Origin of the sequence: Actinomadura rugatobispora (assembly GCF_042656285.1) — a bacterium.
In the GTDB taxonomy this organism is placed as follows: domain Bacteria; phylum Actinomycetota; class Actinomycetes; order Streptosporangiales; family Streptosporangiaceae; genus Spirillospora; species Spirillospora rugatobispora.
On sequence record NZ_JBHSON010000031.1, the window covers coordinates 1 to 106,366 of the forward strand.

Annotated in this window: 96 protein-coding genes, 2 tRNA genes and 3 pseudogenes; 60 read left to right on the top strand and 41 right to left on the bottom strand. The window is 72.9% G+C overall.

Features of this window, described 5'->3' with window-relative positions:
- Positions 1–250: 250 nt before the first annotated feature.
- The 10 genes and pseudogenes from ACFPZN_RS22155 to ACFPZN_RS22200 all read left to right on the top strand — a co-directional run bounded on the left by ACFPZN_RS22155 (position 251) and on the right by ACFPZN_RS22200 (position 6,960).
- On the top strand, positions 251–601 hold the full coding sequence (locus ACFPZN_RS22155; RefSeq protein ID WP_464043948.1) for an SCO3933 family regulatory protein: 351 nt from the start codon (positions 251–253) through the stop codon (positions 599–601).
- A gap of 9 nt (positions 602–610) precedes the next feature.
- Entirely contained in the window at positions 611–1,969 is a 1,359-nt protein-coding gene (locus ACFPZN_RS22160; RefSeq protein ID WP_378283992.1) for an FtsK/SpoIIIE domain-containing protein, read from the top strand.
- Between the two features lie 98 nt (positions 1,970–2,067).
- Complete coding sequence (locus tag ACFPZN_RS22165; RefSeq protein WP_378283993.1) at positions 2,068–2,346, top strand: hypothetical protein; 279 nt, start codon at positions 2,068–2,070, stop codon at positions 2,344–2,346.
- A pseudogene (locus ACFPZN_RS22170) lies at positions 2,343–3,105 on the top strand (DUF2637 domain-containing protein). Before ACFPZN_RS22165 ends, ACFPZN_RS22170 begins: the two are co-directional and overlap by 4 nt.
- A gap of 19 nt (positions 3,106–3,124) precedes the next feature.
- Positions 3,125–3,565: a hypothetical protein gene (locus ACFPZN_RS22175; protein ID WP_378283994.1), complete on the top strand. Its 441-nt coding sequence runs from the start codon at positions 3,125–3,127 to the stop codon at positions 3,563–3,565.
- Complete coding sequence (locus tag ACFPZN_RS22180; protein WP_378283995.1) at positions 3,565–3,717, top strand: hypothetical protein; 153 nt, start codon at positions 3,565–3,567, stop codon at positions 3,715–3,717. The genes ACFPZN_RS22175 and ACFPZN_RS22180 overlap by 1 nt, the downstream gene beginning before the upstream one ends.
- A 14-nt stretch (positions 3,718–3,731) precedes the next feature.
- Positions 3,732–3,887, top strand: a complete 156-nt coding sequence (locus tag ACFPZN_RS22185) for a hypothetical protein (protein WP_378283996.1) — start codon at positions 3,732–3,734, stop codon at positions 3,885–3,887.
- A 99-nt stretch (positions 3,888–3,986) separates the two neighbouring features.
- On the top strand, positions 3,987–5,420 hold the full coding sequence (locus ACFPZN_RS22190; protein WP_378283997.1) for a replication initiator: 1,434 nt from the start codon (positions 3,987–3,989) through the stop codon (positions 5,418–5,420).
- On the top strand, positions 5,417–5,596 hold the full coding sequence (locus ACFPZN_RS22195) for a helix-turn-helix domain-containing protein (RefSeq protein ID WP_378283998.1): 180 nt from the start codon (positions 5,417–5,419) through the stop codon (positions 5,594–5,596). Before ACFPZN_RS22190 ends, ACFPZN_RS22195 begins: the two co-directional genes overlap by 4 nt.
- Entirely contained in the window at positions 5,596–6,960 is a 1,365-nt protein-coding gene (locus ACFPZN_RS22200) for a tyrosine-type recombinase/integrase (protein WP_378284000.1), read from the top strand. The genes ACFPZN_RS22195 and ACFPZN_RS22200 overlap by 1 nt, the downstream gene beginning before the upstream one ends.
- Positions 6,961–7,036: 76 nt before the next feature.
- Here the strand turns inward: ACFPZN_RS22200 and ACFPZN_RS22205 are convergent.
- Both ACFPZN_RS22205 and ACFPZN_RS22210 read right to left on the bottom strand, forming a co-directional pair.
- A tRNA-Phe gene (locus ACFPZN_RS22205) sits at positions 7,037–7,110 on the bottom strand.
- A 23-nt stretch (positions 7,111–7,133) separates the two neighbouring features.
- Positions 7,134–7,208 (bottom strand) — tRNA-Asp (locus tag ACFPZN_RS22210).
- A 186-nt stretch (positions 7,209–7,394) separates the two neighbouring features.
- Here ACFPZN_RS22210 and ACFPZN_RS22215 point away from each other — a divergent pair.
- Entirely contained in the window at positions 7,395–8,783 is a 1,389-nt protein-coding gene (locus tag ACFPZN_RS22215; protein ID WP_378284001.1) for an amino acid permease, read from the top strand.
- 43 nt (positions 8,784–8,826) lie between these two features.
- On the opposite strand, the gene abc-f is transcribed toward ACFPZN_RS22215, so the two are convergent.
- Positions 8,827–10,443 (bottom strand): ribosomal protection-like ABC-F family protein, encoded by a 1,617-nt coding sequence (abc-f, locus tag ACFPZN_RS22220; RefSeq protein ID WP_378284002.1) that lies wholly within the window; start codon positions 10,441–10,443, stop codon positions 8,827–8,829.
- Between the two features lie 578 nt (positions 10,444–11,021).
- On the opposite strand from abc-f, the gene ACFPZN_RS22225 reads away from it, so the two are divergent.
- The 6 genes from ACFPZN_RS22225 to ACFPZN_RS22250 all read left to right on the top strand — a co-directional run bounded on the left by ACFPZN_RS22225 (position 11,022) and on the right by ACFPZN_RS22250 (position 17,258).
- Positions 11,022–13,232 (top strand): adenylate/guanylate cyclase domain-containing protein, encoded by a 2,211-nt coding sequence (locus tag ACFPZN_RS22225; RefSeq protein WP_378284003.1) that lies wholly within the window; start codon positions 11,022–11,024, stop codon positions 13,230–13,232.
- Between the two features lie 374 nt (positions 13,233–13,606).
- Entirely contained in the window at positions 13,607–14,581 is a 975-nt protein-coding gene (locus ACFPZN_RS22230; protein WP_378284004.1) for a glycerophosphodiester phosphodiesterase, read from the top strand.
- Between the two features lie 42 nt (positions 14,582–14,623).
- Positions 14,624–14,887 carry a hypothetical protein gene (locus tag ACFPZN_RS22235; protein ID WP_378284005.1) on the top strand — a complete coding sequence of 88 codons (264 nt, stop codon included), beginning with the start codon at positions 14,624–14,626 and terminating at the stop codon, positions 14,885–14,887.
- Positions 14,880–15,161 carry an SH3-like domain-containing protein gene (locus ACFPZN_RS22240; protein ID WP_378284006.1) on the top strand — a complete coding sequence of 94 codons (282 nt, stop codon included), beginning with the start codon at positions 14,880–14,882 and terminating at the stop codon, positions 15,159–15,161. The genes ACFPZN_RS22235 and ACFPZN_RS22240 overlap by 8 nt, the downstream gene beginning before the upstream one ends.
- Positions 15,148–15,768, top strand: a complete 621-nt coding sequence (locus ACFPZN_RS22245; RefSeq protein WP_378284007.1) for a nitrile hydratase subunit alpha — start codon at positions 15,148–15,150, stop codon at positions 15,766–15,768. The genes ACFPZN_RS22240 and ACFPZN_RS22245 overlap by 14 nt, the downstream gene beginning before the upstream one ends.
- A gap of 149 nt (positions 15,769–15,917) precedes the next feature.
- Positions 15,918–17,258: a sensor histidine kinase gene (locus ACFPZN_RS22250; RefSeq protein WP_378284008.1), complete on the top strand. Its 1,341-nt coding sequence runs from the start codon at positions 15,918–15,920 to the stop codon at positions 17,256–17,258.
- Between the two features lie 456 nt (positions 17,259–17,714).
- Here the strand turns inward: ACFPZN_RS22250 and ACFPZN_RS22255 are convergent, their stop codons facing one another.
- Positions 17,715–19,160 carry a cyclic nucleotide-binding domain-containing protein gene (locus ACFPZN_RS22255; protein WP_378284009.1) on the bottom strand — a complete coding sequence of 482 codons (1,446 nt, stop codon included), beginning with the start codon at positions 19,158–19,160 and terminating at the stop codon, positions 17,715–17,717.
- 778 nt (positions 19,161–19,938) lie between these two features.
- On the opposite strand from ACFPZN_RS22255, the gene ACFPZN_RS22260 reads away from it, so the two are divergent.
- From ACFPZN_RS22260 to ACFPZN_RS22275, 4 genes are all read left to right on the top strand, one after another.
- Complete coding sequence (locus tag ACFPZN_RS22260) at positions 19,939–20,811, top strand: helix-turn-helix domain-containing protein (protein WP_378284010.1); 873 nt, start codon at positions 19,939–19,941, stop codon at positions 20,809–20,811.
- 263 nt (positions 20,812–21,074) lie between these two features.
- Positions 21,075–21,296, top strand: coding sequence for a DUF397 domain-containing protein (locus ACFPZN_RS22265; protein ID WP_378284011.1), 222 nt, complete (start codon positions 21,075–21,077; stop codon positions 21,294–21,296).
- A gap of 754 nt (positions 21,297–22,050) precedes the next feature.
- Positions 22,051–24,927, top strand: a complete 2,877-nt coding sequence (locus ACFPZN_RS22270) for an FAD-binding and (Fe-S)-binding domain-containing protein (protein WP_378284012.1) — start codon at positions 22,051–22,053, stop codon at positions 24,925–24,927.
- Positions 24,928–24,961: 34 nt separating this feature from the next.
- A complete protein-coding gene (locus ACFPZN_RS22275; RefSeq protein ID WP_378284013.1) occupies positions 24,962–25,486 on the top strand; it encodes a hypothetical protein in 525 nt (174 codons plus the stop codon).
- Here ACFPZN_RS22275 and ACFPZN_RS22280 read toward each other — a convergent pair.
- Genes ACFPZN_RS22280 through ACFPZN_RS22290 form a run of 3 tightly spaced genes read right to left on the bottom strand, consistent with a single transcriptional unit; the run spans position 25,452 to position 30,091 of the window.
- Entirely contained in the window at positions 25,452–26,321 is an 870-nt protein-coding gene (locus tag ACFPZN_RS22280; protein ID WP_378284014.1) for an alpha/beta fold hydrolase, read from the bottom strand. The two genes, ACFPZN_RS22275 and ACFPZN_RS22280, sit on opposite strands and share 35 nt — an antisense overlap.
- Before the next feature lie 60 nt (positions 26,322–26,381).
- Positions 26,382–27,704: an ABC transporter substrate-binding protein gene (locus tag ACFPZN_RS22285; RefSeq protein WP_378284015.1), complete on the bottom strand. Its 1,323-nt coding sequence runs from the start codon at positions 27,702–27,704 to the stop codon at positions 26,382–26,384.
- Between the two features lie 17 nt (positions 27,705–27,721).
- Complete coding sequence (locus ACFPZN_RS22290) at positions 27,722–30,091, bottom strand: substrate-binding domain-containing protein (protein ID WP_378284016.1); 2,370 nt, start codon at positions 30,089–30,091, stop codon at positions 27,722–27,724.
- A gap of 201 nt (positions 30,092–30,292) precedes the next feature.
- Here ACFPZN_RS22290 and ACFPZN_RS22295 point away from each other — a divergent pair, with 201 nt between their 5' ends.
- Positions 30,293–30,670 (top strand): Mth938-like domain-containing protein, encoded by a 378-nt coding sequence (locus ACFPZN_RS22295; RefSeq protein WP_378284017.1) that lies wholly within the window; start codon positions 30,293–30,295, stop codon positions 30,668–30,670.
- Between the two features lie 25 nt (positions 30,671–30,695).
- Here ACFPZN_RS22295 and ACFPZN_RS22300 read toward each other — a convergent pair whose 3' ends face one another.
- Positions 30,696–31,898: a metal-dependent hydrolase family protein gene (locus ACFPZN_RS22300; protein WP_378284019.1), complete on the bottom strand. Its 1,203-nt coding sequence runs from the start codon at positions 31,896–31,898 to the stop codon at positions 30,696–30,698.
- Between the two features lie 399 nt (positions 31,899–32,297).
- Here ACFPZN_RS22300 and ACFPZN_RS22305 point away from each other — a divergent pair, with 399 nt between their 5' ends.
- Complete coding sequence (locus ACFPZN_RS22305) at positions 32,298–34,604, top strand: alpha/beta hydrolase family protein (protein ID WP_378284020.1); 2,307 nt, start codon at positions 32,298–32,300, stop codon at positions 34,602–34,604.
- A 93-nt stretch (positions 34,605–34,697) separates the two neighbouring features.
- Here the strand turns inward: ACFPZN_RS22305 and ACFPZN_RS22310 are convergent, their stop codons facing one another.
- Both ACFPZN_RS22310 and ACFPZN_RS22315 read right to left on the bottom strand, forming a co-directional pair.
- Positions 34,698–35,435, bottom strand: a complete 738-nt coding sequence (locus ACFPZN_RS22310; protein WP_378284021.1) for an SDR family NAD(P)-dependent oxidoreductase — start codon at positions 35,433–35,435, stop codon at positions 34,698–34,700.
- 162 nt (positions 35,436–35,597) lie between these two features.
- Positions 35,598–38,360 carry an ATP-binding protein gene (locus ACFPZN_RS22315; protein WP_378284022.1) on the bottom strand — a complete coding sequence of 921 codons (2,763 nt, stop codon included), beginning with the start codon at positions 38,358–38,360 and terminating at the stop codon, positions 35,598–35,600.
- 297 nt (positions 38,361–38,657) lie between these two features.
- On the opposite strand from ACFPZN_RS22315, the gene ACFPZN_RS22320 reads away from it, so the two are divergent.
- Together ACFPZN_RS22320 and ACFPZN_RS22325 are read left to right on the top strand one after the other, a co-directional pair.
- Positions 38,658–39,134, top strand: a complete 477-nt coding sequence (locus tag ACFPZN_RS22320; RefSeq protein ID WP_378284023.1) for a cysteine dioxygenase — start codon at positions 38,658–38,660, stop codon at positions 39,132–39,134.
- Positions 39,131–39,526 carry a rhodanese-like domain-containing protein gene (locus tag ACFPZN_RS22325; protein ID WP_464043951.1) on the top strand — a complete coding sequence of 132 codons (396 nt, stop codon included), beginning with the start codon at positions 39,131–39,133 and terminating at the stop codon, positions 39,524–39,526. The genes ACFPZN_RS22320 and ACFPZN_RS22325 overlap by 4 nt, the downstream gene beginning before the upstream one ends.
- A 14-nt stretch (positions 39,527–39,540) precedes the next feature.
- Here the strand turns inward: ACFPZN_RS22325 and ACFPZN_RS22330 are convergent, their stop codons facing one another.
- Entirely contained in the window at positions 39,541–40,047 is a 507-nt protein-coding gene (locus ACFPZN_RS22330; RefSeq protein ID WP_378284024.1) for a flavin reductase family protein, read from the bottom strand.
- A gap of 719 nt (positions 40,048–40,766) precedes the next feature.
- Here ACFPZN_RS22330 and ACFPZN_RS22335 point away from each other — a divergent pair.
- On the top strand, positions 40,767–41,126 hold the full coding sequence (locus ACFPZN_RS22335; protein ID WP_378284025.1) for a hypothetical protein: 360 nt from the start codon (positions 40,767–40,769) through the stop codon (positions 41,124–41,126).
- Between the two features lie 718 nt (positions 41,127–41,844).
- On the opposite strand, the gene ACFPZN_RS22340 is transcribed toward ACFPZN_RS22335, so the two are convergent.
- Positions 41,845–42,030, bottom strand: a complete 186-nt coding sequence (locus tag ACFPZN_RS22340; protein WP_378284026.1) for a hypothetical protein — start codon at positions 42,028–42,030, stop codon at positions 41,845–41,847.
- A gap of 406 nt (positions 42,031–42,436) precedes the next feature.
- Between ACFPZN_RS22340 and ACFPZN_RS22345 the strand changes: the two genes are divergently transcribed.
- Entirely contained in the window at positions 42,437–43,597 is a 1,161-nt protein-coding gene (locus ACFPZN_RS22345) for an SEL1-like repeat protein (RefSeq protein ID WP_378284027.1), read from the top strand.
- A 467-nt stretch (positions 43,598–44,064) separates the two neighbouring features.
- On the opposite strand, the gene ACFPZN_RS22350 is transcribed toward ACFPZN_RS22345, so the two are convergent.
- The 4 genes and pseudogenes from ACFPZN_RS22350 to ACFPZN_RS22365 all read right to left on the bottom strand — a co-directional run bounded on the left by ACFPZN_RS22350 (position 44,065) and on the right by ACFPZN_RS22365 (position 48,377).
- On the bottom strand, positions 44,065–45,444 hold the full coding sequence (locus ACFPZN_RS22350; protein WP_378284028.1) for an LVIVD repeat-containing protein: 1,380 nt from the start codon (positions 45,442–45,444) through the stop codon (positions 44,065–44,067).
- A 39-nt stretch (positions 45,445–45,483) separates the two neighbouring features.
- The gene (locus ACFPZN_RS22355; RefSeq protein ID WP_378284093.1) at positions 45,484–45,891 is read right to left on the bottom strand and encodes a DUF4132 domain-containing protein; all 408 of its coding nucleotides are present in this window, start codon (positions 45,889–45,891) and stop codon (positions 45,484–45,486) included.
- 25 nt (positions 45,892–45,916) lie between these two features.
- Positions 45,917–45,991 (bottom strand): annotated as a pseudogene (locus ACFPZN_RS22360) (hypothetical protein); the annotation flags it as partial.
- A 49-nt stretch (positions 45,992–46,040) separates the two neighbouring features.
- Positions 46,041–48,377, bottom strand: a complete 2,337-nt coding sequence (locus tag ACFPZN_RS22365) for a hypothetical protein (RefSeq protein WP_378284029.1) — start codon at positions 48,375–48,377, stop codon at positions 46,041–46,043.
- Between the two features lie 129 nt (positions 48,378–48,506).
- On the opposite strand from ACFPZN_RS22365, the gene ACFPZN_RS22370 reads away from it, so the two are divergent.
- The 5 genes from ACFPZN_RS22370 (at position 48,507) to ACFPZN_RS22390 (ending at position 51,950) form a co-directional block, all read left to right on the top strand.
- On the top strand, positions 48,507–49,019 hold the full coding sequence (locus ACFPZN_RS22370) for a hypothetical protein (RefSeq protein ID WP_378284031.1): 513 nt from the start codon (positions 48,507–48,509) through the stop codon (positions 49,017–49,019).
- Entirely contained in the window at positions 49,016–49,648 is a 633-nt protein-coding gene (locus ACFPZN_RS22375) for a sulfite oxidase-like oxidoreductase (RefSeq protein WP_464043952.1), read from the top strand. Before ACFPZN_RS22370 ends, ACFPZN_RS22375 begins: the two co-directional genes overlap by 4 nt.
- The gene (locus ACFPZN_RS22380; protein WP_378284032.1) at positions 49,639–50,406 is read left to right on the top strand and encodes a ferredoxin reductase; all 768 of its coding nucleotides are present in this window, start codon (positions 49,639–49,641) and stop codon (positions 50,404–50,406) included. The genes ACFPZN_RS22375 and ACFPZN_RS22380 overlap by 10 nt, the downstream gene beginning before the upstream one ends.
- A complete protein-coding gene (locus ACFPZN_RS22385; protein WP_378284034.1) occupies positions 50,403–50,690 on the top strand; it encodes a DUF6510 family protein in 288 nt (95 codons plus the stop codon). The genes ACFPZN_RS22380 and ACFPZN_RS22385 overlap by 4 nt, the downstream gene beginning before the upstream one ends.
- A gap of 78 nt (positions 50,691–50,768) precedes the next feature.
- Positions 50,769–51,950, top strand: coding sequence for an MFS transporter (locus ACFPZN_RS22390; protein WP_378284035.1), 1,182 nt, complete (start codon positions 50,769–50,771; stop codon positions 51,948–51,950).
- Position 51,951: 1 nt separating this feature from the next.
- Here the strand turns inward: ACFPZN_RS22390 and ACFPZN_RS22395 are convergent, their stop codons facing one another.
- Positions 51,952–52,341: an ATP-binding protein gene (locus ACFPZN_RS22395; RefSeq protein ID WP_378284036.1), complete on the bottom strand. Its 390-nt coding sequence runs from the start codon at positions 52,339–52,341 to the stop codon at positions 51,952–51,954.
- Between the two features lie 136 nt (positions 52,342–52,477).
- On the opposite strand from ACFPZN_RS22395, the gene ACFPZN_RS22400 reads away from it, so the two are divergent.
- The 5 genes from ACFPZN_RS22400 (at position 52,478) to ACFPZN_RS22420 (ending at position 54,085) form a co-directional block, all read left to right on the top strand.
- Positions 52,478–53,287, top strand: a complete 810-nt coding sequence (locus tag ACFPZN_RS22400) for a helix-turn-helix domain-containing protein (protein WP_378284037.1) — start codon at positions 52,478–52,480, stop codon at positions 53,285–53,287.
- Complete coding sequence (locus tag ACFPZN_RS22405; protein ID WP_378284038.1) at positions 53,278–53,466, top strand: DUF397 domain-containing protein; 189 nt, start codon at positions 53,278–53,280, stop codon at positions 53,464–53,466. The genes ACFPZN_RS22400 and ACFPZN_RS22405 overlap by 10 nt, the downstream gene beginning before the upstream one ends.
- Before the next feature lie 15 nt (positions 53,467–53,481).
- Positions 53,482–53,670: a DUF397 domain-containing protein gene (locus ACFPZN_RS22410; protein ID WP_378284039.1), complete on the top strand. Its 189-nt coding sequence runs from the start codon at positions 53,482–53,484 to the stop codon at positions 53,668–53,670.
- A 15-nt stretch (positions 53,671–53,685) separates the two neighbouring features.
- A complete protein-coding gene (locus tag ACFPZN_RS22415) occupies positions 53,686–53,793 on the top strand; it encodes a DUF397 domain-containing protein (RefSeq protein ID WP_378284040.1) in 108 nt (35 codons plus the stop codon).
- Positions 53,794–53,893: 100 nt separating this feature from the next.
- Complete coding sequence (locus ACFPZN_RS22420) at positions 53,894–54,085, top strand: DUF397 domain-containing protein (RefSeq protein ID WP_378284041.1); 192 nt, start codon at positions 53,894–53,896, stop codon at positions 54,083–54,085.
- 637 nt (positions 54,086–54,722) lie between these two features.
- On the opposite strand, the gene ACFPZN_RS22425 is transcribed toward ACFPZN_RS22420, so the two are convergent.
- The 3 genes and pseudogenes from ACFPZN_RS22425 to ACFPZN_RS22435 form a co-directional block, all read right to left on the bottom strand.
- Positions 54,723–55,097, bottom strand: a complete 375-nt coding sequence (locus tag ACFPZN_RS22425; RefSeq protein ID WP_378284042.1) for a VOC family protein — start codon at positions 55,095–55,097, stop codon at positions 54,723–54,725.
- Between the two features lie 35 nt (positions 55,098–55,132).
- Entirely contained in the window at positions 55,133–55,288 is a 156-nt protein-coding gene (locus ACFPZN_RS22430) for a hypothetical protein (RefSeq protein ID WP_378284095.1), read from the bottom strand.
- Positions 55,289–55,488: 200 nt separating this feature from the next.
- Positions 55,489–55,578, bottom strand: a pseudogene (locus ACFPZN_RS22435) (oxidoreductase); the annotation flags it as partial.
- Positions 55,579–55,657: 79 nt separating this feature from the next.
- Here ACFPZN_RS22435 and ACFPZN_RS22440 point away from each other — a divergent pair.
- Entirely contained in the window at positions 55,658–56,230 is a 573-nt protein-coding gene (locus ACFPZN_RS22440; RefSeq protein WP_378284043.1) for a TetR/AcrR family transcriptional regulator, read from the top strand.
- A 223-nt stretch (positions 56,231–56,453) separates the two neighbouring features.
- The gene (locus ACFPZN_RS22445; RefSeq protein ID WP_378284044.1) at positions 56,454–58,352 is read left to right on the top strand and encodes a WD40 repeat domain-containing serine/threonine protein kinase; all 1,899 of its coding nucleotides are present in this window, start codon (positions 56,454–56,456) and stop codon (positions 58,350–58,352) included.
- A 12-nt stretch (positions 58,353–58,364) separates the two neighbouring features.
- Here ACFPZN_RS22445 and ACFPZN_RS22450 read toward each other — a convergent pair whose 3' ends face one another.
- On the bottom strand, positions 58,365–59,318 hold the full coding sequence (locus ACFPZN_RS22450) for an MBL fold metallo-hydrolase (RefSeq protein WP_378284045.1): 954 nt from the start codon (positions 59,316–59,318) through the stop codon (positions 58,365–58,367).
- A 249-nt stretch (positions 59,319–59,567) separates the two neighbouring features.
- Here ACFPZN_RS22450 and ACFPZN_RS22455 point away from each other — a divergent pair, with 249 nt between their 5' ends.
- Both ACFPZN_RS22455 and ACFPZN_RS22460 read left to right on the top strand, forming a co-directional pair.
- Complete coding sequence (locus ACFPZN_RS22455; RefSeq protein WP_378284047.1) at positions 59,568–59,990, top strand: YbaB/EbfC family nucleoid-associated protein; 423 nt, start codon at positions 59,568–59,570, stop codon at positions 59,988–59,990.
- Positions 59,987–60,403 carry a hypothetical protein gene (locus ACFPZN_RS22460; RefSeq protein WP_378284048.1) on the top strand — a complete coding sequence of 139 codons (417 nt, stop codon included), beginning with the start codon at positions 59,987–59,989 and terminating at the stop codon, positions 60,401–60,403. The genes ACFPZN_RS22455 and ACFPZN_RS22460 overlap by 4 nt, the downstream gene beginning before the upstream one ends.
- On the opposite strand, the gene ACFPZN_RS22465 is transcribed toward ACFPZN_RS22460, so the two are convergent.
- Together ACFPZN_RS22465 and ACFPZN_RS22470 are read right to left on the bottom strand one after the other, a co-directional pair.
- Entirely contained in the window at positions 60,400–61,410 is a 1,011-nt protein-coding gene (locus ACFPZN_RS22465) for a hypothetical protein (protein WP_378284049.1), read from the bottom strand. The genes ACFPZN_RS22460 and ACFPZN_RS22465 overlap by 4 nt on opposite strands.
- Positions 61,410–61,853, bottom strand: coding sequence for a hypothetical protein (locus tag ACFPZN_RS22470; protein WP_378284050.1), 444 nt, complete (start codon positions 61,851–61,853; stop codon positions 61,410–61,412). The genes ACFPZN_RS22465 and ACFPZN_RS22470 overlap by 1 nt, the downstream gene beginning before the upstream one ends.
- Before the next feature lie 323 nt (positions 61,854–62,176).
- Here ACFPZN_RS22470 and ACFPZN_RS22475 point away from each other — a divergent pair, with 323 nt between their 5' ends.
- Entirely contained in the window at positions 62,177–62,857 is a 681-nt protein-coding gene (locus ACFPZN_RS22475; RefSeq protein ID WP_378284051.1) for a hypothetical protein, read from the top strand.
- 15 nt (positions 62,858–62,872) lie between these two features.
- On the opposite strand, the gene ACFPZN_RS22480 is transcribed toward ACFPZN_RS22475, so the two are convergent.
- Positions 62,873–63,223 carry a hypothetical protein gene (locus ACFPZN_RS22480; protein ID WP_378284052.1) on the bottom strand — a complete coding sequence of 117 codons (351 nt, stop codon included), beginning with the start codon at positions 63,221–63,223 and terminating at the stop codon, positions 62,873–62,875.
- A gap of 136 nt (positions 63,224–63,359) precedes the next feature.
- Complete coding sequence (locus ACFPZN_RS22485) at positions 63,360–64,520, bottom strand: epoxide hydrolase family protein (RefSeq protein WP_378284053.1); 1,161 nt, start codon at positions 64,518–64,520, stop codon at positions 63,360–63,362.
- Between the two features lie 62 nt (positions 64,521–64,582).
- Here ACFPZN_RS22485 and ACFPZN_RS22490 point away from each other — a divergent pair, with 62 nt between their 5' ends.
- Together ACFPZN_RS22490 and ACFPZN_RS22495 are read left to right on the top strand one after the other, a co-directional pair.
- Positions 64,583–65,545 carry a helix-turn-helix transcriptional regulator gene (locus ACFPZN_RS22490; RefSeq protein WP_378284054.1) on the top strand — a complete coding sequence of 321 codons (963 nt, stop codon included), beginning with the start codon at positions 64,583–64,585 and terminating at the stop codon, positions 65,543–65,545.
- Positions 65,546–65,594: 49 nt separating this feature from the next.
- Positions 65,595–65,918: a DMT family transporter gene (locus ACFPZN_RS22495; protein WP_378284055.1), complete on the top strand. Its 324-nt coding sequence runs from the start codon at positions 65,595–65,597 to the stop codon at positions 65,916–65,918.
- On the opposite strand, the gene ACFPZN_RS22500 is transcribed toward ACFPZN_RS22495, so the two are convergent.
- The 6 genes from ACFPZN_RS22500 to ACFPZN_RS22525 all read right to left on the bottom strand — a co-directional run bounded on the left by ACFPZN_RS22500 (position 65,915) and on the right by ACFPZN_RS22525 (position 70,750).
- Positions 65,915–66,598, bottom strand: coding sequence for an HD domain-containing protein (locus ACFPZN_RS22500; protein ID WP_378284056.1), 684 nt, complete (start codon positions 66,596–66,598; stop codon positions 65,915–65,917). The genes ACFPZN_RS22495 and ACFPZN_RS22500 overlap by 4 nt on opposite strands.
- The gene (locus ACFPZN_RS22505) at positions 66,595–67,041 is read right to left on the bottom strand and encodes a hypothetical protein (RefSeq protein ID WP_378284057.1); all 447 of its coding nucleotides are present in this window, start codon (positions 67,039–67,041) and stop codon (positions 66,595–66,597) included. The genes ACFPZN_RS22500 and ACFPZN_RS22505 overlap by 4 nt, the downstream gene beginning before the upstream one ends.
- A 95-nt stretch (positions 67,042–67,136) precedes the next feature.
- Entirely contained in the window at positions 67,137–67,574 is a 438-nt protein-coding gene (locus ACFPZN_RS22510) for a MarR family winged helix-turn-helix transcriptional regulator (protein WP_378284058.1), read from the bottom strand.
- A 14-nt stretch (positions 67,575–67,588) separates the two neighbouring features.
- Entirely contained in the window at positions 67,589–68,800 is a 1,212-nt protein-coding gene (locus ACFPZN_RS22515) for an MFS transporter (protein ID WP_378284059.1), read from the bottom strand.
- Positions 68,801–68,869: 69 nt separating this feature from the next.
- Positions 68,870–69,535: a GntR family transcriptional regulator gene (locus ACFPZN_RS22520; protein ID WP_378284060.1), complete on the bottom strand. Its 666-nt coding sequence runs from the start codon at positions 69,533–69,535 to the stop codon at positions 68,870–68,872.
- A 30-nt stretch (positions 69,536–69,565) separates the two neighbouring features.
- Positions 69,566–70,750, bottom strand: a complete 1,185-nt coding sequence (locus ACFPZN_RS22525) for an acyl-CoA dehydrogenase family protein (protein WP_378284062.1) — start codon at positions 70,748–70,750, stop codon at positions 69,566–69,568.
- Between the two features lie 88 nt (positions 70,751–70,838).
- Here ACFPZN_RS22525 and ACFPZN_RS22530 point away from each other — a divergent pair, with 88 nt between their 5' ends.
- From ACFPZN_RS22530 to ACFPZN_RS22575, 10 genes are all read left to right on the top strand, one after another.
- Complete coding sequence (locus tag ACFPZN_RS22530; protein ID WP_378284063.1) at positions 70,839–71,984, top strand: CaiB/BaiF CoA transferase family protein; 1,146 nt, start codon at positions 70,839–70,841, stop codon at positions 71,982–71,984.
- 537 nt (positions 71,985–72,521) lie between these two features.
- Positions 72,522–74,171: a DUF4407 domain-containing protein gene (locus ACFPZN_RS22535; protein WP_378284064.1), complete on the top strand. Its 1,650-nt coding sequence runs from the start codon at positions 72,522–72,524 to the stop codon at positions 74,169–74,171.
- Complete coding sequence (locus ACFPZN_RS22540) at positions 74,168–74,758, top strand: 4Fe-4S single cluster domain-containing protein (protein ID WP_378284065.1); 591 nt, start codon at positions 74,168–74,170, stop codon at positions 74,756–74,758. The genes ACFPZN_RS22535 and ACFPZN_RS22540 overlap by 4 nt, the downstream gene beginning before the upstream one ends.
- Positions 74,755–76,146, top strand: coding sequence for a coiled-coil domain-containing protein (locus ACFPZN_RS22545; protein WP_378284066.1), 1,392 nt, complete (start codon positions 74,755–74,757; stop codon positions 76,144–76,146). The genes ACFPZN_RS22540 and ACFPZN_RS22545 overlap by 4 nt, the downstream gene beginning before the upstream one ends.
- A complete protein-coding gene (locus tag ACFPZN_RS22550) occupies positions 76,136–78,637 on the top strand; it encodes an AAA family ATPase (RefSeq protein WP_378284067.1) in 2,502 nt (833 codons plus the stop codon). Before ACFPZN_RS22545 ends, ACFPZN_RS22550 begins: the two co-directional genes overlap by 11 nt.
- Positions 78,624–80,741, top strand: a complete 2,118-nt coding sequence (locus tag ACFPZN_RS22555; RefSeq protein ID WP_378284069.1) for a hypothetical protein — start codon at positions 78,624–78,626, stop codon at positions 80,739–80,741. The genes ACFPZN_RS22550 and ACFPZN_RS22555 overlap by 14 nt, the downstream gene beginning before the upstream one ends.
- On the top strand, positions 80,738–81,946 hold the full coding sequence (locus ACFPZN_RS22560) for a hypothetical protein (protein WP_378284070.1): 1,209 nt from the start codon (positions 80,738–80,740) through the stop codon (positions 81,944–81,946). Before ACFPZN_RS22555 ends, ACFPZN_RS22560 begins: the two co-directional genes overlap by 4 nt.
- A 28-nt stretch (positions 81,947–81,974) precedes the next feature.
- Positions 81,975–84,530, top strand: coding sequence for a hypothetical protein (locus tag ACFPZN_RS22565; protein ID WP_378284071.1), 2,556 nt, complete (start codon positions 81,975–81,977; stop codon positions 84,528–84,530).
- Between the two features lie 3 nt (positions 84,531–84,533).
- Positions 84,534–85,685, top strand: a complete 1,152-nt coding sequence (locus tag ACFPZN_RS22570; protein WP_378284072.1) for a hypothetical protein — start codon at positions 84,534–84,536, stop codon at positions 85,683–85,685.
- Positions 85,682–86,572, top strand: coding sequence for a coiled-coil domain-containing protein (locus ACFPZN_RS22575; protein ID WP_378284073.1), 891 nt, complete (start codon positions 85,682–85,684; stop codon positions 86,570–86,572). Before ACFPZN_RS22570 ends, ACFPZN_RS22575 begins: the two co-directional genes overlap by 4 nt.
- 9 nt (positions 86,573–86,581) lie before the next feature.
- On the opposite strand, the gene ACFPZN_RS22580 is transcribed toward ACFPZN_RS22575, so the two are convergent.
- From ACFPZN_RS22580 to ACFPZN_RS22600, 5 genes are all read right to left on the bottom strand, one after another.
- Complete coding sequence (locus ACFPZN_RS22580; RefSeq protein WP_378284074.1) at positions 86,582–87,646, bottom strand: hypothetical protein; 1,065 nt, start codon at positions 87,644–87,646, stop codon at positions 86,582–86,584.
- Between the two features lie 3 nt (positions 87,647–87,649).
- The gene (locus tag ACFPZN_RS22585) at positions 87,650–88,174 is read right to left on the bottom strand and encodes a SigE family RNA polymerase sigma factor (RefSeq protein ID WP_378284075.1); all 525 of its coding nucleotides are present in this window, start codon (positions 88,172–88,174) and stop codon (positions 87,650–87,652) included.
- Positions 88,175–88,260: 86 nt separating this feature from the next.
- Positions 88,261–90,030: a hypothetical protein gene (locus tag ACFPZN_RS22590; RefSeq protein ID WP_378284076.1), complete on the bottom strand. Its 1,770-nt coding sequence runs from the start codon at positions 90,028–90,030 to the stop codon at positions 88,261–88,263.
- The gene (locus tag ACFPZN_RS22595; RefSeq protein WP_378284078.1) at positions 90,027–90,797 is read right to left on the bottom strand and encodes a dolichyl-phosphate beta-glucosyltransferase; all 771 of its coding nucleotides are present in this window, start codon (positions 90,795–90,797) and stop codon (positions 90,027–90,029) included. Before ACFPZN_RS22595 ends, ACFPZN_RS22590 begins: the two co-directional genes overlap by 4 nt.
- A 169-nt stretch (positions 90,798–90,966) precedes the next feature.
- Complete coding sequence (locus ACFPZN_RS22600) at positions 90,967–91,836, bottom strand: glycerophosphodiester phosphodiesterase (protein WP_378284079.1); 870 nt, start codon at positions 91,834–91,836, stop codon at positions 90,967–90,969.
- A 220-nt stretch (positions 91,837–92,056) separates the two neighbouring features.
- On the opposite strand from ACFPZN_RS22600, the gene ACFPZN_RS22605 reads away from it, so the two are divergent.
- Positions 92,057–92,752 carry a DUF4389 domain-containing protein gene (locus ACFPZN_RS22605; RefSeq protein ID WP_378284080.1) on the top strand — a complete coding sequence of 232 codons (696 nt, stop codon included), beginning with the start codon at positions 92,057–92,059 and terminating at the stop codon, positions 92,750–92,752.
- 3 nt (positions 92,753–92,755) lie between these two features.
- On the opposite strand, the gene ACFPZN_RS22610 is transcribed toward ACFPZN_RS22605, so the two are convergent.
- The gene (locus tag ACFPZN_RS22610; protein WP_378284081.1) at positions 92,756–93,559 is read right to left on the bottom strand and encodes a class I SAM-dependent methyltransferase; all 804 of its coding nucleotides are present in this window, start codon (positions 93,557–93,559) and stop codon (positions 92,756–92,758) included.
- A 44-nt stretch (positions 93,560–93,603) separates the two neighbouring features.
- On the opposite strand from ACFPZN_RS22610, the gene ACFPZN_RS22615 reads away from it, so the two are divergent.
- The 3 genes from ACFPZN_RS22615 (at position 93,604) to ACFPZN_RS22625 (ending at position 95,817) form a co-directional block, all read left to right on the top strand.
- Positions 93,604–94,197, top strand: a complete 594-nt coding sequence (locus ACFPZN_RS22615) for a TetR/AcrR family transcriptional regulator (protein ID WP_378284082.1) — start codon at positions 93,604–93,606, stop codon at positions 94,195–94,197.
- A 14-nt stretch (positions 94,198–94,211) separates the two neighbouring features.
- The gene (locus ACFPZN_RS22620) at positions 94,212–95,084 is read left to right on the top strand and encodes an ADP-ribosylglycohydrolase family protein (RefSeq protein ID WP_378284083.1); all 873 of its coding nucleotides are present in this window, start codon (positions 94,212–94,214) and stop codon (positions 95,082–95,084) included.
- Between the two features lie 103 nt (positions 95,085–95,187).
- Positions 95,188–95,817 (top strand): DJ-1/PfpI family protein, encoded by a 630-nt coding sequence (locus tag ACFPZN_RS22625; RefSeq protein WP_378284084.1) that lies wholly within the window; start codon positions 95,188–95,190, stop codon positions 95,815–95,817.
- Here the strand turns inward: ACFPZN_RS22625 and ACFPZN_RS22630 are convergent.
- Positions 95,801–98,113 carry a hypothetical protein gene (locus ACFPZN_RS22630; protein WP_378284085.1) on the bottom strand — a complete coding sequence of 771 codons (2,313 nt, stop codon included), beginning with the start codon at positions 98,111–98,113 and terminating at the stop codon, positions 95,801–95,803. The two genes, ACFPZN_RS22625 and ACFPZN_RS22630, sit on opposite strands and share 17 nt — an antisense overlap.
- Positions 98,114–98,257: 144 nt before the next feature.
- Here ACFPZN_RS22630 and ACFPZN_RS22635 point away from each other — a divergent pair, with 144 nt between their 5' ends.
- Positions 98,258–98,479 (top strand): hypothetical protein, encoded by a 222-nt coding sequence (locus tag ACFPZN_RS22635; RefSeq protein WP_378284086.1) that lies wholly within the window; start codon positions 98,258–98,260, stop codon positions 98,477–98,479.
- Positions 98,480–98,483: 4 nt separating this feature from the next.
- On the opposite strand, the gene ACFPZN_RS22640 is transcribed toward ACFPZN_RS22635, so the two are convergent.
- The 3 genes from ACFPZN_RS22640 to ACFPZN_RS22650 are packed head-to-tail and all read right to left on the bottom strand — an operon-like array spanning position 98,484 to position 105,378.
- Complete coding sequence (locus ACFPZN_RS22640) at positions 98,484–101,078, bottom strand: NACHT domain-containing protein (RefSeq protein WP_378284087.1); 2,595 nt, start codon at positions 101,076–101,078, stop codon at positions 98,484–98,486.
- Positions 101,075–101,731, bottom strand: a complete 657-nt coding sequence (locus tag ACFPZN_RS22645; RefSeq protein WP_378284088.1) for a hypothetical protein — start codon at positions 101,729–101,731, stop codon at positions 101,075–101,077. The genes ACFPZN_RS22640 and ACFPZN_RS22645 overlap by 4 nt, the downstream gene beginning before the upstream one ends.
- A gap of 35 nt (positions 101,732–101,766) precedes the next feature.
- Positions 101,767–105,378, bottom strand: coding sequence for an NACHT and WD repeat domain-containing protein (locus tag ACFPZN_RS22650; RefSeq protein WP_378284089.1), 3,612 nt, complete (start codon positions 105,376–105,378; stop codon positions 101,767–101,769).
- Positions 105,379–105,529: 151 nt separating this feature from the next.
- Here ACFPZN_RS22650 and ACFPZN_RS22655 point away from each other — a divergent pair.
- The coding region (locus ACFPZN_RS22655) for a helix-turn-helix domain-containing protein (RefSeq protein WP_378284090.1) at positions 105,530–106,366 on the top strand (837 nt) is incomplete at its 3' end.

The following is a 106,366-nucleotide window of genomic DNA, read 5'->3' on the forward strand; positions in this document are numbered from 1 at the left end:
CGCGGTCGACGGCAACGCGTCCCCCGGATTGAGTCGACCGTCGGCGACCTGTGCTCGCAGGTCATCGGCGATCTGGAGGTATCCGGGGCGTCCCGTCCTCTTGACCATCGTCCGCCTTCCCTCATGGCTGTGGACTCCAGTTCAGCACAGTCCGACCGACCAAGAAAGCCAAGGCTGCCTTGACAGCTTGGCCGTCTATGTCGACTATGTTGTCTAAGTACTTCACAGGACGGACCGCAGGAGGATCCGCGTGCGCAACATCCCTGTAGACATCTCGGCTCTCACATTCGTGTGTGTGTCGCCGCCGCGTCCGAAGCTGGTGGACCAGGACACGGGCGAGGTGAAGGTGGACCGCAGCGGGCGGACGGTGTTCACCGTGGGTCTGTCGGCGGCCGACCCGATGGGCCGGGTCGAACTGCTGAACATCTCGGTTTCCGGCGACCAGGAGGTCACCCTCGGCCAGATCGTCTCCCCGGTGGGCCTGGTGGCCTTCCCGTGGGAGCAGGTCCGCAACGGTGAGAAGCGGTGGGGCATCGCCTACCGCGCCGACCGCATCGTCCCCGCGGCCGTGCCCTCGCCCGCCACTGCGGACGCCGCTTGAGCCGGGGGAATGACGGTGAATGATTCGCTGATGGTGCTCGGGGTCCTGGCCGCTGCGGCGGCCGGGCTCTGGGCCTGGCGCCGCTGGCACCCGGCCTCGTTCTGGTACGGCGTGGCGTTCCCGGCGCGGGCGGTGCTGGTCTACCTGACCTGGCATCACATCGCCTCCGGCTGCAAGCTGACCCGGCACCGCCAGCGCTGGCGCCTCACCCTGGACGCCGTCCCCGCGGCGGGCCTGGTGGTACGCGGCGCGGCCGGGATCGTCGAGCACAAGCGGCGCATGCGCCGTGTCGACGTCGAACGCGCTCCGCGGCTGGGGCTGCTGCGGCCGACCGCTCAAGGGTGGCGAGTTCGCCTGCGGCTGCACGATGGCCAGGTCCCGGCCGACTACGAGCGTGCGGCGGAGGGGATCGCGCACGCGTGGCGGGTGCACTCGGTGCGGGTGGTGGACGTGCGGCCGGGTCTGGTGACGCTGTGGGCAACCATGCGCGACCCGCTCACCGAGGTGACCGTGACCCCGGCGACAGGTGAACTGCTGCGGGTGCGGCCGGGCAAGCTGGAGAACGGCCAGGACTGGGTCATGGACCTGCGCACCGTCCCGCACTGGCTCAACGCGGGCGCCACCCAATCAGGCAAGTCGAACCTGGCGAACGCGATCATCGCGGGCCTGGCGCCACAGCCCGTGGCGCTGGTCGGGTTCGACCTTAAGGGCGGTGTGGAGTTCACCCCCTACGCGCCCCGCCTGTCGGCGCTGGCCACGACCCGTAAGGAGTGTGTGGGGCTACTGGATGACCTGGTGGGCGAGGTAGAGGCCCGCATGGCCGTGTGCCGTCGGCACGGTGCCCGGAACGTGTGGCGGCTGCCGGAGAGCCTGCGGCCGGTGCCGATCGTGGTGCTGATCGACGAGGTCGCCGAACTGTTCCTCATGGCCGACAAGGCCGAGAAGGACGAGGTGGCCAAGACCGGTACAGCGCTACTGCGGGTGGCTCAGCTCGGCCGGGCGTTCGCTGTCCACCTGATCGTGTGCGGCCAGCGGATCGGGTCCGACCTCGGGCCTGGCGTCACCGCGCTGCGCTCCCAGTTGTCCGGGCGGGTCTGCCACCGGGGCAACGACCCCGAGACGGCGAACATGACGCTCGGCGACATGGATCCCGCTGCCCTGGACGCCGCTCGCGCCATCCCCGCCGAGACTCCCGGCGTGGCCGTCGTCGCCGGTCAGGACGGTTCCTGGCACCGTGCCCGGTCGGTCTACCTCTCCGAGGAGACGGCAGAGCAGGCCGCCCGCGACCACGCCCACCTGACCCCTGCCTGGGACATCGTCATCGGCTCTGTCCCCACCACGCGCCCGCCTCTGCCTGAGGCCGCGTAACCCCCGCTTCTCCCCTCCCTGCGGCTGGGTGTGAGCCCTGATCACGCCACGTCCCTACCCGACCCATGCCCGAAACCGCACTCTCGGAGGTAGTAGCCATGGCTGCCCAAGTGATCGCCCTTCGTCCCCGTCCCGTCCCCGCGTCCCTGCCCGTCCCGGCAACCCGTCCCCGGTCGTCCTGGGCGTCCCCCGCCGTCCCGCCGGTCGCCGTGGGCTGGGACGCCTTCCGCTCCCTGCACCTCGCCCGGTGCGAGATGTGCGCCGACTCCTTCGCCTCGTCCCGCGCCGACGAGGTCGACCAGTGGGCCGACACGCACCGCTGTGACCTTGAACTGGTCGCGCTGCTGGCCGAGATCACCGTCCGGCGGGCGGCATGACCCGCCTCCTGGGCGCCGTCGCCGACTCCGGGCCCGTCCTGATCCTGGCGGGGATCGCTGCGGCGGGGTCGTTCACCCACATCCGCGACACCGCCACCGAACATGGCCAGGGCGGTTGGATGGCCTGGGCCATCGCGGTGTGCATCGATCTGACGTGCGTGATGGCGGCCCGTGAGCGGCAGCGCGACAAGCGCACCGACCGGCACACCGGGCGGCTGTCGTGGCCGACGGTGGTCCTGGTCGGCGGCATCCTGCTGTCCCTGGCCGCGAACCTGGCGCAGGCCGACCCGTCCCCGTGGGGCTGGATCACCGCTGCGACGCCCGCCGGCGCCTTCCTCGTCGCGGTCTCCATGCTCGAACGCCGTACCACCGGGGCGACCGGCCAGGGCGACGAACAGTCGCATTCGACTGCCGCAGCGGTGATGACGGCGCCGCCGTCCTTCGGCCGTCCCGACCCGTCCCCGGCACCCCTGCCCCAGGACGAGAACCGTCCCGAGTTGGCCGCCGATGTCTCTGCTCGTCCTGGCGAGGAGGGCGACCAGGACGGACAGACCACGATTCCCGTCCCCACCGACGAGGGCGACACCTCCTCGTCCTCGTCTCCGGCGCCGCTGGTCGACTTCGCCCGCCGTGTGCGCCGCCGAACACCACACCGCGCACGGGCGCCCGATCACCCGTGACGCGCTACGTGCCCGGCTGGGGGTGTCCAACCAACTCGCCTCCGACCTCCTCCGCCAGCTCCGCACCGAACACGCCTGACCGATTGAGGGAGACCACCATGACCGCCCCCACCGACCCGACCCGCCCGATCGTTCCCGGTGACCTGTTCGCCCGCCACCAGACCATCACCGGCCTGCGCGCCCTGGCCGACTTCATAGAGGACAACCCGGCCGTGCCGGTGACCTCGCTCGGTGAGTTCTACGCGGTCTACACCCGCACCGACACCGACGCGGACGGCCGCGCCCTGATCGACGACGTCGCCGCACTCCTGGACGTCCAGGTCTGCGACGACACCGACCGCGGCGGACACTACCGGGCCAGCCGCTCCTTCGGCCGCATCACCTACCAGGCCGTCCACATCCCCCCGCGCGCCCAGGAACTCCACGAAGCCCGGTGGAGCTACGCACGCAACATCGTCCTCGACCCGCCCACCGACGAGACCACCAACGGGGCCCCGGGTGGCGCCGACGAGTCGGCCGATGGCGAGCAGGCCGCCTGATGGACGACCACATCCCGGACGACCCCCAGCGTGAGGACTCCCCGCCCGTGGTGGTGTGCGTGCGGCGCTGGGCCTGCGGCACCTGCGGCGGACGCGGCATCGCCTCCGAAGGCGAGACCTGCCCCGACTGCAACGGCTTCGGCAACTGCTGAAAGGACAACCGCCCATGTTCCTGCGCCGCTGCGGCTTCGCCGCCCTCTGGATCGTCCTGGCCCTGTACGTACTCCGGCACCCGACCACCGCCGCCGACTCACTCACCGCCGTCTTCAGCGCCATGGCCGCGCTCGCCGATGCGCTCTCGGCCTTCGTGACCGCCCTCTGACCACGCCCCCGGCGCGGCAGCACAGCCGCCAAGCAAGCACACCGCGCCGGGGGCCACGCCCCTCGCCCGCCTCAACGACGAACGGGAGACCCGCCCATCGTGCCCGACGCCGCCCCGGCCGTCACCACACCCCACATCACCGGCGTCGCCGCCCGCGACATGGCTACTCGCTACAACCGGCCCGACTTCGCCCGCTGGGCCAAGCGAGCACGCTCCACCGGCGGGTGCGCCCAACCCGTTCACCTGCGGGGCCGCGTCGAGCACATCGACCCGATGACCGGTGAAGTCCTGCACCGCTACTCCACGGCCCGCGAACCGGGCGGCGTGCTGCGGGTGGCGTGCAAGACACGCCGCGCCTCCCGATGCCCGGCGTGTGCCGAGACCTACCGCGCCGACACCTATCAACTGGTGCGGGCGGGGCTGATCGGTGGGAAGGGCGTACCGGTCTCGGTCACCTCTCATCCGGCGGCGTTCGTCACCCTCACCGCGCCGTCCTTCGGACCCGTGCACTCCCGCCGCGAGCAGGGCAGGAAGGCGGCGCCGTGTCGTCCTCGACGCAACGGCGGGACGTGTCCGCACGGTCGGCCGGTGTCGTGCGCCGTCCGACACAGCCCCGATGACCCTCGGCTGGGGCAACCGCTTTGCCCCGACTGCTTCGACTACACCGGCGCCGTTCTCTGGAACGCCCACGCACCCGAACTGTGGCGCCGCTTCACCCTCGCCGTGCGCCGCCACCTCGCCAAAGCCGGCGGGCTGCGCATCGGTGAACTGCGCGAGGCACTGACCGTCTCCTTCGCCAAGGTCGCCGAATACCAGCGGCGCGGCCTGGTCCACTTCCACGCCGTCATCCGCCTCGACGGACCCGGCGGACCCGGCGGACCCGATGCTGCCCCACCCGCCTGGGCGACACATGACGTGCTGGCCGCTGCGGTCACGCATGCGCGTGGGGCGGTCGCGGTCTCCTCCCCGGCGGTCAACGGCGTCCCCGCCCAGACGCACGAGTGGGGGACACAACTCTACATCCGCCCCATCACCACGTCCGGAGACCTCACCGATCGGGTGGTGGCCGGCTACATCGCCAAGTACGCCACCAAGGCGGCCGAATGCGTCGGCACCCTTGACCGGCGGGTTCGGGCGACCGATGACCTCGACGAGTTGCCGGTTACGGGCCATGCCCGGCGGCTGATCGCCGAATGCCTCCGCCTGGGCGCCCTCGACGAGTTCGCCGAACTACGGCTGACCGACTGGGCACACATGCTCGGCTTCCGCGGCCACTTCTCCACCAAATCCCGCGCCTACTCCACCACCCTCGGCGCCCTCCGTGAGGCCCGGATCGCCCACAACCAGCAGCAACACGAAATCACCACGGGGCGGTTGCCGCTCACCGACGAGGACCAGGTCCTCGTTGTCGCACATTGGCGCTACCTCGGCCAGGGCCTCACCCCCGGCGAAGTACTCCTCACCGCCGCACTCACCGGCAGACCTCTACCGCCGCTCAACATCACCGCCACCGCACAAGGGAGCACAGCTTGACCGAACTGGTCCTCACCGTCGACGAAGCCGCCGAACGGCTCCGCGTCAGCCGCTGGACCCTCTACAACCTCATCCGCTCCAACCAGCTCCGGACGATCAAGATCGGTCGCCGTCGTCTCGTCCCCGCCAACGCTCTCGCTGAATACCTCGACCAGCTCACGGAGGTCGCTGCCTGATGGCCGTCACCACCCTGCTCGCCGTTCCGGATGAACCGGAAGAGACGCCGGTCTTTAAGCCTCGCAAGGGTCGTTCGCGCAAGCGTGCCAATGGGGAAGGGACGATCTACCAGCGGAAGGACGGGCGATACGAGGGAGCGGCCTTCGTACCGACGACCGCCGGAACCTTCAAGCGGGTGCGTCTCTACGGCCGGACGCGTGACGAGGTACGGCGGAAGCTGACCAAGGTCCTGGAACAGGCTGACCAGGGCATCCCCGTAGCGGCCGAGAGTTGGACAGTGGCGCAGTACCTCACGTACTGGCTGGAACACGTCGTCCAGCCGGAACGCAAGCCCAGGACTGTCCAGGGGTACGAGAGCGTGATCCGGCTCTACCTGGTTCCTGAGCTGGGTAAGAAGCGCCTCGGCAAGCTCGCCGTGCGGGATGTGCGGTCCTTCATCAACCGCGTGCGGGCACAGTGCCTCTGCTGCAAGCACGGGGTGGACGCTGCGCGCGACGTACCGCGCTGCTGCGCTCTCAAGGGTGGGGAGTGCTGCGAATCTCACCCCTCGGTTCGTATGGTCCAGTCGATCCATGCCGTACTGCGGAACGCCCTGGAATCGGCCGTCCGGGAGGAGGTCATCCCGCGCAACGTGGCCAAGCTGGTCAAGGTCACGACGCCCAAGTACAAGGTCAATCGGGGACTCACGGTCGACCAGGCGCGCGACGTCCTCAAGGCCGCCGCCGGCGAACGGCTCAGCGCGCTGTACGTCCTGGCGCTATGCCTCGGCCTGCGGCGCGGGGAACTGCTCGGCCTGCGCTGGGAGGACGTCACCCTCGTCGGATGCCGCGCTTGTGCTGGGGAAGGCGGGGAGATCGACGGTGAGGAGTGCCAGACCTGCGCCGGTAGCGGGGTGGAGAGCGCCACGCTGGAAGTCGTACAGACGCTCCAACGGGTCAGGGGAGCGCTGCGCTTCGTCCGCCCCAAGACCGACGACTCGGAGCGGACCATCCCGCTGCCTCCGAACTGCATCACGGCCCTGTGCGAGCACAAGGTGCGGCAGGCAACCGAACGGGCCGACGCCTGGGACGACTGGGAAGATCACGGGTTGGTCTTCCCGTCCCGGCGGGGGACGCCCATGGAGCCGGACAACCTTCGCCGAAGCTGGGGGCGCGTCCGCGCTGCGGCCGGGCTGGACGGGGTCCGGTTTCACGACATGCGGCACACCTGCGTCTCGCTGCTGCTGCACCTGGGCATCGCGCCGAACGTCGTCCGGGAGATCGTTGGTCACAGTGACATTGAGGTGACCATGACGATCTACGCTCACACCTCGCTGGACGACAAGCGGGTGGCTCTTCGGATGCTGGGGGATGCGCTCGGCTGAGGACGTTGCCGTCAGGGTTGCCGTCAAAAAGGCCCGGAACCGATCACGGTCCGGGCCTTTTGGCTGGTCAGAAGTGTGGGCAGGGGCGGGGTCGAACCGCCGACCTTCCGCTTTTCAGGCGGACGCTCGTACCGACTGAGCTACCTGCCCATGACGCGCATCCGCACGTCTTGCGGTCCTGACGGGATTTGAACCCGCGGCCTCCACCTTGACAGGGTGGCGAGCACTCCTAACTGCTCCACAGGACCTTGCTGTCCAGAGCCTAGCGGATCTGGAGGGGGTCTCCGACCGGGGCTGGCCCGTTTCTCGGCGACCTCCGGAAGCATACGTGATGGGCGGAGGGGACGCCAACTCGATTAGGGATACCCCCTGTGGGGATGGTGGGGCGGTAGCAGGGGTGTCACTCCTGGTGCTTTGGTGAAGAGAGGGGCCTGATGGCGGAGGGGTACGAGAGAGGGCTCGGGACCCGGCAGATCCAGATGCTGGCGATCGGCGGGACGATCGGGACCGGGCTGTTCCTCGGGGCCGGGAAGAACATCGCCAAGGCGGGGCCGAGCCTGATCCTGATGTACGCGGTGGCGGGGCTGGCGCTGTTCTTCGTGATGCGGGCGCTCGGTGAGCTGCTGATGTACCGGCGGGCGGACGGGGGCTTCGCGGACTACGCGCGGGAGTTCATGGGGCCGTTCTGGGGGTACGCGACCGCCTGGACGTACTGGATCATCTGGGTGACGACCGGGATGGCGGAGCTGACCGCCGCCGGGGAGTACGTGCGGTACTGGTGGCCGGAGTTCGACCAGTGGAAGACGGCGCTGATCGCGCTGGTCGTGCTGTTCGTGGTCAATCTGATCTCGGTGAAGATCTTCGGCGAGCTGGAGTTCTGGTTCGCGATGGTCAAGGTCGCGGCGATCGTCGGGATGATCGTTGTGGGGCTCGGGGTGCTGGTGATCGGGTTCAGTGACGCGGGGAAGACCGCGTCGGTGACGAACCTGTGGTCGCACGGCGGCGTGTTCCCCGAGGGGTTCGGGGCGACGCTGATGACGTTGCAGATGGTGATGTTCGCCTATCTGGGCGTGGAGTTGGTCGGGGTGACCGCGGGCGAGGCGAAGGATCCGGAGAAGAACATCCCGAAGGCGATCAACGCGCTGCCCATCCGGTTCGCGCTGTTCTACCTGGGGTCGCTGCTGGTGATCCTGTCGGTGATCAGCTGGACGGAGTTCGAGGAGGGCACCAGCCCGTTCGTGCTGGCGTTCACCAAGATCGGTATTCCGGCGGCGGCCGGGATCGTGAACTTCGTGGTGCTGACGGCGGCGCTGTCGTCGTGCAACGCCGGCGGGCTGTACTCCACGTCCCGGATGCTGCGGACGGCCGGGGCCAACGGGGACGGGCCGAAGGTGCTGGCCCGGCTCAACGGCCGCGGCGTGCCCGTGCTGACGGTGGTGATCTCGGCGGTGGTGATGGGCATCGGCGTGGTGGTGAACGCGGTCGTGCCGGACAAGGCGTTCGAGTACATCACCTCGGTCTCCACCGGTGGCGCGATCATGGTGTGGGCGGTGATCGTCGTGTCGCACCTGGTGTACCGGCGGCGGGTGCGCGCGGGGCTGGTGCCCGGGTCGGAGTACCGGATGCCGTGGGCTCCCTACAGCAGCTGGGCGGTGCTGGCGTTCTTCGTGCTCGTGACCGTGCTGATCGCCTGGGAGGCGGACACGCGGGTGGCGTTGTACGTGATGGCCGGGTGGCTGGTGCTGGTCGCGGTCGCGTGGCCGCTGGTGCGGCGCGGGTCCAGTGCCGGGCGCGGTGCCGAGAAGGAGACGGTGGTGGCTTGAGCCGGGGTCTCCCCGGGCGTTTCCGCCCGGGGAGGCCTTCGGGTCAGGCGAGGCGGCCGTTGACGAGTTCGGCGCGGATGCCGTCGAAGGTGCTGCGGAAGCGGCGGTCGTGTGAGACGACCAGGAGCGAGCCCTTGTACGCGGCCAGGGCCTCTTCCAGTTCCTCGATGAGGGCGAGGGAGAGGTGGTTGGTGGGTTCGTCCAGGATCAGCAGGTCGGCGGGACGGGTGACGAGCCGGGCTATCTCCAGGCGGCGGCGCTGGCCGATGGAGAGGGCCGCGGCGGGCTTGGACAGGTCCTCCTCCCGGAAGAGGCCGAGGTCGAGCAGGGCGGTCGCGTGGTCGTCGGACGGTCCGGGGAGACCTTCGGCGAAGACGGTCAGGACGGTGCGGCGCGAGTGTTCGGCCGGCAGTTCCTGGCGGAGGTAGCCGATGCGTCCCGGACGCTTCACCTTGCCGTGGTCCTGGGCCAGGTCTCCGGCGAGGACGCGCAGGAAGGTGGTCTTGCCGGCGCCGTTCGGGCCGGTGAGCAGCATGCGTTCGCCCGGGTGCAGTGTGAATGTGTTGATGTGCAGGCGGCCGGCGACGCGTACGTCGGTGAGTTCGGCGGTGCGTCCCTTTCCGTGGAAGCGGGCGTTGAAGCGCAGCGGGTCGGGTGGGCGCGGCACCGGGTTCTCGTGGAGCCGCTGGAGGCGTTCACGGGCGTTGCGGACCTGGGCCGAGATGCCGCCTTCGTGGGAGCGGCGATGGCTGCGTGCGCGGTCCTCGCGCGCGGTGGGCCGGACGTTGGCGAGCCGCACCGCGTTCGTCTCGGCCAGGTCGGTCTGGCGGGCGACCTCGTCGACCCATTCGGCGTACTCCTGTTCCCAGCGGCGGCGGGCGGCGGCCTTGGCGGCGAGGTAGCCGTCCCAGCCGTCGCCGTAGCGGGTGACCGTATGGAGGTCCCGGTCGACTTCGAGGATGGCGGTGGCGAACCCTTCGAGGAACGCCCGGTCGTGGGTCACGGTCACGACCGTGCCGTGGTGCTCCCTCAACCGTGCTTCGAGCCAGGACACTGCTTGGTCGTCCAGGTGGTTGGTGGGCTCGTCCAGGAGGAGCAGTTCAGGGGAGGCGGCCAGTACGCAGGCCAGGCCCAGGCGTGACTGTTCTCCGCCTGAGAGCGTGCCGAGCGTCCTGGAGCGGGTGATGTGCGCCAGGCCGAGGGCGTTCATCGCTGCGTCGACGCGGGCGTCGGCCTCGTAACCGCCGCGGGCCTCGTACGCGCTGAGCAGATCGCCGTACGCGGCGAGTTCGTCGGGCGTGGCGTCGGCGAGGCCCTTTTCCGCCTCGCGCATGCGGCGTTCCATGTCGCGCAGGTCGGCGAGGGCGTGGTCGATGGCGTCGGCCACGGTGAGGTCGGGCGCGAGGCCGAGGGTCTGGCCGAGGTGCCCGGTTCCGCCGTCCGCGACGACGGTGACGGCGCCCGCGTCGGGGCGTTCCGTACCGGCGATGATGCGGAGCAGCGTGGACTTGCCCGAGCCGTTCTCGCCGATGACGCCGATCTTCTCGCCGGCCCGGACGGTGAACGAGACGTCGTCGAGCACGACGCGGCCGTCATAGGACTTGGCGACGTCCTTGACGGTGAGCTGTGAGGTTGCCGTATGCGGATGGCGGCGGTTCATGGATGCGTCTCCTGGTGGGTGCGGAACGGGTCCGCTCACCGGGGCGCGGCTGAGCCGGTTCGCCCCCTGCGCGCGTACGGAACGAAGGCTTGCGTGCGGTGCTGTGCCCGTGTTCGAACGGCCGTGGAGAGGAAGGGAACAACGTGAACCCGGCGGCGAGCGGGAAGAAGCGGTTCTCTGCAAGGCCGCGCCCGAGGACGTCGTCGAAGACGTGAGAGGTCGTTCCGAACCTGGGGAACGACGGGGTGCGGCATCTCCTGCGGAACGGCTCTGGCCTGCCGGTCGGGTACGTGGCGCGGGACGCGAGGTCCGCGGACTCAGCCGGGTGCCGTGATCGCGCGGGAGATCAGAGAGCGCGCAGCCGGCCGGTGGGGTTCATCTTGGGTGTTCCCATGCGCCTCATGTTACCGGACGGTGATGGCCCCGTGCTTGTGGTGACCGTCATAGTACGGTGTGTCCCCCTGGGCGCCGGCGGACGACGCGTTCTAAAGTTGGGACCGTCTCGGCAATGGCGGCCGTAGACGCGGGTTGCGAAGTCCTGGAGCCAGCCGCAGACCCCCAGAGGGCTGGAGGCGCATGTGACCGGCAGAGCGGTGGCGCGCAGTCTCGGCGCCCGGCTGGACAGCCTGCCCCACTATCCGGGCCTGCCCCGCACGATGCTGGAGCTGCGGGTCCGCTGGGTGCTCCTGGTCGTGGTCGTGGTCGCCAACGCGGGCGGCGCGGTGGTGGTGCTGCTGTTCGCCATCTTCGTCGTCCCGGACCCGCCGCTGGCGGACGTCGACCACGTGCGGCTGGTCAACACGGTCGCGTTCTTCAGCTATCCGGTGGTCGCGGGGCCGGGCGCGCTGGTCCTCGGGCTGTACCTGTGGCGCCCGGTGGTACGGCTCGTCCGCGAGGGCGGCATCCCCGACCAGGCGCAACGCCGTGCCGTGCTGCTGGGACCGTTCCGGCTCACACTGCTGGTCGGCGCGCTGTGGGTGGTCGGCGCGTTCGGCTGGGCGGTGCTCGACCTGGCGCTCTTCACCGCGCGGCTGGCGGTGAAGACCGGGCTGACCTGCCTGCTCGGCGCGATGACCACGTGCACGATCGTCTACCTGCTGTCGGAACGGCTGCTGCGTCCCGCGGCGGCGCTGGTGCTGGCCAGCGAGCGGCAGGAGGCGGAGAACCGCTGGCGTCCCGCCGCCGCGGCCGCCGCCGGCGCGGACGGGCAGCCGCGCGGGCTGTCGGAGCGGATCGCGCTGCCGGGCGTCACGACCCGGGTGATGCTGTCCTGGGCGCTCGGCACCGCCATCCCCGTGTTCGGGATGATCTGCGTGGCGATCGCGGCGCTGGCGGCCCCCGGCATCGCCACCACCCAGCTGGCGATCACGGTCCTCGGGCTGGGCGGCGTCGCGCTGCTCGTCGGGATGTACGTGACGTACATCGGCACCCGGGCGATCGCCGACCCGATCAAGTCGGTGCGCACCGGCATGGCCCGCGTCGAGCGCGGCGACCTGGGCGCCGAGGTGCCCGTGTACGACGCCAGCGAGGTGGGCCGCCTCCAGGTCGGCTTCAACCACATGGTGGCCGGGCTGCGCGAGCACGAACGGCTGCGCGACCTGTTCGGCCGGCATGTCGGCGAGGAGGTCGCGGGGCTGGCCCTGGAGCGCGAGGACATCGAGCTCGGCGGCGAGACCCGCGAGGTGGCCGTGCTGTTCGTCGACCTCACCGGCTCCACCCGGCTCGCCGAGACCCGCTCGCCCGACGAGGTGGTGGGGCTGCTCAACCGGTTCTTTGGCGTCGTGGTGAACGTGGTGGGCGCGCACGGCGGCTGGATCAACAAGTTCGAGGGCGACGCCGCGCTGGCGATCTTCGGGGCGCCCACCGAGATCGAGGACGCCGGCGGGGCCGCGCTGGGCGCCGCGCGCGAACTGGCGGTGCGGCTGCGCACCGAGGTACCGCAGTTGGACGCGGGCATCGGCGTCTCGGCCGGGCCCGTGGTCGCCGGCTACATCGGAGCCGAGAAGCGGTTCGAGTACACCGTCATCGGCGATCCGGTGAACGAGGCGGCCCGGCTGAGCGACCTGGCGAAGGTCTCGCCCGGCCGCGTGCTGGCCTCCGGGACCGTCTACGACCTGGCGGACCCGCGGGAGTCCTCGGAGTGGGAGGCCGGGCGTCCCGTTACGCTGCGCGGGCGGCGCCGCCAGACCCGGCTGGTGACGCCGCGTCCGGCCGCCGTCGCCGATCCCGTCGAGCCGCCGGTCCCGGCGCCGACGGCGGTGGCGGGTATGTCCGAGGCCGCCGTCTCGGCCGCCCGCCGCCTGCGCCTGCCCCGCCCGCCGCTCCCGCCGCGTTTCCGCCGGCCGCGGCGGATCCCGCTGCGGCCGTCGATTCCGATCCCGCTCACGATGACGGTGTCGCTGGCCCGCGTCATCCGCCCGTCAAAGCCCACACCCGCCTCGCGTCCGGCCGATCCGTCCGATTCGGCCGGTCCCGGGGATCCTGCGGCTCCCACTGATCCTGCGGGCGCTGCGGAGACTGAGGATCCCGCCGTCCCCGCAGATCTCGCGGGCGCCGCGGGCCCTGCGCAGAACGCGCGCGCCGCTAAAACCGCAGCCCCTGCGGACGCGGCGGGCCCTGCGGAGAGTGCGTCCGCCGCGGAAACCGCGGCCCCTGCGGACGCGGTGGGCCCTGCGTCAAGCGTGCGGGACGCGAAGAGCGCGGGTTCTGCGGACGCGGCGGGCCCTGCCGAGAACGCGGGTGGTACGGAGACCGCGGGCCGTGCGGAGAGTGCGCGCCGCGGAGACTGAGGAGCCCGCGAGCGACGCAGGCCCCGCTTCCCGCGTGCGGGATGCGAGGAGCACGGGCTCTGCGGGCGCGGCGGGACGTGCGGCGAGGGCGGGTGGCGCGGAAGGCGCGGGGCCTGTGGAGGGCGGGGGGCGGGGCTGTGTCTTAGCCCGTGGAGGGGCGGCCGAACGGCGTTCCGACGCCCGCTGAATCGGATATTGCGGAAACTAAGCACGTTACGCGCAAAGAGGCGCAGCAGTAGCGTTACAGCGAGTCTCCGGGCGAAACGGGACACAGAAGGTCATACGGTAGACACTATCTGCTACCAGGTCGTTACTCTGAAGTCATCCGGCGCCTTGACGGTGGGAGCGAGAGCTCCTAGTCCGAGAGGTGACGAATGTTCCGACGGCTCGGTTTCTCGTTCGCCGCGATCATGGCCGGGACGTCGCTGGCCGCCGCCGCGCCCCCGTCCGCCACCGTCGCCGCCGGCCGGACGCAGCGGACGCCCGCCCCGGGGCCCGCAATGCCCGCGGCTTCGTCGGCCGCGAACGTCGCGCTCCCGGCCGCGCAGCGCACCGCCGCGCGGGCCCGTCTCGCCAACATCGCCCATCGGGGCGCGTCGGCGTACGCGCCGGAGAACACGCTTCCGGCGCTCCGGGCGGCCAGGTCCCAGCGCGCCGACGTCGTCGAGGTGGACGTGCAGCAGACCAAGGACCGCAAGCTGATCCTCATGCACGACACCACGCTCGCGCGTACCACCAACGTGGAGTCGGTCTTCCCGCGCCGCAAGCCGTACCGCGTCTCCTCGTTCACCCTCAAGGAGATCCGCAGGCTGGACGCGGGTTCGTGGTTCGGCAAGAAGTACAAGCGCACGCGCGTGCCCACGCTGAGCGAGTCGCTGCGCGCGATGGGCGGCAGCGGGGTCGGCATGCTGATCGAGATCAAGCGGCCGGGAGGGTACCCGGGCATCGAGCGCCGCGTCGCGGCCGAACTGCGGCGGCACCCGTCCTGGCTGCGGCGCGATCCGGCGGAGCGGCGGCTGGCCGTCCAGTCGTTCGACTGGAATTCGATGCGGCGCTTCCACAAGGCCATGCCGCGCGTTCCGATCGGGCTGCTCGGGAAGCCGGCCACGAGCCGGTTGCGAGGGCTGGCCAAGTTCGCCGACCAGATCAACCCGCCGCAGCGCGGACTGACCGCCGCGTACGTCAAACGCGTGCACAAGCTGAAGATGGACGTCCTCACCTGGACGGTCAACGACAAGGCCCGGATGCGCCGTGCCATCCGCCTGGGCGTGGACGGCATTTTCACCAACAAGCCCAAGGTGCTCGAAAGCGTGCGGAAGGAGCGCCGCTCCCGCCAGGCCGCCGGGTAGCGGGTCCGAGCGCCGCGCCCTCCTTTCGGTTAGCGTCAGAGCATGAGCCGAGTGCACGACATGGGCGGCCAGCTCGGATTCGGTCCCGTGCCGGTCGTGGTCGGCGACGAGCCGCCGTTCCACGCCGACTGGGAGGCGCGGGTGTTCGCCGTCAGCGCCGTGCTGCTGCGCGTCGGCGTGTTCACCATGGACGAGTTCCGCGACGCCATCGAGAGCCTGCCGCCGGAGACCTATCTCCGGTCGTCGTACTACGAACGGTGGCTCCACGCCATGGAAGGGCTGCTGGAGGCGAAGGGCCTTGTCTGAGGCGTCCGCGTTCGCCGTGGGAGACCGGGTGCGGGTAAGGCCGGGCGACCCCGTCCACCACACCCGGGCGCCCCGCTACGTGCGCGGGCAGGCCGGCGAGATCGTCCTGTCGCACGGTGCGTGGCCGCTGCCGGACGACGGGGCGCGCGGCATCGACCCGCCGCGCGTGGAGACCGTGTACGTCGTGCGGTTCGACGCCCGCGACCTGTGGGGCGGCGAGGGCGGGCACACCGTGGCCGTTGACCTGTGGGAGTCCTACCTTGAGCGCTGCTGACCACCACCACGCCGAGACGGCGGAGCACGAGGACCTGCCGGTGGCCGCACGGGTGCGGCGGCTGGAGGAGCGCGTGATCGCCGCCGGGCTCACCACCGACGAGAACCTTGACGCGTTCATCGGCGAGTTCCTGCGCCGCGCCTCGCCGGTGAACGGGGCGCGGCTGGTGGCGCGGGCCTGGACCGACCCCGGTTTCCGTGAACGGCTCCTAGCCGACGGCAACGCCGCCGTGGCCGAGCTCGGACTGAGCCCCGGCGACCCCGCGCGGGAGGGCTACCGGCTCCAGGTCGTCGCGAACACCGAGGGCGTCCACAACGTGATCGTCTGCACGCTCTGCTCCTGCTACCCGCTGTCGCTGCTGGGCCCGTCCCCGTCCTGGTACAAGAGCCACGCCTACCGGGCCCGGACGGTACGGGAGCCGCGGGCCGTGCTCGCCGAGTTCGGGCTGACCCTGCCCGCCGAGGTGGAGATCGCCGTGTGGGACTCCAGCTCCGAGGCGCGCTACATGGTGCTGCCGCGCCGCCCGTCCGGCACCGGGGACCTGACCGGGGACGAGCTGGTCGCCCTTGTCACCAGGGAGGGCCTGATCGGCACCGCCGCCGTCTGATCGGCCCCGGCGGGTGCCTTCGGTGAGATCTTTGTTGTCTCTTAGCCGACCGTCGCCCGTCCAGGGAGCGCGTTCCGGCGCCCGGGGTGATTACCTCACCTTTGGGAGGTCGGGTGGCCGGACGGCACACAGGGTCCATACGGGTGCGCATGACCCTCAAGGCCGGGGTCCTCGCCGCACTCGTGTCCGTCGCTGTGACCGCCCTGCTGATCGTCGCCGTGCGGGGCCGGGCCGAGGACTTCAAGCAGAACCAGACCGGTCGGGCCGCCCTGGGCATCGTCCACCTCATCAAGCGGGACCGGCTGCCGCCGACGCTCAACCCGGCCGGCGCGCAGGCCCTCCAGGTGCTGAACGCGGGCGGCCGGGTGGTCGCCTCCACGCCCAACCTGCGGGGACGGGGAAGGATGGCGCGGTTCCAGCCCGACGAGGACAACGTGTTCGCCGTGCGCACGCTGTGCCCGCCGTCCGGGCTGCGCGGCTGCATGCGGGTCATCTCCTTCCGGGTCTACCAGCAGGACGGCGACTGGACCGTGTACGCGTCCGACCGGGGCGTCCCGTGGTACGTCAGCGGCGGGCTGCTCGGCTTCCTGGTCGCGGCGTCGGTGCTGATGAGCCTGATGGCGGCGGTGCGGACCTGGCGGACCGTGGACCACACCCTGGCCCCGGTGGACGCCATCCGCGCCGAGCTGGCGGAGATCACCGACACCGAGTCGGGGCGGCGGGTCCCCGTCCCGGCGAGCCGCGACGAGATCCGGCTGCTGGCCGAGACCGCCAACGCCACGCTGGACCGGCTCGACGCCGCGCTGGCGCGCCAGCGGCAGTTCACCTCGGACGCCTCCCACGACCTGCGCAGCCCGATCACGGCGGCCCGGGCCCAGCTGGAGGAGGCGCTGCTGAATCCCGCAGAGGCCGACTGGCCGCGGGTGGGCCGGTCCGTCCTGGCGAGCCTGGAGCGGCTGCAGGCGATCGTCACCGATCTTCTCGAACTGGCCCGGCTGGACGCCGTCGCGCAGGGGGACGGCGCGGGCCGCCGCGGCGAGCGGCTGGACCTCGGCGCGCTCGTCGACGCGGAGTTGGACCGCGCGTCGCGCTACCGGCAGAAGCGGCTGGTCAGGTCGCTGGAGCAGGGCGTGGAGGTCCAGGGGGACCGGCTGCGGCTGTCGCGGCTGCTCGCCAACCTGCTGGACAACGCCGAACGGCACGCCGTCGAGCAGATCACCGTGACCGTGCGGGGGGACGACGGGGCCGCGGTTCTGGAGGTGACCGACGACGGGGAGGGCATCGCCCCGGAGGACCGCGAGGCCGTCTTCCAGCGTTTCGCCCGGTTGAAGGCGGGCCGTGAACGCGACGCGCAGGGGACGGGACTTGGGCTGCCCATCGCCCGTCAGGTAGCGCGCGCACACCACGGCACCCTCACGGTCGAGGACAGCCCGCGAGGCGCCCGTTTCGTCCTGAGACTCCCGCGCCGCCAGCGACGCCCCGGAACCTGACGTTTCCGCGAACACGACCGGCGAGCGGGCCTGACCGATGCCTGCGACCCATGAGCCGTGAGGGGAGCGGGCTGGGCGCCTGGAGCACGGAGCCCGGTACATGAGGCAGGCGGCGCGAGGCCGGATGCGCAAGGCGGCGAGCTTGGGTGGGTTGTGGGTTTGTGGCCGCGTGCGCGACGCGAGCGGTGTAGGGCACGGGCCGAGTGCCTGCGGCGCCGGAAAGCGGAAACCGGGCTGGGCGGGAGACCCGAGGGCCGGATTGGTGCGCGGGGCGCGAGGATGATCGGGCCGCGTGCGCGGGGCGCGGGGCCTCGGGGGCGTGCGGGGCGCGGGGCCTGGGGCTGCGGGGCGCGAGGGCCGGGGGCGGGTGCGCTGGGCGCAGGGCCGGGCGGGGGCGCGAGGCGCGCGGGGCGGGGCGCCTGGGGGGCCGGGTGCGGGGAAGGGCCCGGCCTCTTGTCAGGCGGCGGCGGTGGCGGTGGACAGGTGCATCCAGGCGGAGATGTCGGATTCCTTGACGGTGCAGCTGACCTGCTGGTAGCTCGCCGGGACGACGTGCCCGGGGGCGTGGGCGATGACGTTCTCGTAGACGAAGACGGAGGCGATGAAGCCGAGGTCGGATCGGGTCTTGGCGAGCCACTCCTTGAGGATCGGGGCGTCCAGCAGCCGGGCGGTGTGGATGACGGCCGAGCCGGCGACGCCTTCGTCGTCGTGGGTGACGGGGCCGACGTGCAGCGCGACGCGCAGCTGGATGCGCACGGCGTCGCTGGCGCGGCGGTTGTGGCGGCGCAGGCCGGCGGTGAGGTCGGCGATCAGGGGGTCGACGACCGAGCGGGTGGGATGCTGCGGCGGGACGATGATCATCGCTCCGTCGCCGCGGTCCTCGCGGTGGCAGTCGTCCCAGGGGACGCTGGATCCGGCGAACGCCTCGCGCAGCAGCCGGTACATCACCTGGCGGACGGCGAGCCGGTCGTCGTCGTTGCGGTGCGGCGCGCTGAACCCGGCGATGTCGACGAACATGATCGAGCACATCTGCCCCGCCCACGTGGCCGACCCGGAGGCGGGCGCGGGGACGGTGGCGGGGGCGGGCTGCGATGGGACGAGCGCCGACGCCGGGGAGGCCGACAGCATGGACGGGGAAGGGGACGGGTAGGGCGTCGTGGGTCGTGTGGGCGCGCGGTGGGCGCCGCCCAGTTCCGGTGGGGCCGGGGCGGGCGTGTAGAGCGCGGTGGCCGTCAGGTCGGGTGGGAAGACGATGTCGGTGGACGAGCCGCCGCTCTCGGTGAGGCGTTCGTAGAGTTCGCGTTCCAGGACGGCGACGACCCGGGGGTGGTCGGACAGGAACGCCGCGAACTGCTGGGTGGTCATGCACAGGGTGCGCACGACGTCCAGGGCGACGATGCCGGCCGAGCGCTGCCGCAGCAGGAGCGCGGCGCGCTCGCCGATGATGTCGCCGGGGCCGCGGGTGGCGATGATCCGCTCGTGGCCGTCCCGGATGACGCTGACCCGGACGTAGCCGGACAGGATGACCAGCAGGTGCCCGGCGACCTCGCCCTCGTGCCAGAGCACCGCCCCGGCGGAGTAGATCTTGGTGGTGGCGGCGATGCTGAAGGCGTGCCGCTCTTCGCGGGTCAGCGACGCCCAGAAGCCGTGCGCGGGGAAGCCGGGCGGCAACTGCTGGAGTACGCCGTGCTGATGGTGGGGGTGGGCGCGTTCGCGCATGACCTGGGCCGGGTGCATCGTGTCGGCGGGGCGCGTTGTCCGCCCCGCGTGGTGGGACGCGGCGGTGGGACGGCGGTGGGTGTCGCCGCACTGGTCGGGCAGATGGCCGTGGTGGTCGGGGAGACGGCCCGTGTTGTCGGGGTCGAAGCGGTGTGCCGGGTCGAGTACCGGGTCTCGGGTCATTGGGCCCCCTTCGACGCGGGGGTTATGGCTGCGGTCGGGGTTGCCTTGTGGTCAGTACGCATATGGTCGAGTCACCCCATGCTCGAATGCGACTCCGAGGAACGATGGCGCTGGTCGGCGTTAGGCCGTTCCGATTCGAGTCCGTGATCGGATGGGCGCACCGATCGGAAGTCGCTGTCACCTATAGCCTGAACCGCGTGGACGCGGTTAGACTGGGTGAGTCCGTTAAGGTCGTTTTTCCTGGTCAGCGGAGTGTCTTGGCAAAGAGTGCCAGAACAGGTCCGAGGCTTGGTGAACGGCCCCGACGGTCCCGAAGGGGTCGCCCTCCGCTTCCTTTGATCTGCTTGGCTGGCTACCGGTGATCAGAGGCGAGTGAGGGCGACTCTATTTTTTTGTGCGTGTGTGACGAATTTCGGCGCTGTCATCTGCCTCCCGATCCGAGGGGGCGTCATCGGGTTGAGCACGCCGGGGCGCCGGCGCCGCCACTACCGAGAGTGCAAGATCTTCTTTACCATACCACGCACCGGGCTCGGTCCCATTGTGACCCCTGCTACGCTGCTACATAGCACGCTACAACATAGACTCGCGACATGCAGCATCCGGCAAGGTCGATTTGCAACTTTCACCCGTACTTATCGGCCTGATCACCTGGAACCGCGGGTGTTCAGGTCGATCAACGTCCACGGAAGGTGACGGGGCGGCAGGGATCGGCCTGGCGGGTTCCGGGATGCCAGGTAGCAGGCGAGTTGATGGCACCGACTACATAGAGTGAGCGAAGATGGCTAGTGATCAAGGGCCCATCGTCCAGAGCGCCCTGCTGCGCGGCGAACTCGTCCGGCTCCGAAAAGAGAAGGGGATGACGCAGGAGCAGGTGGCACGCGCCCTGGAGTGGTCGCCGTCCAAGCTCATCCGCGTGGAGGGCGGGAAGAACGCCATCACCCGTACCGATCTCCAAGCTCTCCTGCTCACCTACGACGTGACCTCGGAGAGCAAACAGGAGCGGATGCAGGAACTCGCCCGCGGCGCGCGCGAGAGCGCGTGGTGGAGCACCTACAAGGGGGAGGTCAGCGACGATTTCCTGAACTTCGTGGGATACGCGGCCGGAGCCTCCTACATCCGGCACTTCCACAACTCCATCGTCCCCGGCCTCCTCCAGACCCGCGAGTACGCCGAGGTCTTCAGCACCGGCCTGGTCAGCCAGATCATCCGTGCCCGCAACGTGCGCATGCGCATACAGCGCCAAGAGGAGCTGGCCAAGCGGGAGGTCCCGCCGAAGCAGCACTACATCCTCGACGAGGCCGTCATCCGGCGGCATGTCGGGATCAAGACCGATCCGGCGATCATGCCGCGGCAGCTGACCCGCATCGCCGACGAGGCCGAGCAGAAGGACGACATGACCGTGCGGGTGATCCCGTTCAGCGCGGGCGCCCACCTGGGCGTGTACGGGCCGTTCACCGTCCTGGAGTTCGAAGGGGGGCTCGGCGACGTCCTCTACATGGAGGGCATGACCGGCCCCAGCTCGCTGATCACCGGCGACGACCAGCGCGTCGCCGACTACCGCGACAACTTCGAGGTCCTCCTGGACGAGGCGCTGTCGCCTGAGAAGTCGGTCCAGCTGCTGCGCGAGACCGCCGAGGAGATGATGACCTGAACCCCGCCGGGCTTCCACCGCTGTCGATCATCACCGGAGGTGACAGCCTCGACCGGCACCCACAAGGCGAGCGGGCCTCATAACGCGTGAGCTGATCTTGTGTTCCCGGTGTATGCGGGATAACTAGAACCGTTTACACTCATGAGCGGGAAATTTTCCACAAGGTCGTGGTTTGTTATGCCCTGCTCGGCTCTGGTCCGGCGGGTGTCCTTGCCCGATCGACGGCGAGACAGACCCCGCCGGCAACGGATGGAGGGTGCTGGATGGTTGACCGGTCGATTCGGGGGAGCGCGCTGAACTGGCGCAAAAGCAGCGCGAGCGGAGAGAACGAGGATTCGCCGGAGTGCGTCGAGGTCGCGACGACCGGACGATCGGTGCTGGTTCGGGACTCGCACGCTCCCGCGGCCGGGGCGCTCGAGTTCGATTCCGCGCAGTGGCGGGGACTGCTGGGGCGGATCGCCAACGGGGAACTGGAGTGCCGTTGAGTCTGCAGACTCAACGCGCGGCGCAAGGTCATGCGTGAATGACCACAGGGCTCTCGCGCCCGGAGCAGACGGGTTTTCCCCTGTTCATTCCGGGCCGGTCCCCGGGCGAATCCCGGCGGTGGGCGCGCCGCCGGGAGGAGCAGGGGGCCGGGCCCGTCGTTTGCGTGCTTTCGTCGCACCCGGACGTCTCCTTCGAGGCGTTCGGTGCGCAATGGAATGCGCATCGTGATGCCCGCGCCTTCGCCGTGCGAAGCCGCCCGGCAAAGGGGCCGCGGGCCCTCTCGGTGCGCCTCGATTCTTCCTGCCGCGGCTGTGTCGGCCCGGCATCCACTCTGGTAGCCGCGCCCTTGGGGCGTGCGAGACGGATTCGCGTCCCCGGCGCGCCAAGCGGAACTACCTGCCGCCCTACTCGTCCGCGGAAATGCCCGCCCCCTTTCAACAGAACGGGGATGGGCCGACGCCCCGGAAGCCGTTCTAAATCGCCCTTGGGCGACGTGCTCACCAGACCCGCACGATGCGGATCGCCTGAACGCCCCGAGCCGTGAGTCTGGGCCGCGCAGGTCACTGTGACGTCCGCGAGCCGGACGCTCTGAGCAGCGGGGGTCGCGGGGTGCGTCGGTTGCGAGCGGGTTCGATGGGGTGGTCAAGGGCGGTTGCGGGGTCGTCGGGGGCGGTTGCGGGACGGGGTGGTGGCGGGTGGCTCTAGCCTGGTCGTAACCGAGAGCGGGAACGACCTGGTGGGAGGGCGACCGTCGTGGGAGAAGGCCGGCCGATCGGAGTGGGCGCGGGTGATCCGGACGCGACCGGGAGACGGCTGTCGGCCGCGCTGCCCGGGGTGTTCCGCACCGACCTGATGACCCGTACCGCCTACTCCTCGGACGCCTCCGTCTACCGGCAGGTGCCGGTGGCGGTGGCCGAGGCGCGCTCGGCGGACGATCTCGCCCGGATCCTGGAGCTGGCCGCCGCCGAGGGCCTGCCGATCACCGCCCGCGGCGGCGGCACGTCGATCGCCGGGAACGCGGTCGGGCCGGGGATCGTGATCGACACCTCGCGGCGCTTCAACCGGATCCTGTCCATCGACCCCGAGTCCCGCACGGCCGTGGTCGAGCCCGGGGTGGTCCTGGACGATCTTCGCGCGGCGGCGGGCCGGTACGGGCTGACGTTCGGCCCGGACCCCTCCAGCCATTCGCGCTGCACGCTCGGCGGCATGATCGGCAACAACGCCTGCGGTTCGCACAGCGTGGCCTGGGGGATCACCGCGGCCAACGTGACGGCTCTGGAGATGCTGCTGCCGGACGGCCGCGAGCTGTCGGCGGGCCGCGGCGGCAGCGGGGACGCCCGCGTCGACGCCGAGCTGACCCGGCTGCGGGACGCGCATCTGGGGTCGCTGCGCACGGAGCTGGGGCGGTTCAGCCGCCAGGTCGCCGGTTACGGGCTGCATCACCTGCTGCCCGAGAACGGGTTCGACGTGGCCAAGGCGCTGGTCGGCAGCGAGGGGACGTGCGGGCTGGTCACGCGGGCGACGGTACGGCTCGTGCCGGTGCCGAAGGTGCGCGCGCTCGCGGTGATCGGGTTCCCGGACGTCTTCACCGCCGCGGAGCTGGCCCCGTTCGCGGCGCGTGCCGGTGCCCTGACGGTGGAGGGCATGGCGGCCGACCTGCTCACCGCGCTGCGGGCGCAGCCGGGCCGCGCCGATGCCGGGGCGGACCTGCCGCCGGGCGGGGGTTGGCTGTACTGCGAGGTCGGCGGCGACTCGGCCGACGAGGCGCAGGAGGCGGCGCACGGGCTCGTCGAGGCGGTGCGGGGGCGTTTCCCCGGCGCGACGGCCGTGGTCGTGGACGAGCCCGCGCGGATGAGGGCGCTGTGGTGGATCCGTGAGGCCGGGTCGGGGATCGTCACGCGGCTGCCCGAGGGTGGGGAGGCGTGGCCCGGGTGGGAGGACTCGGCCGTACCGCCGGAGCGTCTCGCCGAGTACCTGCGCGGCCTGTACGCGCTGATGCGCGACCACGGCCTGAGAGGGGTCCCCTACGGCCACTTCGGTGAGGGCTGCCTGCACCTGCGCCTGGACTTCGGCCTGGGCGACCCGCGTGGTGTGGCCGGGTTCCGGGAGTTCATGAAGGCGGCCACGGAACTGGTCGTCTCTCACGGTGGAACGGTCTCGGGCGAGCACGGGGACGGCCGGGCCCGTTCGGAGCTGCTGCGCTACATGTACTCGGCGGAGCTTCTGGACGCGTTCAGGGCTTTCAAGGCCATCTTCGACCCGTCGCGCATGCTCAACCCCGGTGTCATCGTCGATCCGGTCCCGATGGACGCCGATCTCAGGCCCGGTCCTGGACGCGACACCCTTTCCGTCACTCCGGTGCACGCTCTCAGCCGGGACAACGGGTCGTTCGCTGCCGCGGTCCACCGTTGCGTGGGCGTGGGGGCGTGCCGCAACCTCGATACAGGGTCGATGTGCCCGTCGTTCAAGGTGACCCGGGACGAGGTGCATTCGACGCGCGGCAGGGCCCGTGCTCTGGCCGAGATGCTGCGCGGTGAGTCGTTGCAGGACGGCTGGCGTTCCACCGAGGTAAGGGACGCCCTGGACCTGTGCCTGTCGTGCAAGGCATGTGCCAGCGACTGCCCGGTGAACGTGGACATGGCCACGTACAAGGCCGAGTTCCTGCACCGCCACTACGCCGGACGCGTGCGTCCCCTGGCGCACTACTCGATGGGCTGGCTGCCCCTGTGGTCGCGTCTGGTGACGGGGGCTCCGGGCCTGGCGCGTTCGGCGAACGCGGCGCTGCGCCTGCGTCCCGTGGCCGCCGCCGCGAAGCGCATGGCGGGCGTGGAGCCGCGCCGCGACATGATCCGGTTCGCCGAGGAGCCCTTGAAGGACTGGTTCCGCAAGAGGCGCAGCGGACGCGACGCCTCCGCCGCGCGTCAGGGCAAGGTCGTGTTGTGGCCGGACACCTTCACCAACTTCCACCAGCCCGAGGTCGGCAAGGCCGCGGTGGAGGTGCTGGAGGCGCTCGGGTACGAGGTGCTGATGCCTCCGGGGCGGGTGTGCTGCGGGCTGACCTGGCATTCGACCGGGCAACTGCGCGTGACGCAGCGCGTCCTGCGGCAGACCCTCGACATCCTGGAGCCCGCGCTCGAAGCCGGACTTCCCGTGGTCGGGCTGGAGCCGTCCTGCACGGTGATGCTGCGGGACGAGGCGACCGAGCTGCTTCCCGACGATCCGCGTGCGAAGCGACTGGCCGCCCGCACCGTGACGCTGGCCGAACTGGTCGCCTCCCACGAGGGCGAGTGGCCGTTCCGGCGGCTGGACGCCGACGCGGTCGCGCAGGTGCACTGCCACCAGGAGGCGAAGGGCTCCTACGGCCCGGATCGCGCCGTCCTGGAGCGCCTCGGCATCGACCCGGACGTCATCGGGGCGGGCTGCTGCGGCCTGGCCGGGAACTTCGGGTTCGAGCCGGGCCACTGGGACGTCTCCCAGGCGTGCGCGGAACGGGAGCTGTACCCGAAGGTGCGCGAGGCGGACGACGACGACCTGATCCTGGCCGACGGCTTCTCCTGCCGCACGCAGATCGCCCAGGGCACCGGCGACAGGGCCCTGCACCTGGCCGAGGTGCTACGCCGGGCGCTCTAGGCGCATTGTCGGAGGGCGTTGGTACGGTCGCGCCATGTCATCGTTCAGCGGATGGGCCGTCGTCGACCTGAAGGACGGGCGGGATCCCGGTGAGTTCGTCCGCGCGCTCGCGGCGGCCCACGATGCGGCGCTCGACGTCGTCGTCGAGGGGGCCAGGGTCTTCGTCTTCGCCGACTTCGGCGTGACGCTGTCGTCGGCGGTGGAGAAGCTGCTGCCCGAGTGGGGCGCGCGGGCGATCGCGGCCTCCGACTTCGACGAGCACGGCGTGACCAACGAGGTCCTCGGCCCGGACGGCGCGGCCGTGCACACCGCCTCGATCGACGAGGAGGGCGGCGGCCTCCCGGAGGACGACACGCCGGAGAGCCGCCGGGCCGCGGCCGCGCTGTTCGGCGTGGAGCCGTCCGCCCTCGACAGGGTGTCGGCGACCTGGAGCGAGGGAGGCGCTCAGCCGTGCGTGCTGGGCGTTCCCTATCTGACCTGGTGGACGGCCCTGGGCGTGCCCTGGCCGCAGCCGTTCGAGTCCATCACGGTCGAACCGGAGAAGGCGTCCGGCTCCTAGGCCGGTCGGCCTCGGCCCACAGGGCGCTGAGGGCCTCGTTGACCAGGGCGGGCTGGTCGACCTGCGGGTAGAAGCCGGGGACGCGCAGGTGCTCGGCGCCGATCTCCTCCGCGATGACCCCGGCCGCGGCCATCAGCGGCTCGCCCGCGTACCTGCGGTAGAGCTCCGGGGCGTCCTCCCAGGTCCCGGTGATGATCAGTGTGGGCCACGGGGCGGTGGCGAGCGGCTCCAGCGGGACGTCGGCGTCCCAGCAGGGGCGCTCGCGCATGGAGGTGCGGGCGGCGCGGAGCCGTTCGGGGGTCATCTCCGGCATCGGGAGCCCGAGGCCCTCGGTGGACGCGCGGACGAACTCCTCCGGCGCCATGCCGGGCGGGGCGCCGTCCGCGTCCCCGGCGGCGCGGGCGGCGCGGGCGCGTTCGAGCATCTCCGCGACGACCGGGTGGCGTTCGGCCGGGCGCATCGCGCCGGGCTGGATCAGCGCCAGCGAGCGGACCAGGCCGGGGCGGCGCGCGGCGGCGAGCATCGCGGCCACGCCCCCGTAGGAGTGGCCGACCAGGTGGGCGCCGCCGTGCCGCTCCAGGAGGCCGGTGATGTCGTCGGCGTCGGCCTCGTAGTCGCTGCGTCCGGTGGCGGTGCCGGGGCTGGCGCCGAAGCCGCGCCGGTCCATCATGAGCAGCCGCCGGTTCCCGGCCAGCGGGCGCTGCGCGCCGAAGCCGTACCGGTCGTCGGTGCCCCAGCTCAGGACGCCGTGCACGAACAGCGCCGGCGGGACGGCGCGCCCGTGTCCGGCGGCGGTGTCGTCCCAGGTGGTGACGTGAACGTGGACCTCGGTCATGGCCGTCCCCTCTCCTTGAACACTGTTTGATTATCCTAAACGATGTTCAAGTGATGGGGGTCAGCGGCCGTCGGCGGCCCGGTAGAGGTCGGTGGTGAGGCCGCCGAGGCCGTCCCGGAGGCCGGAGGGGCGCAGCAGCACGTCGTGCAGGCGCGCCTGGAAGAGGCTGGAGATCTGGTTGTAGTACGGGCTGGCCCCGCGGTTGCGCGCGCCCTCGACGCTCGCCCGGATGATCGGCAGGTGGGACCGCCGCACCGCGGGGTCCTCGTACAGCGCCTTGCGGGCGGGCGCGAATCCGGCTCCCGCGAAGAGCCTCCGCTCGCTCGCCTCGCTGGACAGATAGCGCATGAACCGCAGCGCCGTGGCCCGCCGCCCGGAGCACTGCGAGAGCGCGAGGTTCCAGCCTCCGAGCGCGGACGGCGTCGGCAGCCGGGCCACCCCGACCTTGCCCGCGACCGGGGAGTCGCCCGCGTTCAGAAGCTCGTGGGCGTACGTCCAGTTCCGCATGAACAGGGCGCGGCCGTCCTGGAACGCGCTGCGGGCGCCCTCCTCGTTGAAGCTCAGCGCGTCACGCGGGATCCACCCCTCCTGGACGCCCTGGACCAGCCGGCCGAACCCCTTCCCGATGACCTCCGGCCTGGCGTGCATCTCGCCGTCGGCCCCGATCACCGTGCCGCCGGTGTCCCAGACCGACTCCAGGGTGTTGACCGTGAACCCCTCGTACCGGTCGAGCTGGGTGATGAACCCCTGGAGCTTGTGCCGGGGCGCGACCGTCCTGGCCTGCCGCCGGAGCTCCTCCCAGGTCGTGGGCGGTGCCAGGCCCTCGGCGTCGAGCACGTCCTTGCGGTAGTAGAGGAGGCCGACGTCGGTGCGCAGCGGGACGCCCCACAGCTTGCCCCCGTGGCGCGCGCTGCCCAGGGGCTCGCTCAGGAACGCCCTGCGGTCGATGGCGTTCTCGTCCAACGGGACGATGTAGTTCCAGCGGGCGAACTCGGCCGTCCAGGTGACATCGAGCGCCACCACGTCGTAGCAGGACGGATCGGTCTCCGTCTCGCCGCCGTCCTGGCCGCGCCCGCTCGCCGTCGCCCGCACCGCCGCGGCGTCCTGGGCGCGGGTGACCAGTTGGGCGCGGTGCTCGTCGGACCGCTCGGCGAGCTCCACCATCTCGACGTGCTCCCGGGGATGGGCCTGGTTCCACTGGGCGACCAGCCGCTTGATCTGGGCGCCGCGGCTGCTGTCGCGGCCGTCGGCGAACACGATCGGGCCCGTGCCGTCCAGGTCGGGTTCGTCGCCCATCGTGCACGCGCCGAGCGCGGCCACGGTCAGCAACGCCACCACCGCGGCACGCGAGCGCCCCGCGGGGTCGGGTTCGAGGATCTTCACAGCCGGCGCCTCCTCGGTCAGGGCGGGGTGCCCCACAGGCCGGCGGCGATGCCGTCCAGGGCCCGCCGCATCGCGGTCATTCCGTCGATCTCGTAGCAGGCGCCGCCCGCGGCCTGCGTGACCCGGTCCAGCCCCGCCGCGCAGCTCTCCGGGTGGAACGCGACCACGTACACCCGGACCGGGTCGCCGGAGGAGAGCTCCTCGGCGAGCGCGGCGGCCTCGGCGGCACCGGGGCCGGAGCCGGCACCGTGCGCCAGCATGATCACCGCGCGGGTCGTCTCGTCCGGGTCGGCGTCGTCCTTCCGCATCTCCCGCACCGCGGCGCGGACGGCGGGCAGCAGGCCGGGGGCGCGCCCGGTCGAGGCCAGGTCCCCCAGCCGGCCGGTGAGGTGCTCGATCCGCTCCGGATCCGGCGGCCCCACCGCGACCAGCGAGCGGTGGTCGCCGTCGCCGTCGCCGATCCCGTCGGCGAACTCCCACAGGCCGATCTGGTCGCGGACGCCCATCAGCGGCCGGGCCAGCCCGATCGCGTCGGCCGCCGCGGACACCCGGTCGCCCCCGATGTGCGGGAACGGCGCCGCCATCGAGCGCGACACGTCCACCGCGAACAGCACCCGCGCGGACTTGCGCGCCTTGTTCCACGCGTCCAGGAGCGGCTCGTCGTGCACCTTCTCCGTGAGGTCGAGGCCGGGCAGCAGCGACGGGATCGCGTCCTGCCGCGCCGTGGTGGTGCCCGAGGCGTCGCGGTAGCCGGCGTCCTTCAGCCGCGCCTGCGCGTCGGGCTGCCGCAGCCGCCGGTGGAAGGCGTCGATGACCCGCTGCCGGGCCGCGGCGGGCGGCTGCGCCCGCGTGATCGTGACGAACGGGTGGTCGAACAGCGGCATGCCGTTCCCGGCGTAGAACGGCCGCAGCTCCGGTTGCGCCGACGGCCCGCCGGGGCCGCAGCCGCCACTGCCCAGTGGCGCGTTCCCGCGGTAGTCGATGAGCGACTTCTCCGACACCAGCAGCGCGGTGCGGCGCAGCTCGCCGTCCGGCGGCGACTCGCGCATCGCGCACAGCAGCTTGCCCGGATCGTCGTCCTCCCGCGCGATCGCCTGCTCGACGGTGTGCAGGCGGCTCGCCGCGTCCCCCCTGGTCAGCGCGCTCTCGTTGAGGATGGACGTGCCGAGCGCGGCCTGGTACAGCGCCACCGTGGCGACCAGGCCGACGCTGGACGCGCGCGGGCTCGCACGGCCGAAGGAGTAACCCCGGCCGGGCCAGCCGAGCACGTCGTCCCAGGCGACGGTGTGCCCGGAGAGGCCGAGGTCGTCGGCCATCGCGGCCGGGACGGCCAGCACGAGCCGGGACGTGGCGACCGGCTCCCTGGCCTCCAGGCGCACGGTGCCGATCCGGTTCCGGCGCAGCGCCTCCCGGACCTGCTCCACCTCGAGCGAGGAGTCGGGCAGCCACACGTCCGCCTCGTCCAGGACCTCCTTCGGGTCGCGGGTCAGCCAGCCCTGGTGGAGCGCCTCCCGGGCGCCGCCCGGGTACGAGGCGGACACCACGTTCACATCGGCCCGGCGGCAGCCGTCCGGACCGCGCGTGTCGCGCTCGAACTCCAGCGCCAGCCCCCGGACGATCGCCTCCTTCTCGGTGGAGACCCGCACCTTGACCTGCACGGGCGGCGCGGCGCAGGCCGCCACCGGGGCCTCGCCAGGCGCCGCCGTCAGCGGCACGGCCAGCACCGCCAGCGCCACCGCGGCCCGGACCGGACGGGGCGGCACCGGGAGCCGCCAGGGCCCCTCGGCGGGCGGCGCCGACCGGGGGAACAGCCGCACGTACGCCTCGGGCGCCCCCGCGCCGCGCACCGTCACCACGGTCAGGCTATATTGCCCGAATTGGTGCTTCGGATTCTGGTTGATGACGTTCTTATAGAACCAGTCCGACGCGATGACGCCCAGGTAGGAGCCGGATCCGGCGAAACTCGTCTTGAACTCCGGGGCGTCCAGGAGCCGCGCGGTGTAATCCATCGCATTTCCGCTGACACCCTCGGGATCGAAGTGCACTTCGCCCGCGTGCAGCGCCACCCGCAACCGGATCACCGCGCCTTCCGGAGCGTCGCGGTTGTAGTCCTCCAGCGCGCTTTCCAGCGCGGGAAGAGCGGCCACCAGCCGGTTCTTCGGGACGGACGGCGGCACGAGGCAGAACAGCCCGTCCCCGCGGTCCTCCCGGTGGCGGCCGAAACGGTTGCCATAGATGTACCAAGGCAGCCTGGCACGCCGGAACGCCCTGCGCAGCGCGCGGTACATGCCCGCGCGGGCGTTGTGGCGGTCGAGGTCGGTACGGCTCAGGGCGCTGGAGCCGGCGATGTCGACCCAGAAGATGGCGCGGTGCCGCGGTTCCGTCATGGTGGGGCGGGGAGGGCTCGAAGGGGCGGGCAAATGCACGGATATGCGACGCCCAGGGGGCGGCCCGGGGGTTCGCGGGCCATTGACGCGGAGTGGGCGTCCACGTCAACATAACTTGTTTTCGCCAATGGCACCTCATGAAAATGGGGTGGCGGCGCGCGTTCGGAAGGCGCGCGGGGTGCCGCGGCCGAGGGGACGGACATGGACGAGGATGTGAAGTCGCCGGTCATCACGCATCTGTCGTGGGGGCGCATGGAAATCGAGGGCCTCGGCACCGGCAAGGATTTCAAGCTCTGGCCGGGCGGCGGGCGGCCGTGGGACTGGGACGAGACCGGCACCCGGCACGTCCCCGGCATCCAGGCCGCCGACGTGCGGGAACTGATCGACAAGGGCAGCACGGTCGTCGTGCTCAGCCGGGGCATGGAACTGCGGCTCCAGACCACGGGCGAGGCGCTGCGCGCACTGGAGGCGGCGGGCGTCGCGGTACACGTGGAGGAGACGGGCGCGGCCGTCGAGCTCTACAACCGGCTGGCGCGCGACGGCGACGCGGTCGGCGGCGTCTTCCACTCCACCTGCTGACCGCGCTCCGCGCTCCGGCGGCGGGTCAGGCGTTCTGCTCTACGGGGACGCCTGACTGGACGACCTGGCGCGGGCCGTCCACGTCCCACAGCACCTCGGGCGTCTCCAGCGGGTTCCCGGGGACGATCAGCAGGTCGGCGCGGGCGCCGATCTCGATCCGGCCCAGGTCGGCGCGGTTGATGAGGCTGGCGTTCACCGAGGTCGCCGAGCGCAGGCAGGCCAGTGCCCCGGCGGCCTCGGTCTGCAGGCGCAGCCCGCTGAGCTGGTCGTCCTCCAGGTCGCCCATGAGGTCGGTGCCGAAGCCGACCGGGACGCCGGCCCGGTGGGCGAGCTCGACGGCGTGCTGCCCCGCGTGCAGGACCTCCTGGTTCTTGCCGCGGCCGACGGCCGACAGGCCCACCTCGTCCGCGCGCCGGTTCATCGCGTCGTAGGTGGCCAGGGTCGGCACGAGGTAGGCGTTGTACTGGGCCATCAGCTCGGCGGTGGGCTCGTCCAGCAGGTTGCCGTGCTCGATGGAGCGCACCCCGTTGACCAGCGAGTGCCGGATCGACTCGGGCGAGTAGGAGTGCGCGGCCACGTAGCCGCCGCGGCGGGCGGCCTCGCCGGTCACCGCCTGGATCTCCTCGGGCGAGTACTGCGGCTGCCGGATCGGGTCGGTCGGCGACACCACGCCGCCGGAGGTCATGATCTTGATGGCGTGGGCGCCGCGGCGGAACCGTTCCCGCACCGCGACGCGCAGCGGGTCCACCCCGTCCACGACCTCGTTCATGTGCTGCGCGCACAGGCAGATCTCCAGGTCGGCGGGGCGGCCGTCGCCGTGCCCGCCGGTCTGGCTGAGGGCCGGGCCGGTGTACAGGTAGCGCGGCGCGGCGATCAGCCCGGTGGCGATGGCCTTGGCGAGCCCGGGGTCGCCGCCCGCCACGTCCCGGACGGTGGTGAAGCCGCGGCGCAGCGCCCGGCCCAGCCGCCGCGCCCCGGCCAGCGCGAGGTAGCTGAGCGGGGCGCCGTCGAACTCCAGGCTGTTCAGCGAGATGCCGTAGGCGTGGAAGTGCGCGTCGATCAGTCCGGGCAGGACGGTGCGGCCGCGCGCCTCGATGACCCGCTCCGCCCGGGTCACCCGGTCGCCGATCTCGGTGATCACGCCGTCGTGGACGTGCAGCGACCCCTCCCGCAGTTCCGCCGACCAGCCGTCGAAGATCAGGGCGTCGGTGATGGTCAGGGCGGTCATGCGGTGCCTCCTCGGCGGCGGGGGACGTCCGGCCCGTGCGAGCGCGGCCGGTTCGGGGCGGAAGGCGGCCGGTTCCGGGCGGCGCCGTGCCGTCCCGTCATGGCCGCGGCCCGTCACGGAGGATACGTCCCCGCACGGGGTGTGACCTGGCGCGGCGCTTCTCTCGATGGCCGGCCTCGAACGGCCGCGGCCCTGCTGATCGTTTACAGGCGTGCAACAGGCGCGTAACCCGTGGGGCCGGTGGGCGCGGTGTGATTCCCGGCGTAATCATACAAAAGCCCAGGTCCAGGACGTACTACACGTATCCGGACTTCTGGGCAGGCGCTCGGAGGCGACATGGGACGGGGCATCCGCGGCCGAACCTCGGGAATCGCGGCCTTGGCGGTCATATCCACGCTCTTGGCCACCGGTCCGGCGGCGCACGCCGCCCCGGCACAGGCTCCGGACTGGACGGTCGAGCAGGTCGCGGGCGGCGGCCACCGCATCACCCTGCGGCTGGACGACCCGCTCCCGGTCCGCGACGCCGTCCCCGAACTGGCCGTGGACGGCAGGTCGCTCGGCCCCGCGCAGGAGTCCGCGGACGGCAGGACGCTCACCCTCACCACCGGCGACCCGCGCGCCGCCGCGCCGCGGTCCGTCCAGGTGGCCTGGAACGGCGAGGTCCCCGGCACGACCCCGAGGTCGGCGGCCAAGGCCGTCCCGGCGCCGCAGCCGCCCACCGGCCGGAACGTTCCAGTAGACCCGGGGACGCGCGGCCCCTACGAGATCGAGCGCACCACCTACGACCTCGGCGACACCGCCATCGAGCTCGCCGGGCTCGGCGGGCGCAAGGCGGAGATCCGCGCCGAGGCGTACCTGCCGAAGACCTCGGGGAAGCGGCCGCTCGTCCTGTTCCTGCACGGGCGCCACTCCGCCTGCTTCAACCCCACCACCTGGACCACGTCCAACTCCCAGTGGCCCTGCCCCACCGGGCAGCAGCCCATCGACAGCTTCAAGGGGTACGACGGGCCCGCCGAGGCGCTGGCCAGCCACGGCTACGCGGTCGTGTCCGTCAGCGCCAACGGCGTGAACGCCGCCGACAACCCCTACAGCGAGGACCGCGGCGCCCTCGCCCGCGGCGAGGTCGTGATGCGCCACCTCGACCTCCTCGCCGCCGCCGCGCGCGGCCAGGGCCCGCTGCCCGTCGCGCTCAAGAACCGCATCGACATGGACGACATCGGCCTGATGGGCCACTCGCGCGGCGGCGAGGGCGTGGTCAAGGCCGCGCTGATGAACGACGGCCGCGACCGCCCCTACGGGATCCGGGCGGTGCTGCCGCTCGCACCCACCGACTTCGCCCGCGCAACGCTGCCCAACACGCCGATGGCGGTGATCCTGCCGTACTGCGACGGCGACGTCTCCAACCAGCAGGGCCAGCACTTCTACGACGACACCCGCTACGCCGACGCCAAGGACACCGCGTTCAGGTCGTCGCTGATGATGATGGGCGTCAACCACAACTTCTTCAACACCGAGTGGACCCCGGGCGTCGCCCACGCGCCCGCCAATGACGACTGGTTCAACAACGCCGACCCGGTGTGCGGGAACACGGCGCCGTCCCGGCTGAGCGCCGCCGAGCAGTACGCCACCGGAACCGCGTACATCGCCGGGTTCTTCCGGCTCGTCCAGGGCGGGGAGAGCAAGCTGCTGCCGCTGTTCGACGGGAGCGGCGGAACGGCCGCCTCGGCGGGCCGCACCGTCGTGCACGCCGTCGCCCAGTCGCCCGTCCGCGACCGGGTCGACGTGGCCACCTTCACCTCGCTGCCCCCGTCCGTCCGGATCGAGGGCGCGGCGACCGGGGCCGTCTGCGCGGGCATGCTGGACCGTTCACCGCAGAGCGGGCTCCCGTCGTGCGCCACCACCCTCACCACCTCGCAGGCCCCGTCGTGGACCCCGGCCACCTACGCGCCCAACGTCCCCTCGACCCCGGTGCTGCGCTTCTCCTGGACGGACGAGACCGGCCAGGTCAGGGCCACCGTCCCGGCCGGGTCCAAGAACCTGGGCCGCTACGACGCGCTGACCTTCCGCACCGCCCTGGACGAGACCGCCCCGTCCGCCGACCTGGCCGTCACCGTGACCGACACCAAGGGCGGGTCCCAGACGGTCCGGGTGTCGGAGGTCGGCGACGCGCTCACCCGCTTCCCGGGCACGGCCTCGCCGCTGCCGAAGACCTGGCTGCGCACGGTGCGGATCCCGACGTCGTCCCTGACCGGCGTGAACCTGCGCTCGGTACGGGACGTCCGGATCTCCGGCGCGGGCGGGCCGGGCGCCGTCTACCTGGCCGACCTGGCCTTCTCCGACGCCGAGGCGGGACGCGCGGACCTGGCGGAGCTGCCGCACGTCTCGGTGGAGAGCCGCACCGTCGCCGAGGGCGACGGGCCCGGCACGGCCGCGGTGACGGTGCGGCTGTCGCGCCGCGCCAAGGAGGCGGTGACCGTCCACCTCCAGTCGATCGCGTCCGGGGCCGCGCCGGTGATCGGGCAGGTCGCCGCCGAGGTGGTCGTCCCGGCCGGGGCGTCGTCCGCGACGTTCACGGTCCCGTTGCAGGGGAACACGACGGTGGCGCCGGCCGCGCAGTCGTACCAGATCGTGGCCTCGTCTCCGGAGGGCGCCCTGATCGGCAGCGGTTTCGCCCGGCTGACCGTGACCGACGACGACGTGGCCTGACCGTCCGAGTGCCCGGGGCCCGGCCGCGACGATCCGCGGCCGGGCCCCGCACGCTTCCGGCAGCGGGCGTGCGCGGCAAGGAACGCTGGAGGGTCAGTCGACGAGGGCGCCGCAGGAGATGTTGACCTGGGTGGAGGTCAGGCTCCGGGACTTGTCGGAGGCCAGGAAGACCGCGACGTCGCCGACGTCCTGCAGCGTCGCGGTGCGCTTGAGCAGAGTGTGGTCCACCATCTGCTGCTTGATCTCGTCCGGCATGGCGGGGTCCGGGATCCCGCCGGTGCGCATCGACAGCACCCGGACCTGGTGCGGCCCCAGCTCGCACGCCCACTGCCGCCGCATCGCCTCGACCATGTCGCAGCCGATCTGGACGGTGCCCATCCCCGGCGCGGAGTTGGTGGCGTCGGAGCCGCCGAAGTGCAGGATCACCCCGGAGCCCTGCTTGACCATGTGCCGGGCCGCGGCCTGCGTCGTCAGCAGGAACGAGCGGGCGACCTTCTCCATCGCCCGGCCGAACTCGGCGACCGGCATCTCGATCATCGGCGTGAAGAGGGCGTCCTGGGAGATCAGATTGACCGAGATGTCGATGCTGCCGGCGATCCCCGCGATCGAGTCGACCCAGGTGTTGACGGCGGACTCGTCCAGGGCGTCCACGACGGCGGTCTCGGCCAGCCCGCCCGCGTCCCGGATGTCGGCGGCGACGGCGTCGAGCTTCTCGGCCGTGCGCCCGGCCAGGAAGACCCGCGCCCCCTCGGCGGCGAAGGCCCGTGCCATCGCGCCGCCGATGCCGCCTCCGCCGCCGTAGATCACCGCGGTCTTGTTCTCCAGAAGCATGTCGATCTCCGTTCGTCGTCGTTGGCACGACGCTACGCGCGGCCTGGACGGGCCCGCATCGGACGACCGACGGGTCCAGGAAAAGCACAGGTCAGAGGCGGTTTCGCGGGGAATCCGCGCAGGTCGGCGGGCGGGGGCGCGCACGGATGACCGATACGGCGGTCACAGCCGCAACCGGCCCAGCTCCATGCGCCGCGTGACACCGATCTTCGGGAACGCCTTGTAGAGGTGGTGGCCGACCGTGCGCGGACTGAGGTAGAGCTGCGCGCCGATCTCGCGGTTGCTGTAACCGGCCGCGGCGAGCCGGACGACCTGGAGCTCCTGCGGGGTGAGGCGCTTGAGGAGGTCCGCGTCCTGCGCCCGTGCGACCGGGCGGTCGCCGAGCACCTCAAGCTCGGCCCCGGCCCGCTCGGCCCACCGCTCGGCGCCGAGACGGGCGAACGTGTCCCGCGCCCGGGTCAGCTGCTCGCGCGCCTCCGTCCTGCGCCGCCGCCGCCGCAGCCACTCCCCGTACAGCAGGCCGGTGCGGGCCGCGTCGCACCCGCGGTCGCCGCCGGCCTGCTCATGGAGTTCCAGCGCGGCGCGGTAGTGCCCGCCGGGCTCGTCGCCCTCGGCGAGCAGGGCGCGGCAGCGCAGCGCCAGGGCGGCGGCGGTCGGCCCGTCCGCGTGGCCCGCCCACTCCAGGAACGCGGGCAGGTACGTCCGGGCCCGGTCGCTCGCCCGGCCCGCCGCCCGTACCGCGGCCTCCACCTGGTCCGGGACGGCCCGGACCAGCAGATCGTGCCGGGCCGGACCCGAGCACACCGCCCCCAGGCGTTCCAGCGCCGCCTCCGCCCGCCCCTCGGCGAGATCGAGCAGGCCCAGGCCCCAGGACGCGAGCGCGGCGTTGACCGGGTGGAGATCGGCGTGCTCCAGGACCTCGCCCGCCAGGGACCGGCACCGGCACGCGTCCCCGGTCACCGCCTCCAGCCGGGCCGCGATGCCCTTCAGCACGGTGACCTGCATGTCCATGCCGATGTCGGTGGCCAGCGACACGCCCTCGGCCAGCGCCGCCTCCGCCCCGCGGAAGTCGCCGCGCAGCAGCCGCGCGATCGCCAGCGGCTCCAGCGCGTACGGGAGCCAGCCGAGCGCCCCCTCCGCCCGCGCGTCGGCGGCCGCCGCCTCCAGCACCTCCGCCGCGGCCTCGTCGTCGGCCACCAGCAGCCCCATCAACACGGCGATCAGCCGTTGCACCAGGTCGTCCACGGTCCCGGCGCGCGCGGCCTCCACCAGCGCCCGCATCGGCGGGACCACCTCGCCCGCCGCGCCCTCGGCGAACCGCCCGTAGGCGACCAGCCCATCCACGACCGGGACGAGGGCCGAGCCGGGCGGCAGCACCACCGACGCGAGCCGGTCGACGCCGCGTCCCAGGAGGTCGCGCGCGCACGCGTCCCGGGCGCACCACATCGCCTCGGTCAGCATCGACACCGCCCGTTCCGGGTCGGACGAGGCGATCAGCTCGGCGCCCTCCAGCGCCAGCGCGGCGTCCGCCGCCGGCGAGGTCCGCTCGTACTCCACCTGGGCGCGGACATAGAGGGCCTCGGCCGCGACGGCCGGCTCGCGGGTGAGGGACGCGGCCTCGGCGGCCAGCCGCGTCGCCCGGTCCGGCTGCCCGGCGTCGTAGGCGGCCCGCGCCGCGCTGGCGATCCGGCGGGCCCGGCCCTCCCGGTCGACGCTGAGCCGGGCGGCGCGCTCGTACGCGGCGGCGACCGCGGCCGACCCGCCCCGTTGCCCGGCCCGCCGCGCGGCCCGCTCCAGCTCCGCCGCCACCGCCTCGTCGGGACCGGCGGCCGCCGCGGCCAGGTGCCAGGCCCGCCGGTCGGCGTGCGCGGGCCCGGTCAGCGTGGCGGCGAGCGCGTCGTGGACGGCGATCCGCTGGTGGTGCGCGGCGTCCTGGTAGGTGACGGCGCGGATCAGCGGATGCCGGAACCGCACCTCCTCCCCGGACGCGCCGAGCACCACCAGCCGGGCCTCCTCGGCCGGTCCGAGGTCGGCCGCCGCCAGCCCCAGCACGCTCGCGGCGCGCAGCACGACGCCCAGATCGGCGGTGCCGTCGGCCGCCACGACCAGGAGCAGCAGCCGGGTCGCCGGCGGCATCTCCTTGAGCTGCAGCCGGAACGCCTCCTGGACCCGGCCGCCGACCCGCAGCGGCCCCACCCGGCCGGCCGCGTCGGTCCGGCCGGCGGCCTCCTCGGCGGCGAGCACGGCGGCCAGCTCGATGAGGGCCAGCGGGTTGCCGCCCGCCTCGTCCAGGAGCCGCTCGCGGGCCGGGACGGTCAGCCGCGTCCCGGCGTCGTGCGCGTCCAGCAGCTCGGCCGCGGCGGGACGGTCGAGGCCGCCGAGCGGGAGCGCCTCGATGCCCGGGACGGGGAACGGCCGCGCGCCGTCCCGGACCGCGAAGATCATCACGAGGGGGTCGGCGGCGCCGAGCCTGCGGGCGGCGAAGAACAGCGCGTCGGCCGAGGCCCGGTCCAGCCACTGCGCGTCGTCCACCAGGCACAGCAGCGGCCGCTCCCCGGCCAGCTCGGACAGCAGCGTGAGGGTGGCGGCGCCGATCAGGAACCGGTCGTGCACCGGAGCCTCCGCCAGGCCGAACGCCGACCGCAGCGCGGCGGCCTGCTGCGCCGGCAGCGTGCCGAAGCGGTCGGCGAACGGGTGCAGCATCATGTGCAGGCCGCCGAACGGCAGCTCGGTCTCGGACTCGATCCCCATCCCGCGCACGACCCGCACGCCCTCGCCGGCTCCGCCCGCGGCGGCGTGGTCCAGCAGGCTCGTCTTGCCCATGCCCGCCTCGCCGCGGATCACCAGCGCGCCGCCGCGCCCCGCGCGGACGTCCGCGAGCGCGAGCGCGATGCGCTCCAGCTCACGGCCGCGCCCCACCAGCACGCGGCCAGGTTAGCAACCGCGGCCCGGCCCGAACGGAGCAGTCATGACATGTCCTGACTTTGTCAGGGATGACCTAAAAGGGGAGGTCAGTGGACCCGGTGGACCGATCTTCTAGCCAACAATCCAGATTGACTAACTAGGGAATAGGTGCGATCCTGGCGGTCATGCGGCCGTGCCTTCCTCTCTGGTCACGCCTGCACGTCGACTTCCGGCGGCAGGCCAGCGATCTGTGTCGCCGCGCCCGTCCCTAGACCCACGACGAGGCGCACGAACGACGAAGGCAAGGAACCCGAACCGATGACGCTGAGCACACCCGCGTCCGCCCTGGCCGTCCCCGCCGAGAAGGCGACCGACCTGGCCACGACCGCGAGCGCGCTGGCCGCCGCTCCCGACGACTGGCTGCTCCGGGTCCGGCTGAGCCCGCACGGACGCTGGTACGAGCGGCTGCACAACGACGGCGAGACCGAGATCTGGCTGATCAGCTGGCTGCCCGGCCAGACCACCGGGCTGCACGACCACGGCGGCTCGCGCGGCGCGTTCGCGGTCGCGCTGGGCGCCCTGGAGGAGCACGACCTCGGCGGCAGCCGCCAGGTCACCATGGGGCAGACCCGGGCGTTCGGGGCCGAGTACATTCACGAGGTGCGCAACACCTCCACCGCCCCGGCGGTCAGCGTCCACGTGTACTCGCCGCCGCTGAGCACGATGAACCGCTACGAGCTCGACGGCTCCGGCGAGCTGGTCCGGCTCGTCGAGGAGAAGGCCGAGCAGTGGTGACCGGACGCCCGGCCGGGGCGCGCTCCATCGACGAGATGCTCGCCGGCGCGCGCTCCCGGCTGGAACGCCTGGACCCCGGCCGGGCCCATGCCGAGTCGCTCGACGGCGCGCTGCTGGTCGACATCCGCCCCGCGGCGCAGCGGGCCGCGGAAGGAGAGATCCCCGGCGCGCTCGTCATCGAGCGCAACGTGCTGGAATGGCGCTTCGACCCCGCGTCCGAGGCGCGCATCCCCGAGGCCACCGGCTACGACGTGCGCGTCATCGTCTTCTGCTCGGAGGGCTACACCTCCAGCCTCGCCGCGGCCTCCCTGCACGACCTGGGGCTGACCCGTGCGACCGACCTCGCGGGCGGCTTCAAGGCCTGGCAGGCCGCCGGCCTCCCCACAGGCTGACCGCCCCGGGCGCTTCATCCGTGCGGCAGGAACCGCCCGAACCGTCCGCGGTGGTAGAGGAGCGGGCGGCCGGGCGCGACCAGTTCCGTGCCGGTCACCAGGCCCACGACGAGGAAGTGGTCGCCGATCTCCAGGGTGGTGTGCGGCAGGCACAGCACGTGTGCGCAGACGTCGTCCAGGAGCGGCGTGCCGTGCTCGTCCAGGCGCCAGGCGGTGGGCTCGGCGAACCGGTCGACGCCCTTGCGGGCGAAGCGCGCCGCCAGTTCCGCCTGGTCGCCCCCCAGGATGTTGACGCCGAAGCGCTCGGCGTTGCGGAGGGACGCCCAGGTGGTCGAGGAACGGTCCACATAGAACGAGACCAGCGGCGGGTCCAGGCTGACCGAGGAGAACGAGGTCGCCGTCAGCCCCACCGGCTCGCCCTCGGACGATCCGGTGATGATGACGACCCCGGCCGCGTGCAGGGCCAGCGCCTGGCGGTAACGCGCGGGGTCGACCGCCTGGCTCGGCAGGATCTCGGTCACAGTGATGTCCCTCCGTACGGGCAGGTGGGATGGCGGGCGCGACATGGGGGCCGGGGCTGAGCAGTCGAACACGCCCACATAGATGCAAACACGACATCCCATCTAAGTCAATATTGCCTACCAGTTAACTAGGAAATAGTGTCCGTCCTCACTCCTCCGACCAGCGGCTCGGCGTCAGGGGGCGGTGCGGAGCCGGCGGGTGAGGTGGTGGGCCGCCGTGTGGGTCAGGGCCGGCGCGGCGCCCGCCAGGGCGAGGCTCTGGACCGCGTCGGACGCAGCAGCCCGGCCCGGTGGAGCCGGCGGCGCGCCCACGGCATGGACGGGACGACCGCCAACGGCGTCGCGACCGACCCGTGCGCGGCAGGGTTGAGGACCTGTGGACAGCCGTTGGCGGTCAAGGACGATCTTGCGGTGTTGCCCCTGGCCGGCTGGAGGTCTGTGACGTCCTACCTCCCTCCGGGTTCTCGGCGGGGCGTTCGGTGCTTGGTCGACGGTTCGGCGGCGGGCGTCGTGTGCCGCGCAGCCCCTAGGTGACAGATACCTGGCATGTCAGACCAGGTCAGATGCCATTTGATGGCTTTCCGTATCCGTTTGATTACGCTGGTTGTGGCGGCTGGGTGAAGCCGAGGGGCCGTGGCCGGCCGCCGATCACCACGGCCTTCCCCCGGTGCCGGCGCGCCGTCCCCCGACGGCACCCGCACCGGACCGAGAGGAGCACGATGTCCGTCTTCCAGACCGGCCAGATCCCCCACGGGTTCGCCTTCACCGAGAACGGCGCCCTCATCCACTACAAGTACGCCATCGTCCTGGCCATCCCCCAGGCCAACCAGGGCAACTGGCTGGGCGACGGCTACGTCAGCTTCGGCAGCGACTTCGGCGACGTGCGACTCAGGATGGCCGTCCACAACGGCACCAGCTGGACCAGCGTCAAGACCATCACCGTCACCAGCAGCGGCCTGCGCGTCGGCGAGCAGCTACCCGCCGGGTCGCAGAAGGTCAGCGTCGGCCGCGCGAAGGCCGGCCCCAACGACACCGCAGACGACATCCCCGCGAGCTGGCTGCTGGAATACCAGACCTGACCTCCGGCCCCGATAGCTCGACTTGTCGCGGGTTCGCATCCGGTGCGGGGTTCTCGCACCGAATGCGAACCCGCGGTCGTTCAGGGCGAGGTTCTTCAGGGAGGCCGCCCCCAAGGACAGGGGCCAGATGGAACAGATCAGCTGTCCGGTCCCCTCAACCGAATCTCCCCAGGTCAACGCTCCGCAGGCGATTCTCGCGCCGGTTCGGCCCCGAGCGCCCGCGGCGGCCTGCCGCCGAAACCCGGGCCACGGAGCGGAATGGAAGCCTGCGCAGTCCGTGGCAGAGGGTCACGGCCCTTTGAGTAGGGCGAACCCCTCAAATCCATCTCAGCGCCAACGGCTGTCTCAACTCCGCACCCGCGCACGATGGTGGCCTGGGCCGGATGCGCCACGCCGTGCAAACCGGCCTGGTAGGCGGGCGAGCGCCCGCCGGTGCGGTGCCCCCGTCGGCGGCCGCCGACGGGCACCAGGACGCCCATCCCCGCCGCCGCGACCGCGAACCGGACGCCGCCGATCGACTCCAACTGCCGCCAGAGCCGTTCCGGCACGAGAGCATGCGCCCAGCGCGGCAGCATGGCAGCCTCCTCGGCGTCGTGCAGCGCCCAGGCGGCCGGCGGTCCCAGGAGCGTGCCCGCGCCGACGCGCTCGCGGCTCGGTTCCGCCATGAGGACGCGGTCTGCCGGACGGGCCGCCCGCCTCCGCGAGCGGCCCGGTGCCGTCAGGGGGAGCGGTCCAGGGTGGGCGCGGTCTCCCAGGCCGGATCGCTCCAGAACTCCATCAGTTCCTCCGCGGTGAGCTCCTCGACCGGCACCTGCGGCAGTTGCCGGCCGGTGTGCAAGGACCAGGTCGCCACCAGCAGGAAGGCCAAGTACTCGTCGTCGCTGTGCGGGAGGTTCATCGCCACCTGACCTCTGTAGGTGTCCTCGGCCTCGGCTCGGGAGCATGCCGCCGGCCCGCCACGTCCCAGTACGCCACATCCGTGGCGGTCAGTGGGCGCGGAATCCATGTATCGGATCGGAGTGGAACAAGATGGTACGTCCGGACCTGGCTCCCCCATAAAAACGGACGTAATTCAACAATCACCCCTAATGTGGAAAACTCCGAGACGAATTCGGTTTCGATGGTAGCCGGTCTCCGCAGTCCACTTCTATGTCGTTCTGCCGCGTTCTGATCCGGGGTCATCGGGTCGTGATCGACGATGTGGAACGATTCGGAAGGCCGTGTCGATACCGTGCGGGTCATCGGTTTGACACCATTCACTCCGTGCAGGCGAGCGGTCGCCCGGTGCTGATGATCGGTCAGGTGCGTCGATGATCCATAACCCTCCCGACGAGCTCGATGAGTTCGTCCAGGACCTCATCGAGCTGCGCGAGGCGTGCGGTTCACCGAGCCTGCGCGACCTGGCGTCGTTCTCCCGGAAGGCGCAGGCCCGGCACGCGAACGAGCTGGCGGGGCTGCAGGAGCTGTCGGCCACCGCGATCAGCGACGTCCTGGCCCGCCGCCGCAAACGCCCGCCCGCGTGGAGCTGGGTCGCCTCCTACGTCCTGGCCTGCCAGTCCTACGCGCGGGGCAGCGGGGCCTGGCCGGAGGACCCGGGCCTCGGCAGCCTGCCGGGCTGGCACCGGCGCTACCGCGCCGTCCGGGCGGCGACCCTGCCGCTGGCGGTCCTGGACGAGGCCTTGATCGGCGCATCGATGTCGGCCTTGATCGAAAGCCTCACCGCCGAATTGGATTCCGGTTCGGCAGAAGAAGATGTCGAGAGCCGACCGGAGACGGCTCATGATCTTCCGGGCCCGGAACCCGGCGAGGATTCTGCACGTGCAAAACCGACCGAGCGGTCGCCCAGCAGCCGAAGCGATCGCCGCGTCCAGCCGCCTCCCACCGCCGAAGCAAAGTGGCTCCCGCCCCGTGAAGAGAACAAACCCGAGGCCGTTGATGAGGCGAGACGCGGGCCGTATCTCGTGGACGACTGGACGGCCGGGGGCGCGCTGGAGTCCATGACCGGACGGCGCTACCGGGCGCTGTTCGGCGTCCACGGCCTCGACCTCCTCAACGCCGCCGAGGCGGGGGACATGGACGCCGCGTGCAGGCTCGGGCTGCTCCTGCTGTGCGAGCGGCGGACCGCCGAGGGCATCGCCTGGCTGGAGTCGGCCGCGGCGGCGGGTGACGTCGTGGCCGAGGTCTTCGTGCACGCCGACCCGGTCTGGCGCACCCGACTGGCGGCGCAGCTCGCCTACGAACTCACCCTGCCCGGGTACGGCGACGCGTGGCGCCGGGACGACGGCCGCCCGACCGGTGCGGAGACCTACTACCGCAGCGCCTCCCGTACCGGGCATCCCGGCGCCACGTACCACCTGGCCCTCATGTTCCGGGCCCGCGGCGACGACCTCACCGCGCTCCACCTCTTCAGCAGGGCCAGCCAGCTCGTAAAAGCCGCACAGACCCGCGCCAAACCCGAAGCGGACAACTAATCACCCCGCGGCCCGCTGGTCCGGCCCGTGGGTGGGCGGTTGGACGTGTGGGCAGCGGCCGGATCCGCGACCTGGAGATCACACAGGCGTCGCGATGGTCGGCCGCGCGGCCCGGGGCCGGATGTGCGGGCTGGCGACCCAGCGCTGGGCAGCGGTGGACGCGGCGCCGGATCTCCGGTGCGTGGGTAATCGGACGTGCGGCTGGTGGTCGGGCCCGTCGACCGGTGGCCGCCGCGCGGACGGGTGGTCGCACACGCGGGGGTTGCTGGCCCGGCGCTGGGCCGATCGTTGGACTCGCCGGATCCGGACGAGCGGCTGGTGGTCGGGCCCGGGCTCGGTGATCCGGCGCGTGGGGGCGGTCGGACGTCTGGTCCGATGAAGGGCCCGCAGGCCGGTGGGCCGCCGTGCGGGCGGGGGCGCACAGGCGGCCCGTGGTCGGACGTGGCGTCCGTGAGTTGGCGGGTGGGTTAGGGGCGGGGGCCGGTGTAGCGGGTGATCCATAGGCCCTGGTTCTTGTCGGAGATGTAGATGTAGCCGCGGCGGTCCACGACCACGTCTTCGGTTTGCAGGACCAGGTCGCCCTCGGGCATCGGGCCGTAGCGGCGGGTGGGTTCGGGTGGGATGAAGTAGCCGACCTCGCGGGGCAGCCGGACGTTCGACACGTCGTACACGCGCAGTCCCGCGTTGAAGTGGGCGATGTAGAAGAGGTTCCCCTGCCGTTGCACGTCCGGGTGGTGCTGGTGGTGGTTGATGTTGTGCGGGCCGCTCCAGCCGCCGCGAGTGGCGAAGTCGTCGTACGGGGCGTTCTCCGGGGGGACGGGCGACGGCAGCGTGGACAGCAGCCATGGCTCGGCGGGGTCGGAGATGTCGATGATCGAGGCGTGCGGGGCAGGGCCCGCGCCGTACGACACGTCCTCGGAGTTCGCGAAGGCGATGCCGCGCTCCGGGACGGGCAGCACGCCGTGCACGCCGAACCGGGAGTGGAACGGGGGGCTGAAGCTGAGCCCGCCCACGCGCTTGGGCCGCGACACGTCCGAGATGTCCAGCACGACCATGCCCGCGCCGCCGTACGGCAGGTAGACGTGGTCGCCGGCCGGGTAGGCGGGGCCGTGCAGCGACACGTCGCCCGCGTTGCCGCAGCAGAAGCCGTGCGAGTGCGGTTGCCGGGTCGTGGGTTCCTTGGCCTCGCCGTCGCGTTGGCCGGGGACCCACCAGCGGCCCGCCTCGCGTGGACGTGTCCGGTCGGAGATGTCCAGGATCATGTAGATGTTCCCGGTGAAGCCGGGGACGCCCGCGGCGAGGTGGACGTACCGGCCGCCCGGATAGAGGTTGCGGTGGGTGCCGGTGCCGCCGGTCCGGAAGTGGCTGAGTCGGCGCGGCCGTACGGGGTCCTCGATGTCCCAGATGTAGACGCCGTCCTCGAAGTCGGCGGACGGGTCGCCGCCGAAGTTGGGGAAGACGCTCTCCAGCGCGGTGACCATCGTGTTCCCCGACAGGTCGACCTGCAGCGTCCACGTGTCGGCGGGCCCGGGGACGAACGCGACCACCTCGGGGCGGCGCGGGTCGGTGACGTCGACGACGCTCCAGCCGCTGTCCCAGAAGTGCCCGGTGTAGAGGTACCAGCGGCCGCGGACCTGGCGGATCGCCATCTTGAACGCGGGCCGGTGGTCGAGGTCGCTGTACCCGACCGCCTCCATGTTGTGGGCGTACGCGCCGCGCGGTGGCCGGGGCGTGCGTCCTTCGGCGGCCTCGGCGGGTGTGAGCCCGGCCTGTGCCGCGCCGAGCGCGGCGGCTCCCGTCAGCGACGCGCGCAGCGCCTGCCGCCGCCCGAACTCCTTCGATGCCATGATCGCCTCCTCGGAATCTTGATCATCTAAGGAGCCGGGTCATAAAGGCGTCCGAAAGGTCAGAGGGGTCAGGTCGGTGAGGATCTCCGACGCGGTGACGGGGTCGAGGTCGGCGACGACGGCCCGGCCGCCGGCGATCTCCCGGCTGATCCATGTCTGGAAGCCGTTGTCCTCGGCGGTGCCCCGGCGTTCCATGCCGAGCACCCGCCCGACCGGGACGGTGATGCCGTGGAACCGCTTCAGTTCGGTGCCCGCGCTCTCGTCTTCGGTGAGCGTGGAGGTCGGGCGGTCGAGCTGCGGGAACGGCTGCGCGATCTCGTAGTCGGCGAAGACCTGGCGCCAGGCGCCGAGCGTGTGGTCTTCGGCGATGCGGAACGTCCGGGCGTCCTCGGTGGTCCATACGAGCCGGCGGGCGATGTGCCACAGGAGGGGGTGCCGGACGATCAGGGTCTGGAACTCCCCCCGTCCACCGCCGCTGGGTGACCATGGCCTGTTCGAGCCGGAGGATCTGGTCGGCCGCCACCGTCCGCACGTCCTTCTTCAATGCGGCGAAGTGCTTGTGGGCGGCGGGGCAGCGCGGCCCGCCGCCCGATGAGTTACGGCTTGAGCCGCTCGTCCAACCCCACGGTGAAGCGGCGCGGGCCCGTGCCGTCGAGCCCGAGGTCGCGGACGAGCCGTTCGGGGGAGAGCCCTCGGTCGGCGGCGAGGGCGGCGATACGCTGCTGGGCCTTGGCCTTCAGGCCCTTGTACCGGACGTTCCGCGCGATGCCGTTCAGATGCGTCAGGGCGATGTCGGTGCCGATGGCGACGAGTGCGTCCAGGCCCGCGACCGCCAGGTGGTGGCCACCGGCGCCGGGCCAGGTCCGGATGAGCGGGGCGAGGCGGCGCACGGTGTCGTTGTCGCCGAGCAGCCCGAGCGCGTTCAGGACCCACGCGTCGTCGCCCGGCCCGCCGCTGCGCCCGGCGAACCCGTACTGCTCGAACAGGCCCCACGCGAACGCGGCCAGGGACGCGGGGTCGCAGGTCTCCTTCACCACGTCGATGCCCGGGTAGGCGTGGTCGGGCTTGGACAGGGCGAGCATGGTGATGATGTGACCGGCGGCCTCACCGGGGAGCGCCCCGCGTCCGTCGCGCAGGAACACCTGGGGGAGCAGGTGCGGATCGACGAAGGGGTCGATCTCGGGCATGGTCTCGGGGAGGACGTTCAGGACGTTGGTGGCGAGAAGGGCTTCGAGCGCGGCGGCGGCCTTGGACCTGTGGGCGCGGGCCGCGTCGGTGACGTCGTCGCGGTGCCCGTTGGAGGCGAGGAAGCGCAGCGCGGCCTCCGCCTCGCGTCGCTGTCGGCCGGCCTTGCCCAGAGCCGCCGGGATGAGCGCGCGCGCTGCCGCGAACGCGTGCCGCTGGAACCAGCCCTCCACGACTGGATGCAGCCATGGGCGGCGGTCGAGCGACTCGGCCATGAGTGCGGCGACTCGGGCGTCGCACAGCGGCAGCAGCAGTTCGGTGGCGGTCGCAGGCTCCGACAGGGCCAGCTCCAGCGCGGCGGGCAGTGCGTCCGTTCCGTCGTTGGCGATGACGCGCTTCATTACGTTCTGGGACGACGACCATTCCTCCCATTCGCCGGGCTCCCACGCCGTCTCCGGCTCGTTCGGCGCCTTCAGGCCCCGGACGATCATGAACTTGACGTGGACGCCCTCGCGCGTCCACGGCGGGTCGGCCAGTAGGAGCGGCAGCGCCTCGGGCGGTGCCTCCTCGGCCCACCCCTCGCCTGCCGTTTCGACGGCGCGGCGCACGTCGGCGGGCAGGCCGGGCAGGAGCGCCGCGGTGAGGGCCGGGTGGGCTCGCACGTGGCGGCGGAGAAGGCGCGTGGCGTACGAAGCGGTCCGCTGGACGGCGGCGTCGCCCAGCAGGCGGAGGGCGCGGGCGGGGAAGCGTCGCGCCGCCTCCTGCACGGCGGCGTGCATCTGGGGCTTGTCCAGGCGTGCGAGCAGGAGCCCGAACGCCTCGTCGGTGGGCAGGGCGGCGAGCACCTGTGCCTGCTGGGCGATGAAGTGGTCGCCGTCGTCATAGGCCGCGGCGATCCTCGGCGCCATCGCGGAACCGACGGCTTCGACGACCGTGTAGAGCGGGTCGGGTGTCCAGGTGCGCGGCGAGAGATCGACGTGGTCGAGCCGTTCGAGCAGTTCGAGCTGCTCCAGCGAGCCGATCGCGGGCAGCAGGAGCATCAGCTCGCCGTGGCTCGGCTCTCCGGGCAGGGACGCGCAGAGTTCGTCCGACCAGTCGAGGCGGGTCGGCGCCAGGTACGAGGCGATGAGGCGTTGCGCGCCGTCACGGCGGCAGTGGGCGAGGGCCTCGACCGCCTCCCGGTAGTCGCGTTCGCCGGCGGCGGCGAGGGAGGCGCGCACCCTCTTCGCGACCAGGTGAAGGCAGTGCCGCACCTTGTCCACGGGCGGCTCCTCCTCGCCGGGACGGTAGGCGCGGAGATGCCGCCACGGCTGTCGTCCCCGGTAGGTGTAGCCGTCGACGATGACCCGGCCGAGCTCGGCCGTGGCGGCGGCCGCGAACCCGAGCCCGTGCTCGGCGATCCAGGCGTCCGCGAACTTCCAGGTCGCGCCCAGGCGGTCGACGGACGCGAAGATGTCGTCGATCATGCCCGACTCGGCCGCGACCACCGCCGCGATCACGCCCGCGCCCCGGGGGTCGGGCGCGCCGTCCAGATGGGCGCGGGCGGACTCGACCAGATCGCGGTGGCTCTGCTCGGCGTCCAGCAGGTGGTGGAGCGCGTCGCGCGCCTCCTCGGTGAACCCCCGTACGGCCTCGGCCGCCCCGGGGTCGGGCTCGACCGGCGGCCCGGGGGCGCCCCCGCGGCACGGATGCAGATGGGCGCGCCAGGCGTCCGGCATGACGAAGGCGTCCTCGTCGATCTCCGGCATGGGCGGGACGCTACCGAGTCCCTCCGACACGCGGGCTTGACCGATCTTTGAGGGGTGGGGGCACATTCCGGGGTTGCCCAGGTCGATCGTCGTTTGATGACTATGGAGTGGTGTGCGTGGGAGGCCGCCATGAAGCGGCGCGGTGACCGCAGGCCGCCGTGCGACCCGGTCGAAGACGACGGGGTGCTCGACCCGGCCCAGACGCTGGAGGGCGAGGATCCCACCGCCGACCCGCTCGACCGCGGGATCACCGTTCCCGAGCACTGGTCGGCGGCCGTCCGCTACGGCACGACCGCCGACGAGCTGGAGCAGGGCGAGACGCTCGACGAGCTGCTGGCCGAGGAGGAACCGCCCGAGGACGAGGCGGACCCGCACTGGTACGGGCCCGACGACGAGCCCGAGCCGCGCGCCGGACGCCTGGCCGCCGAGGACGGCGGTGACGGCGAACTGCTCGCCCGGGAACTGGACGAGGAGTCCGACGGCGGCCCGGAGGAGGTCGCGATGTCCATCACCAGCGAGGACGCCGACCGCGGCGCCGTCCTGGACGAAGCGCTGGACGAGACGCTGCCGGAGGCGGTGCGCGCCGTGCTGCGGGAGATGGCCGCGCAGGAGGCCCGGGAGCGGGAGGAGAACGATGAGTGACCGCGAGGGCAGGGCTTGACATGGGGGCGTTCTCACCCGGATTCCACCGGCGCCGCCAGGAGGACGAGACCGGCGTCCGCCTGCCGCCGGGCCAGTACCTCACGCGGGACTTCCCCGTGCTGTCGGCCGGGCCCACCCCGCCGATCGAGCGGGACTCCTGGAGCCTCACCCTGGAGGCCGGGCCCGGCGAGCGGCGGACGTGGACGTGGCAGGAGTTCATGGGCCTGCCCCAGGAGGAACCCACCGTCGACATCCACTGCGTGACCCGCTGGTCCAAGCTCCACACCACCTGGCGGGGCGTCTCGGTGGACACGCTGCTGGACGGCCTCGACACCGGCGCCGCCGAGTACGCGGTGGCGTACTGCTACGGCGGCTACACCACCAACGTCCCGCTCGAGGACATCACCGGCGGGAAGGCGTGGATCGCGCACACCTTCGACGGGTACCCGCTCGCGCCAGAGCACGGCGGCCCCGCGCGGCTGCTGGTCCCGCACCTGTACTTCTGGAAGTCCGCCAAGTGGATCCAGGGGCTCCGGCTGCTCGTCCACGACGAGCCGGGCTTCTGGGAGACGGCCGGCTACCACAACTACGGCGACCCCTGGCGTGAGCAGCGTTACTCGTGGGACTGACGGCGGACGGCGCTCCCGCGGCGACCCGGCCGCCGCCGCGCCCGCGCCCGGAATGGCGGCCCGCGCTGCTCGTCGCCGACCGGCGGGAGAACGACGTGACCCGGACGCTGGTCCTGCGCGTTCCCGGCTGGTCAGGCCATCTGCCCGGCCAGCACGTCGACGTCCGGCTCACCGCCGACGACGGGTACCAGGCCAGCCGCAGCTACTCCATCGCCGCGCCCGCCGACGGTGAACGCGTCGAGTTGACGGTGCAGCGGGTGGCGGACGGCGAGGTGTCCCCGTACCTGGTGGACGATCTCCCGGTCGGCGCCGCGATCGAGATCCTCGGCCCGGTCGGCGGCTGGTTCGTGTGGCGGCCCGCCGCCGAACCGCCGTCGCTGCTGGTGGCGGGCGGCGCGGGCATCGTCCCGATCATGGCGATGGTGCGGGCCTGGCGGGACGGCGGCGGCCCCGGGTCCCTGCGGCTGCTCTACTCGCTCCGCTCCCGCGACCTGCTGTGCTACGCGGCCGAACTGTCCGCGCTCGACGACGGGCTGCTGCTGGCCTACACCCGGCGGGCCCCGCCCGGCTCCGCGCGCCCGCCCGGACGGCTGACCCCGGCCGAGGTCGCCGAGTACGGCGTGCCGCCCGACCGGGCCCCGCGCTGCTACGTCTGCGGCCCCACCGGATTCGTGGAGGCGATGAGCGCCCTGCTCACCGGCATGGGGCACGACCCGGCGCGGATCCGTACCGAACGATTCGGCCCCAGTGGAGGATGACCATGGTTCACGGCTGGCACCCCGACGACCGGCACCTGGACGGCAACGCCCTCGCCGGCCCGCTCAGCCTGCTGTTCGTCCCTGAGATGACGCTGGCGTCCGGGCAGTGCGGCACCTGCGGGCACTCCGACCTGCTCGTCCGCGCCCCGCTGTACACTCAGGCGCCCGGCCAGGTGATGCGCTGCCCGGTCTGCGGCGAGGTGACGCTGCGGCTGGTCGTCACCCCGGACCGCTTCCGGCTCGACCTGCCGCACGGCAGCTCCCTGACCATCCCGCACACCTGACCGATATCGATTCGCCTATGGCAGCCCGACCCATATCCATATTGGACCGACCGGGCATCCTTCTGGTGTCCTCTGCCGGTGACCATCACCGCCCCCGCTCCCGCCCCGCCCGCCGCGGCCCCGTCCGACCGCAGGGTGATCGTGACGGTGGTCGCGTGCCAGCTCGCCGGCTGCCTGGGCTACTTCGCGGTGATGTCCCACCTGGTCGCGCACCTGCGGCACGACGTGGGCCTGCTGGCCGGGACGATCGGGCTGATCCTCGGGATCCGGGTGGGGGTCCAGTTCGCGCTGCTGCTCCCGGTCGGCGCGCTCACGGACGCGATCGGCGCCCGCCGCACCGGAATGATCGCCTGCGCCATCCGCGCCGTCGGCTTCGCCCTCCTCGGCACCGCCGACGACATAACCGCACTCCTATGCGCGGCCGTAGCCATCGCCGCGGGCGGCGCGCTGTCCAACCCGTCCGCCCAGAGCCTGCTGGCGAGCGTCCACCCAGATCGCCGCTCAGGCGGCTTCGGCGCCTATGTCGCCACCCAGCACATAGGAACGATCGCGGGCCCTCCCGTAGGACTGGGCCTCCTCGCCCTGGGCCACGGCTTCACCCCTGTGGCCGTGATGGCCGCAACCCTGTGGGCCCTGGCAGGCGTCCTGTACCTTTCGCTGCCGCGCCGGGCCGCCAAAGCAACAACCCCACGCTTCAAGGACATCTTCACAGGCATACGCGCGGTCTTCCGCGACCGCAGGTTCGTGCTCTTCGCGCTGATGACCGCGCCCACGACGCTGCTCGCCAACCACATCATGACGGCCGTGCCGCTCCTGGGCTTCGGCTCCGCCGCCGCGACCGTCTGCCTGTGCGTGCTGGCCGCCGTGGCCGCGTCCGCCCAACCGTTCGTCGCGTCCAACCGCAGAGGCGAACGCCCCTGGGTGCTACGCCTGGGCCTGCTGTGCGCTGCGGGCGCGTTCTTCGTCCTGGCCCCGCTGGACGGCACCCAGACCGGCCCGCTGATGGTCGCCGCCGTCCTCAACGGCGTCGCCAACGGCCTGATCCAGCCCTCCATCTTCCAACGCGCCGCCCGCCACGCCCCGACCGAACGCTTCGGCTCGTACTACGGCGTCCTGGCGTTCTGCGCGGGCATGTTCTCGTCCGCAGGCGACCTCCTGCTGGGCCGCCTCTATGACCTAGGGCCTACTACCACCACCGCAGCCCTCCTAGGAGTAGGCGCTTTCGCCCTCATCTCAGCCTTCGGCACCCGAGGCCCATAACTCACGGCCAGAGAACGGCGAAGACCACCTTCCCCGCCTTCCCTGCCAGGGGCCGCACGCCCCAGTACCGGGTGAACGTCTCCACGACGAACAGCCCGCGCCCCGACTCGCTGGTCAGATCCACGATCCGCATCCGAGGCATCTCCCAGGTCGCGTCCTGCACCTCCACCGACAGCATCCCGTCGTCCGCCCGAACCAGACGCAGGATCACATCATCGTCCGCCGTGCTGCCGTACCGCATGGCATTGGTGACCAGCTCGCTGGCCACCAGGCACGGCACGTAGTCCTCCATCTCCCAGCGCCCCAGCGTGAGCCGCACGAACCTCCGAGCCTCCGCGACGGCCACCAGATCCCGCTTGACCACCATCTCCCCACGCACTGCCTCGCCCACGATCTCTCCTCACTTTGTGTGGCGTACAGCACACATTGAGCCACTTCCCCGTCTAGGATTCACGTACCGGAGTCAATTGGTCACTACTGGTAAGGCGTGAGCCGAGGTCGGTAGGTTCCGTGGAGAGGAAGGCGCCATGCCCCCCAGGCGTCAGCGTCCTCGCGAATCCCCTGCGCTCATCGCGTTCGGCCGCCAGATGCGCCGGATGCGAGAGGCCAAGGGGGTCAAGCAGGAGACCATCTCTCAGCTCACCCAGATGAGCGGCGCCCAGGTCAGCCGCATCGAGAATGGAAAGCGGCGGGCCACCCGCGCGTACGTCGAGATCGTCGATGACCATCTCGAAGCGGGCGGCTCACTGATCACGCTGTGGGAAGACCTGAACAAGGACGGCCACCCCGTCCCCATCTGGTTCGACTGGCCCCAGATCGAAGCCGACGCCGCCATGCTCGTCTCTTGGGAACCCACGCTGATCGCCGGGCTGGCCCAGACACCGGCTTACGCCTCGGCCCTGCTGAAGGGCAACAAGGAAGCCGTGGAGGCGCGCCTCGCGCGTCAGGTCATCACCTCCAGAGATGGAGAGAAGGCGGCGCCGTTCCTTGTTCTCCTCGTGGATGAGCAAGCGCTGCACCGCCCCGTCGGCACCGCCGAGACGATGAAGGAGCAACTGGAGCACCTGGTCGCACTTACCTCATTGCCCAATGTCACAGTTCAAGTAGTGTTGGCGAGAGGCGAGCATGACGGCAACATGGGTGCGTTTGTCGTAGCGACGATGGATGATCGAAGCGAGGTCGCGTATGTCGAGACGGCCATACGCCCGATCACGACCGACAACCCCGAGGACCTGTCCACTCTGTCGCGAACCCTTGTAGCGCTCCGATCAAGGGCGCTCACAGAAGAGATGTCGTGCGAACTGGTGAGAAAGGTGGTCCAGGAGAAATGGACCTGACCGGAGCCAAGTGGCGTAAGAGCAGCTACACCGGGTCCAACGGCGGCAATTGTGTCGAGGTTGCCGGACTCCCTGGCGTGGTGGCGGTGCGTGACAGCAAGGACCCGGACGGCCCGGTGCTGCTGGTGAGCCGCGCCGCGCTGCGCGAGGCCGTCCAGGCGGCGCTTTCGACTGCCTGACGAGGTGCTGGGGCGATGGACCTGACGAGCGCCAAGTGGCGCAAGAGCACCTACAGCAGTGCCAACGGCGGTAACTGCATCGAGGTGGCCGATTTCCCGGGTGGCGTTGCCGTGAGTGACAGCAAGGATCCGGACGGCCCGGTGCTGCTGGTGACCCGCGCCGCGCTACGCGAAGCCGTCCAGGCAGCGCTTCCGACAGCCTGACGAGGTGTTGGAGCGGTGGACCTGACAAGCGCCGAGTGGCGTAAGGCGGCACGCAGCCTTAACAACGGCGGCGAGTGCGTCGAGTTGGCTTGGCTGCTGCCCGGTGCAGTGGCCGTGCAGTGACAGCAAAGACCCTGATGGGCCCAGTGCTGGTGGTGACCCCGCTGCGCTTTGCGAAGCCGTCCGGGCGGCCCTCCCGACGAGGTGACGAGGTGCTGGATCGATGGACCTGACCGGAGCTAAGTGGCGTAAGAGCAGCTACACCAGTTCCAATGGTGGCAACTGCGTTGAACTGGCGGGTGATGCTGGCGTGGTGGCGGTGCGTGACAGCAAGGACACCAATGGCCCGGTGCTGCTGGTGACCCGTGTCGCGCTGCGTGAGGCCGTGCGGGCGGTGGTTCAGCCTGAGGGGTGACTGGTCGCCAGGGCGTTGATCATAATCAACGGCTCCCTGGCCGCTGACGCCCGCTCGGAGGGGCGCCCATGGTTTATCTGGGAGTCATCGCCTTCGGGATCGCTGTGCAGCAGATCGATCGGTGGCACCACAGCCCCCTCTGCGGCTCCCCGCGCTCACGACACCGCGAGACCTCAACGCCGTCCAGCGGGAACGAGTGAACGACGTCACGCCGACCCTCCTTCTCGCCGGGCACTGGGTTGAGATCGTTGGGTGGCGGCTGGTCGCCTGCCTCGGTCCGGTCGGCTGGTGCGGTGCCGCCGTGGCGATGGCGATCAAGATGCGGCACCTGCAGGAGGTGTCGCTCCACGCCGTGCACACCAGGGGCCATCGGGGACCTGCCGGCCGAGGCGGCCGCGCACGCGCCGATGGGGTTCGTGTCGGTCCTGCTGCTCGGGTGGCTCGTGCCCCGCCTGCTGCTCTAGTCCCTGCTTGCCTGGATGAGCCAACTCGCCGAGCACCGCTGGTTCGATCCGGCGCCGGTCTGGTCGCGGGCCACGACCGAGACGGTGGAAGCCGCCCGGTGCCTGCGCCCCCTGCCGTGCGGGACGTGTGGTGCATTCGCCGACACAGCGTTGGCGTGGGTTCGTGCTCGGTTTCAGGGGCGGGCCGACCGAAGACAGAACGGATGTCCGGCCGGGCTGGCGTACACCCGGGAGCCCTGCTGAGTGGAGACGACGACATCGTCAGTCGGTCGTAGTCGTCGACCGCCGGCGTCGAGCACCCGCTTGTCCGCGGTCGCCGCGTCGTCCGTGGCGAGGTCGAAGTGCATCTGCTGGGAGGCGCCGTCGGGCCACTGCGGCGGTACCTGCCCCGGAGCGTGCTGGATCACGATCACGGGGAAGCCGTCGATCTGCAGAAAGTGGTGCGTTGCCGTCCTCGTGATCGAGCCGCCGAGCAGCCGGTGCCAGAATGAGCTTTCGCTCTCCAGGTCTGCGGCGTCCACGATCAGTGACGTCAGGCTGAAGGGCATGGTGTCTCTCCTTGGATTGCGTGTTGGGGTGCGGCTCAGGCCCGACTCGGAACTGGGCGCCGCGTCGGCGCCTTCAGGTGGTCCACGATCTGCTGCTTGACGTCGTCGATGTCGATGCCCTGGCCGTCGGCCATTTGCTGGAGGGGGTCGCTCGCCCCCTCGGTGACGACGAAGCCCGGCAGAACGAACACGACCGCTCCAGGGCGGCATCGGTCCGGTTGCGGCTCCGGCGTTGTCGGCCAGGACGTCGATGCCTCAGACGCTGTCCACTACTCGGGCCGAGTTCCGCCACCCCCTTCTCAGATCGCAGGTCGGCGGGCATGAAGGTGGCGGGCAGGTCTCCCGGGGGCGCGGTTCGTGAGGCCGTCAGCACGGTGGCACCGGCTGCGGCGAGACGACGAGCCGTCGCCTCCCCGAGCCCTCGGCTACCGCCGGTCACCAGCGCTCGCAGGCCGACGAGCCCGTTGTGCTCGATCGTCATGGGGGTGCTCCGGCAATAAGATGAACCCGACTCCGGAAACTGTACACAACCGGAGTCCGATTCACCTTACGGAGGGCCGTTGCCGTCATCACGTCCGTTGCGCGCCGATGCCCGCCGCAACCGCGACGCGCTTCTGGTCGCGGCGCGGGAGGCGTTCCTCGCCGACGACGACGCGCATGTGGAGGAGATCGCCCGCCGAGCCGGCGTGGCTGTCGGCACCCTCTATCGCCACTTCGAAACGCGCGAAGCGCTCGTCGCGGAGGTGTACCGCCAGGAAGTCGCCGATCTCTGCTCGACTCCCGCCCGACTGCTCGCACAACACGCCCCGGACGAAGCACTGCGCACCTTCCTGCTGTTGCTCGTGGAGCACGCGGCAGTAGGCAGAGGTATGGGCGAGGCGCTGGAGTGCATCATGGGAACCGATTCGCCGGTCTTCGACGACGCGCGCGACGAGATGACCCGTGCCCTTGACGAACTTCTCGCGGCAGGCATCGCGGCCGGTCTCGTCCGCAGTGGCATCAACGGGCGCATCGTCCTGCGCGCCCTCGGCGGCATCTGCGGGATGCGCGCCGAAGGCTGGAAGGACGATGCAGTGCACATCGCCACGATCTTGTATGACGGGTTGCGCTGCGGCGCAGCCAACCATGGCTAACGGCGGTGACTGTGTTGAGTTGGCGGGTTTCCCGGTGTGGTGGCCGCGAGTGACAGCAAGGAACCGGACGGGCCGGGGTGCTGCTGGTGACCCGCGCCGCGCTGCGCGAGGCCGTGCGGGCGTTCCTTCCGACCGCGAACTGATCACAATTGGGGCGGTGGCGGTACCGGAGCGCTTGGTCGCGTGATTGTGTGCCTTTGTGGCGGAGGACGCGAAAACGGTGGTGAGCGGCCGGTATCGGCTGGTGGAGGTGTTGGGCGAGGGCGGGATGGGCGCCGTCTGGCGCGCGCACGATGAGCGGATGCGCCGCGATGTGGCGCTCAAGCAGCTCAAGATCCCCGTGAGCCTGGCGACGGGCGTGCGCGAGCAGATGGTCGCGCGCATGGAGCGGGAGGCGCGGTCGATCGGGATGCTCAAGCACCCCGGCATCATCACCGTCCATGACCAGTTCCACGACGAGGACGGCCTGCCCTGGATCGTGATGGAACTGGTGCGGGGCTGCTCCCTGGCCGCCGTCATCGGCGACAACGGCCCGCTGGACGAGGCGGAGGCCGCCCGGATCGGGGCGCAGATCGCCGCGGCGCTGGCCGCCGCGCACCAGGCGGGGATCGTGCACCGCGACATCAAACCCGCCAACATCCTGCTCGAAGGCGAGCGGGTCGTGGTCACCGACTTCGGGATCGCCGCCGTCCCCGGAGAGGCCACCCTCACCGCCACCGGCGCCCTGCTGGGCACCCCCGCCTACATGTCTCCTGAGCAGGTCAACGACCGCGAAGCCACCGCCGCCTCCGACATGTGGTCCCTGGGCGCCACCTTGTACGCCGCCGTCGAAGGCCGTCCCGCCTTCACCGGCGGCACCCTCGCGGCGCTGCTCCTGGCCGTCTCCCGGGGCGAACCCGCACCCACCCGGCGCGCTCAGCTCCTGGCGCCCATCCTGCGCGACCTGCTGAACCGTGATCCCCAGCGGCGTCCTACCGCTGAGGCCGCCGTAGCTGCACTGACCGCATTGGGGGACGCCCCACCGCCTGCCGTCGCGTCACCGGACATGGTGAGCTTGGGCCCCGCAGCACCGTCGCTCTCGCGGCGCGCCTACCTCGTCACCATGGGCGCCGCCGCCCTCGCCCTGGCCGTCCCCGTCGGTTACCTGCTCACCGACGAGCGGCAGGCCGAACGGCCCCGTGGGAACCGCACTCCCGCTCCGTCTGGACCGATTTCCCTCGGTCTGGCCCTCACCGGCCATGGCGGGCCTGTCAGCGCGGTGGCGTTCAGCCCTGACGGCAAGACCGTGGCCACCGCGAGTGGTGACCGGACGGTGCGGTTCTGGGACGTGGCCGCCCGCACGCTCCTCAACCAGCCCCTCACCGGCCACACCGATGCTGTCAGGGCGGTGGCGTTCAGCCCCGATGGCAAGATCCTGGCCACCGGAGGAGCCGACAGAACGGTGCGGTTGTGGGACGCGGTCGCTCGTACCCCTCTCGGCAAGCCCCTCGGCGACCACTTCGAAGCGATCGAGGCGGTGGCGTTCAGCCCCGACGGCAAGATCCTGGCCACGGGAGACGGCGACGGGACGGCGTGGTTGTGGGACCTCGGCACCCGCGAACACCCCGACGCCCCCCTTGTGCACACCAACGGGGTCCACGCGCTGGCGTTCAGCCCTGACGGCAAGACCTTGGCGTCCGCGAGCACTGAGGTGCAGTTGTGGGACGTGGCGATCCGCAGCCCCGTCTTCCGGCGCCTCAAGGGTTACAGCAGCACCGTCGGCGCGCTGGCGTTCACCCCGGACGGCAGGACCCTGGCCACCGCAGGCCACTATCGGGAGGTGCGGTTGTGGAACACCCGCACCCGCGAACCCATCGGCGACCCCCTCGTGCCCAGCGACGCTGTCGGCGCGCTGGCGTTGAGCCCCGATGGCAGGATCCTGGCCACCGCGAGCGAAGATCGGACAGTGCGGTTGTGGGACGTGGCCGCGCGCAGGCCCCTCAGCCGGCCCCTCCCCGGCCACACCGACACTGTCAGCGCCCTGGCGTTCAGCCCCGACGGAAAGACCTTCGCCAGCGCGAGCGACGACCACACGGTGCGGTTGTGGGACGTGGCGGTCGTGCGTCAGCGTGCGCCCGCCTGAACGCACGGCCGTTCAGGAGCCGGTGTGCTGGTGTTGCTCGGGTAGGCGGCTTGCCGGGTGCGCCCACGGCAGGACGTTGTCCGGGTGCCCCTCTTGGCGGAAGAACGCGAGGATCTCGCGGTCCGAGTAGCGCAGGCTGAAATGGGTCAGGACGAACAGGGTCTCCGGGTGGGCCTCCACCACGGGGCGGAGGCGGCTCCAGACCGTGTGCCCGACTCGATCGGCGCGGTCCATCTCGGCGTCGTCGATGAACGTGCACTCGGTGATGATGACCGGATACTCGAAGAGCCACGGATTCCGCTCGAACACGTTCACGTGCGTGTCGCCGAGGAAGGCGAACAGGGGGCGGTCGACTTGAGTGTCGACCTCGGTTCCGTCCTTGCGGTGCTGGGCCATGATGCGGCCGAAATCGCTGCCCCGCCCTTCGTTCACCAGGGACCGTCGTAGTTCCTCGAACTCCGGGCGCAGTGCCTTGCGTCTCTCGGAGAAGGCGTAGCCCACGCAGGGCACCTTGTGCTCGCACTCCACCACCCGGACACGGTGCCCTCGGCGTCCGAAGACGAATTGGTCGTCGTGGCGCATGCCGTGCAGGCGGTGGCCGCCCGCGAGGGCCGGGTCGAAGGTCGGTCCGTGGTTCAGCTCGGCGGACGCGCGCAGGTAGGACTCCACGTAGGGCACCGCGTCGGCGGGCAGGTAGATGTCGGTGCCGGAGGCGTTGGACGCCAGGAAATCGAGGTCCTTGGAGTGGTCGTGGTGGGTGTGGGTCAGGAAGACCGTGTCCACCTGCCGGCCCTCGCAGAGACCGGCGTCCAGGCTGCACCGCAGCTCGGGTATGTGGAAGAAGGTCTTGTCGTTGGCTCGGGAGTAGCCGGTGAGGGTCAGGTCCGCGCCGGGAATCCGCCATGTCTTCCACTGGCGGAACGGATGGCCCTGCTCCAGTGGTTCGGGGTGGTCGGGCCGCATCATCGGGACACCCTTCCCTGAACGGTCATGGGCCGCGCTTCCCGGCCGCCGCGATCGTAGCGGCCGATCCGCCGTGGGCCCACCGATTTTCCGGGCCGACTGTCGTTGAATTCATGGAGCCGGTAATGGTCGGTCCGGAATTCGGTTCGGTTGGAGTCCTTCCGGAGCCTTGGTCTACCTTGGGACGCCGTACGCTCCCCAGGAAAGGTCTTCGTTTTGTTCGGAGCCGATGGCGCGGAATTCGATGCTCTGGTGCGGCAGTCGCAGGAGCGGGTGGCCAGGATCGCGAGCATGCGGGAGCAGGCCGGCGCCCTGACCGGAACCGCCGAGACGCCCGATGGCCGCATCAAGGTGACGTGCACCGCCGACGACCCTCTCGCGGAACTGCGCATCGATCCGAGGGCGATGCGGATGGCCTCCGACGACCTCGCCGCCGCCATCAGGGAGACCGCCCGACGCGCCCTCGCCGACCGCGATCGCCAGGTCGAGAAGCTGGCGGCCCAGGAGTACGGCGACGACAACCCCCTCGACCTCCTCAACAATGGGGAGCGGCTCCAGCAGACCCTCAGCGAGGTCCAGGGCATGTTCAGCAAGGCAGGACGCGACGCCCGGTCGTTGATCGACCAACTCCAGCAGCACCTCGGCGGCAAAGACCAACCCGGAGGCGCCAAATGATCAGCCCCGTGCTGATCGCCTCGCGCCCGGTGGCCGATTCGGGCATGGAGGCATCGGCCGGCAACATCTTCGCGGCCGTCCTCACCGCCGTCCTACTCCTCTGCGGCATTGCCCAAGGGGTGTTCGCCTACACTGGCCGGTGGCGATCCTGGCACTACAACGGCACCGGCATGCACGGCATCGCCCCGCCACTGACGGTCTTCTGGGCCTCAGTGACGGGGCTGATCGTCTATGTCGCGACGATCTGCGGAGTGCTCGGTGCCTCCAATGCCGCGCTGGTCATTTTCCTGTTCGGCATTCCTCCCGGCATGATCACGTGCGTCAGCTTCTGGTGGCTGCCGCGCTTCGCGAGGCCCCGATGGGTGGCCGAGGAAGAGGCGCGTCTGCTGGCAAAGCGTGACCGCCCGAGTTAGGAGGGCTGCCCCAGCGTCGGGTGGGTCTTGTCGACGTACTTGACGCCGGGTTGCTTCTCGCCGGGCTTCGCGTCCTCGTCCGACCCGTACTGCTGCCCGCCCCGCATCCACTCCACGAGGTCGTTGACCCTTTTGTGGAGGCTGGGTCCTCCTTCGGCGGTGTCGAGAAGAGCCTTGGCCCCGGCATTGGCCTCCATGCCGGTCACGGGCGCGATCCGGGATGTCGTGGGGAGCCCGAGCGCCGGCTTCCATGCCGGACCGGATTTGTAGACCGGTACTCCTCCCATGAGGTTCGCGGTCAGCTTCTGCTCGCCGTAGGCGAGCGTCCCCAAGGCCATGTCGTCCAGGCTGTTGACGAACGACTGGGCGAACGTGCCCCACACATCGCCGTTTCCCTTGATCGCCTGGGTGACGATATTCCCGCCCATGAACGCGCCGAAGATGGCGGCGGTGGCGTGGAAGATGTTGCGGAGCGTTTCCGAGCCGATGCTGAGGACGCGGTGGAACATGGCGGCGAACTGGTTGGCCTGGGCCTCCATCTGGAGTGCCGCCGGTGCACCGACGACGGTGCTCGCGGCGATCGCGATGGCGGCGGCGAAGATGGCGAGAATGGAGCACATGACGAACTCCATGTAGATGAAGGCCGCGACGAGCACCGCGAGGACCCACAGTGAGATGGCCGCGCACCAGGCCATGACGATGGCGGCGTCGAGCTGGTTGACGAATTCCTTCATCTTCGCCTCGAACGCGGTGCGGTCGTCCCCCTTCCACTCCTGTTCGCTGAGCCTGCGCTGGTAGAGCTCCTCGATTTTGGCCTGGGCCTTCTCCAGTTCGTCGATGGTCTCCTTCCAGCCGTCGGCGGCGTCCCACAGCTGCTGCGGGTTTCCCTGCGCGAGGTAGGTGATGGGGACGATGGGAATGGCCGCCGGTATGATCACGGCGGCGACCATCGCCTCGATCGTGGCCGCTTTGGCGAGGTTCTCCGCCGGGCCGAGTGCGTTGCCCATCAGATCTCCTTGATGACCGACCTGCGGTCGGCTTCCTCGGCGGTGGCGGCGGTCTTCTGCAGCTTGCCGTTGATCTCCTTGAGGTTCTCGGTCTTGGAGATCAGGTCCTGGTCGGCGAACTCGATCAGCTGCGTGTAGACCAGCGCGCAGGAGATGCCGAACGTGGTGAACGCGGCGGGCTGGGCGTCGCGCGGCTTGACGTTCAGTTTGTTGCGGGCCTGCCGGACGATCTCGCCGACCTCGGTCTCGAAGGCGTGGCCGAGCTTCTTGATGCTCGAAGCGACCCATTCGACCTCGTGGCCGCCTCCGCCACCGGACGCGGGCGGCGCGCCGGAGGTGGGGCCGCCGCCCCCGGGCGGGGCCGGTGAGGGAGCGGGTGTGGGGCGGGGTGCGGGGTTCGTCCCTGGCTGGTTCAGGATCGTGGCGACTTTGTTCTCGCCCAAAATGCTCCTTCCGACGCTCAGGGACGGTTCGGTGAGCGTCGAGCGAGCGGCTCAACCGGCGGGGTAATCGTCTGACCTGGCGGGTTCATGGCGGGCTGTCAGCACGAGCCAACGTAGCGTGCCAGAAGGGACGGTCGCTGACGAGGCGTGTTGTGGTCATTGGTAAAAGAGCGGACGCGTGCTGACCGGAATTCCGGATATCTGCCGCATGGGCGTGGGCGCCTCGGGCCAGAGTCCGGCCTGGACGTGGGGATCAATCGTTGTGCTCGTCCGGCGATTGGATAACCTGCGCCGCCGACGTCAGCACCCGGACAAGGAGACTCGTGAACAGGAACGACGTGTGGGACCCCTTCGGCACGCTGCGCCGGGTCCTGTGGATCGGCGGCGGGCAATGGGCCGGCAAGTCCACTGTCGCCCGGCTGCTCGGCGTCCGATACGGGCTGACCGCCTACCACTACGACTACCATGATGCCCGCGGCCACAATGACCGCCGGATCGCCCGCCGCGTCAAGCTGGGCGAACCTCCCGCGGACCCGGATCCCGACGCCACCTGGGTGAACACCACCCCGCAGGACATGGCCGCCGAAACCCTGGCCGGCTTCCCGGCCCGGTTCGAATGGGCCCTGGACGACCTGCGCGCTCTGGTCTCCGGACGCCCCATCATCGCCGAAGGCTGGGGGCTTCGCCCCGAGCTGGTCGCCCCGATCACCGATTCGCCTCGGCAGATGGTCGTCATGGTGCCCACCGGGGCGTTTCGCGACCGGCAACTCGACGCACTCACCCGAGCCGCCGCCATCGGCCATGACGTCAGCGACCCGGCGCAAGCCCAGCGCAACCGGCTGGAACGTGACCGCCTCGTCGCCGACGACGCCGTCCGCTCCGCCCGCCGCCTCGGCATCCGTGTGATCGAGATCGACGGATCCCGCGACGCCGGTGCCATCGCCGACATCGTCGCCGACCACTTCAGCCCCTACCTGCCACCACCGGAAGGCGAGGACGCTTGATCGGCATTCGACCGGTCACTCCTTGGGCGGGGTGAGGGCCTTGAACCAGGCGTTGCTGTCGGGGAGGAACTGGAACACCAGGGCCGGGACCACGAACAGGACGGTCCAGACGCCCACCAGCAGCAGCGCGCCCATCACGGTCAGCGCGATCCGGGCGCCGTTCCCGCCCTTCCGCAGGCGGATGGCCAGGATGACGAAGGCGGCTCCGAGGCCGATGAGGAAGACCGGGGCGAACGGGCCCGCGTTCAGGTTGGTGGCCTCGGGGTTCAGGGCGTAGCTCAGCCCGCCGAGGGCGAGGATCACGGCGAAGACGATCCAGATCGTCGCGGCGATGGTCACGTTCCGGGGGCGGGGGGCCGGTTCCATGGTCACCATCTTCCACGAAGCGCCGGGAACCGTCCGGGAATGCGGGGTTATGTCGTGGACGATGACGTCCGGGCTGGGCAGCCATCGCCCGGGCGCGGGGTGCCGGGCGATGGCCGGTGGGGCGGCCCCGCGTCCGCTACTTGAGGTCGCCGAAGAACTGGCGGAGGTCGCCGACGAGCAGGTCGGGGGCGTCGTGGGCGGCCCAGTGGCTGCCGCGGTCGAACTCGCTCCACGACACGATGTTGCGGTGGTCCCGTTCGGCGAAGCGGCGCAGCGGGCGGAAGTCGAACGCGAACGAGGCCAGTCCCAGGGGGAACGTGGTCGGCTCGGACGGCCCCTGCTCCGCGTGGTGGTTCTCGTAGTAGAAGCGCGCGGACGACGCGGCGGTGTTGGTGAGCCAGTAGATGGTGGCGTTCGTCAGGATCACGTCCGGGTCCGGCAGCCCGGCGAGGAGCTGCCCGATCCAGGCGAGTTGCCCGGCGGGGGAGTCGGCGAGGGCGTGCGCGAGCGTCTGCGGCTGCGCCTGCTGCGCGCGGTCGTGGACGGCGTGCTCCACGAAGCCCTGTAGGAAGCCCAGGTACTCCAGCTCCTCGGGCGCGAGCCCCTCGAACTCGGCCGGGTCGCCGCTCGGGAAGGAAAAGATCTGGTTCACGTGGACGCCGATCACCCGGTCGCCGTGGCGCCGTCCCAGTTCGGGGCTGACGATCGCGCCGGCGTCGTTGCCGTGCGCGCAGAAGCGCTCGTACCCGAGCCGCCGCATCAGCTCGGCCCAGGCGTCGGCGGTGCGCGCGGCGTCCCAGCCCTTGGTGCGGGTGTGCCCGGAGAAACCGAAGCCGGGCAGGGACGGGATCACCACGTGGAAGGCGTGGGCGGGGTCGCCGCCGTGCGCGCGCGGGTCGGTGAGCGGTCCGACCAGGTCCAGGTACTCGACGAAGGTGTTGGGCCAGCCGTGGGTGAGGATCAGCGGGACGGCGTCCGGCTCGGGTGAGCGGACGTGCACGAAGTGGATCGTCTGGCCGTCGATCTCGGTGGTGAACTGCGGGAAGGCGTTGAGCTTCGCCTCCTGGGCCCGCCAGTCGTAGGAGTCGCGCCAGCGTTCCACCAGCTCGCGGACGAACGAACCCGGCACCCCGTACTCCCAGCCGGGCTGGACCGGGCCCTTGGCGGTCCCGTCGGTGACCTCCGCGGCGGGCAGTTCCTCGGCGAAGCGGGTGCGGGCCAGCCGGGCGGCCAGGTCGTCCAGGTCGGCCTGCGGGACGTCGATGCGGAACGGCGTGATCTCGGTGTTCTCCGTCATGTCCCGAACGATAGGAGCCCTATAGGCAGACTTCGTTCCTAATGGGCTGGGATGCTGGAGGAATGTTGGAGACCTCGGCACGACTCCTGCGCCTGCTGTCCCTGCTGCAGGCCCCGCGCGAGTGGCCCGGCTCGGAGCTGGCCGCCCGCCTGGAGGTGAGCACCAGGACGGTCCGCAACGACGTGGAGCGCCTGCGCGCCCTCGGCTACCCCGTGCACGCCACCCGCGGCTCGGCCGGCGGCTACCGGCTCGGCGCGGGCACCCGGCTGCCGCCGCTGCTGCTGGACGACGAGGAGGCCGTCGCCGTCGCCGTCGGCCTGCGCACCGCCGCCGGCGGCTCGATCACCGGCGTCGAGGAGACCTCCCTGCGCGCCCTCGCCAAGCTCGAACAGGTCATGCCGGACCGGCTGCGCCGCCGGGTGAACGCGCTGCAGAACTACACCGTCCCGGTGCCGCCGGACCGGCCCGGACCGCAGGTCGCCGCCGACACCCTGATCACGCTGACCGCCGCGTGCCGCGACCACGAGCGGCTGCGCCTCGACTACCGGAACCACGACGGGACCGAGAGCAGGCGCGTGGTCGAGCCGTCCCGGCTGGTGGCGTGGGGCCGCCGCTGGTACCTGGTGGCCTGGGACGTCGACCGGTCGGACTGGCGGACGTTCCGCGTCGACCGGCTCGTCCCGCGGCCCCCGGCCGGGCCGCGCTTCACCCCGCGCGAGCCGCCCGAGGACGTCGTCGCCCGGGTGACGCGCGGCGTCTCCTCGGCCGCTTGGCGCCACCGCGCGGAGGTGACCGTGCACGCCCCCGCCGACGCCGTCCTCGCGCGGATCAATCCGGCCGTGGGCACGGTCGAGGCGGTGGACGAGGACACCTGCGTGCTCCGCACCGGATCCGACACCCTCGAATCCCTCGCCGTCCACCTGGGGCTCCTCGGGGTGGACTTCACCGTCACCGACCCGCCCGAACTGGTCGACGCGCTCCGCGTCCTCGGGCGCCGCTATGCCGCCGCGACCCCGCGCCGGTGACGGCGTACGTTCGCCCTGTACATATGTACCCGAGGTGCGGGAGTGGACGATGGCCTACCTGTTGCTGGCCGGGGCGATCATCGCCGAGGTCGCGGCGACCAGCCTGATCAAGAACACCGAGGGGTTCACCAAGCTCTGGCCGACCCTGGCGTGCCTGGCGGGCTACGGCACGGCCTTCGTCCTGCTGGCCCAGGCGATCGAGCGGGGCATGCAGGTGGGGGTGGGCTACGCGGTGTGGGCGGGGCTGGGCACCACCCTCATCGCGGTGATCGGCACGCTGTTCCTGGACGAGCCGGTCACGGTCGCCAAGGTCGCGGGCATCGCGCTGGTGGTGGCGGGCGTCGTCACCCTCAACCTCACCAGCGCCCACTAGCCGGGACGGTGGTAGCCGTCGTAGTCGTTCCAGCTGGGAGCCTCGGACATCAACTGCTCCCAGGTGGGCCAGACCTGGCCCGTGCGCTGCCGGACGAGCTCCCCGGGCATGCTGAACGGCGGCGCCTTCTGCGGTTTGGCGAGGGCCTGGCCGATGATGGCGTCTTCGAGCGCCGCCGCGGCGTGCAGGCGGGGCAGGACGGCGTGGACGCGGTCGGCGTAACCGTCCGGGAGGGCCGGGCCGTGCGGGCCGAGGTCGTACCCGGCGCCCGCGGTCACCAGCGCGATCTCGGGACGCTTCCGGGCGGCGACGGCGAAGCACAGGTGCAGGGCGATCGCATCCCAGACCACCGCGATCCGGTCGTCCGCCACGCCCTCGCCGGCGAGGAACCGGGCGGCCAGGTCGGCGCCGTCGATCTCGAAGCTCTGGTCGCCGTCGCCTTCGGCGCTGAGCCCGGCGTCGTGCAGGACGCAGCCGAGGAACAGCAGTTCGTCGTCGTAGTCGCGGCCGGGGCGCAGTCCCTCCTGCTCGCCGAGGAAGCGCCCGTACAGGTAGGTGCGCATGCTGTGGTTGAAGATCGCCGGGTCCTCGATGCGGCGCGCGTGGCGCATCGCCCGGACCGCCAGGTCGGTGCGGGGGAAGGGCAGGCCGTCGAAGGCGTCCATGTCGAGGTCGGTCATGACTCCGCCCCGGGGCGGACGATCATCAGGATGACGACGATCGCCCAGAGCAGGTTGTAGAAGCCGGCGAGCATGGACAGCGTGCGCAGCCGCGCGCCGTCGTCGGGCTCGGCGAGCGCCTGCTTCTGGCGCGGGTAGATGAGCGCGGCCAGCAGGATGCCCGCGGCGGCGGTGAGCACCATCGCCACGTTGATCCAGATCTCCGACATCCGGCCCTGGACGATCGCCAGCGCGATCCCGACCGCGGGCACGGCGATCCCGGCGATGCCGTAGCCGCGGGTGATGCGGTGCAGCGCGGCGGCCACCGCCGGGTTCCGCTCCCCGGAGTCGCCCGTCCCGGCGGTGACCGGTGCGTAGCGGGGGAACAGGCTCGTCGCGATCGCCGAGCCTCCGACGAAGACGATGCCGGCCAGCACGTGGACCGACAGCAACAGGTGTTCCATGGGGCTCCCTCAGCAACCTTCAGTACACCTGAAGGCTAACACCGACCTTCAGGCATGCTGAAGGGGCCCCGCGACGGGGGCGCCCTGGGAAGGGGTCAGGAGCCGCCGAAAGCGGCGCGGACGGTGTCGTTGATCCGCCGCAGGACGGGGTCGGCGTCGGGGCCGAACAGCCGGTCGTCGACCTCCGCGATCGCGGCCTCCGCCGCCTCCAGCAGCCGCGCGCCCTCCGGCGTGACCTCGATGGCCGACGCGGACCCGGCCCGCGCGGTGGTGTCGCGCACCAGCCCGGCCGCCGCGAGCGCCTTCACCGCCGTGTGGACGCTCTGCACGGTGATCCCCGACATCCGGGCCAGATCGCTGAACGACACCCCCGGCACGCCCGCGATGTGACCGAGCAGCCCGAGCCTGCTCACGGTGAGGTCGAGCGGCGCGAGGGCGGCGCTCAGCTCGGTCTCGACCCGGCGCGCCAGCGTGAGCACGATGATGGACGTGCTGGTCACGGGCGGTGCGGGGCGCTCGTTCTCGGCGGTCACGACCCCAGTTTCTCCTACCGCGCCGTCCCGGTCGCCCGCGAGGGGAGGGACGCGCAGGTCGCCAGCAGCAGCACGGCCCCGGCGGCGAGGGCGAACCGCGGCGTCGTGAGGGTGGCCAGGAGCCCCCAGGCGAGGGTGCAGCCGGCGCGGGCGACGTTGTTGCTGATCGTCCACGAGGTCAGGACGCGGGCGAGCTTGTGGTCGGGGGTCCGCTCGATCCGGGCGGTCGCGAAGACGGGCATGAAGAGGCTCGTGAAGAAGACGGTGCCGGTGTGGATCGCGGTGATCGCCGCCAGTCCGGCCCAGCCTCCTCCGACGAAGGGCAGCAACGGCAGCCACAGCACCCGTGCGATCCCCCCGCCGAGCAGGACGAACGGCAGCCCTTGGCGGGCCGCGACCCGCCGGCTGAGCCGCGCCCCGACGACCCCGGCCGCGCAGGGGATCCCGAGCGACAGCCCGTACTGGAACATGCTGAAGCCCATCTCGCGCAGCATCATCACGGCCAGGACCGGCGACATCGCGATGGTCAGGGCGCTGACCGCGACGGTGTTGACGAACAGCGGCCGCAGCATCGCGTCCGACCAGATGTGCCGCCACCCCTCGCCGAGCCCCCGCCACCACGCCCCTCCCTCCGCGTGCTCCGCCGGCTCGGGCTCCGGCGCGCGGATCGACCGGACGCCCAGCGCGGACAGCAGGAAGCTCGCGGCGTCGGCCGTGACCGTGATGAAGGGCCCGAAGACAGAGCTCATCAGCCCGCCCGCGGGGGGACCCACCGCCATGGTCGTCCACAGCACGCTCTCGAACCGGCCGTTCGCCTCGGTCAGGTGCTCGCGCGGGACGAGCGACTTCAGGTGCGCGCCGGACGCCCCGATGAACACGATCTGGCACACGGCGGCGAGCGCGGCGACCACCGCCAGGTGCGCGTACGTCAGCACGCCCGCCAGGTACGCGGCCGGCACGCTCAGCAGCGCGCAGCACCGTAGGACGTCCGCGCCGATCATCACCGGGCGCTTGCGCCGGAACTCGATCCACGGCCCGAGCGGCAGCGCCAGCAGCGCGCCCACGGCGCCGCCGAGCGCCGACAGCAGCGAGACCTGCAGCGCGCTGCCGGCCAGCACCAGCACGGTGATCATCGCGAAGACGTCGGTGGCGACCGCGGTGCCGGCCGTGCTGACGGTGTACGCCCCCCACAGCCGGGTGAAGTCCCGCCCCAGACGACCCCCCACCCGCACCCTCCCCGCGTAGTCCGCCGGGTCAGTGAACCGGTCCGCGGGCCGGCGGGCAACCGGAGGGCGTCAGCCGCCCGGCCGGGCGAGCACTCCGTGCAGGACCTTCAGCGCGCGCTCGCGGTGGTCGTCCATCTCCCGGACGAGCCGGTCGGCGTCCCCGTCCCGGATCGCCTCGATGATCCGGTCGTGGGCGTGCACCGACGCCGACCGCTCCTCGGGCAGGTTGTAGTACATCGCCCGGTAGACCTCGGTGGAGTCCCACAGCAGCCGGATCAGCCGCAGCACGTGCGGCTGCCCCGGCGCCTCCATGATCGCGAAGTGGAAGACGCGGTTGGCCGCCAGCTCGGTGGCCACGTCGCCGGCCTCGGCCGCCGCGGCGCAGGCGCGGGCCGCCTCGGTGACGCGGTCCAGCGCCTCGGCGTCCATCAGCGGCAGCGCGTGCCGGGCCGCCCGCTCCTCCAGGACGCGGCGCAGCTCGTAGATCTCGCGCAGGTCCTCGAACTGCAGCTCGGTGACGAAGTAGCCCCGGCGGGGCCGGTAGGTGAGCTGGCCCTCCTGCTCCAGCACGCGCAGCGCCTCCCGTACCGGCGCGACGCTGAGCCCGGCCTGCGCGGCCACGTCCTCCTGGTTGACCCGCTGCCCTGGACGCAGCGCGCCCGACACCATCAGGCGGCGCAGCGAGTCGACGGCATGCTGCTGGGCGGTGGGAACCGAGGACTGCGGACCGTTCACCGGCGAGAGCATAGCCGTCCCCTTTCCGGGTCAGCGGAACGCCTGGACCCCGGTCAGGGCGCCGCCGATGACCAGGGCGTGGACGTCGGCCGTGCCCTCGTACGTGACGACCGACTCCAGGTTGGTCATGTGGCGGATGACCGGGTACTCCAGCGAGATCCCGTTCGCGCCGAGCATCTGGCGGGCGGTGCGGGCGACGTCGAGGGCGGCGTTGACGTTGCCGAGCTTGCCCATGCTGATCTGCTCGGGACGCAGCCGTCCCGCGTCCTTCAGCCGGCCCAGGTGCAGGGCCGTCAGCGTCGCCCGGTTGACCTCCAGCGCCATGTGCGCGAGCTTCTGCTGCTGGATCTGGGTGGCGCCGATCGGGCGGCCGAACGCGGTGCGCTCCATGGAGTAGCGCAGCGCGGTCTCGAAGCAGGCGCGGGCGGCGCCGGCCGCGCCCCAGACGATGCCGTAGCGGGCCTCGTTCAGGCAGGACAGCGGGCCGCGCAGTGAGGAGACCTCGGGGAGGACGGCGTCGCCGGGCAGCCGGACGCCGTCCAGCACCAGCTCCGAGGTGACCGAGGCGCGCAGCGACAGCTTCTTGTGGATCTCCGGGGCGGTGAAGCCGGGGGTTCCGGCCGGGACGAGGAAGCCGCGCACGCCCTCGTCGGTGGCGGCCCAGACCACGGCCACGTCGGCGATGGACCCGTTGGTGATCCACATCTTGCGGCCGTCGAGGATCCAGCCGTCGCCGTCGCGGCGGGCGCGGGTGCGCATCGCGCCGGGGTCGGAGCCCGCGTCGGGCTCGGTCAGGCCGAAGCAGCCGATCGTCTCGCCGGCCGCCATCCCGGGCAGCCAGCGCGTCTTCTGCTCCTCCGAGCCCCAGCGCCAGATCGCGTACATCGCCAGCGAGCCCTGGACGGAGACCATGCTGCGCACGCCGCTGTCGCCCGCCTCCAGCTCCAGGCAGGCCAGCCCGTAGGCGGTGGCGCTGGTGCCGGCGCAGCCGTACCCCTCCAGGTGCATGCCGAGGACGCCCAGCTTGCCCAGCTCGCGCGGCAGCTCGCGGGGGATCCGCGCCTCCTCGAACCAGTCGCCGGCGTGGGGGACCACCCGGTCGTCGACGAAGGCCCGGACGGTGGCGCGGATGTCGCGCTCCTCGTCGGACAGGGCATGGTCGAGGTCCAGGAAGTCGTGGGGCCGCAGCTCGACCCGGTCGTCGCGCTCGCTCATCGCCGCCGCCTCTCGTTGCGGGAAAATCTTCGAAAATCTAAACTCGATACTCGCATATCATCCTCGAACCTGACAAAGGGCCGCCCACATGACCCATGCCCTGGACGACCTCCGCGTCGTCGACTTCTCCCGCGTGCTCGCCGGACCGCTGGCGACGATGATCCTCGCCGACCTGGGCGCGACCGTGACCAAGATCGAGCGCCCCGGCACCGGCGACGACACCCGGGCCTGGGGACCCCCGTACGACGCCGGGCAGGCCACCTACTACCAGTCCGTCAACCGCAACAAGGACAGCGTCGTCCTCGACCTGGGCACCCCCGAGGGCGCCGCCCGCGCCCGGGAACTGGCCGCCGGGGCGGACGTCGTCGTGGAGAACTTCCGGCCGGGCGTGATGGACCGCCTCGGCCTGGGCTACGAGACCCTGAGCACCGCGAATCCGGGCCTGGTCTACTGCTCGATCACCGGTTTCGGCGCCGGGGCCGGGGCCGCGCTGCCCGGGTACGACCTGCTCATCCAGGCGCTCGGCGGCCTCATGAGCATCACCGGCAGGCCCGACGGGGAACCGCAGAAGGCCGGCGTCGCCCTGGTCGACGTGATCAGCGGGCTGTTCGCGAGCGTCGGCGTCCTGACGGCGGTCCGGCACCGCGACCGCACGGGCCAGGGGCAGCGGGTCGAGGTGAACCTGCTGTCCTGCCTGCTGGCCGCCCTCGTCAACCAGGGCTCGGCGTACACCCTGGCCGGGCAGGTCGCCGGGCGGATGGGCAACGCCCACCCGAGCGTCGCGCCGTACGAGCTGCTGCCCACCGGTGACGGCGACCTGGTGGTGGCCGTCGGCAACGACCGCCAGTTCGCCGCGCTCGCCCAGGCGGTCGGCCGTCCGGAAGTGGCCGCCGACGACCGGTTCCGCACCAACGACGCCCGCGTCGCCCACCGGGACGAGCTGCGCCGGATCCTGGTGGACGCCCTCGCCGCCAAACCCGCCGCCGTCTGGGTGCCCGCCCTCTCCGAGGCGCGCGTGCCGGCCGGTCAGGTCAACGACATCGCCGGGGCCTTCGACCTGGCCGGGTCGCTGGGCCTGGACCCGATCGTCGAGGTTCCGCGCGGCGACGGGACGGTCGCCCGCCTCACCCGCAACCCGATCGGCCTCTCGGCGACCCCGCCCGCCTACCGTTCGGCGCCGCCGTCCCTGGGCGAATCCCCGTCCGCGAATCGCCCTGTTGAAACAGGGCCGTAATTCGCCATCCAACCCGCCCGCTTTACCTTCGCCCTGATCATCGCGTGCCTCAATCGGTCCGGTCGGGCGCCGCCCCCGTACCGGCCCTTCCCGACACGCCGACCTGATCAGGGGGTGTTCCCCGGCGTCCCCGCGATCATGCGCTCCGTCACGGTCGGATCACGCTTCTTCGGCTCATGCCCGGGGTAAGGTGATTTGTTCCGCCGGGATCGGTTACTGTGCCACTCGTTGGCGCGGGCGGATACAGGGACGCCCTGGTGCCGGGGGAGATCGGGATACCGGGGGGCGATGGTGTCGCGTCCGAACGAGCCGTCTCAAGGGCCGGGCCGCGGCCGGTCCATGCCACCACACCCGCCCGAGAGCCCAGGTTCTCCACCGCGTTCGGCCGATCTGCCCGAAGACCGGACGCGCTCGCGCGAGGGCAGCGCGCGGAGGCTCTCGCTGGGCCGATTGTTCCGCGGCGGCCCTGAACCCGAAATGCCCGAGCGGCGTCTATCTCTAGGAGGTTCGGGAGATTCCCCGACGCGGGCGGGAGCGATGAAGAATCCACTGATCTGGCTTTCCGGCGCGGACCCCCAGATTCTCCGGAACGCCTCCACCGACCGCGCGAAGTACATCGGCATCGGCGGCGCCGTCCTGACCACGGCCGGGCTCGCCACCCTCTCCATGTTCTTCGCGATGCGCATGGCGATGGGCGCCCCCGTCTGGGCCGCGATCCTGCTCTCCCTGGTCTGGTTCCTGGTCATCCTGAACCTGGACCGCTGGCTGGTCGTCTCCCTGCAGCGCAGCGACCGCAAGATGCACACCCTGATGCTCGCGGTGCCGCGCGTGCTGATGGCCCTGCTGTTCGGCGTGATCATCTCGACGCCGCTGGTGCTCCAGGTGTTCGACGCCGAGGTCGAGGTCGCCGTGAAGGAGCTCCAGGGGGACGCGTCCCGCGACTTCCAGCAGGAGCTGGTCAACGGCCCCGACGGCCGGCGCATCAAGGAGCTGGAGGCCCAGGAGGCCAAGCTGCTCGCCCAGCGCAGCGGCAACGGGCTGGTGAACCCCGAGGACGACCCGGAGATCAAGCAGCTGCGCGCCTCGCTCCCGGCGCTGCAGAAGGAGTACAAGGAGAACGACGACAAGGCCACCTGCGAGCTCACCGGCGAGCGCTGCACCGACACCAGCGGGCGCAGCGGCTCCGGCCCGCGCTTCCAGAAGTTCGACAAGCGCAGGAACGACCTCCGCCGGCAGATCGACCAGATCAACCAGCAGATCGAGGACAAGGCCAAGGCGCTGCGCACGGAGGCGACCCAGAACAAGGAGGTCCTCCAGGGGCAGGCCGCGCGGGCGCTGCCCGGCGTCCAGGGCGAGCTGAAGACCCTGCGCGACCGGCAGCAGGAGCGGCGCGCCGCCTTCGAGGAGCGCAACAGCGACAACGGCGGCCTGCTGATCCGGCTCAAGGCGCTGGACCGGGCGTCGGAGGGCGAGAGCCAGCTCATGTGGGCCAGGCTCCTGCTCTTCCTGTTCATCACCGTCCTGGAGTGCCTGCCGATCATCGTGAAGGTCCTCCAGCTGTTCGGGCCGCCCGGCGCGTACGACGACGCCGTGTCCAGGCACCGGGCCAAGGACCGGCTGCTGCTCCAGGACCAGATACGCAAGCAGCAGGGCGTCGGCCTGCGCGAGAACAGCGAGCACATCGCGTACTCGCAGATGCTGGAACGGCGCCGCGCCGAGATGCGGCAGGACCTCGTCGAACGGACCATCGAGGCCGAGACCCGCGTCCACCAGGCCGAGCTGGAGCGCTGGGAGCGCGAGCAGATGCGGCAGGTGACCCAGGGCGACCACGGCGGCCAGGCCCACTACGGGCAGCCCTACGACGGCGGCGGCCCGTGGGGCGGCGGCGGGGCGCTTCCCGGCGGCCGCGACCCGTGGGGCGGGCAGGGCGCTCAGCCGGGCGCCCCGGGCGGACCCGGCGGGCCCGTCCAGGACCCCAAGGGGCACTGGGGCTCGCCCCCGCCGCCTCCCGGAGAGCCGATCCAGGCCCGCATCATCCGGGGCATCGGCTCCAACAACAACGGCGGCAACGGCAGCGGCGGCAACGCGGGGACCACCCGCGACGACCTGAGGTTCTACCCCGACCGGCGGGACGAGGACGGCGGCTGGTTCCGGCGGAGGTTCGGTCGCGGAAGGCGCCGTCGATGATGCTGAACGTGGCCGAGACCTGCGGGGCCACCCGCGCCCTCGGCCCCGGTCTGCGCGCGGCGGTCTGGGTGCAGGGATGCCCGTTCCGGTGCCGGGGCTGCCTGGCGCCGGACTGGATCCCCGACCGTCCCGCACGGCACGTGGACATCGCCGACCTGGCCGGCGAACTCCTCGCCGACCCGGACGTGGAGGGGTTCACCTTCTCCGGCGGCGAGCCGATGGCCCAGCCCGGCGCGCTGGCCGCGCTGATCCGCGCGGCGCGGCGGCGGCGCCCGCTGTCCCTGGTCTGCTTCACCGGCCACCGCATCGAGGAGCTGCGCGGCAGGCCCGGCCCCGAGGAACTGCTGCGGGAGGTGGACGTGCTCATCGACGGCCGCTACGTGGACGCCCGCAACGACGACCGCGGCCTGCGCGGCAGCGCGAACCAGCGGATCCACCACCTGACCGGGCGGCTGCGGGACTTCCCTTTCGACGACGGCCCGCGCACCGCCGAGATCCGGCTGCGCGGGGACGAGGCCCTGATGGTGGGCGTCCCCCCGAAGGCGGTGGCGGCGGCCTGGCACGCGCTGGGAGAGGAGCTCTCATGAGCGGGGCCAAGCGGATCACCGTCGGCGAGGGCGAATGGCGGCGGGCCCAGCGGGCGCGGCAGCAGCTCGCGCAGGTGCAGGCCAACCTCCCGACCGTGCTGGCCGACGAGCGGCGCCGGATGGAGCGGGAGCTCAACCGGGTCCACTCGCAGGTCTCGGCCCGCCAGGACCGCGTCGAGGGCAGGCTGAAGAAGCTCAGCCAGCACACCAAGGACCTCGAACGCCGCACCGACGAGCGGCTGCGCGCCCAGGCGCGGCGGCTGAGCGAGGTCCGGGACGAGGCGCACGCGGCGATCGCCGAGCAGGGCCGCCTGCTGCGCGCCGAGCTCGACCGCGAGAGCGAGGCCCGCCGCCGCGAGATCAAGGCCCTGGACTCCCGGGTCGGCGAGCTGCGGGACGAGAGCGACCGCGCGGCCCAGGCGGCGCTGGCGACGTTCCAGGACGCGGTGACCGTCCACGACGTGATCCGCGACGAGCTGCCGCACGAGCGGTTCGCGCCCGGCCGCCTGGACCGGCTGCGGGTGCGGCTCGACGTGGCCCGCGCCAACCTGGAGTCGCAGGCGCCCGGCTTCGCCCTCACGCAGGTGCAGGACGTCTACCTCGACCTCAGCGAGCTGCGCGCCGAGGTGGCGCGGCTCGACCAGGAGTGGCGCGCCGCGCAGGCCGTCGCCGTCGCGACGCTGGGCGCCGTCGCCGAACGCGTCGCCGCCAACGCCACCCGCCCGGTCGTGGACGAGGAGGGGCGCGAGCTGGACGGCGGCTCCCTCGACGTCGACTTCTGGACCGACGGCGGCCTGACCGAGCTGCGCGCCGAGATCGAGCGGCTGACCGGCGAGGCCGCCGCCCCCGACAGCCCGTGCACGGTCGAGACGCTCCGCGCGATCGTCGAGGAGCGCGCGCCGCAGTACGGGGAGCGCCTCGACGAGCTGGTGGAGCGGGCCTCCGGGCGGCTGTTCGCCTCGCAGCGCCGCGTCAACGTCGCCCACCAGATCGCGACCCGGCTGCGGGCCAACGGGTACCAGGTCGGCACCGGGCCGGACCGGCCGACGTACGCGGGCGAGGACTTCCGCGACGCGTTCTTCGCCAAGCTCCGGCATCCCGACGACAGCGAGATCGTCGTCGAGGTCGCGCCGTCCGGTGACGAGGACATGACGGTCCGGATCCTGTCGTACGAGAACGCGCCGTCCGACCACGAGCGGCGCGAGCGGGTGCGCGCGGTCGGCGACGCGCTGCGGACCGACGGGCTGGACGTGGGCGAGGCGGTCGACGAGGGCGGGGAGCCCGACCGGTCGTACCGGGACCTCGACCGGATCCGGCGCGAGCGGACCCGGGAGCGGGCGGCCGAGGGGCGGGTGCGGGACAGGGGCCGGCAAGGCCATGGTTCCTGAGCGGCTGGAGGCCCTGCGGGACGCGGCGCGCGAAGGGGAGTTCGTCCTGCTCGTCTACGGGCCGGGCGTGAAGGACGCCTTCGTGGACGCGGCGTACCGGCGGTACGGGCTCGCCGAGGCGCTGTGGGAGACGCTGCACGACGCCGGGTTCGCCCGGATCGTGTTCTTCTCGCTGCGGGGCATGCTGAGGGTCCGGGACGCGGCGTCCCGGCTGGTGCCGTCCGGTGCCGGCCAGGAGCCGGGGCCTTCGGAGGAGGCGCGGATGGGCGCGGGCTTCGAGGGGCCGCTGGGGCGGGCGATCGTCACGCCGCCGCCGTCCCGGCCGGAGGGGCCCGCGGCGGGCGAGAGCATGGGCATGAGCGACCCGCACGCCCTGAAGATGCTGGACCATCTGCTGGACGGCCCGCCGCGGCCGACCGCCGTGGTGTTCGAGCACGCCGAGGTGATCGCGCGGCACAGCGAGGCGCAGCGGGGCCTGGCGTCGTCCCTGGAGCGCTGGTTCGACTACCGGCCGGGTGTGCGGAAGGCGTGCGTGCTGGTCTTCGCCCGCGACGACCTGGAGGAGGTGGGCCGGTCCGCCGAGTCCGACCACGCCGTTCCCGCGCTGCAGACGGCGGTGAGCGCCGAACGGGCCCGCCGGTCGCCGCGTCCGGGCCTGGTCGGGGCGCCGCGCGAGGAGGAGCTGACCCGGCTGGTGCAGCGCGCCCGCGTCCGCGCGGGCCTGGAGATCGAGGACTGGACGGCGCTGCCGGGCGTCGTCCGGGCCATGGCCGCCGAGAACGAGCCGCTGCGCCGCTGGGAGGACCGGCTGGAGCGCGTCCTGGTCGAGCGGGGCCTTCCGCTGGGCCACCAGGCGCTGCGCGACCTCGGCTGGGTCACCAGCGCGGTGAAGACCGGCGACGTGTGGCAGCGGCTCGCCGAACTGCGCGGGCTCGACCAGGTCAAGGAGCATCTGACGGGGCTGCGCTGGCAGCCGCCCGCGGGGGACGAGCCGCCCGCGCACCACATGGTGTTCACCGGGAACCCCGGCACGGGCAAGACGACGGTGGCGATGCTCGTCGGGGAGATTCTCCGCGAGGCGGGCGTGCTGCGGCGCGGGCACGTCCGGGCCGTGAAGGCGGGCGACCTGGTCGCCGACCATCTCGGCGGCACCGCGCTGAAGACGGACGCGGCGGTCAACGAGGCGCTGGACGGCGTCCTGTTCGTCGACGAGGCGTACATGCTGAGCGAGCAGGCGGAGCGCGGCTTCGGCAAGGAGGCCATCGACACGCTGCTCGCCCGGATGGAGAACGACCGGGGCCGGCTGGTCGTGGTCGTCGCCGGCTACCGGGACGACATGCGCCGCTTCCTCGACGCCAACCAGGGGCTGCGCGACCGCTTCCCCGAGTCCGGCCACCTGGACTTCCCCGACTACGACCCGGCGACGCTGCACGACATCGCGGTGTCGCGGCTGACGTCGGTGGACCCGCCGCACACCTGGGACGAGGAGTTCGGCGCCGCGCTGCGGAAGGTCGTCGAGGGCCTGCACGGGGCGCGCGACGCGCGGTTCGGCAACGCCCGCGTCATGCGCAACCTCGCCGACGAGATCGGGCGGCGCTGGGCCCGGCGGGTCCGCGACGAGCGGTCCGCGCCGCTGGCCGTCGAGGACCTGCCCGAACGGCACCGGATGTTCCTGGACCCCGCGCCGCCGAGCCCGGAGGAGCTGTTCGGGCCGCTGGAGGACATGATCGGCCTGGCCTCGGTCAAGAACGCGCTGCGCCGCCTGGTGGCGCAGATCGACCTGAGCCGGCGGCTCGGCGAGGAGCGGGTCACCGCCCCGCACCTGCTGTTCCTGGGCCCGCCGGGGACGGGCAAGACGACGGTGGCGCGGGAGATCGCCCGGATCTTCCACCGGCTCGGCCTGCTCACCAAGGGGCATCTGGTCGAGGTGGGCCGGGAGGACCTGGTGGGCCGCTACCTCGGCGAGACCGCCCGGCTCACCGCCGACTGCTTCGAGCGCGCGTCCGGCGGGGTGCTGTTCGTCGACGAGGCGTACGCGCTCGTCTCGTCCGACGACGGGCGCACCGACCCGTACGGCCGGGAGGCGATCAACGCGATCAACCAGCACATGGAGAACATGCGCGGGCGCCTGGTGGTGATCGCGGCCGGCTACTCCGAGCCCATGGACCGGTTCCTGGCCGCCAACGAGGGGATGCGGTCGCGGTTCGGGGGGCGGCTGGAGTTCCCCGCCTACGACCCGTCCGAGCTGCTGGCCATCCTGCGGCGGGACGCGGGCCGGCGCGGGTTCCGGCTCGGCGACGGGACCGAGCGCAGGGCCGCCGATCTGCTGGCGCGGGCCAGGGCGGCCGACGGGTTCGGCAACGCGCGGAGCGTGCGCAAGCTGGAGGAGCAGATGTTCGGCGCCCTCAGCGAGCGGGTCTTCGGAAAAGTGCTGGACGACACGACACTGCGGACGTACCTGCCGGAGGATGTCCCCGATGAGCTTTGGTGAGCCGGGCTGCCCGGTGTGCGGGTCGCCGGTCGCGGAGGCGGACGCGGCCGGGAGGTGCGCCGACCCCGGGTGCCGCTGGGTGCTGCACACCGGGTGGATGCCCGGTCCGGGCGACCGGGAGGGCTTCGAGCGGAGCCTGGCCGGGGCCCGGATGGCCTATGACCTGAGGGCGGCGGCGCGGGCGGGGGACGGCGCGCGGCGGTTCGTCCGCGGCGTCCTGGACGAGGGGCTGTGGACGCAGGCGCGGCAGGAGGCCCTGCGGCTGGGCGTCCCCGCGCATCAGGGCGGTGCCGCCAGCGATGGTGTCGGCGGCGGGACGCCGTGGGAGGAGGGCGACGGCGAGGTCGGGGAGTGGACGCGGGCCTACGCCGCCCTCGGCAACCGCCGGCAGGGCGCCCGCCCGGACGGCGCGTTCGTGCATCCCGCCGGGCCGCGGCCGCAACCGGGCGGCGGGCACGACGCCACCGGGCAGGGCGCCGGCGGGCCGGGCGTCGCGGACGGGCCGCGCGCCGAGGGCGCGCTCACCGAGGCGCTCGGCGAAATGAACGACATGATGGCCGTGATCGAGGTCGATCCGTCGGGGCTCAGCCTGCTGTACGTCCGCACCCGCGACCTGGACACCGCCGACCCCTGGCCGTTCCGGGAGCACCACCCGTGGCGGCAGTTCGCGCCCATGCTCTCCGACGACCCCGATGAGCTGGGCTTCCAGGTCGCGGGCGGGCTCCACCGGGTCGACCGCGCGGCCCTCAACGCCGCGCTGGGCGGCTGGCTGAAGGAGCTGGTCGCCCGCATCCGCCCCGACCTGCCGGCCGTGATGGTCTGCACGGCCCCCGGCTGGACCGTCCCCGAGCAGGCCGTCGGGCTGCTGCGGCGGATGCGTCCCACCGCCCGGTCCGCCGCCTCGGTCGTGCCCGTGGCCGAGGAACTGCCGGGCGCGATCGCCCGGCAGCCGCTGCGCTCCCCGTACGCGCTGATCGTCGCCGAGGCGCGGCCGGAGGGCCCGGTTCCGGTGGCCGTCCCGCTGTTCCCGGCGGGCAGCGTCGCCGGCCAGGAGGCGCGGGCCACGGTCACCCGGGGGCCGGGCGGCATTGACCAGGACATCGCGCTCGCCGTCGTGGTCGGCGCCGGGGGCGGCGGGCGCCCGGCGCCCGGCTCGCACCACGAGCCCGTGTCGATCGTGTCGGCCGGGCTGCCGCGCGGCACCACCACGGTACGGGCCGTCCTGGACGGCCCCGGCCGGGTCCGCTGGCTCGAACCCGCCGACATCGGCGTCGAGGCGCGCACCCTGGAGGAGCTGTACGCGCAGACCCGCGCGAGCGCGGTCGCGTCCGGGTACGCCGAGCTGATGTGCGCGGTGGAGCTGGGCGGCCCGCCCGAGCGCGCGGCCAAGCGCAAGGACCTCGTCTCCGGCACGCTGGAGCTCGTCGCCGAGGACCTGCCGGACCGGGCGCGGGTCGCGGTCTACGGCTACTACGAGCACTCGTTCCAGCTGGGCGAGGAGCAGGCGCCGGTGACCGACGGCGTCTGGATCACCGAGCCGGAGGCGGCGCGCGCCGCGCTCGCCGCGCTCCCGCCCGCGGCGGGCACCTGGCAGGCCGACGCCGCGCCGCTGGAGGACGCGCTGGCGGAGATCGTCCAGCGGATCGACGAGGAGCGCAGCGCCCGGAACCGGGCCGGGCCCTGGCCGGGCATGCCGGGACCCGGCGCCCACGAACCCTGGCCAGGGATGCCGGGGCCGGGCTTCGGGCCGCCGGGCGCGCCCGGGATGCCGCCGGTCGGCGTGCCGCGCACGCTGCTCGTCGTCGCCGGGCGGCCGCCGCATCCGCGCCGCCAGGGCCAGGACCGCAGGCGGGAGCTGGCCCAGCCGTGCCCGCGCAAGCACGACTGGCAGGCGGCGTACGAGCGGCTGCGGCGGGCCGGGGTGCGCTTCGTCGCCGTCCTGGACAAGTCGGCCGACACCGGCGACGACATCTGGCGGGCGCTCGGCGCCGACCACCTCGCGGTGGTCGAGGACCTGGGACCCCGCGAACTCGCCGAGGCGCTGCGGCTCGTGCCGGCCGGGGGCCCGAGCCTTCCGTTCCCCCTGAGAGGCGACCACGCATGACACGACCAGCCGAGCCGTCCGGGCCGTACGGGCCCTCCGAACCGCCGGGGCCGCCGGGGCCGTCCGAGCCGCCGGCGCCGTCCGGGGCGCCGTCCCGCCGGCGCCGCACCGGCCCGTCCTCCGGGGCCCCGGAGTCCTCTGAAGCACCGGAGTCCTCCGGGCCCGCCGAGCAGCAGACCCCGCCGGGCCGCAGCAACATCGGGATCTGGGGTGCCCCGCAGAGCGGGAAGACGACCTTCCTCGCCGCGCTGCGCACCGCCATGAGCATCGGCGACACCGGGTGGCGCCTGGACGGCGTCGACACCCGGTCCACCACCTTCCTGGCCGACAGCACCCACCAGCTGGCCGAGCTGCGCGTGTTCCCCTCCGCCACGCAGGGCCTGGAACCGCTCTCGTGGCGGCTGACCGGGATGCGGGAGGTCAAGGAGAAGCGCAAGAAGTACCTGCCGGCCAAGAAGGCGTCCGTTCGCGCCAGCGTCTACCTGGACTTCGTCGACCCGCCGGGGCGGCTGTTCGACAGCCAGCCGGCCGAGAGCGACGCCAAGCCGGCCTCCGGCGGCGGCCCGCGCTTCGCGACCGGCGGCCCGTCCGGAGGGTCCACCCCGGACCGCGGCGGCGACCTGCGGGAGCGGCTGGTCGACCACCTCGCCGCCTGCGGCGGCCTGATCTACCTGTTCGACCCGACGCGGGAGAAGGAGGCGTCCGACTCCTACCAGTTCTTCAACCGGACCGTGCTGGAGATCAGCCAGCGGGCCCCGGCGCACCCGCGCGACCACTACCTGCCGCACCACCTCGCCGTCTGCATCACCAAGTACGACCACTACTGGGTGCGCGACATCGCGCGCAAGAACGGCTTCGAGTCGGTCTCCCACCCCGAGCACCTCTTCCCCACCGTGCACGAGGACCTGGCCGAGCTGTTCTTCGAGGAGCTGTGCCGCGCCGACAAGGTCAGCAACGCCGACGCGGTCCGCCGGGAGATCCGGCAGCACTTCTCGCCGGAGCGGACCCGCTACTTCGTCACCTCCGCGGTGGGCTTCTACCTGGACCCCGACACCGGGCGGTTCGACGACGACGATTACAGCAACCTGGTCAAGCGCAGCCACGCCGACGGTACTGACACGATGCACCTCAAGGGCAAGGTCCACCCGATCAACGTGCTGGAGCCCATCATGTGGCTGGTACGGAGTCTGACCGGACCGTCGTGAGAGACGTCGTGAGAAGGGGGGTGGTCGCGTGGCACGGGTGACCGCGGGCTGGGCGCGCCACGGGAAGGCGCCGCGCAGCTTCCAGGACTACGCGGTCCTGGAGTGCGGGGGAGCGTTCTCGGCCGCCGACTATGCCGCGATCCTCGACCGGTACGCGCTGGGCAACCCCCCGCCCGAGAAGACCGGGGACGAGGCGCTCCCCTGGATCACGCTGAGCGAGGTCCAGGACGACGACCACAGCTACCTCGGCGTGTCGGTGCTGAACTGGACCGGGGAATCGGACGGGGCCGGACGGCCGATCGCCGAGACCCGGTACGGCTGCTTCCCCTTCCCCCAGTTCTCCCGGGCGCCGGTGTCGTACCGCGAGCTGGCGACCGCGGTCGATCGCCTCGGCCCGGACGGGTTCGGCCCGGACGGCGCGGACGTGGCCGCGTACGCGCCGGAGGAGCACGAGCGCGACCTGATGCGCGACGGCTGGTACCAGCGGGCCATGGTCGCGGCGGCGATGCTGCTCGAAGGACCGGTGACGATCACGGGCGCGGGCGGGCTGGACGTCGACGAGCGGCTCCGGTTCCTGGACGCGGTCGCGGCGCTGCTGCCGTTCGGATGGCGGACCCGCTTCACCGCCTCGACCTGGTTCCGCGGCGGCAGCCCGTACATCCAGCTCGCCTTCGCCCGGCACTCGCGCGGAAACGGGTTCCACCTCGACTGGCGGGCCGAACCGGTGCAGGGCCCGCCGCCGGGCGCCGACATCGCGGGCCCTTACCTGAAGGAGCTCGGCGAGCTCGTCGAGCGCCGCGGGTTCGGCCTGCTGGAGGTGCTGGCGTTCCTGGGCACGCAGACCGAGTCGCTCGCCGAGGCGGAGCCGCGCCGCGCCGTCGAGATCCTGGAGTGGTTCGACTGGCCCGGGAGCGTGCTCCAGCGGGTCCGCGACGGCGTCGCCGAGCCCGAGGAGCTGCGTACGCTCTTCGACAGCGGGCGCTACGAGGAACTGCCGCGCAAGCAGGACCACGTGTTCCTGCTGTGCGAGCTGATGCGGCTCGGCGGCCCGGACTTCGCGCCCGCCATCGAGAAGGTCTACCGGCCGGTCAACGCGAGCGCGTCCCAGGAGGGCCGCACCCAGATCTGGACGACCCTGCGGGACAGCGCACGCGCCCTGCTGTGGAACAGCACCCCGGACCGGCGGGTGGACGCCTACGTGGGCATGGCCCACCGCCTGGGCCTCGCCGACGATCTGCTCGCCCGGCTGCTGCCGCAGAACGGGGCACCGGGCCTGGAGGTCGACGACAGCCGGGTGGCGGCCGCGGCCTGGCTGGTGGCCCGCTGGGTGGACCCGGCGGGGCCGGAGCCCTGGCCCCGCACACTGGCCGCGCTCAGGACCAACCCCCTGATCGTCTGCGCCCTGATCATCGCGCAGAACGCCGACGCCGACGCGCGGCCCCGGCTGCGGGCATGGCTGGCGAGGCTGGAGAAGACGGTCCCGGGCGAGCTGCTGCGCCCGTTCCAGATCCTCCTGAACGCGCCCGCCCGGCCCCTGGGCGCCGACGATCTCGCCGGCGTCGCCCGGCACGGCGAGGGCTGCGTGTCGGCGCTGCTCTGGCTGGCCACCGATCTGGGGCGGGTGGACCGGGTGATCCCGCCGTTCCTCGACTGGCTGGTGGCGCGGCCCGAGGCCGTCCGCCTCGCCTGGGCCGACCGGCTCGCCACGCTCGCCCCCACCCGCGGCGAGGACCGGGCCGTCCTGGACGTCCTGCTGCTGCGGTCCGGCGCCCGCCCGGCCCACCTGGCGGCGGCCGTCGGCCCGGGGTGGGACGCCTACCTGCGCGCGTTCCGCCGGCACGCGGGCGAGGCGTGGATGCGCCCGGCGCTGCCGAACGCGCGGGCGGGCATGGTCGACCATCTCGTCCGGTCGAACTGGGCCGCCGACGAGGAGCAGGTCCGGGCCGTCGTCCAGGTCGCCGAGGCGCTGTGCGACGTGCCGGGCCAGGACTGGTCGGAGCTCGCCCGCGCGGTCGTGCGCGGCCGCGCGATCAAGCCGCAGATGGTCGAGTCCCCCGAGTACCGGCGGTGGTGGCGGAAGATCGCGGCAGCTTATCCCCGGGTCGTGGAGGAGCAGTACATGACGAGTCTGACGGCGCTGCCGCGCGGCGCGCGCGCCGAGGAGATCGGCCGGCTCGCCGCCGAGTCGATGCGGCAGGGGACGCCCGCCCGGCAGGTCCTGGCCTGGATCGCGAAGTCGGAGGCGCGGCCCACCGGCGAGGTCATGCTGGAGGTCGTCATCGAGACCCGGCGGGCGCTGGTCCAGCTGGGCGCGTCCCGCACGCAGGCGGGCGACAAGGCCGTCGAGATGGCCAAGGCGCTGGCCCAGGGCTACGAGTACGGCGTGGCGAACGGCTTCCGGAACGCCGTGGCCGCGCAGGCCGAGGAGGAGCTGTGGTTCCAGCTCATGCTGGTCGAGGTCACCTCCTCCATACCGCCGGACTACACCGAGCGGGAGGTGACGGGCCGGGCGAGGGACGCGCTCAACGAGGCCGCAGGCTGGATCCGTGACCTGCTCGGCAAGCGCGGCTTCCTCAGGCGGTAGCGGATGAGCAAGCCCGTGGCCGAATGCGGCGCCCTGTGGACCCGGATCCTGCCGCCGGGGGCGGCCGCCCCGATCGAGTACCCGACCCCGCACGGCAGCGTCGCGGCGGTCCTGGCGGAACGGCTGGCGGGCGCCGGCGTCCCGGCCGGGCCGCTGGCGATCGTGGTCCCGGACCGGTGGCTGGACGGCGACCGCCGGGGCGTGGTCCAGCACGAGTCGTTCCGGCAGGAGCTCGCGCCGTTCCCCGACCTGACCTGGTACGGCCGTTCCCCCGCGGTGGCCGCGCTGGCCGCGCGGGACCACGGCGCCGGCGTCTACCTCGTCTGCGACCTGGGCTGGTCGGGGGCGAGCCTCGGGCTGTGCCGCGTGGACGGCCCGATGATCGAACTGCTGGCGGGCGAGTTCGAGCCGCGCGCGGGCGGCGGCGCGTACGCGCAGGCCGTGACGGCGGGCCTGCCCGACCAGGTGCGGCGGCGGTTCGCCGGGGTGCAGGCCGCCAAGGCGGCCAGGGCGCGCGCCGTGCTGTCCCGCGCCTCGGACGGCTACCTGGACGACCCCGTCTACATCATCGACGGCGTCGAGTTCAGCGCCGGGCTGCTCATCGAGCGGTTCGGGCCGCTGGCGGAGCTGCTGGGCGAGCGGATCCGGAGCCTGGGCTGGTCGTACGACCGGCTCGTCGTCAGCGGCGGGTTCGGCGAGTTCCCGCTGGTGGAGCGGGCGCTGCCGGGGCCGGCGCTGCGGCTGGGCCCGGACGCGTCCGTCCGCGGCGCGGAGCTGCTGGAGCGCGGGACGTTCGCGATGGCGCGCCCCGGCCGCGTCGACGTCCGCCTGCCCGTCCACCGCGTGGCGAACGGCCTGCTGGAGACGGCCGAGGTGGAACTCGTCCCGGGCCCGGGGAACTTCGCCTTCCTCGGGCGGGAACCGCTGCTGGTCAGCCGCGCGGGCGACGGGCCGGGCATCGTGCTGCGCGCGGCGGACGGCCGGGTGCCGCTCACCGTCGGCGGCGCGCCCGGGACGATCCCCGTGCGCAACGACGTCGCCTGCCGGATCGGTCTCAGGTCGACGGTCAACGGGTCGGCGCTGCTGCTGTTCAGCCCGCTGATCGCGGACGCCGAGCCCACGCTGGTACCACTGGACGACTGGGAGCCCGCTTGAGCGCCGAGGAGTTGTTCGCGTCGCTGGGCCGCGCCGTGGACGAGCTGGTCGTGGCGGCCCGGGCCGTCCCGCCCGACGACGACGCCGCCGCGTACGCGTTCGTGACCGACCTGTCGGCGGCCCTGCGCCGGCTGCCGGAGCTGCTCCGGCTCGTCCCGGAGCTGGCCGACACGGCCGACCTGGGAGGCACCCGCCGCAGGAGGCTGGAGGAGTGGCACGAGGAGCTGCAGGAGCGGGAGGCGGAGGTCGCCCTGCGGCTGGCCGAGCTGGAACGCGTCCGGCCGCTCGTCGAGGAGCTGCGCCGCAAGGCCGCGCTGCGGGAGCGACTCGGCGCCGAGCTGGACGAGCTGCGGCGCCTGGAGGCGCTGGGCGCCGGGCTCGACACGCTCCTGGACCAGCACGCGCTGATGGACCGCCGCCGCGCGGAGCTCGCGCAGGTCGCCGAGGAGGAGCAGCGGCTGGGCCGGGCGGTCCGGGAACTGCAGGCGGTGTCGGCCGCCGAGCTGTCCGGGCTGCGGGAGGAGGTCGCCCGCGCGATCGACGAGGGCGCCCGGACGGAGGCGGACGTGGAGTCGCTGCGCGCCCGGCTCAAGGCGGAGCAGGCCGAGCTGGAGCGGCTGGGCGCCGAGCACGAGGAGCTGCGCGAGGAGGCGGGGCGGCGGCTGCCGTCCCTGACGCTGCACCGCGACGCGGAGCGCGCGCTCGTCGAGGGGTTGGCGATGGGGGCGCTGACCAAGGCGTCCGGGCTGCGCCACGCCCAGCGCGTCATGGACGAGATCGACGAACGCCTCCGCGCCCTGGACGCGGCGCTCAAGGAGGCCCTGCGAATCCACGACAGCGCCTACGAGCAGGCGAGGGAGGACCGCCCCCTGACCGGCGGGCCCTGACGCGCGGCGTCAGGGACGGGGGCTCGCGGAGGGTGCCGGCGGCGACCAGGCGACCCCGGGCACCGGCGCCACGGCGGCGGCCAGGTCGCGCAGCCACCGGCTCCCGCCGGAGGCGGCGAGCGTGGCCTCATCGGCGGCCTCGGCGAAGAGCGCCGTGTCCGCGCCTTCCCGGACGGTGACCCTGGTGCTGGTCACGGCCGCGGGACGGCCTCCCACCGTCGTGCCGGTCCGCAGATCCGGGTCCGGCCGCTCGACCCCGATCGCGATCCACCCGGGTTCGGGGGCTCCGATCCGGGCCGGCGGGTCCTGCGGCCCGTATCGGAGCGCCACCCGCGGGCGGGTGCCGGGGGTGGGCGCCGAGGAGACGGTGCCGATCAGCCGGTTCCGTTCGCCCAGCATCGACGCGGGCGCGGTGACGGGCGCCCTGACCACGGCGCGCCCGTCCGGCAGCACGCTCTGCGCGACGCGGTGCGCCACCGTGCGGTCGGCGCCGTCGCCGCGCACCGACGCGAACGCCCACGCGCCGGGCGCCCACTCCCACGCCACCTCGACCGCGCCCGGACGGGTCACGGGACGGTCCGGCCAGAACGCCCGGCGGCCGTTGACGTCCGGCGCCCTGGTCCCGGACGGGACCCAGGGGCGCCCGTCGCGGCCGGCCAGCCGGTCCCGCGGGAACATCGTGACCAGCCCGTCGGCGCGGCGCGGGCCGTCCCGGTCGGCGAGCCGCAGGTGGGCGCGCTGCCGGTAGCGGCCCGTCTCGTAGTCATCGGGTGTGAAGCCCCCGGCCGACCCGACCCGGAAGTGCTGGCGGGTGAGGTCGAACTGGCTGGGCGGTGCGACCGGGCGCACGTCGTCGGGCGGCATCGTCCGCCCCAGCAGCGTGGAGGCGACGGCGACCGCGGCCACCGCGGCCACGAGGGTGCCGGCGCCCGCGATGCGGCGGTTGCGCGACCGGCGGCGGCCGGCCCGCACGGCCGCCGCGATGTCGACGCGGGTCGCGGCGTCCGGTCCGGTGTCCCGGAGGGGCGCGAGCAGCCGCCGCGCGTCCACTTCTTCGCGTTCTTCGCGGTCCACGGTTCACTCCCCCCTGAGGATGGCCGGCATGTGCTCGCCCAGCAGGCCGCGCAGCGTGGCCAGGCCCCGCGAGGTCTGGCTCTTGACGTTGCCGGTGGAGCACTGGAGGATCTCGGCGGTTTCGGCGACCGACAGGTCGCACAGGAACCGCAGCACCAGGACGGCCCGCTGCTTGGGAGGAAGCCGCGCGAGCGCGGTGTGCAGCACGGTGCGCGTCTCCACGTCCGGGCCCGGGGGCGCGGGCGCTTGCGCGGGCGTGTCCCTGGGCGCCCCTGACAGCCTCACCCGGGACCACCAGCCAAGCTGCTGGTCGTTCAGGAAGCACCGGACGAGCATTTTCTCAACGTAGCGGTCCAGATCGTTCGCCTGCTGTGCGCGCCGCCAATGGGTGTAGAGGCGGGTGAGGGTCATCTGGACCACGTCATCGGCCCGGTGGGCGTCCTTGCAGAGGTAGTGCGCGATCCGCCGGAGACGGGGCAGGGACACGGTCACGTACGCGACGAAGTCCTCTTCCTCCGCTGCCTTCATCGGCCGCCTTCCCGGTGCCCCGATCTCTTTTACGGGACGGGGGCGGGGCCGTGAAGGGGGTACCGCCGTATCCGCCATCCGCGTCCTCACCCGCTGCCCTTCCGCTCGGGCGGCCGTCCCGTGATGGGCCGCACGTCCCACGCCCGGACGCCGCCGACATCCCGGCCCGGGCCCAGCAGCCCCTCGACCGTGGTGCGCAGCGCCTCCCGCCGGGGATGCGGCCCGAGCACGACCGCGTCCGCCCGCCAGAACCGCAGGTCCGCGCGGGCCGTGGCTCGCTCGGCCGCGGTGAGCGCCGGGACGCGGCCCGAGTCCGCCACCTCGCGCAGCAGGGACGAGGTCGGCCGCGGAACCGCGCCGTAGACGCCCGTGCGGTCGGGACCGTACGGGCCGACGAAGTAGCCCTCCACGATCGGGAACCCCAGCCCCGCGTCCACCTGCCAGCGCAGCGCGGCGGCGTTCGCCGCGTCCGGCGGCGGCACCACGAGCACCGAGCCGCCGCCCCCTCCCACGTACGCCCGCCAGTGGCCCTCGGTGAAGAACGCCGGCGTCGCGGGACGGTCCTCGGCGAGCAGCGGCCGCGGGGCGATGGGCAGCAGCGCCTGGACGAGCACGATCCCCCAGACCATCCGCAGCGGCGCCGCCCGCCACGGCGCCGCCCGCCACGGCGCCGCCCTCGCCACCCCCGCCACCTGGTCCGTGGCGGTGGCGATCAGGATCGCCATGGCGGGCACGCAGATCATGGCCATCCGCGACTCCAGCACCGACTCGTACAGCGGGAGCCTGGACAGCAGCAGCCACGGCCCGGCGATCCCGGTCCCCTCGCCGCGCACGATGATCTCCGGCCCGAGCGAGAGCACGGCGGACACCAGGGCGACCACGCCGAGCGCGAGCGCGGCCGGCTGCCGGCGCATCCAGATCACCAGCACGACGACCAGCACGAGCAGCGGCCAGCCGAAGAAGGCGTTCTGCTCGGTGGTGCTCGCGGCGACCGGGCCCACCGTGCTCGGGCCGCCCAGGGACCGTTCGGCGAGCGCGGGCAACGCCATCAGGTCGTTGCCGGACGGCCCGTGCAGCAGGCTCCGGTAGCTCTGCGGCCCGGTGAACTGCTGGAGCAGCGGGTGGATCGTCAGCGCCAGCGACAGCGCGGCGGCGACGCCGAGCCCGGTCAGCAGCGGGCGGGCCGCGGCGCGGAGGGCCTCCGGCCGGGCCGCCGCGTACGCGAGCCCGAAGACCAGCAGCCCGGTCGCGGCCAGCAGCAGCGCCTCCTCGCCGAGGAAGACCTGGTAGGTGACGAGCAGCCCGAGGAGCACCCCGTCCCGGACCGGGCGTTCCCCGCGCCACAGCGCGAGGAGCCGGTCGACGATCAGCGGGATGACGGCCAGCACGACGAAGTTGGGGTGCGCGTTCGCGTGCGAGACGACCGCCGGGGCGAAGGCGCACAGCCCGCCGCCGATCGCGGCGGCCGGGCGGGAGCGGCCCAGCCGGCGGTGGAGCAGCCGGTACCAGGCGAACCCGGTCGAGGCGAGCCCGCCGGTCAGGACGACCGCCCAGGTCGCGCTCGGCCCGAACGCCAGGGTCACCGGGGCGAGCGGGATCGACACGCCCAGCATCACCGTGTTGGCCATGAGGTTGACGCCGAGCGGGGCGTTCTGCAGGTGGGTGAAGAGGGGGTCGTCCAGGTGGACGACCGCCCGTGCCGTCACGGCGAAGAACCACTCCCACTGGTGCTGGTCCTGCCCGCCGTTGACGAGGTAGCGGCGGCCCGGTGCGGCCCACAGCCGCGCGTACACCAGGACGGACGCCAGCAGGAACGCCCCGGCGACCGCCGGTTCGGAGACGCGCGCCCTGCTCATCGGCCCCGCCCCCGCCGCGCGGTGCGCCGGACCCGGATCAGCTCGGCCGCCACCCTGGGGTAGGCGCCCGGCCGCAGCCTGGAGCCGGGCCGGTGCGTCCAGCGGACCGGCACCTCCTCGATCGTCCAGCCGGACCGGGCGAACAGGGAGAGGATCTCGATGTCGAAGCCCCAGCCGTCGATCGTGGCGAGACCGAAGGCCCGGCGGGCCTTGGCGCCGTCGAAGAGCTTGAAGCCGCACTGGGTGTCGGCGATGCCCGGCGTGGCCAGCGCCCGGATCAGCCGGTTGCCCGCCCGGCCGAGCACCCGGCGCGGCACGCTCCGCTCCACCGGGACGCCGGCCGCCCGGTGCGCCCGCGACCCGATCGCCGCGTCGGCGCCCGCGGCGAGCGCCGCCCGCAGCCGCTCCAGCTCCTTGATGGGGGTGGCGAGGTCGGCGTCGGAGAACAGCACCTGCCGTCCGCGCGAGGCGAGCACCCCGGTCCGGACGGCATGGCCCTTGCCGCGGTTGGCGCCCGACCGGATGAGGCGGACCCGGTGGTCCGCGCGGCGCGCGGCGCGGACCAGGGCGGCCGTCGCGTCGGTCGACCCGTCGTCGACGACGACGAGCTCCCAGCTGATCGGCGACGCGCGCAGGTACCGCCCGATCCTGTCGAGCGTCGGGCCCAGCCGCCGCTCCTCGTTGTAGGCCGGGATCACCACGGCCAGCTCGGGCTCGCCGCGGGAGGCGGGACCGTGCGCGTTCGCCGGGGGCGCTGAGTCGCTCACATGGAGGGGACAGGGCCGGGCCGCCCGGAGGTTGCATCCCGCGCGCGACGAGTTCCGCCGCCGAACGCCGGTGGCCCCGGGCGGACGTCCGCCCGGGGCCACCGGTCGTGTGCGGCACGAGCGCGTCGCGGGGCACGCGGCCGGGTCGTCGCCGCGTGCCTTCGCGGGCTCAGCCGCGCTGGAGGATGTCGCGCAGCACCTGCGGGTAGTTGGTGATGACGCCGTCGACCTTCCAGCCGATCGCCCGGCGCATGTCCTGCCCGGCGTTGACGGTCCACACGTGGATCTCCAGGCCCCGAGCGTGCACCTGGTCCACGGTGGCCTGGTCGATCGGGCCGAGCGCCGGGTTGACCTGCTGCGCCCACGTCGCGGCGGCCGCGATGTCGGCCTCGGTCGGCTTGTTGCTGAACAGCAGCCCGACCGGCACGTCCGGGGCGAGGTCCTTGTAGGCGCGCAGCCACGGGTGGTTGAACGACTGGACGACGACCCGGCCCGACCTGAGCGCGTGGTCGAACACCGGCAGCGAACGCAGCTCCTTGTCCAGGTCGGTCTCGATGCCGGGGTAGAGCTCGGGCGCCTTCGGCTCGAGGAGCATCCCGGCCTGCCGCCCGACGGCGTTCACCCACTCGGCGAGGGTGGGCACCCGCTCGCCCTTGAACTCGGACGCGAACCACGCGCCCGCGTCCAGCCGCTTGATCTCGGCGAGGGTGAAGTCGCGGACGTTCCAGGGGGCGCGGTCGGGGAAGACCTGCTCGACGTCGGTGGTGCGGGCGAGCGTGGTGTCGTGCATGATCACCAGCTCGCCGTCCTTGGTGCGCTGGATGTCGTTCTCCACGACGTCCGACCTGTGCGCGATGGCCAGCTTGACGGCGGCGAGGGTGTTCTCCGGAGCGGCGCCGGACGAGCCGCGGTGGGCGATCACGTCGACCGCGGGCCGGGGGCCGGGGGCGGCGGAGGCGGCGGGGGCGGCCAGCGTGAAGGCGGCCAGCGGCACGATCGTGGCGAGCACGGCGCCGAGAGCGCGCGCGGTGCGAGGCATGGGGGGTTCCCTCTCGACAGCGGACGGCCGCGATCGGCCGCCGGACGATCACCGACCCTGGCCTGCGGAGGCGAATGGGCGGTGACACCCGTCCCAACCTGGCATGACGCTTCGGACCTCCGCAGGCCGATGGGATTACGTGGTCGATCAGGGGGAAATACGCCAACCGCGGCCTCGACCTCCCGGGGGCCCGGAGCCGGCTGCCGCGAGGGAGGACGAGATGGACGGAAGGCCACTGCCGGTGCGTGTCGACGCCCGGCTCGAAGAACCGCTGTCACGCTGGCTGTGGCTGGTGAAATGGCTCCTGCTGATCCCGCACTACATCGTGCTGTTCTTCCTGTGGATCGCGGTCTGGGTCGTCACGGTGATCAGCTTCTTCGCCATCCTCATCACCGGCCGCTACCCGCGCGGCATGTTCGACTTCACGCTGGGGGTGCTGCGCTGGTCGTGGCGCGTCGGCGTCTACGGCTACAGCGCGCTGGCCACCGACCGCTACCCGCCCTTCACGCTGGGGGACGTCGAGGACTATCCCGCCCGCCTGCGGATCGAGTACCCGGAGCGGCTGTCGCGGGGGCTCGTCCTGGTCAAGTGGTGGCTGCTGGCCATCCCGCACTACCTCGTGCTGGCGGTCTTCACCGGCGCGTCCACGAGCGGCACCGGGAACGACGACTCCATGTACCTGTGGGCGGCGTGGATCCCCGGCCTGATCAACCTGCTCCTGCTGTTCGCGGTCATCGCGCTGCTGTTCACGGCGCGCTATCCGCACGGGCTGTTCGAGTTCGTCCTGGGCATGGACCGGTGGGGCCTGCGGGTCGCGGCGTACGCCCTGCTGATGACCGACCGCTACCCGCCGTTCCGGCTGGACATGGGCGGCCCCGAACCGGCCCCGCGCGACGGCGTCCCCGTGATGCCCTGACCGTCAGCCGGAGGCGACGGCGGCGACCGCCACCGTGGCGTAGGGCATCGTGAACCTGCCGCCGATCGCGTCGATGGCCTCCCCGACGCCCTCCAGCACCTGCGCCAGCTGCTCCTGCGGCAGTCGTGTGAAGGCGCCGGACGTCGGCAGCTGGTCGAGCCATTCGTCCCGCGTGTAGGTCCGCTCCCAGTCGAACCGCCACTGCTCGGGGTCGCCGAACCCGCCCGCCTCCCGGATCCCGCCGGCGGCCATGTCCATCATCTGCTGGTAGGAGTCCCGGGTCTGCCGCGCCGCCCGGAAGTCGAACGGCGAGTCGGGCACCGCCCGCTCGTAGGCGGCGGCGAAGCCCTCGGCCACGGCGTCGGGAAGGTCGAACGCGTGCCAGAACGCCGCCAGCAGGCCGCCGGGCCGCAGCACCCGCGCCGCCTTGGCCGCGCCCGCGACCGGGTCGACCCAGTGCCAGGCCGTCGCGGCGACGGCCGCGTCGAACTCCCGGCCCGCCGGGTCCCAGTCCTCGAACGTCGCCACCTCGACCTCGACCCCGCCGCGGCGGGCGTACTCGGCCATCCGCGCGTCGGGTTCGACTCCGAGCACGGCGCAGCCGGCCGCCCGGAGCTGCCGGGCCGCGATGCCGGTGCCGCAGCCGACGTCGAGGACGGCGCGTCCGGGTGCGGCGGCGGCGATCCGCTCCACCAGGGCGTCGGGGTAGGGGGGCCGGGTCCGGTCGTAGCGTTCGGCGTCCACCCCGAAGGACTCCGCGACCTGCCGGTGCCGATGGGGTTCGGGTCTGGAAGGTAGAGTGGGCATGCGCCCACTCTAGTGGGCACATGCCCACTCGTAAAGGAGAGCCGGTGCCGACAGGGGTGCACATCCGCGACGTCCGCGCGCACTTGTTCGCCGCGGCCGAACGCGTCCTGCTCCGGGACGGCCCGAGCGCGCTGACCAGCCGCGCGGTCACCACCGAGGCGGGCGTCGCCAAGGGCGTCCTGCACCGCCACTTCGCCGACTTCGACGACTTCCTCGCCGAACTCGTGGAGGACCGCATCGCCCGCGTCGACGCCCAGGCCGCCGACCTGCGCGACTCCGCCGGGACCGGCACCGTCGCCGGCAACCTCACCGCCGCGCTGACCGGCCTCTTCGGGCCGGTCGCCGTGGCGATCGTCCCCCTCATCACCTTCCGCGACGGCCTGCGCGCCCGGCTGCGCCGGACCCGCCCGACCGGCGTCCCGCTCCTCGCGGAGGCCACGGCCATGCTCGCCGCCTACCTCGCCGCGGAACGCGACCTGGGCCGCGTCGCGCCCGGCGCCGACATCGACATCCTCGCCCCGACCCTGATCGGCGCCGCGCACCTGCTGTTCGCCGACCGCACCGGCCCGCCGCCGGAGCCCGATACCGTCCACACGATGGTGACCACCACCATCGCCGCCGTCCTCCGGACCCCCTGAGAGGGGACACCCTCATGAACGACGATCAGCGCGTCGCGCGCATGCACGCCTCCCTGGCGGGACTGTCGGTCGGCGACGCCTTCGGCGACCAGTTCTTCCTGCACGCCAACCGCCACCTGACCGCCGCGGACCTCCCGCCGCCGCCGTGGGAGTGGAGCGACGACACCGAGATGGCCTGCTCGGTCGTCGACTGCCTGCACGGCCACGGGCGCATCGTCCAGGACGCCCTGGCCACCGCGTTCGCCACCCGCATGGACACGGGCCGCCGCTACGGCGCGGGAGCCCTGGAACTCCTGGAAGGCGTCCGCGACGGGCGGCCCTGGCGGGTCGTGTCGGCCGAGTCGTTCGGCGGCAACGGCTCCTACGGCAACGGCGCCGCCATGCGCGCCGCTCCGCTGGGCGCCTACTTCGGCGGTGACCCGGCACGCGCCGCCGCCGAAGCCGCCCTGCAGGCCGAGATCACCCACGCCCACGAGGAGGGGATCGCGGGCGCGGTCGCCGTCGCCGTCGCGGCCTCCGTCGCCGCCGACGGCACCGAGGCGCTGCTGGAGGCGGCGCTCGACCACACCCGCGGCACCTATGTGCGGCGGGGCCTCCGGCGAGCCCTCGGCCTCCGGAAGGCGACACCGGAGGAGGCGGCGCAGGTCCTGGGCAACGGGTCCCGGATCACCGCCCAGGACACCGTGCCGTTCGCCCTCTGGGCCGCCGCCCGGCACCTGGACGACTACCCGGCCGGGATGCGCGCCTGCGTCACGGTCGGCGGCGACATGGACACCACCGCCGCGATCGCCGGCGGCGTCATCGCGGCCGGAACCGGGGACGCCTGCATTCCGCCCGAATGGCTCGGCTTCCGCGAGCCCCTCCCCGCATGGCTGGACCGCCGCTGACGGCGTGCAATGTCAGGTCTGTGTCATTGACCCCATGGCTCGGCGCTGACCAGCATGAAGCCGCGCCTTCCGCCGCCACCGCAACCCCCTTGGAGCGCTCAACATGCAGGTCGCGATCCCCCTCTATCCCCGGTTCACCGCGCTGGACGCCGTCGGCCCGTACACGGTGATGGCCTTCACGCCCGGCTGGACGGTCACCTTCGTCGGCGCCGAGACCGGACCCGTCCTGGACGACAAGGGCGGGCTCTCCCTCGTCGCCGCCGCCACCTACGCCGATCTGCCGCGCCCGGACGTGATCGTCGTCCCCGGTGGTCCGGGCACCCTCCAGGCCGTGTTCGACGAACCCCTCCTGAACTGGGTCCGCGAGGCGCACGAGCACACGCGGTGGACGACCTCGGTCTGCTCGGGCTCGTTCGTGCTCGGCGCCGCCGGACTCCTGAAGGGGCGCGACGCCACCACGCACTGGGGATGGCTGGAGCAGTTGTCCGGGGTGGGCGCCCGTCCCGTCGGCGAACGCGTCGTCACCGACGGCAGGATCGTGACGGCCGCCGGGGTCTCCGCGGGCATCGACATGGCCCTGAGCCTCGTCGGCGAGGCGGCCGGCGAGACGACGGCGCAGACGGTGCAACTGGCCATCGAGTACGCCCCGGAGCCCCCGTTCCAGGCGGGCACTCCCAAGACGGCACCGCCCGAACTCGCCGAACCGGCCCTGGGCCTCATCGACTTCGAATAGCGATGTCGGTCTCGTCGCCGAGGAACACGGCCGCGCCCAGGGCGACCTCGGAGCCGTAGCGCTGCTCCAGGAGGATGCGGAGCAGGGCCAGCAGTTCGGCCACGTCGCCCGCGTATCTTCCGGAGGCGAGGAGCGTGTCGAGCCGTGCCAGGTCGTCCGGGACGGCGTCGCCGAGCGGCCGGTCGAGCATCCGCCCGGCGGAATCGCGGTAGGTCCCGTGCACCTCGACGTACTCCTCCTCGGACGGGTGCGCGCGGTGCTGGACGGCGAAGTGGCCGCCCCGCGGCGCGGCCCAGACCGAGTGCGGTTTCGCGGGGAACCCGGGCGGCGGCCCTGTCTTCTCCAGAGTGCTCAGGTCGAGGAAGTGGGTGCCCTGGCCGGCCCAGACGCGGCCCTGCCCGGGCAGTACGGCCAAGCCTTCGCCGTACCGGCCGTGCTTGACGGTTCGCTCCGGACGCAGCGTGCCGTCCGCGAGCCGCCAACCGGTGACCGAGCCGTCCGTGTCCACCGTGACCAGCCGGGACGGTGACGCGAAGGCCACCTGCACGGCCCGTCCGGGAGCCGCGCTCCCGCGCGCGATCACCGTTCCGGCCGCCGCGTCCAGCACCGCCGGTTCCGTGCCCCCGAGCGCGATCATTCCGGTCGACCACTCCACCACGACCGCGAACGGCGCCACCGACGCCAACCCCAGGTCGGTGAAGCGGACGGTGCGGCGGGGCGCCTGGTACGGCGGCGCGAGAAGGTGGAGGCGGTCCGGGCCCACCGCGACCAGGCCGCCGTCCGGCGCCGCGGCCAGCCCCTGGATCGTGTCGCCGAAGAGGATCGTGCGTTCGCCGCCGCCGCCGCCGTACCGGACCGGCTTCCCGATGACGCGGCCCGTCAGGGACTCGGTGGAGCCCTCGATCACGATCACGGCGTCGCCGGTGTGCACCGGCGTGCCCCGGCCGTCGAAGGGGTCCACCTGGTGGCGGGCGATGACCTCCCGCTCGGGCAGGGCGTACTCGACGATCACGGCGGCGTCCTCGGCCCGGCCCGCGGCGGCCAGGCGCGTCCCGTCCGGAGACAGGGCGCAGGCCGACACCCGGAGCCCGGACTCGGGCAGGACGGGACCGCGCACGTCGAGGGAGGCGAGCGCGGCGGCGACGCGGTCCGGCGGCATGCTGCGCAGCCGCGCGAACTCCTCCGGCGGGAGGCCGGGCGGGCACCACCCGCCGACCGGCCGCAGTGCGTTGAGCGCCTCGGCGAGCGGGAGATCGCGGGCGAGCCGCCACAACTCGGGCCACGCCTGCTCGGCGGCCAGCCGGTCGGCCAGGAAGCCGCGCTCCCGGACGCTCATCGCCCGCGCCGGGGCGGTGCCGATCAGGACGCGTACCAGGTCGAGCTCGCCCGCCGCCGCGACCGCCGAGCGCACCCGGGCGCGCAGCCCGGCCGAGGCGCCCGCGTAGGCGGCGGCCAGGAGCGTCCCGTCCGGGTCGTGCGCCCGGTACTCCCCGTACCGCTTGACGATCAAGAGGAACGCCGCCCGGACGACCGGATCGGCCGGGACGAGCCCGCGCTCCACGCAGATGCGGACGGCGATCTGCCGCACATGCTCGGGGGTGCCGTCGGCGAGCACGCCCTGGCACAGCTCTTCCGGCGGAGCCGTCCCGAGCGCGAGCCGGCTGAGGCGCCACGCCGGGACGCCGCCGCTCCGGGGCGCGGCCTGGCCGCGGTCACGGAGGAACGCCCACAGCCTCGGGGACGGTGCGCGGATCCAGGACGACCACGCCCAGGCCACCGTGAGGTCGTCGAGGGGATGGGGGTTGCGCAGCAGCGCGTCCAGCAGCGTCTTGTGCTCGGGCCCCGGGGACTTCTCGACCTCCAGCCAGAGGGCGCCCAGCGCGGGTTCGACGGCGTCCGCGCATGCCCGCCGCGCCCCCTCGCACACCTCCTCGTCGGCGTCGGCGAGCAGCGCGGGCACGGCGGGCCCGGCCTCGGCGTCCCAGCGGGCGAGGAGGCGGCCGTGCAGGGCGGCGGTCGTCCAGCGCGCGCCGCCCCCGGCGGCGATCAGGCCGTGCTCCCGGACGACGGCGCGGAGGCCGGGATCGCGGTCGCGCGCCCACGCCCGCGCGATCCAATCCCGCGACCAGGCGCGCAGCGGGTGGTCGAGATGCCTTTCCGCGGTGGCCAGCTCGACCACCAGGGCGCGTGCGGGGCCGCCCGCGCCGGCCCGGCGTTCCAGCGCGGCCAGGTGCGGCCCGCCCTCGTCCGCCGCCCGCCGGACCAGCCGTGCGGCCGCCCACCGTCCCGGCCTCATCGGCGGCCTCCTCGGATGCCCGGTGAATGCCCGGTCGCGTGCCTGGTCCCGTCGCGTTCGCCGATCGAGACTGTGCGGACGCAGGGGTGCACGGCGATCCATTATCCAAGGCCGTGCGCGCCGTTCGCGAGAGGAGGAACGAGAATGCGGATCGTTCGCGTCATGTCGACCGCCGTGCTGGGGGCCCTTTCCCTGACGCTGGTCGGGGGCGTCGCCGTCGCCGCCGAGGACAACCACTGGAGGGCCGGAACCGGGAACGCCGCGGTCGCGGCTCCCTTGGACCGCGAGTACGGCATCCCGCTGGACCGTGAGTACGGAGCCCCGCTGGACCGCGAGTACGGGACCGACGGGACCCGGGTGACCTGACCCGTCAGCGGCCGTCCACCGCGGTGCTCCCGGACGGGGTCAGATGGTCCTGGAGCTCGCGGTGCCGGAACTGGTACGTGGCGCCGTTGACGCGGAGCAGGCGCGCCTCGCAGGCCCAGTCGAGGAACGTCCACAGCCGCAGTGGGAGCAGCCCGCGGGCGGCCGCGACGGCCAGGCCGATCATCGCGCGAGACCACGCGACCGCCCCGAACGCGAGACCGAAGGCCACGCCGCCGACCAGCGCGCACGCCAGCGACGTGACGGCGTCCTGGTTCAGGACGAACACCAGGAATGCGGCGACGCCGCCGGTGAGGCCGAAGGCCACCCCGATCGCCGGGTTGCGGCGGAGGGCCTCCCGCGGGTGCGCCAGCTCCGCGTCCATGCTCCACCCGCCCGTGGCGACCTTGAAGACGGTCCCGAGCGCGAAGGCCAGGACGAACGCGCCCGCGGCCCCCGCGGCCAGCGGGACGGGACCCGCCCCGGCGAGCCGCAGCGGCGGCAGCCCGGTGATCGCGCCGCACAGCCCGAAGCCCAGCAGGGTGACGGGCTCGGCACGGATCGCCCCGGACATGGTCATGCGCTCGGCGCCGCGCCGCCCGGCCGCGGTCAGCCCGATGACCGCTCCGAGCACCAGGCCCCCGGCCGCCCCCGCGGCGACCGCGAACCCGGGCCCGAAGACCCTGCCGCCGGTCAGCGCCAGCCCGGCCAGGCCGCCGAGCGCCCCGGCCGGGGCGCCCGCCAGGCCGCCGAGCAGGCCGCCGACCACGCGCCGCCTGCGCGGGACGCCGCTCCGCCCGCCGGCCGCGGACGGCCACGGCGACAGCGACAGGCCCGTGGCGATGCCCACCCAGCCCGCCATGAGCGCCACGGTGAGGCCGCCTTCCGGGGTGAGCCCGTCGCGCAGCCCGCCCGGATCGTCGACCGCCGAGCCCTTCCAGAACGCCAGCATGGCGATGACCGCGAACACCGCGCAGCACGCGCAGTGCAGCACCCGGACCAGGCGCCGCCCGCCGATCGGCCACACCAGGTGCGGGACGATGTCGATCGCCGTCAGACCGGGCGGCGGACGTCCGGTCGCGGCGGCGTGCGCGGCCTGCCACCGCAGATGCTCGGCCAGCGCCACCAGCCACGCCCGCACCTGCCCGGGGTCGTAGGGGGTGCCGTGCGCGGTGCGGGGGGCGAGCTCCGTCGCGGCCGGGACGTAGGTGTCCAGCAGCCTCCGGGCGATCCGGGCCGCCGCCGCGCGGGGATCGTCGTCCGGGTCGGCGCCGAGCAGCTCGGCGGGGTCCGCGCCCGACTCCACCGCGGTCACGGTCAGCAGCAGCCGCCACGGCGTGGCCAGGGCGGCGTGGACGGCCGCGCCCGACGGCCCGGACAGGGCCGCGAGCACCGCGTCCCGGTGCGCGCCGCACGGATGCCCGTCCGGCCAACGGGCGTGCAGGTAGGTGCCGATCTGGTCGAGGGTCATCTCGCGCAGGTGGATCCGGGTGGCGCCGTCCAGCCCGGCGCGGGCCGCGCGCAGCTCGGCGTGGCGGTCGGCCCGGCAGGTCACCACGACCGCCCCCGGCCGCCGCCCGGACGGGTCGCTGTACCGGTTGAGCTCGGCCAGCAGCCCGATCGCCCGGCGGGGCGGGCCCGTGGACGGCTCGGGGTCCAGTTCGTCCAGGCCGTCCAGGACCGGCAGCACCCGGCGGTCCCGCACCAGCCGCAGCGCGTCGGCGGACGCGAGACCGAAGTCCTGGACGAGCTGTTCGGCCAGCCACGGTTCGAACCGGCTCCCCAGCGTCCAGCGGGCCGCGTTCAGGCGTACCGGCACCGGCTCGTGGTGATCGGGGGGCCGTCCGCCAGGGGTCAGGAAGGGGTCGAGCAGTTGGAGCACCAGCTCGATCGCGAGGACCGTTTTGCCCGCTCCCGCCTCGCCCACGACCAGCAGGCGCCGCGGGCTCAGGTCGCCGAAGAACCGGCCGATCGAGTACAGGTCGTCTCCGGGGGCGGCGCCCTCGCCCTTGCCGTCGCCGGTGTCGGGCCCGTAGGAGACGGGGGCGAGGCTGTACCCGCCGAGCAGGCCCTTGCGCGCCCGGTCCTCCTCCCCGGCCACGCGCCGGACGAGCAGCTCGACCGCGTGGTCGTGCGCGTGGTCATGGTCGAGGGCCGCCTGCCCGTCCTCCGCGGGCGCCTCCACCACCTCCACTGCCACGTCCACCGCGGAAGACGGCCCCGCCGCGGCCGCGGCCGTCATCGCCGGGGACGGCCGTCCTCCCGACACGGCCAGCGCCTCCCGCGCCGCCCGCCAGCGTTCGAGCTCACCGGGGATCAGCCCGGCCGGATGGTCGCCGTAGCGCAGGCACGCGGTGACGAACGCCTTCACGAAATCCCAGCGCGGCAGGCTGTCCGGCCGCCGGAGCACGTTCGAGACCGTGCTCTTGGGCAGCGCGTCGACCGTGGCGCCGTCCGCGGTCACCGTCTGGCCGCCGAGGGACCGCAGCCTGCTCAGGGACGGCTCGCCCGCCCACTGCCTGAGCCGTACCAGCGACGCGACGAACTCCGCCGCGCTGCCGGCCCCCGTGGGATCGGGCGGGGAGGGACGGTCCGGAGTCATCGGTCCCCCCTTCTCACCAGCGACCACTCCAGCGTCGCCCGGCCGCGCCTGGGCCACCGGCCGCCGTCCCGGAACGTGCCCTCGATCGTCTGGACATGGCGTGATTCCATCAGGAAGTTGCGCGCCTCGTCGGCCTCGACCAGATCCCGGCCGACCGCGATGGGAACGAACCCGTGCCGCGGGATGTAGACCCATCGGCCGCGATCCCAGTCATACGGGTCCAGCCAGTGGTGGCGGACCGTGCCGGACACCCGCACCTCCGCCCCGGACCGGGTCAGGACGAACGATCCCTGCGAGCGCAGCAGGCTCATCCTGCTGACGTAGAACAGCTCCGTCCCGATGAACGCGTTGATCCGGGCGTCCCAGTGGTCGCCGAGCCAGGTCGACGCGCCGTCCCGCAACCGGCCGGCCTCCCGCGCTAGCTGCCGCTCGAACCTGCGCCGGTTCTTGGCCTCGGCCTTCCTGATCACCCGGAACGAGCGCAGCCAGCGCGTCGGCAGCGTCCGCGACTCCCCGGCGCCGTCCAGGAAGTGCTCCAGGAAGCCGGACGCCATCGGGTGGACGTCCCGGCCGCCGTCGACGATCGACCGGAAGGTCGCGGACAGCTCCGGGACGGGCCTGCCCGTCCGCCGCCGGAAACCTCGCAGGAACATCCCTCGCCAGCCCGTCCGTCGGTTCGTCCGTCCGGTCACGTGCACGTCCGCCGGAATCTCTCGCCCGGTACATAGTGCTCCCATTCGGCCCGGGTGAACGAGCGGCCCGCGTTGGCGCAGGTGGTGGCGGCGGGGTCGGCGGGCACGGCGACGTTCCACAGCCGCGCCGTGCGGTCGTTGCCGACGGTGGCGAGGGTGGTCCCGTCCGGGGCGTAGGCGATCGCGGCCACCGTTCCGGCGTGGCCGGTCAGCGGCGGCCCGATCTGGCGGCGGGTCGCCAGGTCCCACAGCCGGACGGTGCGGTCCGCCGAGCCGGTGGCGAGGGTGCGGCCGTCCGGGCTGAACGCGATGGCGGCGACGGCGTCGGTGTGGCCGGTCAGGGCGGCCCCGACGGGGCGGCGCCGCGCCACGTCCCACAGCTGCACGCCACCGTTCGCGGCGGTCGCCGCCAGCGTCCTTCCGTCGGGGCTGAACGCCAGGTCTTGGGCGATGCCGTCGGTGGTGCCGGTCAGCGGTGCCCCGATCTGGCGGCGCGCGGCCACGTCGAAGAACCGCAGGGCGCGGTCGCCGCCCACGGCGGCGAGGGTGGCGCCGTCGGGGCTGAACGCCATCGCCCGGAGGGAGGCGTCGCCGGGGACGGTGATGCGGGGGCCGTGCTCGCGGCGGCCCGCGACGTCCCAGAACCCGATGGAGTGGTCCTTCCCCCCGGTGGCGAGGAACCGGCCGTCGGGGCTGAACTCCACCGGCGGGGCGTCCCTGTCGGTGGCGAGGGGCGGGCCGATCTGGCGCTGGGCGGCGGTGTCCCACACCCGGACGTTGCCGCGGGCGCTCGCCGTGGCGAGGGTCCGCCCGTCCGGGCCGAACCGGACCTTGTAGAGGATGTCGTCGCCCGGGGCGCGGATGTCCCCGGGGCGCAGGGCGGGCCCGATCCGGCGCTGGGTGGCGACGTCCCAGAGCCCGGCCGCACGGTCGGCGCCCTCCGACCCCGGCTCCGCCCGAGGGCCGGGGGCGGCCAGCGTCCTCCCGTCCGGGCTGAAGCGGACATCGCTCAGCGCGGGCATCGCGGTACCGGCCTGCCGGTGGGACACCGGGTCCCACAGCCACACCGCGCCGTCCTCCCCGGCCGCCGCGAGGAGCCGCCCGTCCGGGCTGAACGCCGCCTTCTGGACGGGCTGCCGCTTGTCGGCGAGCGGCGGGCCCACCGGCCGGCGGGCGGCGGTGTCCCACAACCGGGTGAAACCGGTGGCCCCGGCGGTCACGAGCCGCTGACCGTCGGGCGAGAAGGCGACGCCCTGGAAACCGCGGAAATGCCCCTGGCCGTCCGGGTCCCGCAGCGGGCCGCCGATCTGGTCCCGCGTGGCGAGGTTCCACAACCGGACGGTCCCGTCCGTGCTCGCGGTCGCGAGGGTCGTCCCGTCCGGGGCGACGGAGAGGTCTTCGACGTCGGCGGTGTGCCCGGTGAGGGCGCCGCCGACCTGGCGGCGGGTGGCGATGTCCCAGAGCCGCGCGGCGTCGTCGTTCCCGGCGGTGACCAGGCGTTTCCCGTCGGGGGTGAAGGCGACCGCGTTGACGGCCCGGTCACCGGTCCGGGTGTCGGGGCGGCCCAGGGCGGCGCCGCTCCTGCGCCGCGCGGCCACGTCCCAGAGCTGGGTGGTGCCCTCGTAGCCCGAGGTCGCCAGCGTCCTGCCGTCCGGGCTGAACGCCATCGCCTGCACGGAACCGATCGGGTCCGCGGGGCTACCGGGGTCCAGCGCGCCGCCCAGCGGCCGGCGGGTGGCCACGTCCCAGAACCGGACGCTCCGGAAGCACGCCGTGGCCAGCACCTTCCCATCGGGGCTGAAGGCCATGTCGAACCCCGCGGAGCAGGACGACAGCACCCCCTGCGCGGCGGCGATCGGGGCGCCGGACTCCCGGCGGGCCGCGGTGTCCCACAGCCGCACCACGCCGTCGCCGCCTCCGGTGGCGATCAGCGAGCCGTCCGGGCTGAACGCCAGCTCGGTGACGGGGCCGGGCCCGCGGAGAGCGCCCCGGCCGGGCCGCGTCGCCACGTCCAGCATCCGGTGGCGCGCCTCCGGCGTGGGCGCGACCCGCCACGCGGCCACGGCCAGCAGCGCGGAGACCGTCGGGTCGCCGGCCACCTCGCTCTGCGCCGCCAGCTGCCGCGAGACCGCGAGATCGCGCTGCCGCCCCGCGTCACCCGCCGCGTCGACGGCGGCGCCGGCCGCGACCAGGGCGACCACCGACAGCACCGCCAGGCCGGCCATGACGAGACCGCGGCGGCGCCCCGCCTGCCGGGCCGCCCGCGCCGACGCCGCGACGAACGCCTCCACCGTGGGGCCGGGCGGCGGGAAGCTGTCGGGATCGCGCTCCCAGCGGGGCCGGCTGTCCTGCACCGCCAGCAACCGGGCGCCGCGGTAGAGGAACGCGGCGTCGCGGTGGTGCTCGGCCCACTGCGCGGCGTCCTCGATCAGCCGGTCGTACACCCCGTGCGCGGTCAGATCGGGCTCCAGCCACTGCCGGAGGGCCGGCCAGGCGCCCAGCAGCGCGTCATGGGAGATCTCGACGGCGTCCTCGTGCAGGGTGAGCAGCCGCTGCTCCGCGAACGCCGACAGCAGCGCCTCGACCCGGGCCCGGTCCTCCGCCGAACGCGCCGGCGCGGCGGCGTGCACCTCGGCCCGCGTGGCCCGCCGCCGCGCCACCCGCCCGCCCGCCGTGATCAGCGTCAGCCGCCGGAAGATCCTGAACGCCGTCTTGCGGTCCTCCGCCGGCAGCCGCCCGAGCACCTCGTCGGCCGTGCGCCGCACCGAGTCGCGGACCCGGCCGGACTCCTCGTACCCCCGCACGGTCAGCCGGCCGTCCTCGCGCCGCTCCCAGGTGTTGAGCAGGGCCTGCGACAGCAGCGGCAGCGCCCCGTGCCGGTCGCCGGCGTCCAGTTCGTCCAGGATGGTCTCCACCAGGCCCGGCTCGATCTCCAACCCCGCGGCCGCCGCCGGACCGGTGATGGCCAGCCGCAGATCCGGCTCCGCCATCGGCTCCACGATGACCTGGCCGTCCTGGATGGCCTCGGCGAACTGCGGGTAGGCCGCGCACCGGTCCCAGTAGTCGGCGCGCACACCCATGACCACCGCGGCCGACGCTTCGGCCATCGCGTGCAGCGCCCGCACGAACGCCTGCCGCTCCCGCTCGTCGGTCACCAGCGTGAACAGTTCCTCGAACTGGTCGACCACCAGGACGAGCCGGCCGCCCGGCGGGCGGGCGTGCCGCAGCTCCTCCAGCACGGTTCCGGCATCGCCGCCGAACTCCTGCGCCAAGACCTCGGCCAGGGTGCGCAACGGCTCGGCGGTCGGCGTCATGAGCAGCCGCGGCCAGTCACGCGAACCCTCGACCGGCAGCGTCCCCTGCGCCAGCGCGGGCAGCAGCCCCGCCCGCAGCAGCGACGACTTGCCCACCCCCGAGGCGCCCGACACCAGCAGGATCGATCCACGGCCCTCCAGCCGCGGCGCCAGGCGTCCAACGAGGTTCTGGACGGCCCGCGCACGCCCGAAGAACAGCCCGCTCGTCCCGGCCTCGAACGGCGCGAGGCCCTGGTACGGGCACGCATGCGGCCGGACCCCCGCCGGGGGCCGACGGTGGCCGCCCTCGCCCATGGCGTTCATTCTGGCCAATCGCCGCCGCGCCGATCAATCACGGTCGTCCGATTCCGTCCGCTTCCGTCCCACCGGTGGCCGGAACAGGCAGGACACCGCTTCGATGAACCCGCCGACACCGAGGAACGGATGCCGACCGGCCATGACGACCATGAGCGAATCCCCGCCGGACATCACAGGGCCCCCGCTGGGCGAGCTGCTGCGCGGATGGCGGGAGCGGGCGCTGCTGACCCAGGAGCAGCTGGCCGAACGATCGGGGCTCAACGTCCGGACGGTCCGCCGGCTGGAGAACAACGAGTTCCAGCCTCGCGTCACCTCCATGCTGCTCCTGGCCGAGGCGCTGGCACTGGACGGCGCCCAGCGGGCACTGCTGGCCGCCGTCGCCCACGGCCGCCCGGCGGGACGCGACGAGCCCGCGGTGACCGTCCCGCGGCAGCTCCCCGCCGACATCGCCGCGTTCGTGGGCCGTGAGCGGGAACTCGCGGCCCTGGAAGCCCGCCACGGCACCTACGCCGCGGACGTCTTCGCCATCGACGGCATGCCCGGAGCCGGCAAGACGGCGCTGGCCGTGCGCGCCGCCCACCGGCTCGCCCCCCGGTTCCCCGACGGGCGGCTCTTCATGGACCTGCACGGCCACACGGAGGGAACCGCCCCGGTCGAGCCGGGCGAAGCGCTCGCCCGCATGCTCCGCGCACTCGGCGTCCCAGGCGAGCACATCCCCGGCCACACCGACGACCGCGCCGCGCTGTACCGGGGCGTCCTGGCCGACCGCAGGGTCCTGGTCGTGCTGGACGACGCCACCGACGAGCAGCAGGTCCGCCCGCTGCTGCCCGCCGGGCCGGGCTGCCGCGTGATCGTCACCAGCCGGCGCCGCCTGACCGGCCTGGACGACACCCGCACCCTCTCCCTGGACGTCCTGCCGCCGGCGCAGGCGGTCGCCCTGTTCAGCCGCGCGGCCCGCGTCCCGGACACACCGGCCGTGGCCGAG

What these genes read in the sequence shown, in the direction of transcription:
- ACFPZN_RS22625 (WP_378284084.1), top strand. Translation starts at nt 95,188, where the DNA reads ATGCAGGTCGCGATCCCCCTCTATCCCCGGTTCACCGCGCTGGACGCC.
- ACFPZN_RS22370 (WP_378284031.1), top strand. Translation starts at nt 48,507, where the DNA reads ATGAAGCGGCGCGGTGACCGCAGGCCGCCGTGCGACCCGGTCGAAGAC.
- ACFPZN_RS22555 (WP_378284069.1), top strand. Translation starts at nt 78,624, where the DNA reads ATGAGCTTTGGTGAGCCGGGCTGCCCGGTGTGCGGGTCGCCGGTCGCG.
- ACFPZN_RS22550 (WP_378284067.1), top strand. Translation starts at nt 76,136, where the DNA reads ATGGTTCCTGAGCGGCTGGAGGCCCTGCGGGACGCGGCGCGCGAAGGG.
- ACFPZN_RS22250 (WP_378284008.1), top strand. Translation starts at nt 15,918, where the DNA reads ATGACCCTCAAGGCCGGGGTCCTCGCCGCACTCGTGTCCGTCGCTGTG.
- ACFPZN_RS22350 (WP_378284028.1), bottom strand. Translation starts at nt 45,444, where the DNA reads ATGGCATCGAAGGAGTTCGGGCGGCGGCAGGCGCTGCGCGCGTCGCTG.
- ACFPZN_RS22645 (WP_378284088.1), bottom strand. Translation starts at nt 101,731, where the DNA reads ATGTTCCTGCGAGGTTTCCGGCGGCGGACGGGCAGGCCCGTCCCGGAG.
- ACFPZN_RS22335 (WP_378284025.1), top strand. Translation starts at nt 40,767, where the DNA reads ATGTCCGTCTTCCAGACCGGCCAGATCCCCCACGGGTTCGCCTTCACC.
- ACFPZN_RS22235 (WP_378284005.1), top strand. Translation starts at nt 14,624, where the DNA reads ATGAGCCGAGTGCACGACATGGGCGGCCAGCTCGGATTCGGTCCCGTG.
- ACFPZN_RS22640 (WP_378284087.1), bottom strand. Translation starts at nt 101,078, where the DNA reads ATGACTCCGGACCGTCCCTCCCCGCCCGATCCCACGGGGGCCGGCAGC.
- ACFPZN_RS22410 (WP_378284039.1), top strand. Translation starts at nt 53,482, where the DNA reads ATGGACCTGACGAGCGCCAAGTGGCGCAAGAGCACCTACAGCAGTGCC.
- ACFPZN_RS22365 (WP_378284029.1), bottom strand. Translation starts at nt 48,377, where the DNA reads ATGCCGGAGATCGACGAGGACGCCTTCGTCATGCCGGACGCCTGGCGC.
- ACFPZN_RS22260 (WP_378284010.1), top strand. Translation starts at nt 19,939, where the DNA reads ATGGCTAGTGATCAAGGGCCCATCGTCCAGAGCGCCCTGCTGCGCGGC.
- ACFPZN_RS22400 (WP_378284037.1), top strand. Translation starts at nt 52,478, where the DNA reads ATGCCCCCCAGGCGTCAGCGTCCTCGCGAATCCCCTGCGCTCATCGCG.
- ACFPZN_RS22200 (WP_378284000.1), top strand. Translation starts at nt 5,596, where the DNA reads ATGGCCGTCACCACCCTGCTCGCCGTTCCGGATGAACCGGAAGAGACG.
- ACFPZN_RS22290 (WP_378284016.1), bottom strand. Translation starts at nt 30,091, where the DNA reads ATGACGGAACCGCGGCACCGCGCCATCTTCTGGGTCGACATCGCCGGC.
- ACFPZN_RS22450 (WP_378284045.1), bottom strand. Translation starts at nt 59,318, where the DNA reads ATGATGCGGCCCGACCACCCCGAACCACTGGAGCAGGGCCATCCGTTC.
- ACFPZN_RS22505 (WP_378284057.1), bottom strand. Translation starts at nt 67,041, where the DNA reads ATGGAACACCTGTTGCTGTCGGTCCACGTGCTGGCCGGCATCGTCTTC.
- ACFPZN_RS22630 (WP_378284085.1), bottom strand. Translation starts at nt 98,113, where the DNA reads ATGAGGCCGGGACGGTGGGCGGCCGCACGGCTGGTCCGGCGGGCGGCG.
- ACFPZN_RS22385 (WP_378284034.1), top strand. Translation starts at nt 50,403, where the DNA reads ATGACCATGGTTCACGGCTGGCACCCCGACGACCGGCACCTGGACGGC.
- ACFPZN_RS22185 (WP_378283996.1), top strand. Translation starts at nt 3,732, where the DNA reads ATGTTCCTGCGCCGCTGCGGCTTCGCCGCCCTCTGGATCGTCCTGGCC.
- abc-f (WP_378284002.1), bottom strand. Translation starts at nt 10,443, where the DNA reads ATGAACCGCCGCCATCCGCATACGGCAACCTCACAGCTCACCGTCAAG.
- ACFPZN_RS22265 (WP_378284011.1), top strand. Translation starts at nt 21,075, where the DNA reads ATGGTTGACCGGTCGATTCGGGGGAGCGCGCTGAACTGGCGCAAAAGC.
- ACFPZN_RS22605 (WP_378284080.1), top strand. Translation starts at nt 92,057, where the DNA reads ATGGACGGAAGGCCACTGCCGGTGCGTGTCGACGCCCGGCTCGAAGAA.
- ACFPZN_RS22600 (WP_378284079.1), bottom strand. Translation starts at nt 91,836, where the DNA reads ATGCCTCGCACCGCGCGCGCTCTCGGCGCCGTGCTCGCCACGATCGTG.
- ACFPZN_RS22650 (WP_378284089.1), bottom strand. Translation starts at nt 105,378, where the DNA reads ATGGGCGAGGGCGGCCACCGTCGGCCCCCGGCGGGGGTCCGGCCGCAT.
- ACFPZN_RS22175 (WP_378283994.1), top strand. Translation starts at nt 3,125, where the DNA reads ATGACCGCCCCCACCGACCCGACCCGCCCGATCGTTCCCGGTGACCTG.
- ACFPZN_RS22165 (WP_378283993.1), top strand. Translation starts at nt 2,068, where the DNA reads ATGGCTGCCCAAGTGATCGCCCTTCGTCCCCGTCCCGTCCCCGCGTCC.
- ACFPZN_RS22635 (WP_378284086.1), top strand. Translation starts at nt 98,258, where the DNA reads ATGCGGATCGTTCGCGTCATGTCGACCGCCGTGCTGGGGGCCCTTTCC.
- ACFPZN_RS22255 (WP_378284009.1), bottom strand. Translation starts at nt 19,160, where the DNA reads ATGACCCGAGACCCGGTACTCGACCCGGCACACCGCTTCGACCCCGAC.
- ACFPZN_RS22425 (WP_378284042.1), bottom strand. Translation starts at nt 55,097, where the DNA reads ATGCCCTTCAGCCTGACGTCACTGATCGTGGACGCCGCAGACCTGGAG.
- ACFPZN_RS22180 (WP_378283995.1), top strand. Translation starts at nt 3,565, where the DNA reads ATGGACGACCACATCCCGGACGACCCCCAGCGTGAGGACTCCCCGCCC.
- ACFPZN_RS22230 (WP_378284004.1), top strand. Translation starts at nt 13,607, where the DNA reads ATGTTCCGACGGCTCGGTTTCTCGTTCGCCGCGATCATGGCCGGGACG.
- ACFPZN_RS22300 (WP_378284019.1), bottom strand. Translation starts at nt 31,898, where the DNA reads ATGACCGCCCTGACCATCACCGACGCCCTGATCTTCGACGGCTGGTCG.
- ACFPZN_RS22530 (WP_378284063.1), top strand. Translation starts at nt 70,839, where the DNA reads ATGACCCATGCCCTGGACGACCTCCGCGTCGTCGACTTCTCCCGCGTG.
- ACFPZN_RS22465 (WP_378284049.1), bottom strand. Translation starts at nt 61,410, where the DNA reads ATGGGCAACGCACTCGGCCCGGCGGAGAACCTCGCCAAAGCGGCCACG.
- ACFPZN_RS22485 (WP_378284053.1), bottom strand. Translation starts at nt 64,520, where the DNA reads ATGACGGAGAACACCGAGATCACGCCGTTCCGCATCGACGTCCCGCAG.
- ACFPZN_RS22585 (WP_378284075.1), bottom strand. Translation starts at nt 88,174, where the DNA reads ATGAAGGCAGCGGAGGAAGAGGACTTCGTCGCGTACGTGACCGTGTCC.
- ACFPZN_RS22620 (WP_378284083.1), top strand. Translation starts at nt 94,212, where the DNA reads ATGAACGACGATCAGCGCGTCGCGCGCATGCACGCCTCCCTGGCGGGA.
- ACFPZN_RS22540 (WP_378284065.1), top strand. Translation starts at nt 74,168, where the DNA reads ATGATGCTGAACGTGGCCGAGACCTGCGGGGCCACCCGCGCCCTCGGC.
- ACFPZN_RS22295 (WP_378284017.1), top strand. Translation starts at nt 30,293, where the DNA reads ATGGACGAGGATGTGAAGTCGCCGGTCATCACGCATCTGTCGTGGGGG.
- ACFPZN_RS22480 (WP_378284052.1), bottom strand. Translation starts at nt 63,223, where the DNA reads ATGGAACCGGCCCCCCGCCCCCGGAACGTGACCATCGCCGCGACGATC.
- ACFPZN_RS22345 (WP_378284027.1), top strand. Translation starts at nt 42,437, where the DNA reads ATGATCCATAACCCTCCCGACGAGCTCGATGAGTTCGTCCAGGACCTC.
- ACFPZN_RS22160 (WP_378283992.1), top strand. Translation starts at nt 611, where the DNA reads ATGACGGTGAATGATTCGCTGATGGTGCTCGGGGTCCTGGCCGCTGCG.
- ACFPZN_RS22535 (WP_378284064.1), top strand. Translation starts at nt 72,522, where the DNA reads ATGAAGAATCCACTGATCTGGCTTTCCGGCGCGGACCCCCAGATTCTC.
- ACFPZN_RS22215 (WP_378284001.1), top strand. Translation starts at nt 7,395, where the DNA reads ATGGCGGAGGGGTACGAGAGAGGGCTCGGGACCCGGCAGATCCAGATG.
- ACFPZN_RS22570 (WP_378284072.1), top strand. Translation starts at nt 84,534, where the DNA reads ATGAGCAAGCCCGTGGCCGAATGCGGCGCCCTGTGGACCCGGATCCTG.
- ACFPZN_RS22420 (WP_378284041.1), top strand. Translation starts at nt 53,894, where the DNA reads ATGGACCTGACCGGAGCTAAGTGGCGTAAGAGCAGCTACACCAGTTCC.
- ACFPZN_RS22275 (WP_378284013.1), top strand. Translation starts at nt 24,962, where the DNA reads ATGTCATCGTTCAGCGGATGGGCCGTCGTCGACCTGAAGGACGGGCGG.
- ACFPZN_RS22280 (WP_378284014.1), bottom strand. Translation starts at nt 26,321, where the DNA reads ATGACCGAGGTCCACGTTCACGTCACCACCTGGGACGACACCGCCGCC.
- ACFPZN_RS22460 (WP_378284048.1), top strand. Translation starts at nt 59,987, where the DNA reads ATGATCAGCCCCGTGCTGATCGCCTCGCGCCCGGTGGCCGATTCGGGC.
- ACFPZN_RS22310 (WP_378284021.1), bottom strand. Translation starts at nt 35,435, where the DNA reads ATGCTTCTGGAGAACAAGACCGCGGTGATCTACGGCGGCGGAGGCGGC.
- ACFPZN_RS22590 (WP_378284076.1), bottom strand. Translation starts at nt 90,030, where the DNA reads ATGAGCAGGGCGCGCGTCTCCGAACCGGCGGTCGCCGGGGCGTTCCTG.
- ACFPZN_RS22495 (WP_378284055.1), top strand. Translation starts at nt 65,595, where the DNA reads ATGGCCTACCTGTTGCTGGCCGGGGCGATCATCGCCGAGGTCGCGGCG.
- ACFPZN_RS22490 (WP_378284054.1), top strand. Translation starts at nt 64,583, where the DNA reads ATGTTGGAGACCTCGGCACGACTCCTGCGCCTGCTGTCCCTGCTGCAG.
- ACFPZN_RS22560 (WP_378284070.1), top strand. Translation starts at nt 80,738, where the DNA reads ATGACACGACCAGCCGAGCCGTCCGGGCCGTACGGGCCCTCCGAACCG.
- ACFPZN_RS22320 (WP_378284023.1), top strand. Translation starts at nt 38,658, where the DNA reads ATGACGCTGAGCACACCCGCGTCCGCCCTGGCCGTCCCCGCCGAGAAG.
- ACFPZN_RS22525 (WP_378284062.1), bottom strand. Translation starts at nt 70,750, where the DNA reads ATGAGCGAGCGCGACGACCGGGTCGAGCTGCGGCCCCACGACTTCCTG.
- ACFPZN_RS22500 (WP_378284056.1), bottom strand. Translation starts at nt 66,598, where the DNA reads ATGACCGACCTCGACATGGACGCCTTCGACGGCCTGCCCTTCCCCCGC.
- ACFPZN_RS22610 (WP_378284081.1), bottom strand. Translation starts at nt 93,559, where the DNA reads ATGCCCACTCTACCTTCCAGACCCGAACCCCATCGGCACCGGCAGGTC.
- ACFPZN_RS22545 (WP_378284066.1), top strand. Translation starts at nt 74,755, where the DNA reads ATGAGCGGGGCCAAGCGGATCACCGTCGGCGAGGGCGAATGGCGGCGG.
- ACFPZN_RS22405 (WP_378284038.1), top strand. Translation starts at nt 53,278, where the DNA reads ATGGACCTGACCGGAGCCAAGTGGCGTAAGAGCAGCTACACCGGGTCC.